Here is a 90,309-nt window from a genome sequence, read left to right as displayed (position 1 = left end):
GTCTCGGTACTGGATACGATAAACCGGCTTAGCCGCATAGCTTGAACCGCCGTATACGGATCCGTACGTACGGTGGTGTGAGAGGACGGCGGATGTAAATCCGCCTCCTACTCGATCTGAATTTCGAGGAGTTTCTGAAATTGTGGAAAACAAATTCGCCAAGCTCGTAAAGCGCGACATAAAGACGCTGCAAATGGCTGTTTTTGCACAGTTTTGACTTGTCCCCATTCGCTGTGGAGCTGGCTGTGAATAACGTGGGAGTAGCTGGCTGAAAGCCTCTGAAACCGTGGCTTGCAGGCTTGTGGTTGTTTTTTGATCAGGCGTTTTCTGGTAAGCAGACGCTTCGCTTGTCAACCTTTTTATAGGCGACGAAAATCGGTGAAGGGCTAGTGCATCAACCTGTGGATAAGTCTGTGATTAAACTCTGGAAAGACTGCGCTAAGGGCCGTGATTGCTGGCCTCGCGCAATCACGTCCATGAACGGTCAGTCGTGCAAAATGCCCTGTCCCGCACATCCCTCGGTTCAGGGTCAAGCAAAAAACTTTCAAAATCTTGCGCAAAGCCTTGTGTGCCGCGGCTTTGCGCTTTTGCACTTGCCCCCGTTATCTGTGGAGCAGACTGTGGATAACATGCGCGCACATGGCTACAGGCCGCGCAGGATATGGCGCTCAAGGTGTTGATCGTTTTTTGTACAGGGTTCGGTGGTTGCCTGTGATTGCCGAGCCGGGCATGCTGCCCGCTGATGGTCCATTTCAATGGCTGCCACGGCGGTCGAAGTCAGGAGAACACGATGTCCAACACCCTGTTTATCACCGGCGCTACTTCCGGTTTTGGTGAAGCCTGTGCCCGTCGTTTTGCCGAGGCTGGCTGGAAACTGGTGCTGACCGGTCGTCGTGAAGAACGCCTCAATGCCCTGTGTGCCGAGCTGTCGAAGCAGACCGAGGTGCATGGCCTGGTGCTGGATGTGCGTGATCGCAAGGCGATGGAGGAGGCGATTGCCAACCTGCCGCCATCGTTCGCCAAACTGCGTGGCCTGATCAACAACGCCGGGCTGGCGCTGGGTGTCGATCCGGCGCCCAAGTGCGACCTCGACGACTGGGACACCATGGTCGACACCAACGTCAAAGGCCTGATGTACGCCACCCGCCTGTTGCTGCCGCGCCTGATCGCCCATGGCCGTGGCGCCGGCATCGTCAACCTCGGCTCGATCGCGGGCAACTACGCGTATCCGGGCAGCCATGTGTATGGCGCGACCAAAGCCTTCGTGAAGCAGTTCTCGCTGAACCTGCGTTGCGACTTGCAGGGTACTGGCGTGCGCGTCAGCAACATCGAGCCGGGCCTGTGCGAGAGCGAGTTCTCGCTGGTGCGCTTTGCTGGCGATCAGGCGCGCTACGACGCGACTTACGCGGGTGCCGAGCCGATCCAGCCGCAGGACATTGCCGAGACGATTTTCTGGGTGATGAATGCGCCGGCGCATATCAACATCAACAGCCTTGAACTGATGCCGGTGAGCCAGACCTGGGCCGGTTTTGCTATCGAGCGTAACAAGGCTTAAGACCGAGTAACGGCCAATCGCTGGCAAGCCAGCTCCCACAGGATTATCGGTGTACACAAACCTTGTGACCGACTCGGTACTTGTGGGAGCTGGCTTGCCAGCGATGAGGCCAGAACAGGCAAAAAAGCTGCATAAGGTAAACTCCCCCCGCACAACCCCACCGCACCCCTGCGGTTTTCAAGGTTTTCGAGGAGTTAAAGTGAGTAACCGAGGTGAGCAGTCGCTGCTCAAACAATCCACCATTCTGATGTTCGCCGTATCGATCGCCGGGATCGTGACCGGTTTTATTTCTGGTGCCGAATCCATCCTGTTCGATGGTTTTTTCTCCCTGATCGCAACCTTCATCAAAGTGCTGATGCTGATCACCGCCAAGTTGATCGCCAAGCAAAGCAATCACAGATTTCAGTTCGGCTTCTGGCATCTGGAGCCGATGGTGCTGCTGATCGAAGGCAGTTTCCTGTTCTTGATCGCCATCTATGCATTTCTCAACGGCGTGTTCGGCATCATCAGCGGCGGGCGTGAAGTCGAGCTGGGCATGGTGATCATCTATGCGGCCGTGTTTACCGTTGTAGAGTTCGCCTACTTCTTCTACATCCGTCGCCGTAATCGCAAGCTCAAGTCGACGCTGATCCGGTTCGACAACATCAGTTGGCTGGTGGACGCGATGCTTTCTGTCGGCCTGCTGGTGAGTTTTCTCACGGCGTTGTTGCTCAAGTCCCAGGGCTATGACGAATGGGCGCTTTACGTCGACCCGTTGATCCTGATTCTGCTGGCCCTGAGCATGCTCGCTCCGGCGTTCAAAATTGTGCGCCCGGCATTGCGTGATGTGTTGGGAATCGCCCCGAACACTCTGGATGAACAGGTGCGTCAGGTGATGGAGGCGGCGAAAGTCGAGCATGGATTCGACGATTACATGTCCTACGTGCAGAAGCACGGCCGGGCGCGGTTCATCGAGATTCATGTGATTTTGCCGGCGGATTATCGACTGGAGAGCGTCGGTCAACTCGACGTCTTGCGCGAGGATATCTCGGCCAGATTGGGCAAGCCGGATGCCGCCCGATGGCTGACCATCAGCTTCACCGGCGACAAGAAGTGGGTCGCCTGACTGTAGGTCAGCGCAGGTATTCAGCCAGCCCGCGATAGCAGGTCGCAAGGTGATACGGCGTGGTCGACGGCATGTCTTTGCGGCTGACCTCGCCCTGCTCGTCGCGACACTCATACCAGCCACCGGCATGCAGGAAGTGCTGTTGCAGCGCCAGCAATTGGCGCAGCACAGCGGCTTCGGCGTCCGGGCGCAAGGTCAGCGCCCGCAGGTATTCAGCCTGCGCCCAGATGCGTTGGGTTGAGTCCTTTGGCCGTCCATCCAGCTCCAGATCGAGCATCGCGCGTACGGCGCCGGATGGCTCGACCACGCCGAACTGCTCGGTGAAGGCAAACGCCCGATCCAGATCCGCGTGCAGTTTCGAACCGCGCAGTAACGGCGAGGATTCGAGCAGGAAATACCATTCGAACTGATGCCCCGGCTCGTACCAGTTATCCACAGCGCCCAGCGGTTTTTCCATCAACACGCCGTATTGCGGATCGACGAATTGCTTGTGCATGGCTGTGCATAACTCGCTCAACGCTTTCTGCGCCACCGGGTCTTCACGCACTGCGATGGTCGCGAGGAAGGCTTCGGCCAAGTGCATCAGCGGATTTTGCAGCGGGCCGGTTTGCAGGGTTGCCCAGTCGCGCTCAAGACAGGCTTCGTAGAGGCCGTCGCCGGTGGCAAAGCGCCGACCGATGACTTCCAGCGCAGCGTTCAGGGTCGATTGCACCAGCGGCTCGCGGGATTTTCCCCAGTAGTGCGCGCAGGCGAACAGGATGAAGGCGTGGGTGTACAGATCCTTGCGCTGATCCAGCGGTTTGCCCTGCGGATCGATGCTGTAGAACCAGCCGCCGTGCTCGGCATCGTGAAAGTGCCGATGCAGGGACTGGAACAGCGCTGCCGCGCGAACCTCGGCGTTATCCACAACCCCGATCAAGCTGGAAAACAGATACAGCTGCCGCGCGCAGGCCATGGCGCGATAGCGCTGCGGTGGCAGTGGTTGATGCGCGGCGTCCAGCGCCTCGTAGGGCAATGCCATGTCGGCATTCCAGCCCGGGCCTTGCCAGAGCGGCACGATCACGTCGAGAAAGTGCTGGTGCACGTCGCCGAACAGGGCGGTCAATTCAGGCTGGGAGGCAGAGCGGGAAGCGTGGGGCATGGGCGGACGTCGTCACGGCAGGGGCGATTGCGCGACATGGTAGCAGAGAGACTGGCATTAGAGACTCGGTGTCTGATCGGCCGTCATCGCTGGCAAGCCAGCTCCCACAGAGAACTTTGCTGCTCACACAATCTGTGGCATAGCATAAAACCCTGTGGGAGCTGCGGTGCGACGATTCGACTTGCCAGCGATGAGGCCGGATCAGACGATAGACATCAACCGGCGAGCAACCACGCACCAGTCACCGCCGAAGCCGCTCCGGCCAGTCGCACCAATGGTGCCGCCGCTCGTGGCAAAACCCGCACCACGCCATAACCCGCTGCATGCAGCGCAGCAGTCGCCACCACAAACCCCGCCGCATACGCCCAAGGACTGGACATCTCCGGCAACTCCAGCCCATGCGCCACACCATGGAACAGCGCAAACCCCGCCGTCGCCGCAACCGCCATCACCAGCGGCGGACGCACTGCCAGCGCCACCGCCAGACCCAGCGCCAGCACCGACGCCGCAATCCCGCTTTCCAGCGCGGGCAATTCCAGCCCTTCAAACCCGAGCATGCCGCCAATCAGCATGGTGCCGACAAAGGTGCACGGCAGCGCCCAGCGCGCGGTGCCTTGTTGCTGCGCAGCCCACAGGCCCACTGCGAGCATCGCCAGCAAGTGATCAAGGCCGCCAATCGGGTGGCTGATGCCGGCGATCAAACCGGTGTCGCCATGCCCCGGATGAGCGAAGGCCAGCGCCGGGGTCAGCAGCAGCGCGACCGCGCCGAGAATGCGTTTGAGTGTCATGAATAAGCTTCCTTGTTGATGAAAATCAGGCTGCGGTGAGCAAGCCCTGGCGTTCGATGAAGGCGATGATTGCTTCCAGGCCCTGACCGGTTTTCTGGTTGCTGAAAACGAACGGCTTGCCGTTGCGCATGCGTTGGGTGTCGCTGTCCATCAGCTCCAGGGAGGCGCCCACCAGCGGCGCCAGGTCGATCTTGTTGATCACCAGCAGATCGGACTTGCAGATGCCCGGCCCGCCCTTGCGCGGCAGCTTGTCGCCGGCCGAAACGTCGATCACGTAGATGGTCAGGTCGGAGAGTTCCGGGCTGAAGGTCGCGGACAGATTGTCGCCACCGGACTCCACCAAAATCAGATCCAGCCCCGGAAAGCGTCGGTTCAGTTGATCGACCGCTTCAAGGTTGATCGAGGCGTCTTCGCGAATCGCCGTGTGCGGACAGCCACCGGTTTCCACGCCGATGATGCGTTCCGGCGCCAAGGCTTCGTTGCGCACGAGAAAATCGGCATCTTCGCGGGTGTAGATGTCGTTGGTGACCACCGCCAGGTTGTAGCGCTCGCGCAAGGCCAGGCACAGCGCCAGAGTCAACGCGGTTTTGCCGGAACCGACCGGGCCGCCGATGCCGACGCGCAGAGGTTGTGAGGTCATGGTTGTTTCTCCTAAGAACGGAACAGGCGGCTGTACTGGCGCTCATGGGCCATGCTCGCCAGGGACAGGCCGAAAGCGGCGCTGCCGATGTGTTGGGGATTGCTGCGAGTAGCGTCCTGCTGCGCCTGTTGCAACAGCGGCAGCAATTGACTGGTCAGGCGCTGCGCGGCTTGCTGGCCCAGCGGCAGAGTTTTCATCAGCACCGCGAGCTGGTTTTCCAGCCAACTCCACAACCACGCGGCCAGCGCGTCCTGCGGGCTGATCTGCCAGGCACGCGCGGCCAGCGACCAGCACAGGGCCAGATGCGGTTCGCTGCATTGTTCGAGGACATCGCGCGCCGGTTGATCGAGTTCGGGCAAGCCGTTGAGCAACTGCTGCAACGAATAACCCATCTGCCGGCTCTCCAGATGCAGCTCGCGCGTCTCCCGACTGGCGCGATGGGTTTCGCAGATTTGCCGGAGTTCACCCCAGTTTTCCTCGGCAGCGGCCTGGCAATGGGCGAGTAACAGCGGCGCTTCGAAGCGCGCGAGGTTGAGCAGCAGTTGATCACTGATCCAGCGCCGCGCGCTGTCGGGATTGCTGACTCGACCGTTATCCACCGCCATTTCCAGACCTTGCGAATAGCTGTAGCCGCCAATCGGCAATTGCGGACTGGCCAGGCGCAGCAGCGCCCAGGCCGGATTCATAAACGCACGCCGAACTGGTGCAGTTTCGGTGCGTAATTAAAGGCTTCCTCGCCGTGGCGTGAATGATGATGGCCGCCACCGTAGGCACCGTGTTCCGGCTGGAACGGCGCTTCAATCGCTTCGACCTGTGCACCAAGTTGTTCAAGCATGGCTTTGAGCACGTAATCGTCGAGCAGGCGCAGCCAGCCGTCGCCGACTTGCAGGGCGACGTGGCGGTTGCCCAGGTGATACGCGGCGCGGGTCAGTTCGAAGGCACTGGCGCAGGTGACGTGCAGCAGTTGCTCGGGACGGGCGCAGACTTTGACGATGCGGCCGTCCTCAGCCTCGAGGCATTCGCCATCAAACAGCGGCGGCTGACCGCGCTCCAAAAACAGCCCGACGTCTTCACCCTCGGCACTGAAACAGCGCAAACGGCTTTTGCTGCGTGCCTCGAAGGTCAGGTGCAACTCGGCGGCCCAGACGGGTTGAGGCGCGATTCTGCGATGAATCACCAGCATCGGAAAGCTTCCAGCAATGGACAATGCTCAGGCTAGAGCAAGGGGCTTGCCAATCGGACGAGATGTGGGAAATCCCTGTCGGAGCGTAGTGGGTGTTTCAGAATGTTGCAGGAATATGAGGGGTTTTGGTGCATGAAGGTTTTTACATGCACCAATTTGCGGCGCAAAAAAGCTCGCAGCCTCCTGTAGGAGCTGCCGAAGGCTGCGATCTTTTGATTTTTATTCGGTGCTGCCCAGGCCTTGCCAGTGCTTGAGGCCGATGAAGATAAAACGCAGTTGCTGAGTGATCTTCGCCTGCGGCATCAAATGCTCGGGCAGCGCCTCGGCCGGCGGATCAATGATCTCGGGCAAAGTGGCGAACACCGATTTGACGATCAGATCCGCAATCACGCTCAAACCATCGCGGCTCAGATGCTGCAGTTTCGGCATGGAGGCCAGATCGGCCGCGAGGTCGGAGCTGATGTCTTCACGCAAGCGGCCAATCGCTTGGCGCACTTGCAGCGATCCACCGTACTGCTCGCGCGCGAGAAACAGGAATTGCGAACGGTTGGCGCTGACCACATCGAGAAAGATCCGCACCGACGCATCGATGATGCCGCCCATGACAAATTCGTTGTGGCGTACCAGGCGAATGGTTTCGCGGAAGGTCTGGCCGACTTCGCTGACCAGCACCAGGCCGAGCTCGTCCATATCGGCGAAATGGCGGTAGAAACCGGTAGGCACGATGCCGGCGGTTTTCGTCACTTCACGCAGGCTCAGGCTGCCGAATCCTCGGCCGCTCTCCATCAAATGGCGGGCAGCGTCCATCAGGGCGTTGCGGGTCTGTTGTTTCTGTTCGGCGCGGGGCAGCATCGCAAGGTGTGTTCTGGTCGGGACAAGCGCCGCACTCTAGCAAATCGGCTTCGTTGGCGTCGAACGGCAGCGGGGGTGTAGCGGGGAATTAGCGATTTGTTTATGCCGGCGTTCTAAAAGTCAAAAGCCCAATCCGGTGATTGGGCTTTTTTTCCAGGCCGCCAAGGGCTTAACTCAAGGCACTGTTGCGTTCGATCACACGGTCACCACCACCTTCGGCAACAGCTTGGCCTTGTGGGGTTTTGTCGTAGCCGTCTTCAACCAGACCTTTCTCTTCCAGACGATTGCGACCGTTTTCGGCTACAGCCTGGCCTTGTGGGGTTTTGTCGTAGCCATCTTCGACCAGGCCTTTTTCTTCCAGACGATTGCGACCGTTTTCGGCGACAGTCTGGCCCTGTGGAGTCTTGTCGTAGCCGTCTTCAGCGAGGGTCTGGCTGAACACAGAGTGGCTGGCTTTGACTTGTGGAGTAGCTTGATCAGCGGCTGGCAGAGCGAAGGCAGTGCTGGCCAGCATCGAGAGGGTAAGACTAAGCAGTAATTGGCGTTTCATGATGGGTTGCTCCTCGGGAGGGCGATAAAGTGGGTACGAGGGCAATGCTACTCTCGATAAGTCGATATAAAAGTTCATAAACGCAATGGTAATAATCAACAGAATTGATTGTTCTGCTGGGAGGCTCTAGACCGGGCCTTTCAGGCGAGTGGTTTTGCACCGAGGTGGGTATTTTCCACCCACTCGCGCCTCGCAAAAGTGCGGGGCCGGTAACGCCAGCTCGACTGATCGGTCAGAATCGCGGCAGCTTTTTACCCGCGAATCGGACTTTCAATTAAACCTGCGGCTGCTTTGTCAGTCACAGAACTCATAATGGGGCCGCTTTCGGCCCACCGTTTCAGCTGCGTCGTGTTCTCGGACGCAGTCGTCTTCAGGAGCTTTGTGCAATGACGCGCACTCGTAAAATCCTCGCCTGGACCTTCACCATTTTTGTTCTGCTATTAGCGGTGCTGGTGTTGGTCATCGTGTTCTTCGACTGGAACCGCATCAAACCGCCGCTCAACGCCAAAGTCTCGGAAGAACTGCACCGACCGTTTGCCATCAATGGCAACCTGGCGGTGGTCTGGCGGCGTGAGCTGGACGAGGGCGGCTGGCGCGCCTGGGTGCCGTGGCCGCACGTGGTGGCCGAGGATTTGAGCCTGGGCAACCCCGAGTGGTCGAAAAAGCCGCAAATGGTCACGCTCAAGCGCGTCGAACTGCGTATCTCGCCGTTGGCATTGTTGACCCAGCGCGTGGCGATTCCGCGCATCGACCTGACTGAGCCGAATGCCGATCTGCAACGCCTGGCCGATGGTCGCGCCAACTGGACGTTCAAATTCGATCCCAAGGACCCGAATGCCGAACCCTCGAACTGGGTGGTGGACATCGGTGCCATCGGTTTCGACAAGGGCCACGTCACCCTTGATGACCAGACGCTGAAAACCAGTCTCGATGTGTTGATCGATCCGCTGGGCAAGCCGATTCCGTTCAGCGAGATCGTCGGTGACAAAGCCGCGAAAGCTGCGCAGGACAAGCATGCTGCGCCGCAGGATTATGCGTTCGGCCTGAAAGTCACTGGCCAGTACCACGGCCAGAAACTTGCCGGCCAAGGCAAGATCGGCGGCCTGCTGGCATTGCAGGATTCGCGCAAACCGTTCCCGTTGCAGGCGCAGGCGAAGATTGGCGATACCAGCATCGAACTCGCCGGCACCCTGACCGATCCGCTCAACCTTGGCGCCCTCGATCTGCGCCTGAAACTCGCTGGCGCCAGCCTCGGTAACTTGTATCCGCTGACCGGCGTGACCCTGCCGGATACTCCGCCATATGCCACCGACGGCCATTTGATCGCCAAGCTGCAAGACCCTGCTGGCGCGCAGTTCCGCTACGAAAAATTCAACGGCAAGATCGGCGGCAGCGATATTCACGGCGATCTGGCCTACGTCGCCAGTCAGCCACGACCAAAGCTCAGCGGCGCGCTGCTGTCCAATCAATTGCTGTTCGCCGACCTCGCACCGCTGATCGGCGCCGATTCCAACGCCAAGCAGAAGGCTCGCGGCGGCGAAAGCAAGCAGCCAACGGATAAAGTGCTGCCGGTCGAAGAATTCAAGACCGAGCGCTGGCGCGACATGGACGCCGACGTCGAATTCACCGGCAAGCGCATCGTTCACAGCGAAGAGTTGCCGTTCACCGACCTCTATACGCATCTGGTGCTGACCGATGGCGTCCTCAGCCTGGAGCCGCTGCGTTTCGGCGTGGCCGGCGGCAATCTCGACGCGCAAATCCGCCTCAATGGCCGTACCGAACCACTCGAAGGCCGGGCCAAACTCACCGCGCGGCGCTTCAAGCTCAAACAGCTGTTCCCGACTTTCGAGCCGATGAAAACCAGTTTCGGCGAGCTGAATGGCGACGCCGACATCAGCGGTCGCGGCAACTCGGTGGCGAAGCTGTTGGGCAGCGCCAATGGCAATCTGAAAATGCTGATCAACGACGGTGCGATCAGTCGTGAGTTGATGGAGTTGGCGGGGCTTAACGTCGGCAACTACGTGATGGGCAAGATCTTTGGCGACAAGGAAGTAAAGATCAACTGCGCGGCGGCGGACTTCGACATCAAGACCGGCCTGGCCTCGACGCGCTTGTTTGTGTTCGATACCGAGAACGCGATCATCTACGTCGACGGAACGGCGAACATGGCCACCGAACAACTGGACCTGACCGTGACGCCGGAATCCAAGGGCTGGCGTTTGATTTCGCTGCGTTCGCCGCTGTATGTGCGCGGCAAGTTCATCAAGCCGGATGCCGGGGTGAAAGCGGTGCCGTTGTTGCTGCGTGGCGCGGGGATGGTGGCGCTGGGCGTGATTGCTGCGCCGGCGGCGGGGCTGTTGGCCCTGATAGCGCCGAGCGGCGGTGAGCCGAATCAGTGTGCGCCGTTGCTCGAACAGATGAAGGCGGGCAAGGCGCCGGTCACTGTCAAACCAACCAAGTAAATCGCTAAACCTGTACCGACGCCATCGCGGGCAAGCCCGCTCCCACAGGATTTGTACTCGACCCTGTGGGAGCGGGCTTGCCCGCGATGACAATCTTGAAGGGCTTACAAATCGTTGAGGATGTCGGCCATGTCATCCGCATGCTCTTCTTCCTGCGCGAGGATGTCTTCGAAGATGCGCCGCGTGGTCGGGTCTTTTTCGCCGATGTACTGAATGATCTCGCGATAGCTGTCGATCGCAATGCGCTCGGCCACCAGATCTTCGTAAACCATCTCTTTCAAGGTGTTCCCGGCGACGTATTGCGCGTGGGACATTTTCGACAGCAGGTCAGGATTGAACTCCGGCTCGCCGCCCAATTGCACGATGCGCTCGGCCAGACGGTCGGCGTGCTGCGCTTCCTGAGTGGCGTGTTCCAGAAATTCCTCGGCAGCGACATGCGCCTTCACACCGTTGGCCATGAAGTAGTGGCGCTTGTAGCGCAACACGCAGACCAGTTCCGTGGCCAGCGATTCATTGAGCAGGCGCAGCACTTCGTCGCGGTCGGCGCTGTAGCCTTCGGTGACGGCACCGTTTTCCACGTTTTGCCGCGCGCGCTCGCGCAGGGTTTGAACATCAGACAAATGCAGGTCGCTCATTTCAGTCTCCTGGAGGCTAATCCGATTGGCGCCACGCTCTACAGGCGTGATCGCTACCCAAGTTGTGAGTTGCGCGTGAGGCGAAAAGTTTTATCTGATTCAGCGCGGGGCCTGCGGCCACGGCAGATGTTCAAGATTAGCTAGACTGCTCGTCGAGTTGTCATCATCGCGAGTGATGCTTGGCGGGCGTCTTGCACGCCTTGCGTCACTCACCGACCACAAGGATGTCTGCCCCATGTCGCAAGGTTCGGCTACGCGTTATCCATTGGTGCTGGTGCCCGGCATGCTCGGGTTTATCCGCTTGCTGCTATACCCGTACTGGTACGGGATCATCGCGGCGCTGCGCCGAGGTGGTGCCACGGTGATTGCCGTTCAGGTGTCGCCGCTGAATTCCAGTGAGGTGCGTGGCGAGCAGTTGCTGGCGCGGATCGAGGAGATTCTGCGCGAGACCGGCGCGCAGAAAGTCAATCTGTTCGGCCACAGCCAAGGCTCGCTGACGGCGCGTTATGCAGCGGCGAAACGCCCGGATCTGGTGGCTTCGGTGACATCCGTGGCCGGGCCGAACCATGGTTCGGAACTGGCTGACTATCTGGCAAAACACTACCCGGCGGACAGTGCAAAGGGCCGTATTCTCGAGGTTTTGCTGCGCTTGATCGGCGCATTGATGAGCCTGCTGGAAACCGGTTATCGCGGGCCGAAACTGCCGGTGGATATTCACGCCTCGCACCAATCGCTGACGACTGAAGGTGTCGCGCTGTTCAATCAGCGTTATCCACAGGGCTTGCCCGAAACCTGGGGCGGGCAGGGGCCGGAGGAAGTTAATGGCGTGCGCTATTACTCGTGGTCAGGGACGTTGCAACCGGGCAAGACCGACCGTGGCGGCAATCTGTTCGACGGTACCAATCGCAGCTGCCGGTTATTCGCCAAAACCTTCGTGCGCGAGCCGGGGCAGTGCGACGGCATGGTCGGCCGCTACAGCTCGCACTTGGGCACGGTGATTGGCGATGACTATCCGCTGGATCACTTCGACATCGTCAACCAGTCGCTGGGGCTGGTGGGCAAGGGCGCGGACCCGGTGCGCTTGTTTGTCGAGCATGCGGCCCGGCTGAAAGCCGCCGGGGTTTAATCCGTCCTTGTGGCGAGGGGATTTATCCCCGTTGGACTGCGCAGCAGGCCCCGCTTTTGAGTTGAAAAGCGGGGCCGCTGCGCGCCCCAACGGGGATAAATCCCCTCGCCACAGGTGACCGGTCAGGCGACGCTGAGTTTGCGGCCAAGCACGGTGGTCCAGCGCTCAGACAAAATCACTCCGCCCAGCGTTAGTAACCCGCCCACCAAGTGATACAGCGCCAATTGCTCCTTCAACACCAACGCCGCAATCAGCGCCGTAATCAACGGCAGCAGATTGAAGAACAACGTGGTCCGGCTCGGCCCCAGCCGCACCACGGCCTGCATCCACGCCAGCGGCGCGACCATCGAAGCCAGCAGGCACGCGTACAGCACCAGCGGAATGTTCTGCAGGGTCAGCCCGGTTTTCTCTGAAACCGCGAACAACGGAAACAACACCACCACCGCCACAAGCACCTGCAAGTACAACAGCACCAGCGGCGGCAAACGCAGCTGCCATTTCTTCAGCAAAGTGCTGTAGATCGCGTAGGCCAAAGTGGCGATCAACATCATCGCATCGCCCAGATTCACCCCGTGTTGCAGCAGCGCGCCGAGACTGCCGGACGACACCACCACCAGCACCCCGGCGAACGACAACACCGCACCCACCAGCGCACCGGCGGTCAGGCGCTGGCCGAGGCTGACGATTGCCATGGCCAGCGACATCAGCGGCATCAGCGACAGGATGATGCCCATGTTGGTGGCCGTGGTCAGCGTCGCGGCGAAGTAAGCCAGGCTCTGATAAACCGCCATGCCCAACACACCAAGGACGAAGATCTTGCCCCGGTTCGGGCGAATCTGCGGCCAGTGCACAATGACCTTTTTCAGCATGAACGGCGTGAATAACACGGCGGCGAACAGCCAGCGATAAAAACCGATCTCGGCCGGAAAGATCGCACCGACCGCCAGTTTGTTGATCACGGTGTTGCCGGCCCAGATGAAAATTGCCAGCAGGGGAAACGCGTATTGCATGGGGGGAAAACCATTACGTTGATGAAACGCGATTATCCACTGTCTGGATGCAGCCCTATACTGCAAAACAGACAGAGCGCCCCTTGCGACGGACAACATGAACAGCAAACACATCGACCTGCTGGATTTCAGCGAACTTCCAGCGCCGGTTTACTTCCGCTACGCCGACTTCAACACCCACGAATACGCCGCGCCGCACCGCCATCCGTGGGGGACTCTGGAGTATGCGGCGCATGGCGTGTTGCACATGGATGTCGACGGCAGCCGCTTCATGTCGCCGCCGCAATACGCGGTGTGGGTGCCGCCGCAGGTGGAACACAGTTTCTACAGTCATCAACCGGTGAATTATCGCGCGGTATGCCTGGAGCCTGCGGTGTGCGCCGATCTGCCGCCAACTGCCTGCACGCTGGCAATCAGCGAAATCCTTAAAGCGATTCTCAAGGACTTCGCCAGTCGCGATGTGAAGATTCCCGAGTCGGATACCGATCAGCGACTGGCGCAGGTGCTGGTTGATCAACTGCGTCAGGCGCCGGTTCATCAATGCTATTTGCCGTACGCCAGCAGCCCGGCGCTGCTGAGTATTCTCGAAGCACTGCAGGCCGAACCCGGCGACAACCAGCCATTGGCGCATTGGGCTCTACAAGTGCATGTCAGCGAACGCACGTTGGCGCGGCTGTTTGTGCGCGAGTTGGGCATGAGTTTCGGTGAATGGCGCCAGCGTCTGCGCTATCTGGCGGCCATCGAGGCGCTGGAAACTTCGCGCAGCGTGCAGGAAATTGCCTTTGACCTCGGCTACAGCAGCGGCTCGGCGTTTATCGCGATGTTCGCCCGCCAGGCCGGTTGCACGCCGGAGCAGTATCGTCGCAGTCATTTGCCCACTAGGAAGGTGTAACAAGCTTTGACTACACTGCGGGGGAGGCCGCATCCATCGGTGCGGTAACAAGGAGAAAACTCCATGAAGATGTTGCGTGTCCCGTTGCTGATGATTGGCCTGCTGCTGTGCTCCCAGGGTTTTGCCGCCACCGCGCAGCAGAACAAAATGACCACCTGCAATGCTGACGCCACGGCCAAAAGCCTCAAGGGCGATGAGCGCAAGACATTCATGAGCACCTGCCTTAAAGCGGCACCGGCAGCCAATGATGCGAAGGTGCTGACGCCGCAGCAGGAGAAGATGAAGACTTGTAATGCGGATGCAAAGACCAAGGCGTTGGCGGGTGATGCGCGCAAGGCATTCATGAGTGAGTGCCTGAAGAAAAAATAAGCCCCAGAGACTTGTGGTGAGTGTGCGGGCCCCATCGTCGGATCGCCGCCCGGACCAAGCCCGCTCCCACAGTAATTCTGTCGTACACAAATTATCCGAATCACCTCCAGACCTGTGGGAGCGGGCTTGCCCGCGATGAGGCCCTCAAGGTCGCCCCTGCATATACCTAGTGCTCCTCTCGGAACGCTGGCAGACTGCCAATCCTTTTACGCCGTTCGTTTTGAGGCTGTATGCCAACGTTTTCTGAGCGTCATGTGTTGTTTTGGGTCAGTTGCATCATCATTTTCGGCGGTTTGCTCCTGGTTTTGCCATTGCGTTTGCTGCCAAGCCTGCTGGCCGGGCTGCTGGTGTTCGAGCTGGTCAACATGCTCACCCCGCAACTGCAACGGCTGATCGAAGGTCGGCGCGCGCGTTGGCTGGCGGTAGCGTTACTGGGAACATTGGTGGTCAGCGTGCTGGCGCTGATCTTCGCCGGGGCCATCAGTTTTCTGCTGCACGAAGCGGAAAATCCCGGCGCTTCTCTCGACAAATTCATGGGGGTGGTTGATCGCGCGCGCGGGCAGTTACCGCCGTTCATCGATGCCTATCTGCCGGCCAGTGCCGCCGAGTTTCGCGTGGCCATTGGCGAATGGATGAGCAAGCATCTGGCCGACCTGCAACTGGTGGGCAAGGATGCGGCGCACATGTTCGTGACCTTGCTGATCGGCATGGTGCTCGGCGCGATCATCGCCCTGCAGCGCGTGCCGGACCTGACCAAGCGCAAACCGCTGGCCGCTGCATTGTTCGACCGGTTGCATCTGCTGGTTCAAGCCTTTCGCAACATCGTCTTCGCACAGATCAAGATTTCCCTGCTCAACACCTTTTTCACCGGGATCTTCCTCGCGGTGGTCCTGCCGATGTTTGGCATCCATCTGCCGCTGACCAAGACTCTTATCGTCCTGACCTTCCTGCTCGGTCTGCTGCCGGTGATCGGCAATCTGATGTCGAACACGCTGATCACCATCGTCGGCCTGTCATTGTCGATCTGGGTGGCGCTGGCCGCGTTGGGCTACCTGATCGTTATCCACAAGCTCGAGTACTTCCTCAACGCGCGGATTGTCGGCGGGCAGATCAGTGCCAAGTCGTGGGAGTTGCTGCTGGCGATGCTGGTGTTCGAAGCCGCATTCGGCCTGCCGGGGGTGGTGGCGGGGCCGATTTATTATGCGTATCTGAAGAGTGAGTTGAAGCTGGCGGGGATGGTTTAAACCGGCTGCTGTAACACCGCTATTGTGGCGAGGGGATTTATCCCCGTTGGCCTGCGCAGCAGGCCCCTGCTCTTAGATTAAAGAGCGGGGCCGCTGCGCGACCCAACGGGGCGGTGCGACGTTTCGCTAAATCCCCTCGCCACAAAAGCCCCTCAACACAAGAGTTGTGATCAGGCCATCGAGCCATAGCGCTTCATGGCTTCAATCGCCAGGCCGCTGCCAATGCTGCCAAAGATATTGCCTTCGACATGCCGTGCATTCGGCAGCATCGCCGAGACGCTGTTGCGCAGCGCCGGAATCCCGCTCGAACCACCGGTGAAGAACACCGTATCGACCTGATCCACCGCCACATTGGCGTCGCTCAGCAATTGCGTGACGCTGCCGCGTACTCGCTCCAGCAAAGCGTCGATGGCCGATTCGAACAATACGCGAGTCAGGTCCACGCTCAGGCCCGGTTCGATGCGGTCCAGCGGCACGTGACGACTGTCGGCGTGGGTCAGCTGGATCTTGGTTTCTTCGACTTCCATGGCCAGCCAGTGCCCGGCGCGCTGTTCGATCAACTTGAACAGACGATCAATGCCGCCAGTGTCTTCGATGTCGTAGCGCATGCTGCCCAGCGCGAGGCTGGATTTCTGCGAGTACACCGAGTTGATGGTGTGCCAGGTCGCCAGGTTCATGTGGTGGCTGGTCGGCATGTAGGCGCCGCTTTTCATGCGGCTGCCGTAGCCGAACAGCGGCATCAGGCCTTGCAGGCTCAGCTGTTTGTCGAAGTCGGTCCCGCCGATGTGCACACCGCCGGTGGCGAGGATGTCGTCATGGCGGTTATCGAAGTTACGCCGCTCGGGTGACAGGCGCACCAGCGAGAAGTCGGAGGTACCACCGCCAATGTCGACGATCAGTACCAGCTCTTCTTTCTCGATGGTCGACTCGTAGTCGAACGCCGCCGCGATGGGTTCGTACTGGAACGACACTTCCTTGAAACCGAGCTTGTGCGCGACCTCGACCAAGGTGTCTTCAGCTTCCTGGTCGGCCAGCGGATCGTCATCGACGAAGAACACCGGACGGCCCAGCACCACTTGTTCGAACTCGCGCCCGGCGGCTGCTTCGGCGCGATTCTTGAGCTGGCCGATGAACAGGCCGAGCAAATCCTTGAACGGCATCGCCGTGCCGAGAACGCTGGTGTCATGCTTGATCAGCTTGGAACCGAGCAGGCTCTTCAGCGAGCGCATCAGTCGGCCTTCGTAGCCTTCCAGGTACTCGTGTAGCGCCAGACGACCGTAGACCGGGCGGCGTTCCTCGATGTTGAAGAAGACCACCGACGGCAGGGTGATCTTGTCGTCTTCCAGCGCGATCATCGTTTCCATGCCGGGGCGCAGCCAGCCGACGGTGGAGTTGGACGTGCCAAAGTCGATACCGCAGGCACGGGCTGGAGAGGCGTCTTTCATGTCTTTCGGTTCCGGTCAAAAAACGGCCGCGCAGTGTATGTCAGTGCGCGGCAGATTCGAAGGCCGGTCATCTGCTATTTCGCTACTAAACTCGCTTGAAAGCGCAGGTTTCGCCCCAAACTTGCTGGCATGGGCCGGCAGACATACCGGCGGTCGCAAGAACCGCCGCCCACTGCCGATAAACTTCTGTCGCGCCACCCGGTCACAAATTTGAGATCGGTCAACCTGGCACGCGCGAATCGGCGCATGCTGGCGGCGCGAAACCGATAACGGATGGTGACTCCTTCAATGGACTTTAAAGACTATTACAAGATACTCGGCGTGGAGCCGACAGCAGACGACAAGGCGATCAAGGCTGCCTATCGCAAGCTGGCGCGCAAATACCACCCCGATGTCAGCAAGGAAAAAGACGCCGAGGCCAAGTTCAAGGACGCCTCGGAAGCTTATGAAGCGCTGAAAAGTGCCGACAAGCGCGCCGAATACGACGACCTGCGCCGTTACGGCCAGCACGGTCAGCCGTTCCAGGGGCCACCGGGCTGGCAGAGCCGTGGCGGTTTCGGCGGCGGCGGTCAGGACACTGGCGACTTCTCGGACTTCTTCAGTTCGATCTTTGGCAATCGCGGCCCCGGTTTCGGTGGCGGCGCTGGCCGGCAATCTCATAGCGCCGGGCGCCGAGGACAAGACGTGGAAATGGAATTGGCGGTCTTTCTCGAAGAGACCCTTTCGAACGAGTCGAAAAAGGTCACCTTCCAGGTGCCTCAGTACAACGCGGCGGGTCAGCACGTCAGCAACACCAGCAAAAGCCTGAACGTGAAGATCCCGGCGGGTGTGGCCGACGGCGAGCGTATTCGCCTCAAAGGCCAGGGCGCACCGGGCGTCGGTGGCGGTGCGAATGGCGATCTGTACCTGACCATTCGTTTTGCGCCGCACCCGAAATTCGATGTCGAGGGCAATGACCTGATCATCACCTTGCCATTGGCACCGTGGGAGCTGGCGCTGGGCGCCGAAGTGGCCGTGCCGACCCTGACCGGCAAGATCAACCTCAAAGTTCCGGCCGGCAGCCAGAACGGCCAGCGCATGCGCGCCAAGGGCCATGGTTTGCAGAACAAGGCCGGCGAGCGCGGCTTCCTGTTCGTCCAGCTCAAGGCCGTCATGCCGAAAGCCAGCGACGACGAGGTCAAGGCGCTGTGGCAGGAGCTGGCGAAAAAAGCCGCTTTCAACCCGCGTGAGAACTTCTGAACCCAGCGATGGAGTAGCCCGAAATGAGCAGCCCCCTGATCGTTCAACTGGACTTGGCAGAATTCTGTGAGGCGACCGATTTGTCGGACGTCTACGTGATCGAAATCGTCGAACACGGCATCCTCGAACCTCAGGGCGCGCTGCCCAAGGACTGGCGTTTCACCGATTACGAACTGGCGCTGGCCAAACGCGCCGCCAAGTTGCGGCGCGATCTGGAGCTGGAATGGGAAGGCGTCGCGCTGGCGCTGGATCTGCTGGAAGAAGTGCAGGAACTGCGCGCCGAAAACCGCATGCTCAAACAGCGGCTGGCGCGGTTGGTGGTGGAATGATCAGGTTTTTCTGGGTAACACCACGCTGAACAACGTCCCTGCGTCGGCACTCGAACTGACCTCGATCCTCCCGCCGTGGGCGGTCACGACTTCCTTGACGATAAACAGCCCAAGGCCAAGGCTGGTCGACGGCTGGCCGAGTTCTTCGTCGGCGCTGCGCACCAACGGATCGAAAATCGTGCCAATGGCTTCTTCGGGAATCGGCGGGCCGTAGTTGTGCACGCTCAGGTGCACGCTGTCGATTTCACCGCGCAGTCTGATGAACACCGCACGCGGATCTGATCCATGCTGCAAAGCATTACCGATCAGGTTCTGCAGCAGTTGATCGAGGCGCCCGGAATCCCAGACGCCGCGCGTATCGCCTTCGATGTTCAACGTCGGATCGCATTCCGGATTGCCGGCGCTGGCCTCGGCAATGGCGGCCCGTACCGTGTCTGCCAGATCCATCGGCCGCGGCTCGATCGGCAGGCTTTTGCCCAGTCGGCTGCGCACCAGTTCCAGCAAATCGTTGACCATCGCCGCCATGTGCCGCGCGCCTTGCTTGATGTTCAGCGCGCAGGTCAGCGCCGGGCCTTCAAGCGTGGTTTTGCGCATCAGCAGTTCAGTGGACATGCTCACCGCTTGCAGCGGCGCACGCAGGTCGTGGCCGAGAATCGCGAGAAAGATATCCCGCGAGCGATTCAGCTGTTCGGCATAAGCCGCCGTTGATTCGGCCAACGCTTCGTCGATGGCTTCGTTGAACCGGATCATGTCCTGAAGGTACGCCTGGTCTGGAGTCTCCATGCTCTCGACCCAGCGGCGGATCACGCAGGCACGCAGGTGACGGAATTCCGAAGTCATCTGCACCAGATCGAAACCCACCGTATGGCGCAGTTCGCCGTGACTGGCCCCGGCCTCGTCCAGGCTCGGGGTTTTCTCCGGACCTTCGCCCCGCGCTTTGGCCTTTTGCTCACTGGCGGTTTGCGCGGTGTCCATGTCCCGCGCGGCAGCCAGAAGAATCTCCCGGGCATGATCGCGCAGCGCGATGCTGTCCATATGGTCTGCGGCGGGTGTGATGGTCTTGGCGAATTGTTCCCACTCGTCGACGATGCGATCCGCGTGGTGCCTGATGAAATCGGATAAACGCATGTACGGGTTCCTGAACTTTTTGGCGGGGCGTGGCGAATAGTAGTCCCTTTGTGCGGGGAATGTAGCGTCCACGGGCCGGAAATGTCCGCTGACACACCAGCCCGCGTCGATACATATGTACCGCAAGCTCCCGGGACCTGCATGGTCTGCTTTCGCTCCATTTCAAGGAGAGAGACCATGCCCGAAATCCCCGCCACCGTGACCCGCAGTCTGCACGGCGCGTTTCTGCAGGATGCCAGCCCCGACTGGCTGGTTGACGCGCCCGCGCAGCGTCGCATCGACCTGAAAAATACTGATCCGACACCCCCCGATTGGTACACAAACGCCTCCCGAGCGCAGCGCAAGGCATTGCATGACAGCCTTGCCGCAAGCCTCGGCGCCCAGACCCGGCTCGACCGGGCCATGGTGACGTTGCAAGACATCGACACCTTCGCCGCGCCCCTGCTGATCGCGGCGCTGAAGGACCGCTTCAACGTGCAACTGGATATCCACAAGACCTGGTTGCAGCTCAACAAGCCAGTAGAGATGGGGATATTCGCCATCGACATCGATCACTTCGAAGTGTTGAAACTGCCGTTGCTGCAAGCGGCGCTGCACAACTTCGAACGTGTCGAATGCATCGACGGCGCGTTCCATGAATCCTCGGGCTTTCACGTTGAAACCTCGACCCCTGGCACGTTCGCACCGTTGAGTACGCAATTGACGGTCGAACAGTTCACCGGCCTGTGCCGTTCGCTGGACATTGGGGCGAAATATCAGGCTTACCTCAAAGACTATCTGCACCCCGCAGATGGCGTTGCCGATCAGGCACTGCGCGAGAAATTTACCGCTGCGCATAAAACCGCCCTGCGCGCTGCGGCCGAGGTCGCCGTGTTGAAAGGCGACATTGGGCGTGAGGACTACGCGTCGATACTGTCGATCCTCGCCGGTGAATTGCACCCGCGCCAAGGCAACCGGCAAATCTGGTTTCGTGATCTGGGCCTGATGGGGCGACGCATGGTCGGGTGTGTGTTGTTCACGATCTGCGAGAAGTACCGCTACAGCGACGACGCGATTCTCTATATTCCCGGCGACCCGGAGCATCCGCTCAAGCGCTACAGAGGTCAGGAAATCGCGGCCATGTTCAAGCGCCGCTTCACTGCCCGCGACAGCACGCAGGCCGATGCGGCCGAACCGAATGCCTACCAGCGGTTTTTCAGCCAGTTTGTCGCGTATGCCGACCGGCCACGCTACTTCAGTCAGTTCACCGAAGACACGCCGGATCGCTCGTTCGGTGAGCGACTGGCGCCCTACGAACCGTTGCTCAACGAGTTCATCAAGGCGCTGAATCCACTCAATCTGGTGTTCACCGGGATCAGGCAACTGCCTTCAGCGCCGGCCATCAAGCAGGTGCCGAACACTGACCCGTATCTCGCACCGACTGATCTTTCGCGCAAAGGCCACGGCATCTGGGCGGAAAATATTGATCTTTGGGATTACCTGTTCGGGCAGCATCGCGACCGACTGATAGCGGATGCCCGCAGCCACGCGGTGCCGACGGCGGACGTCGATGCCAAAGTACGCTCACAAAAACTCGCCGCGCTGTTGAACATCGGCATGTTGGTGCTGACCGGGGTCTCGATGTTCGTGCCGGTGCTGGGCGAAGTCATGATGGTGGTGATGGCCGGCCAGTTGCTGGAGGAAACCTTCGAAGGTGCCATCGAGTGGAGTGAAGGTGATCGGCGGGCCGCCACCGCGCATCTGGTGGATGTCGCGCAAAACCTCGCGCTGCTGGCGGTGATGGCCGGTGCCGGTAAAGGCATTGCTCGACTGGCGGCGGCGAAATCCGTGCCGGTCATCGAAGGTCTGGATCAGGTCGAGTTGCCTGATGCGACTGCGCGATTATGGAAACCCGACCTGCGCGGATACGAAAGCCCAGTCGCGCTGGACCAGAGCATGACGCCCAACGCGCTCGGGCAGTACGAAACAGGTTCAAAGAATTACATTCGGCTGGACGGCCGGCCTTACGAACAAACATACGACCAGACGCTGCAAAAATGGCGCATCAGGCACCCGAGCGATCCCCACGCTTATCAGCCGATTCTGACGCACAACGGCGCCGGTGCCTGGCGGCATACCCTGGAACGCCCGCAGCGCTGGGATCGATTGACGCTGCTACGGCGCACCGGCCATATCACCGAGCGCTTCAGCGACGCGCACTTGTTGGCGATTGCCGATGTCAGCGGCGTCAGTGACAACGCCTTGCGCAAGATGCATCTGGATCAGGCACTGCCACCGCCGGAACTTGTAGACGCCATGCGCCTGTTTGAAGTCGACAGAGACGTTGGCGAGGTGATCGAGCAGGTACTGGGTCGCAGCCCCATCGACGAGCACTATTTGCACATCCTGGCGCTGCTCCCCGAGATGCCCCGCTGGCCATCGGGGCGGGTCTTGCAGGTTTACGAGAATGCCGATCTGACAGGCTCATTCACCCGTTACGGCAGCGAATCAACGACGAAGGCGCCGATCCGCATCAGTCGCGCCGATGTCTTGCGCGGTGAATTGCCCACGCGCATGCTCGCGACGCTTGATGAGGCGGAAATTGTCGGGCTGCTCGGTGGCGAGCCGGCGCGAGTGCCTGCCGCCAGGGCGCCGGAATTTGCCAGGCAGATCGCCGATCTCCTGCAGACCCGACGGCCCGCGCTGTTCGACAGTCTTTCGAAGCGTTCGCACACCGTCGAGCCGCGCGTGGCGAAACTGCAACGGGTCTGCCCCGGGCTCACTGAGCAGGCTGCGAAAACCGTGCTGCGTCAAGCCGATAGCGACGAGCTTGCGCGGCTGGACACCTCGGCGCGGGTGCCGCTGCATTTGCAGGAATTGAGTCGTTGGTATGCGCAAGAAGGGCGGATGATGCGAGCCATCAGCGGACTGTACAGCGAGACCATGGCCTCGACGGATACAGCGCGACTGGCACTGCATACGCTGGAGCGACTTGCTGGCTGGTCGAGCGACATACGCCTGGAGATTCGCGCAGGCAGCATCAACGGTGCGCTGATCGATGGCATTGGTAACGATGCCGCGCTGACTCGCAAGTATCTGGTCAAGAACGGCACGTCTTATCAGGCCTTCAATTCGCGGGCCGAAGCACTCAACAGCGTGCCGGGATACGGTGATAACTTTTACAGCTCGCTGATGCATGCGCTGCCCGATGAAACGCGTCAGGCGCTTGGCGTTCCTCGAGTTAATCAGAGCGCCGATCTGCGGCGAGCAATCATTGATCATGCGCTCAGTCACCGCCGTCAGTCGACGCAGATACTACAGGCAGCAGCCGGGCCGAAACCGTGGTTCAACCCACCCCGACGCATCAGCGCCACACTGCGCGGTTATCCGGCCAGTGGTCGCGGGGAGGGGGTTGATCCGGCGTTGACCAGCAGGGTCCAGGATGTCTACCCACTGGACGACGCACAGGCCAGGCGCTTCATTCTCGAACAGTGGCGCACGGGCAAGAACGACCAACAGATTTTCCATCTGCTCAACCTGCGCCTGCGCGAGTGGACAGAGCTTGAGACCGCGCTGAACCAATGGCTGGCGAGCCAGGATATGCGTCTGCAGATTGCCGAGGACGAGTTCCGCAGGGTTGCGCAAAACATCAGGAACAGTTGGCGCAACTCGCCGCTGGCGGCGCACGAGCCACATGCGGCGCAGCTGACATTGACCAGTCAGGCCGCGTTGCCGAGGCTGACGGCGGACTTCGCTCACGTGCGCGAGCTGACGCTGCGCGCACCGTCGGCCGCCGACACGCTGACTGCGTTTCCCAATCTGGAACAACTCGACGTGCTCGCCCCTGGGCAAACCTTCGGCGCGGTGTTCGCACGCGTGAAAACCATGCGCCACCTGACGCGCTTGAAGTTGCGCACACCGATCAATGATCAGGTGGCTTCGAGGATTCGCGAGTTGACCCGACTCGAGGATCTGGAGCTGCACTGCACGTCCAGCGGCGCCAACCCCGTAGTGCCGACAGTGCTGAATGTCAGCGGAATGCGTCAACTGCGCAGGTTGGAAATCGACAGCCCGCAGATGGGCGAGTGGCCACTCGGGGTGCTTGATCTGCCGCGGCTGGAGCGCTTGAACCTGCGTCGGACGTCGATCAAGACCCTGCCGGTGGAACTTTATGAAGCGCACGAGCGACTGCTGAGCGGACTGTCGCTGGACTGGTCGAAATTCAGCCGCAGGACCTTCAAGCCGATCTACGAATTCATCAAAGTGCAGCCGCAGCATCTGATCGACCTCGAAGAGATGGTCAGAGACTACTGCCGTGGCGAACTCAAGCGTTTTGTCGGTATGGAATCCAGTCTGTTTGACGTGCTGTCGCTGAAATTCTCCCAGCAATGGCCGGGCGCCGATGCCAGGTTTCAGGCGATTGAGGCCTTGAGCGCTCAGTTCGGCGAGATCAACGCGCTTGAACAATGGGTCGGCCCCGAGCCGACCGTGCGCAACGGTGGCCATGCCCGAGCGGCGGTGGCCGACGCGCTCAAGACCAGTTGGCGCAACGGGTTGTTCCAGCGCTATGGCTCAAAAACCGAGAATTCGTTTTTCGATCTGTACATCGGCATGTCAGGCGATGCCTCGGTACTGGATATTCTCGGCTCACCGATGGACAACTTGCCACCGTTGCCGTCGGACGCTTTTGCCCACGTCAGAATCTTGCGCCTGGCCGGCCTCGAGGCTCCGGTTGCACAGCTGCGTGATTTCATTCGCACGTTTACACAGATCGACACGCTGGACCTGAGTCACTGTCGTTTGTCCGAATTGCCGCTGACAGCGGATGACTTGCCGGCGCTGGAATACCTGAACCTGCACAACAACCCCATCACCAGTGTCGATGTTCGTGGAATGAATCGGCTCAAGGCTCTCGATCTGAGCGCCACGGCAATCCGCCAATGGCCGACCGGGGCCGAGGATCTGCCGCAGCTGACCTGGCTTGATCTGGGCGACAGCCAACTCACTTCTGTGCCGGAGGCGGTTCTGGCCCGCGATGAGCTGTTGCTCGACACCAATCTGAACGGCACGCCGCTGACGCCGCAGGGCGAGGCTGGCGTGGCTGCTGCGCGGCAGCGCATTGAGCAGACCAGGGGCTTGTCTGCGGGGACGCTGCAACGCTTCGCCCTGGAGGAACCGCGGCATCGCACGCCGCCCAAGGAAAGCGGCTCGGTGATCGCGCGACGTCTGCTGCCCCTGCCGCCATCGGTACCTGCGGGCGAAGGTGTCAGCTGGTTGGCCAAGCGCTTGCAGCGCTTGCGCCCGAACTACCAGGAGGAGCACGCCCGGCTGGCGATCGAGCGCATGCAGCTTGAGGGCTTGAGCGAGGTACAGATCAGCGGCCGGATTGATGAGTGGACCCGGACATTCGAATCGCTGACGCGGCGCTTGAACGATTGGTTGTTCATCCACGAAAGCCACGGTGCGAACTGGACCGTGTCCTCACAAACCCGCCAGCTCGCCGCACGCCGGGTGATGCAATGCTGGTACGACGGTTTGCTTGACTGGAATGGCTTTGCCGACCGCGAATTGAATTTCGATGGCCTGCAAGTGGGCAATTTTCCTGAGCTGCCCGCGGTATTTCCCCGGGTGAACAGTCTGAACCTGGCCGGCACGCGGATCTCCTCCGACGGCTCCAACGGCTTCCTGCGGGCGTTCAGTCAGATACGCCGGTTGAATCTCAATGCCAATGATTTGCGCGCGCTGCCCGAACCCGTGAGCCAGATGCACCAACTGCAGCGTCTGGAGCTGTCCTTCACCGGCCTCGTCGACCCCCAGGCGCTGAATCAGTCGCTGAGCGGGCTTGCGCAGTTGCAGTGGCTGGATCTGAGCCATAACAGCTTGCGTACGTTCAGCGTCACGCGCCTGCAGCGTCTGGAGCGCCTCGATCTGCGGGACAACTTGATGACGGACTGGCCCGAGGGTGCGCTGCAATCTGCGCATTTACAGGCGATAGATCTGAGCAACAACGAAGTAGTGGCGATTCCCCCGGCGATCTATGACGGTAGCCATGACGCATTGCTCGCGGGTACCAATCTGTCGGAAAACTATGAACTGTCACAGCAAAGCCTTTTGCGCCTGCGTGAGTATTCGGGTACGCACGGGCGCAACGACGTTCTGGGGCTGACCTACGCCGATATCGACCGGATGATCGATGACATGGACAGCACCACGGAAAGCGACGAGGAAACCCCGGACAGTGATGTTGAGCCGGATGAACAGGTGCCGATTCTTGAGGAAAGTGTCCTCGACCAGCAGGTGACGCCGTGGATCGAAAACATCCCTCAGGAAGACGCCGATCGTTATCGGGCGATGTGGCAGCGAGTGGCGGCTGAACCGGGCAACGCCGCGTTCTTCCATCTGTTGTCGGTGATGCCGGACACCGAAGAATTCCGCATTTTTCGCGCTGACCTGACACGTCGGGTGTGGGAAGTGATGGAGGCTGCCGATGGCAGTCAGGCACTTCGCGATGAGCTGTTTCCCATGGCCGCCACGCACACCACCTGCGTCGATGGTCGAACGCTGGCTTTCAGTGAAATGGAGGTCAAGGTGTTCGAGCACAACACCTTGCAAAATATTCAGCCAGGTCTGGCGTCCAAGGGCCGCGCCTTGCTCGACTTGTCACGACAATTGTTCCGCCTGGGCGAGGTCGAAGCCCTGGCCAGAGTGCGTGGCGGTGACCCCGCGGAGGTACGCCTGGAATATCGAATCGGCCTGACCAGCGGATGGCGTGACGGGCTGCAATTGCCGGGGCAACCGAGTCACATGCGATTTGGCAAACCCATCAGCGGCAGGGCGCTGGACACCGCCCGGGAGGCGGTGGAAAAAGCGGAAAGAAGTCAGAAGTTTTATGAAGAACTCATTACCCGTGACTATTGGGTGCAATACATCGAGGAGAAATACCCCACCGAACTGAGTCCGCTGAAACAGCGCGCCGATGAAAAACTGGCGCACCTTGAGGATGAACACGAAGACCTCACCAGCAGCGCTTATCAACAAGCCGTGCAAGTGCTCGAGATTGAACGCACCATCGAGCGCAATCTGAAACTGATCGAGCTGTCCCGGCGGGAAACGGGCGAGCCAATGTCGGTCGAACGCGATGACAACCGCCCCGGTACGTCACGCGATCTGACCGGCTGAAGCCGCAGGCAAACAGATACTTTCAGACCCCGGAAGTCGATGGAATCGGCAGCCGGGGTCTGCTTCCAGCTCGCGTCAGAACAGAAAATAGCGCTGCGCCATCGGCAGGGTGTCCGCCGGTTCACACCAGAGCAATACGCCGTCGGCCTTGACCTGATAGGTCTGTGGGTCGACGTCGATGTGCGGCAGGTAATCGTTGTGGATCAGATCGGTTTTCTGCACCTCGCGACAACCTTTGACCACAGCGATTTTCTTTTTCAGACCCAACGCCTGGGGCAGCCCTGCCTCCTGCGCCGCCTGGCTGATGAAGGTCAGGCTGGTGGCGTGCAACGAGCCGCCGTAGCTAGCGAACATCGGCCGGTAGTGCACGGGCTGCGGAGTTGGAATCGAAGCGTTGGCATCTCCCATCAGGCTCGCGGCGATGGCGCCGCCCTTTAGAATCAGCGTCGGTTTCACACCGAAAAACGCCGGCCGCCACAGCACCAGATCCGCCCATTTGCCGACTTCGATCGAACCCACTTCATGGCTGATGCCGTGGGTGATTGCCGGGTTGATCGTGTACTTGGCGATGTAGCGCTTGGCGCGGAAATTGTCGTTGCCTTCACCGTCCAGCGGCAGCGGGCCACGCTGTTTTTTCATCTTGTCGGCGGTCTGCCAGGTGCGCGTGATGACTTCGCCAACGCGGCCCATGGCCTGGCTATCGGAACTGATCATCGAGAACGCGCCGAGGTCATGCAGGATGTCTTCGGCGGCAATCGTTTCGCGGCGGATGCGGCTTTCGGCGAACGCCACGTCTTCGGCAATGCTCGGGTCGAGGTGGTGGCAGACCATCAGCATGTCGAGGTGTTCGTCGATGGTGTTGCGGGTGAACGGCCGGGTCGGGTTGGTCGAACTCGGCAGCACGTTGGCGAAACCGCAGGCCTTGATGATGTCCGGCGCATGCCCGCCACCGGCACCTTCGGTGTGATAGGTGTGGATGGTGCGACCCTTGAATGCGCCGAGGGTGGTTTCGACGAAGCCCGATTCGTTGAGCGTGTCGGTGTGGATCGCCACTTGTACGTCGTACTGATCGGCAACGTTGAGGCAGTTGTCGATGCTCGCCGGGGTGGTGCCCCAGTCTTCGTGCAACTTGAGGCCGATGGCGCCGGCCTTGACCTGCTCGATCAACGGCTCGGGCAGGCTGGCGTTGCCCTTGCCGGTCAGGCCGATGTTCATCGGGAACGCGTCCGCTGCCTGGAGCATGCGCGCCAGATGCCACGGCCCGGAAGTGCAAGTCGTTGCGTTGGTGCCAGTCGCAGGCCCGGTGCCGCCGCCGATCATGGTGGTGACGCCGCTCATCAGCGCTTCTTCGATCTGCTGTGGGCAGATGAAATGGATATGCGTGTCGATACCGCCCGCAGTGAGGATCATGCCTTCGCCGGCGATGACTTCGGTGCTGGCGCCAATGGCGATGCTGACGTTGGGCTGTACGTCGGGGTTGCCGGCCTTGCCGATCGCGGCGATGCGCCCATCCTTGAGGCCGACGTCAGCCTTGACGATGCCCCAGTGGTCGATGATCAACGCGTTGGTGATCACCGTGTCGACCACTTCGGCGGCCAGTAACTGGCTCTGGCCCTGGCCGTCGCGGATGACTTTACCGCCGCCGAACTTCACTTCTTCGCCGTAGGTGGTGAAGTCTTTTTCGACTTCGATCCAAAGCTCGGTGTCCGCCAGACGCACTTTGTCGCCGACGGTAGGGCCGAACATATCGGCGTAGGCTTGTCTGGAAATCTTCATCTAGCGTCCTTCAGGAAAATAGCGGTGAGCCTGCGACCCTCACCCTAGCCCTCTCCCAAAGGGAGAGGGGACTGATCGCGGTGTGGCGGCTATCGGTAATCAGCTCCCTCTCCCTCGGGCGGTCCGACGTTTCGGGAGGGCTGGGGTGAGGGGCTGCGGTACACACGGACTTACAGGTCACCCATAACCCGTCCGGCAAACCCGAACACCCGCCGCTGCCCCGCGTAATCCACCAGTTCCACCTCGCGACTTTGCCCCGGCTCAAAGCGCACCGCCGTGCCCGCCGGAATGTTCAGACGCATACCCCGGCTGGCCGCGCGATCAAAGGTCAGCGCGTCATTGGTTTCAAAAAAATGGTAATGCGAGCCGACCTGAATCGGCCGGTCGCCGCTGTTCGCCACTTTCAGACTGACCGTGCGACGGCCGACGTTGAGTTCGATGTCGCCGGGCTGGATCTGGTATTCGCCGGGAATCATCAATGGGCTCCTTGCAGGACTTTGTAATACAGCGCGGTCGCGCGGTAATTGCCGTGCGGATCGCAAGCGTAATCGGGGATTTCACCGGCGCGCGTATAGCCCAGCGCCTTGTAGAAATCTTCGGCAGGCGAGCCGGCTTCGGTGTCGAGGTAGAGCATGCCGCGCTTGCACTTGGACGCTTCAAGCTCCAGTGCCTGCATCAACTGCTGACCGAGACCGCGACGACGAGCGTGTTCGCGCACCAGCAGTTTCTGCACCTCGGCACGGTTCAGGCCGTTGGCCTTCTGGCACAAGGTCAACTGCACGCTGGCCTGCACCACTTCGTCCTTGACCACTACCCACAGCAATACATTGCCTTTGTTCAGATGGTCCTGAACGTCATCGAAATACGCGCGGGCCTGAACGGCATCGAGGTCGGCCATGAAACCGACACTGGCGCCATAACCCACGGCATCCAGCAGCAAGTCGATCAGACCCTGACGATAGTGGGCAAAACTCTCAGCATTGACGCGGCGCAGTTGGGCGGCGTTCATCGATGTCATTCCTTGTTGGCAGATGGCGGCTCCGCGCCAGGATTGAGGGTCAGTTGCATGAACGTCAGATCGAGCCAGCGGCCGAACTTGGTGCCGACCTGCGGCATCTGCCCGGTGATGCTGAAACCGGCACGCTCATGCAGCCGAATCGAGGCCGCGTTGCCACTTTCGATGGCGGCGACCATCACGTGTTTGTCGCAGCTTTTCGCGCGCTCGATCAGCGCGGTCATCAACTGCGGGCCGAGGCCGTTGCCACGTTGGTCGCTGCGCACATAGACCGAGTGCTCGACGGTGTGGCGGAAACCGTCGAACGGCCGCCAGTCACCGAACGAAGCGTAGCCGAGGGTGGTGTTGTTGGCGTCGACGATCACCAGGATCGGATAGGCCTGAGCCTGACGTGCGCTGAACCACGCCTGACGGTTGCCGAGGTCGACCGCTTGCTCGTTCCAGATCGCCGTGGTGTTGAGCACGGCGTCGTTGTAGATGTCACGGATCGCCGGCAGATCGGCATGTACAGCATCGCGGATGGTGTAAGTCATGGCGCGGCCTCAGACGATCGGTTGGTGAACGGTGACCAGTTTGGTGCCGTCGGGGAACGTCGCTTCGACCTGGATCTCCGGGATCATTTCCGGGATGCCTTCCATCACTTGTTCACGGCTGAGCAGGGTGGTGCCGAAATGCATCAACTCGGCCACGGTGCGACCATCACGCGCGCCTTCGAGCAGCGCGGCGGAGATGTAGGCCATGGCTTCCGGGTAATTCAGCTTCACGCCGCGCGCCAGCCGGCGTTCGGCAACGAGGCCGGCGGTGAAGATCAGCAGCTTGTCTTTTTCGCGTGGGGTCAGGTCCATCGTTGGCAATCCATTCTGGGCAGATTTGTGTGGTTCTTGCGGTGAGCGGGATGTCAGTTGGAACCGCCCCTCACCCTAGCCCTCTCCCGAGGGAGAGGGGACTGATCTCGGTTGTTTGTTATGGCCGGTTCAGTCAGTTGAATTTTTGTGTCTGCAGCATTTCTAGCGGTCACCTCGGTCAGGCTCCCTCTCCCTCCGGGAGAGGGCGGGGGGTGAGGGCTGGTTATCAGGTGCTCCATATTCTTGGGGATACTGCCTGGCGCCCAAGCAAAACCGGCCTCAGCAGTCGCCACAATTCAATTAACCACCCCCGCGCCAGCAACGCTTCACTGGCCAGGCAGCGGGCGACCAGCAAACCCGGCAACTGCGTCAGGTCTCCGCGCACTGGGTTCTCCAGCGAACGACAGCGCTCCAGCAACTCGGCATCAATCTCCCCCGTCACCAGCAACGTGGCAAACACCGGTTGCCCATCCAGTCCGATTGGCGAGTCGAGCAACCCGTCATCCCCGACAATGCGCTGACGCTCATGCCAGAGCAATCGCCCATCGCGGCGAATATCCAGATGCGCCTGAAAATGCCCCAGATCAAAACGCTCACCACTGGCCGGACGACCCAGCGCCACCACGTCCCAATAGAGCAACCGTGCATCGCCTTCCAGCTCAATCGAAGTCGTGAGCTCCGCCTGCGCCGCGCTGTAGACGATGGTTTCCTGCGGCAGCCATTCCAGAGTCGCGCCGGCAGCCACGTGCAAGTCGAGCTTCTGATAAGCGGGCCCGGCCGCGCGATACCATTTGGCCGCGCCGGGGCTGGTGATCTGTGCCCAGGCGTTGTGTTCGACGCGGGCGCTGATGTCGAGTCGGTCACCACCGGCAATCCCGCCGGGCGGGTGAACGATGATGTGCTGGCAGACCTCCGGCCCTTCGGCGTACAGATGTTTTTGCACGCGCAGCGGGCCGAAATGCCGACGCTGAACCGGCCGCGTGCAATCGCCGAAACGCGCGTAGGCCAGCTCCAGCTCAGCGTGCCAGCTCGGGGTAAACAGGGCAGTGGGAATAGGTAAATTCATATTTTCTGATTATCGTCAGGACGCTACAGACTAGATCGTTACCAATCCCCGTACACCTTCAGCCTCCATATTTTCTCCGCGTCCCTGCTGCACGATCTCGCCCCGGGACATCACCAGGTATTGATCGGCCAGCTCAGCGGCGAAATCGTAGAACTGCTCCACCAGCAAAATCGCCATGTCGCCGCGCGCCGCGAGTTTCTTGATCACCGCGCCGATTTCCTTGATCACCGACGGCTGAATGCCTTCGGTGGGTTCGTCGAGGATCAGCAGGCGCGGACGGCTGGCCAACGCTCGGCCAATCGCGAGTTGCTGTTGCTGACCGCCAGACAAATCACCGCCGCGTCGCTGTTTCATTTGCAGCAACACCGGGAACAATTCATAGATGAACGCCGGAACTTCTTTGGCTTCGCTGCCAGGAAAACGCGACAGGCCCATCAGCAGATTTTCTTCCACGGTCAGCCGGCCAAAAATCTCCCGACCCTGCGGCACGTAAGCGATTCCGGCGTGCACGCGTTGATGCGGTTTGAACGTGGTGATCGGTTTGCCTTCCCAGTTCACCGCGCCTTCCTTGGCCGGCAGCAAACCCATCAGGCACTTGAGCAAGGTGGTTTTACCCACACCGTTGCGTCCGAGCAGGCAGGTGACTTCGCCGACCTTCACCTCAAAACTCAGGCCACGCAGGATGTGGCTACCGCCGTAATACTGGTGCAGCTTGTCGACTTGCAGCATGTATGCATTCCTTATGTTCCACACAAACCCCTGTGGGAGCTGGCTTGCCAGCGATAGCGGTGGATCAGTCGGCATCAATGTTGGATGTGCCGGCCTCATCGCTGGCAAGTCGAATCGTCGCACCGCAGCTCCCACAGGGTTTGTATTGGCAAATCTCAGCGGCCGAGATAGACCTCGATCACGCGCTCGTTTTCCTGCACCTGCTCCAGCGATCCCTCGGCCAACACACTGCCCTGATGCAACACCGTGACGTGGTCGGCAATCGAGCCGACGAAGCCCATGTCGTGTTCCACCACCATCAGCGAATGCTTGCCGGCCAGCGACTTGAACAGCTCGGCCGTGAACTCGGTTTCGGCATCGGTCATGCCCGCTACGGGTTCGTCGAGCAGCAACAGTTGCGGGTCTTGCATCAGCAACATGCCGATTTCCAGAAACTGCTTTTGCCCGTGGGACAGCAGTCCCGCCGGGCGGTTGACCGAGGTGGTCAGGCGAATGGTCTCCAGCACTTGACTGATCCGGTCTTTCTGTTCGCCGCTCAATCGTGCACGCAAACTGGCCCACACCGACTTGTCGGTTTTCTGCGCGAGCTCGAGATTTTCAAACACGCTCAACGCTTCAAACACTGTGGGTTTCTGGAACTTGCGACCAATCCCGGCTTGAGCAATTTGCACTTCGCTCATCTGCGTCAGATCCAGCGTTTCGCCGAACCACGCTTTGCCATGACTGGGGCGAGTCTTGCCGGTGATCACGTCCATCAGCGTGGTTTTGCCCGCGCCGTTGGGGCCGATGATGCAGCGCAATTCGCCGACGCCGATGTACAGATTCAGATTGTTCAGCGCGCGGAAGCCATCGAAGCTGACGCTGATGTCTTCCAGGGTCAGGATCGTGCCGTGACGGGTATCCAGGCCGGGTTCGACGCGCTGGCCGAAGCCGATCGAATCGCGGCTGGTGCCGGCGTCCTTGTTCGGTTCGACCGGGAAGAATGCCGGTTCGAGCATGAATTCAGCACTGGCCGTGACTCTCATGATTCACCTCGTTTCTTCAGCAGACCGATCACGCCTTTGGGCAGGTACAGGGTCACGATGATGAACAGCGCGCCAAGGAAGAACAGCCAGTATTCGGGGAATGCCACGGTGAACCAGCTCTTCATGCCGTTGACCACGCCCGCGCCGAGCAACGGCCCGATCAGGGTGCCGCGACCGCCGAGCGCAACCCAAACCGCCGCTTCAATCGAGTTGGTCGGCGACATTTCGCTGGGGTTGATGATCCCCACTTGGGGCACATACAGCGCGCCGGCCAGGCCACACAACACCGCGCTCAACACCCAGACGAACAGCTTGAAACCGCGCGGATCGTAGCCGCAGAACATCAGGCGGTTTTCCGCATCGCGCAACGCCGTCAGCACTCGACCGAACTTGCTGCGCGCCAGGCGCCAGCCGATAAACAGGCTCGCCACCAGCAACAGCACGGTCGCCAGAAACAGCACCGCGCGGGTGCCCGGTTCGGTGATGCCGAAACCGAGAATCGTGCGGAAATTGGTGAAGCCGTTGTTGCCGCCAAACCCGGTCTCGTTGCGGAAAAACAGCAGCATGCCGGCGAAGGTCAGTGCCTGAGTCATGATCGAGAAATACACGCCCTTGATCCGCGAGCGGAAGGCGAAAAAACCGAACACCAGTGCCAGCAAACCCGGCGCCAGCACCACCAGACACATCGCCCAGAAGAAGTTGCCGGTGCCGCTCCAGTACCACGGCAATTCCGTCCACGACAGGAAGGTCATGAACGCTGGCAAACCATCACCGGCCGCCTGACGCATCAGGTACATGCCCATCGCATAACCACCGAGCGCGAAGAACAGACCGTGGCCCAGCGACAACAGACCGGCGTAGCCCCAGACCAGATCCAGCGCCAGCGCGACGATGGCGTAGCAGAGGATTTTGCCGACTAACGTCAGGGTGTAAGCCGAGATGTGCAGCGCATTGTCAGCGGGCAACAGCGAGAGCAACGGCAGGGCGATCAGCAGTGCCAGAATCAGCGCACCGACCGCAATGGTGATTTTCGGGCCAGCCTTTTGCGTGGCCGTAACGAGCAGGGGCTGGTTCATCAGTCGATCACCCGTCCTTTCAATGCGAAGAGGCCTTGCGGACGTTTCTGGATAAACAGAATGATCAGCGCGAGGATCAGAATCTTGCCGAGCACCGCACCGATCTGCGGTTCAAGAATCTTGTTGGCGATGCCCAGACCGAATGCGGCGAGCACACTGCCCGCCAGTTGGCCGACGCCGCCGAGCACCACCACCAGAAACGAATCGATGATGTAGCTCTGGCCCAGATCGGGGCCGACGTTGCCGATCTGACTCAACGCCACGCCTCCGAGGCCGGCAATGCCTGAACCCAGGCCGAAGGCGAGCATGTCCACACGACCGGTGGGCACGCCGCAGCAGGCCGCCATGTTGCGGTTCTGCGTGACGGCGCGCACGTTCAGACCCAGCCGAGTCTTGTTCAGCAGCAGCCAGGTCAGCACCACCACAAACAGCGCGAAGGCAATGATGACGATGCGGTTGTACGGCAGCACCAGATTCGGCAGTACCTGAATCCCGCCGGACAGCCACTCGGGGTTGGCCACTTCGACGTTCTGCGCACCGAACAACAATCGCACCAATTGAATCAGCATCAGGCTGATACCCCATGTCGCGAGCAGGGTTTCCAGCGGTCGGCCGTACAGGTGACGAATCACCGTGCGCTCCAGCGCCATGCCGATCGCGGCGGTGACAAAAAACGCTACCGGCAGCGCGATCAGCGGATAGAACTCGATGGCCTGCGGCGCGTAGCGCTGGAACATCAGTTGCACCACGTAGGTCGAGTAGGCGCCGAGCATCAACATCTCGCCGTGGGCCATGTTGATCACGCCGAGCAGACCGAACGTGATCGCCAATCCCAATGCCGCGAGCAGCAGAATCGAACCCAGCGACATGCCGCTGAACGCTTGGCCAAGCACTTCGCCGATCAGCAGTTTGCGTTTGACTTGGGCAAGGCTGGTTTCGGCAGCGGTGCGCACACCGGCATCGGCTTCGACGCCGGGTTCAAGCAGGCCTTCGAGACGCGTGCGGGCCAGCGGGTCGCCGGTTTCGCCGAGCAATCGCACGGCGGCCAGGCGCACGGCCGGGTCGCTGTCGACCAGTTGTAGATTGGCCAAAGCGAGACTCAGGGCGGCGTGGACGCTTTGATCTTTTTCACCAGCCAGTTGCTGGTCGAGGAATTTCAGCTGCGCCGGTTTGGCGCTTTTCTGCAACTGCTGCGCGGCGCTCAGACGGATTTTGCCGTCGGCGGCGAGCAATTGGTGGCTGGCCAGCGCGGTGTCGATCAGACCCCGCAGGCGATTGTTCAGGCGCAGGGTTTTAGCTTGGCCGTCGACGGTCAGTTCGCCTTGTTGCAGGGCGTTGATCAGTTCGATACGCGCCGGCTCGGGCTGTGCGGCCCAGGCTTCGAGCAGTTTGGCCTGCTGCATGGGGTTGGCGGCGACGAAGTCTTCGGCGTCGCCTGAATACGCGGCCATTGGCAGCAGAAGTGCGATGGCAAGTATCAAGCGGTAAAGGGCAGTGGGCATGGGTGGTGTCCTGTTCAACCGCCCCCTCACCCTAACCCTCTCCCGGAGGGAGAGGGGACTGACCGAGGTGTTTGGGCGTTGTGTTGCGACTTACGAATCTGAGTCGAACTCAGGCTTTGAACAGCTTGAGGATCGGCTCCCTTTCCCCCTCTCCCTGAGGGAGAGGGCTGGGGTGAGGGGGAGATTTCTGCCCCGCCTCAAAGTCCGGATCAGCCTCAGTTACTCTTCACCGCATAATCCGGCTTCTTGTCATTCCCCGAGATAAACGGGCTCCACGGCTGCGCGCGAATCGGTCCTTCGGTCTGCCACACCACGTTGAACTGACCGTCTGCCTGAATCTCGCCGATCATCACCGGTTTGTGCAGGTGGTGATTGGTCTTGTCCATGGTCAGCGTGTAACCGGATGGCGCGGCAAAGGTCTGGCCGGCCAGCGCTTCGCGAACTTTATCGACGTCGGTGGATTTGGCTTTCTCAGCCGCTTGCGCCCACATGTGAATGCCGACGTACGTGGCTTCCATCGGGTCGTTGGTCACGGCTTTATCAGCGCCCGGCAAGTTGTGTTTCTTCGCGTAGGCTTTCCAGTCGGCCACAAATTTCTTGTTCGCCGGGTTATCCACCGACTCGAAGTAATTCCACGCAGCGAGGTTACCTACCAATGGTTTGGTATCGATGCCGCGCAATTCTTCTTCACCCACCGAGAACGCGACAACGGGTACATCGGTGGCTTTCAGACCCTGGTTGGCCAGCTCTTTGTAGAACGGCACGTTGGAGTCGCCATTGACCGTGGAGATCACCGCAGTCTTGCCGCCAGCGGAGAATTTTTTGATGTTGGCGACGATGGTTTGATAGTCGCTGTGGCCGAACGGGGTGTAGACCTCTTCGATGTCTTTGTCGGCCACGCCTTTGGAATGCAGGAACGAGCGCAGGATCTTGTTGGTGGTGCGCGGGTAGACGTAGTCGGTGCCGAGCAGGAAGTAGCGCTTGGCGCTGCCGCCTTCTTCGCTCATCAGGTATTCAACTGCCGGGATCGCTTGCTGGTTCGGCGCTGCGCCGGTGTAGAACACGTTCGGCGACATCTCTTCGCCTTCGTATTGCACCGGGTAGAACAGCAGACCGTTGAGCTCTTCGAACACCGGAAGAACCGATTTACGCGACACTGACGTCCAGCAACCGAACACCACGGCGACCTTGTCCTGGGTCAGCAACTGCCGGCCCTTTTCTGCGAACAGTGGCCAGTTCGACGCCGGGTCGACCACCACCGGCTCAAGCATCTTGCCGTTGACGCCGCCCTTGGCGTTGATCTCGTCGATGGTCATCAGCGCCATATCTTTGAGCGACGTTTCGGAGATCGCCATGGTGCCGGACAACGAATGCAGAATCCCGACCTTGATGGTCTCGGCGGCCTGCACAGTCCAGGTCATGCCCATCGCGGCAATGGATGCCGTGAGTGTGAAAGCCTTGATCAAACTGCGACGCTTCATTGTGCGATCTCCATGAACGTTAAAGTTTTTTATGGTTGGCAGATGCGGACGACTGAAGGCTGTTTTGCAAGGGCTGTGCCCGGTCGGGGTTTGGCCGGGAAATGTCGGTTTAGAGCGGTTGCGCGGGAGTGGCGGTGCACCAGGAAGGGACGGGTTGGATGCGGCGGTGCGCTCGGACGCGCCAGATTGGGGCGCAGGTTTGCTTATGTAGGAGCTGCGGACTTCAGATCAGAAGGTGTAATCGGCTGTGACGAAGAAGGAGCGTGGTTCGCCGAGGATCCACTGCTGCCCCTCGTTGTACTGACTCTGCGCATACCGGCGGTCAAACAGATTATTCACCTGCAGCCCCAGCGTCGTATTGCGTAACGCCTGCCAAGACAACGTCGCATCCAGCACGGTGTAGCTCGGTAGCTCATTGCGGTTAGCCATGTCGGCAAACCGCGCATCGACATACCGCACGCCAGCGCCAGCCTTCAAGTCATCAGTAATCGCCTTGCTCAACCAAAGATTGGCGGTACGCCGTGGCACATCCACCGGGCGGTTACCGTTACGCGAAACCGGCACGCCACCGACCACTTCTTCAAAGTCGTCGTACCTGGCTTTGACCATGGCCGCGTTGGCCTGCAACTGCCACGCGTGCGGCAATTGCACATCGAGGCTGGCCTCCAGTCCGTTGGACGATTGCTGCCCGACCTGCTGCTTGAGCGTCGGATTGCCCGGATCATCCGTCAGCAGTTTCTTCTTCACGATGCGATAAGCCGCCAGCGTGAATTCGCCGCGCTGATCCCAGAACAGTTGCTTCATGCCGATCTCGGTCTGCCGTGCCGTGGACAGGTCGTATTGCTGCTGACCCGGACTCAGGGATATCAGCCCGCCGATGCCGTCAGTGCTGGTCGCAACCTGACCGTAGAACGAAGTCTGTGGCGTCAGCGCAAACACCAATCCGGTCTTCCAATTGTTGCCGGTCAGGGTCTTGTCGCTCTGACTGCCGTCCAGCAGATTGTTGCGATCCACGTGCATGTAATCGCGGCGCACGCCGGTCACCAGCGACCAGCGCTCACTCAGTTGCGTACGGTTTTCCGCGAACATCGCCATCTGTTTGCTGGTGCTGTCGAACTGCTCGCGATATTGATTGGCACTGTCGAAGTAGCCCGCCTGCGGGTGATACAGATCCAGCGGCTGCCCGTCTGCCAGCACGTCGTTGAACGGCGAATTGCTGTTGAGCTGAAAGCGGATGCGGTTGTAATCGACGCCGGTCACAGTCTGGCTATCGAGGCCGAACAGCGAGTGCTTGAGGGTGAACGTCTGGCGGTCGCCGAGCTGCTCCTGTTGATGGCCGATGCCGAAGTTACCGCTGCGGCTAAGTTGCTGAGTGCCGGCATCGAAATTGTAGTTCTCGGCGTTCTGCCAGCGGCGCTGGGCCTTGAGGTAATACAACTCGTTGCTGGCGCTGAGCGAATCATTGATCTGCCAGTCACTGCTCAGGCGCGTCCATTGATCGTTGTAGTGCTGCTTGTCGTCGCGCACGTTGTAGTTTTTGTTGCGCAGGCTGTCTTGCAGATGGCCGTTGATCAGCGGCGTGCCGAAGTAATTCTGCGGGCGCTGATCGCCGTAATCGTGGGCGAGGGTGAAAGCCAGATCATCGGTGGCCTGCCAGCGCAGCGCGGCGCTGATGAAGTCGCTGGAAGAATCGCCGCGATCAATCCAGCCGTTGCTGCGCAAACGATTGAGGTTGAGGCGATAGCTCAGGGTGTCGCTCAGCGAGCCGCCACTGTCGAACGCCTGCTGCTGGCTGTCGAACGAGCCATAACCGAGGCGAATGTCGTTTTCGATTTCGCCGGTGAACGGCTTCTTCGGGATCGTGTTGACCACCGCGCCGGTCGCGCCTTCGCCATACAACACCGAAGCCGGGCCGCGCAGCACGTCGACGCGCTCGACGGACCAGGTATCGACCGGGAAAGTCCCGGTGCCCATGCCGGTGTACAGGCGGTTGCCGTCATACAGTTGCATCACCGAACTCTGCCCGGTGAAACCACGCGCCTGCAACGATGTACCGCCATCACCCGGCGTACCGGTGCGACTGATGCCGGTGCTGCGCGAGACGGCGTCCTGCACGCTGCGCTCGCCACGGGCGCGGATCTGTTCGCCGCTGAGGCTTTCGACACTGGCCGGGGTTTCCATCGCTGTGAGGTTCAGGCGCGAGCCCGCAGTAGTCGGCGTGCTCAGGCTGACGTTTTCATCATCATTGGCCAGGGCGGTGATGGTGCCGGTGGGCAATGTCAGCGGGGTGCTGTCGGCGTGTGCGCTGTTCATCGCGAACAGGCACAGGCTGGACAAGAGGTACTTGTTCATCGGGACGGTAAATCGCTTCTGCAAAAGAAAACCCGCAGCTGTGGGGCTGCGGGTCGGGCGGCACACTTGCTTGATGTGGTGACATCAAACGCTGCCGAGGCTTAAGCCCCGGCAGTGTACAGAAGCGTCTAAATCGCGCATCTCGGATGATTCATGATGAAGTTGAGGCGGATTCAGTTTCGCGGCCAAGACGCGACAGCACAAACCGATCCAACACCCACACCACCACCAGCGAAGCGCCGACCAACGGAAAAATCACCGCCAGCGCAAGCATGATCAGCACCCCGGTTTTCCACTTTGGCAGATCGTGACGCAGCGGCGGCACGCCGAATTTGCCTTGCGGCCGGCGCTTCCACCAGATCACCACGCCGCTGACGGCGCTGAGCAAAATCATCAGGCAGATCAGCAGCACGATGATCTGATTCAGCACGCCGAACATCTTGCCTTCGTGCAGCATCACCCCGATTTCGGTAGCACGCGCGACAGTGCCGTACTGCTCGAAACGTACGTCGGCGAGGACTTTGCCGGTGTACTGATCGACGTGCAGGGTGGCGTCGTTGCGTGGGTCATCGGCGAACACCGCGATGGTGAATACGCCGGTGGCGGTGGTCGGCAGGGTGATGCTGTAGCCCGGCTCGACTTTGCTTTGGGTGGCGATGTTCTGCACATCTTGCAGGCTGATGCCCGGTGCGGCGGGGCCGTGTTGCATGTCGCCGTGGGCCATGTGTTCGGCGTGGTCGCCGGACATCGGCATCGGTGTGTTTTCCATCGCCCAAGGCACGGTCTGACGGGTAGCGCTGTTGAGGCTGCGCGCTTCGATGTCTGAGGTTGGCACGTTGTCCCACATGGCTGCCGGGAACACGTTCCACACCTGTGCGTATTGCTTGCCCCAGAAGCCGGTCCAGGTCATGCCGCTGAGCAACATCACCAGCAGCAACGTTGCGCCCCAGAACCCGGTCACGGCGTGCAGATCACGCCACAGCACGCGGCCGCGACTGCTCAGGCGGGGCCATAGAATCCCCGCCGCCTGCCCGCGCGGCCACCACAGGAACACTCCGGATACCACCAATACCACGCCCCACCCGGCGGCCATTTCGATCAGTCGGTCACCGACGGTGCCGATCATCAATTCACCGTGAATGGCCCGGGCGACGGCTTGCAGATTCTGCTTGGCATCCTGCTCGCCGAGGATATCGCCGTGGTACGGATCGACGAATATATTCAGCTCGTGGCCGGCGTTATTTACGACAAATTGCGCACTGCGCGGCGTTGACCGGTGGCAGATATTGCGCGATCTGGCCTTGTGGATAAGCACTTTTGACCTTTTGCAGCATGTCATCAGCCGACACCGTGTGATGCCCGGCCGGGACGTTGAGCAGGCTGCTGTACATCAGCGAATCGAGTTGCGGTTTGAACAGGTAGATGATGCCGGTCAGGGCCAGCATCACCATGAAAGGCGCGACGAATAAACCGGCATAAAAATGCCAACGCCAGGCCAGGTTGTAGAAATTCGGTTTGGGCTGTTTCATCGGTTTGTGCTCCGCTTGGCTTGGATCTTCTAGTTGTCTTTTGCGGTTGCTGCGCAACCTGTCGCTAGCAGGGCTAGCTCCCACAGGTTTAACTCGGTCCGTGTGGGAGCCAGCCTGCTGGCGATGCTTTTAGAAACTCATGTCGACCTTGGTCCAGAGCGTGCGCCCCGGTTCGTTGATGGCTTGTGGATCATTCGCCGGGTAACCGAATCCGGCGTTGCCCGCCAGGTTCAGGTGTTCGGCGTAAGCCTTGCCGAACAGGTTGTCGACGCCGCCGCTGACCTTCCAGTTTTTGTTGATCCGATAAGCAGCATTAAGCGAGAACACGCCGAAGCCCGAACTCTTGTCGTAATCCTTGCCGACCACGTTGCCCTTGTTCTGGTCGATACGGTTTTGCGCGGCGACCACTCTCCACAGTGCACCGGCGCTCCAGTTGTCTTCGCTGTAGGTCAAACCGAAACGTGCATCGAGCGGCGGCATCTGCGGCAGTGCTTTGCCGTCGCTGCTGTTCTTGCCCCAGGCGTAGGCGAGAGTTGCATCGGCTTTCCAGTTGTCGCTGAGCTTGTAGGCAGCGCCCAGTTCACCGCCCATGATCCGCGCGTCGATGTTCTCGGCGCGCGAAGTGCTGCCCATCATTCCCGGGGTGTAATCAAACAGGATGTAGTCGCGCACCTGGCCGATGTAGGCCGATGCCCAGGCTTCAAGTTCGGCGCTTTTGTAATTGAGGCCGAAGTCGAACTGCGTGGTTTTTTCCGGTTTGATCGAGTCAAACGCGTTGACCGAACCGGCCGGGCCGGACTTGGGCGAAAACAGTTCCCAGTAATCCGGGAAGCGCTGCACGTGACCGAGGCCGGCGTAGAGCGTGGTCGGGCTGTCGGCCAGATCATGCTCGTACCGTACGAAGCCGCTGGGCAGAGTATCGGCGCGTGTTTCGTCGGCGGTCGGATTCGGGCGCGACATCATTCCCGAGCCGGTGCGCTGGCGATAATCCTTGGCCGAAGCGCGGTCGAGGCGCGCGCCAGCAATCAAGCGGTCGCGGTCAGCGGCGTACCAGGTCATTTCGCTGAACACGCCGTAGTTGTGGAAATCCGCATCCTTGTTGCGCGGCACATTCTTGTAAGTGTCGATGCCCATCGCGCTGCGCTGGCGATGTTCGTTGGTCTGCGCATCGAGGCCGGTGATCAGCTGAATATCGGCCCAGCGCCAAGTGGCTTTGATCCGCGCGCCGAGAGTGCGGCGGTCAACATTCGAGGCCATTGGCCCGGACATCATCCCGGTGCCGGACGGCGTGCGCAGGGTGTAGTTGTCCATCACGTGGTCGGCGTAGTTGTAATAGACCTGGGTTTCGAGTTTCTCCAGCACGTCAGTGATGTTGGATTTCTCGAAGCGCAGGCCGAGGCTTTCGCGCAGGAACTGCGAGCCGTCCATGCCGCGTCCGGCGTAACGCGCTTCACCGTCGCCCTTGCCAGCGGTCAGCTCCAGCAGGGTGTCGGCGTCCGGTGTCCAGCCGACCGCAACGTCGCCGTTCCACTTGTCGTAGCGCGAGGCAACAATGTCGTTGTTGCCGTCGCGGTAGTCGTCGGAATGCGCGGTGTTGCCGATCACCCGCACGTAGCCCAAAGGCCCGCCCGCGGCGGCATCGACCACCTTGTCGAAGCGACCGTGGGAACCGGCCAGCACGCTGGCGTTCACCCGCGTGCCGAGTTCGCCGAAGCTTTCCGGTTCGCGGTCGAACAGCACCGTACCGGCCGATGCGCCGGGGCCGTAGAGTACGGTTTGCGGGCCTTTGATCACGGTGAGCTTGTCGTAGGTCTCGGGCGAGATGTACGAGGTCGGCGCGTCCATCCGGCCGGGGCAGGCACCGAGCATCATGCTGCCGTTGGTGAGAATGTTCAGGCGCGAACCGAACATCCCGCGTAGCACCGGATCGCCGTTGGTGCCGCCGTTGCGTACCAGCGCGAAGCCGGGAATGGTCTTCAAATAGTCACCACCGTCACTGGCCGGCACCGGTTGGCGTGGGTCTTTCGGGTTGGTGACGATGGTCAGCGGTGAGCTCGGGGCAATGGCGGTGATCACCGTCGGGCTCAGTTCTTCGGAGTGGGCGGCGTGATCATCGGCGAGCACCAGCGGGGACAGCAATACGCCGCAAAGTACGGCGCTCGCGTGCCTGAAACGCAGGCGCGAGTGATTCAGGGCAAAACACGTTGGGGCAGAACCCGAACGTGGCACAGCAGAAAACCTGGACATGACAATTTCCATCAAACAGTCGTAAACGACACGGTCGGCAGCCTGAAGCTGTCTTCTCAACCGTGTGCAATCAGAAGTGGGTGTTTACGCTGGGACGGGCGGAGCGCGGCTGCGGGCGCCGGGGAAGACGGTTTGCCGGGCGTAACCCAGGCGCGGGGAGGGCGTGTTGAAGGTGTTGACTGGCGCGATACTGAACGCGGCGAAACTGCCGCCACCGGTCAGCGCCGGGCAGTTGAACAGCAGGCTGCAGTAGCCGCACTTTTCCCACATTGCGTGGTGCGAAGATTGCGGCGGACAGTGTTCGGCCGAGGCTTTGGCTGCATGCGCGGAGTGATCCATGCCCGGCATGTCCATCGACATGTCCATGCTGACTGGCATGGAAGCCGAGGCGTGCTGATCCATCGGCATCGACTGAGAAATCAGCGGGCCGATGAAGATCATCAACATGGCGAACAGGGCGATCCAGCTGCCGTGTTGGCGGCGCTTGTGGATAGACCTGGCGCTAGGCGGGCGCATGCTTGCGATCAGCCGGGCGGATTACTGCGCGTGGGCGTGAGTCTGAGTGGTTTCCGGTGGCTTCTTCTGTACCGCGACTTCGACGGTCACGGCGCCGGCCTTCTCGAAATGCAGCGTCAGCGGAAAGCGCTTGCCGTCGTTCAGCAGGCTGCGATCAGTCGGGTTCATCAGCATCACGTGATAGGCCATCGGCGCGAAGGTTACATTCTCGCCCGGAGCAATAACCACGCTCGGCACTTGCTGCATCTTCATCAGGTCGCCCTGCATGACGTGTTCGTGCAGTTCGGCGGTGGGGGCAATCGGCGAATCGACGCTGAGCAAGCGGTCGGCAGTCTTGCCGTTGTTGTGGATCACGAAATACGCCGCGACGGTCGGCGCATTCGGCGGCAGCTCCTGCGACCACGGGTGGGCGATTTCCAGCTCGCCAGCCTTGTATTCATGAGCATGGGCGAAGCACGCAGGCAGCAACAGCGCAGCGATGACGATGAGTTTGTTCAACATGGCAGTTCTCCAGGACGATTCGAAACGCAGTCAAATGCGGGAACAAATCAAACCAGAGGCGAGGCGCGGGGGTTGAGGCTGGGCCATTGCTGGCGCGGTGTGGGGTTTTGCAGAGTGGCGGGCGCAACGCTGCGATTGCTGGGGTATTGCGCGAAAAACAACTGCGGCGAATGCCCTGGCAGCGCCACGACTGGCGCCGATCCGGAACAGCACCAGCAATGCTGCATGGTTGAATGCTTGTCGCCGCTTTGCGGCGCGTTCTGATCGACGCTGCCGATATTGATCGCGACCATTTTGGTCCCGCTGCCGGTGCAGAAACTGCTCCACAACACTTGCTCGGCGGGTGACTGCGCGGCTTGTGCCATCGCTCCCGTCAACGGCATGGCGAGCATGTTGAACAGCACTGCAAAGCAGGCGATCCAGGCAATGGCAAGCCGATGTCGGTTCATGGGACAGATCCGTCGGGGTGGGCGATCAGGCGCGGCTATTTAGCCTGATCAGGGCCGATAAGTAAAAATGCGTCGTGCGGTTTGGTGTCGCAGCGCAATCAGCCCGCTACCGCATGCAATCTCAAACCCAGTGCCTTCATGACTTTCATGATAGTCGCGAATTCCGGATTTCCAGTGCTGCTGAGCGCTTTGTACAGGCTTTCGCGACCCAGGCCTGCATCACGTGCTACTTGAGTCATGCCTTGGGCGCGGGCAATGTCGTTCAGCGCTGCACGAATCAGAACGCCGTCTCCGGCGTCCTCATCAAAACATGCATCGAGGTAAGCGGCCATTTCCTCGGGCGTTTTAAGAAACTCTGCCGCGTCGAAGCGGGTGAATTTTTCGGTCATGACTTACTCCTCATTACCGATACTTTTTGCCATCTGAATGGCTCGTTTGATATCTCGTTTTTGTGTCGACTTATCGCCGCCGATGAGTAACAGGTAAGTCACTTCACCTCGACGTGTGAAATACAGCCTGTATCCAGGTCCGTGATGAACACGCATCTCGTAAACCGAGTCACCGACGAATTCGCAATCACCAAGGTTTCCATGTTCTGCCGCCCGGAGTCTGGCAATGATGCGTGCTTTGCCGATGGTGTCCTTCAAACCGTCCAGCCAATCGGCAAATGCGCGGGATCGTTCAAAGTCGATCATGTCGGGATCGTATTCCTTGGGATACAGGCTGACAAGCTGCTTTTTCCCGGCGTCATCTATTTTTCCGAGAATTGCTGCCTGTAAACCTGCGAGGATTAAAGGAATCGAGATATTGGAACGGGGCTGAGAGAAGGGACAGTCGGCTGCTTCTGAAAAACTTGCGGGCTAATTCACGGGTAAACATGAAATCAGGAATTGTCTGACGCTGACAGGGCGCCAAGGACTTCAGACGTACTAGCAAACTCCCGATCAACCTGCGCCAACACCGGCCGCTTCAACACAATCACCGGCACCCCCCGCTCGCGCGCGACTTCGAGTTTCGGCTCCGTCGCGGTGCTGCCGCTGTTCTTGCTGATCAGTACGTCGATCTGCCGGCGCTCGAACAGCGCGCGTTCGTCATCCAGCAGAAAAGGCCCGCGCGCGCCGATCACTTCGCAGCGTTCGTTGCCGGGATAAACGTCGAGGGCGCGCAGGGTCCAGAACTGGTTCGCAGGGATTTCGTCGAGGTGTTGCAGAGGTTCGCGGCCCAAGGTGAACAGCGGTCGGCGGAAGGGTTTCAGTGCTGCGATCAGTTCGGCCCAATGGCCAACTTCACGCCAGTCATCCCCCGGCTGCGGTTGCCACGCCGGACGGCGCAAGGCCCAGCAGTGAATGCCGGTCAGTTGCGCAGCGGTGGCAGCGTTCTGGCTGATTTGTGCTGCGTAAGGATGGGTGGCATCGAGCAAAAGACTGACGCCTTGATCGCGAATAAACTGCGCCAAGCCTTCCGCACCGCCATAGCCGCCAACGCGCACCTGACAGGTCAGATCGCTCGGCACCCGGCCAACGCCGGCCAGGCTGTAAATATGCTGCGGCCCCAGCGTGCGGGCAATCGCTAGCGCTTCAGTCACGCCACCCAGCAACAAAATCCGTTTCATACAAAAGCCCCCGCATGCCCAACGACGCCGCCCTGGCGATCAATCGCAAACACCTCGACCTGCACCTGCTCCGGCACCACGCTACGGGCGAATTCCAGGGCATGCCGACAGACTTCATCGCCGAGCGCGATCCCCGCCGCACTGGCCATGGCCAGCGCTTGCTGACTGGTGTTCGCCTCGCGAATGTTCTGCTGCAAGTCTGCATCGGCACCAATCGCCGCTGCCCATTCGGCCAGTTGCGGCAGATCGATACTCGAATGCCGCGAGTGCAGATCCATGTGCCCGGCCGCGAGTTTGCTGATCTTGCCGAAGCCGCCACACAGGCTGAGTTTATCCACAGGCACTTTGCGCAGGTGCTTGAGCACGGCGCCGACGAAGTCGCCCATTTCGATCAGAGCGATTTCCGGCAAATCGTAGACCCGGCGCATGGTGTCTTCGCTGGCGTTGCCGGTGCATGCTGCGATGTGCAAATAGCCGTTGGTTTTCGCCACGTCGATGCCCTGATGAATCGAGGCGATGTACGCCGCGCAGGAAAACGGCCGGACGATGCCGCTGGTGCCGAGGATCGACAAGCCACCGAGAATCCCCAGGCGCGGGTTCATGGTTTTCAGTGCCAGGGCTTCACCGCCCTCGACGTTGACCGTGACGTCGAAGCCGCCGCGATAGCCGGTTTCTTCGGCGAGCAAGCTGAGGTGATCGCTGATCATTTTGCGCGGCACCGGATTGATTGCCGGTTCGCCGACGGCCAACACCAGACCGGGACGGGTCACGGTGCCGACGCCGGCACCTGCGTTGAAGCGAATCCCCGGCTCGTCGATTAACCGCACCCGAGAATAGAGCAGGGCGCCGTGGGTCACGTCCGGATCGTCGCCGGCATCCTTGATGGTTCCCGCTTCAGCGCCGTCATCGGTCAACCGGCAGAACTCCAGCCGCATCTGCACTTGCTTGCCCTTGGGCAACACGATCTGCACCGCGTCAGCCGCTCCGCCGCCGAGCAACAGGCGTGCGGCGGCGAGGCTGGTGGCAGTGGCGCAACTGCCGGTGGTCAGGCCGCTGCGCAGAGGGGCGGGTTGTTCAGCGGTTTCGTCACGCATCGAAGGGTTTGACCAGATCCAGCAACGTGATGGGCAGCGCCTGGCGCCAGGTATCGAACTCGCCCAATGGCTGCGCCTGCGCGACGTGGATGCGCGTCAGTTCGCCGCCGTGGCGTTCGCGCCAGGCCATCAGGGTCACTTCGCTTTGCAGGGTCACGGCGTTGGCTACCAAACGTCCGCCGGGTTTGAGTTGCGCCCAGCAAGTGTCAAGCACGCCGTCGCGGGTCACGCCGCCGCCGATGAAAATCGCGTCCGGACGCTCCAGCCCTTCAAGTGCTTGCGGCGCACTGCCACGAATCAGTTGCAGACCGGGCACGCCCAAGGCGTCGCGGTTGTGCTCGATCAGTTGCTGACGGGCGTCATCGGCTTCGATGGCCAGCGTGCGGCAGCTCGGGTGGGTGCGCATCCACTCGATGCCGATCGAGCCGCTGCCGGCGCCGACGTCCCACAGCAATTCGCCGGGAGTCGGGGCGAGGCGGGCGAGGGTGATCGCGCGCACGTCGCGTTTGGTCAGTTGGCCGTCATGCTTGAACGCCGAATCCGGCAGGCCGGCGAGGCGCGACAGGCGCGGAGCATCAAGGTCAACCAGGCATTCAATGGCGATCACATTGAGGTCGGCAATCACCGGATCGTTCCAGTCGTTGGCAATCCCATCGACACGCCGCTCCGCGTCGCCACCCAGATGCTCAAGGACACTCAGGCGACTCGCACCGAATCCGCGTTCGCGCAGCAGCGCCGCGACGGCCGCTGGACTCTCACCGTCATTGCTCAGCAACAACAGACGCACGCCGCTGAACAGTTGAGCGTTCAATGCAGCCAATGGCCGGGCGACCAGCGATAACGTCACCACATCCTGCAACGGCCAGCCAAGACGCGCCGCCGCCAGTGAGCAGGATGACGGCGCGGGCAGGATCAGCATTTCGGCAACCGCAACCTGACGCGCCAGGCTGGCGCCGACGCCGTAGAACATTGGATCGCCGCTGGCCAGCACACACACCGCTTCGCCGCGCCGTTCCAGTAACGGCGCCAGAGAAAACGGACTCGGCCACAACTCGCGTTCGCCCCGAATGCACGCCGGCAGCAGATCCAGCTGACGCTGGCCGCCGACAATTCGCGAGGCGCCCAGCAAGGCGCGCCGGGCATGTTTGCCCAGGCCCTTGAAGCCGTCTTCACCAATTCCTACTACCGTCAGCCAGGGTGACATCTATTGCCTCGCAAAAAAGTGTCGGCAAACGCGCCGTTCCGACGGGCAGGCTTTTCATGCCGCCGGACAAAGCAGGCATAATACCGCGCCTTCGTCCGCGAAGCGCTTCCCCAACACAACCGGCCAGTCCTTTGAACGAACGCCCGCTGTCCACTGCCAAACGCCCCTCGGCCTGTCCGGGGTTGCTGCGTATCGTCCAGGCGCTGGATGGCGGGATATGTCGGATCAAACTCGATGGTGGCTCGATCACCGCCGATCAGGCAAATGCGGTGGCGGATGCCGCTGAGCAGTTCGCTGGCGGGGTGATCGAGGCGACCAACCGCGCCAATCTGCAGATTCGCGGGATCGGCGCGCAGTCCGGTGCGCTGATTGATCGCCTGCTGGCCGCGGGTCTGGGGCCGCGCACCGCGGCTGGCGATGATGTGCGCAATCTGATGCTCAGCCCGGCTGTCGGGATTGATCGGCAGATGGTTTTCGACACGCGTCCGCTGGCTGGGCAAATCCTCGAGACGTTGCAGCGCCATCCACGTTTTCATGAGCTGAGCGCCAAGTTCGCCGTGCAACTGGATGGTGCTGAAGCGCTGGCGATGCTCGAACATCCGCATGATCTGTGGTTGTCGGCTATTGAGCGCAGCGGTGAAACGTTGCTGGCGTTTGGTCTGGCCGGTTGCCCGACGGATCAACCGTTGGCCGCCGTCAAACTTGCAGACGGCCATGCGCTGGTGGTCGCGGTGCTGGAGTTGTTTCTCGAGCTGGCGCGACCGGAGCAGACGCGGATGCGCCATTTGCTCGGCGAATTCAGCGCAGTGCAGTTGCTCGAAAAAATCGGCCAACGTGTTGCTCTGCTAACTGTCGACGATTGGCATCGTTCGCCTGCACCGGACGCTCTGCATATCGGCGCTTGTCCACAGGCTGCGGCAGGGCTGGTCTACGTTGGCGCGGTGCCGCCGCTGGGGCGCCTCGACCCGGCGATGCTGCGCGGTGCTGCAGAAACCTCCCGCCGATTCGGCGATGGCAGCCTGCGCTTCACCCCTTGGCAAAGCCTGCTGCTACCTAATGTAAAAGCGGCCGATGCGGCTGAAGTCCTGCAAAGTCTTGAGCAAAACAATCTGCTGACCAACGCCACCGAGCCACTGTCCCGCCTGATCGCCTGCACTGGCGCCAACGGCTGCGGCAAAGGCCTGGCCGACACCAAGCACGACGCCCGCAAGTTGGCGACTTTACTGCCGCGTGCACTCGATGTGCATCTGTCCGGCTGCTCGCGTTCCTGCGCCGCTGCGCACCGCGCACCGGCGACCTTGCTCGCCGTCAGCCCCGGTCACTACGACCTCTATTTTCGCGATGCAGCACAGCCCGGATTCGGCGCGCTGCACGCACGCAACCTTACTATTGAAGCGGCCGCGACTCTGTTCGCCGGCCACTCACGGAGCCCACTTGATGCTTGATTACATCCGCGACGGTCAGGAGATCTATCGCAACTCCTTCGCGATCATTCGCAGCGAGGCCAATCTGGCGCGCATCCCGGCCGATCTGGAAAAACTCGCGGTGCGGGTGATCCACGCCTGCGGCATGGTCGAGGCCGTCGACGGTCTGCAATTTTCCGCAGGCGCGGGCAAGGCCGGGCGTGATGCGCTGGCGGCTGGTGCGCCGATTCTGTGCGATGCGCGGATGGTTTCCGAAGGCGTGACCCGTACGCGCCTGTCAGCGAACAATCAGGTGATCTGCACCCTGCGCGACGAAAGCGTGCCGGAGCTTGCGCGTGAGCTGGGTAATACCCGTTCCGCCGCTGCGCTGGAACTCTGGCGTCCGCATCTTGAGGGTTCTGTGGTGGTGATCGGCAACGCGCCGACTGCGCTGTTCTATCTGCTGGAAATGCTCGACGCCGGCGCGCCGAAACCGGCACTGATTCTCGGCTTCCCGGTCGGCTTCGTTGGCGCCGCCGAGTCGAAAGCCGCACTGGCCGCTGACAGCCGTGGCGTGCCGTTCGTGATCATGCAGGGTCGCCTTGGCGGCAGCGCCATGGCCGCCGCCGCCGTCAATGCCCTCGCCACGGAGATCGAATGATGCAAGCCCAAGGACGTTTGATTGGCCTGGGCGTCGGCCCCGGTGATCCGGAACTGATCACCGTCAAAGCCCTGCGCCTGCTGCGCGAATCGCCGGTGGTCGCGTACTTTGTGGCCAAGGGCAAGAAGGGTAACGCGTTCGGCATCATCGAAGCGCACCTGCAAGACGCACAGAATCTGCTGCCGCTGGTGTACCCGGTGACCACCGAAACGTTGCCGGCGCCGTTGTCTTACGAACAAGTGATCAGCGACTTCTACGATGCCGCCGCCGAGCAATTGGCCGAGCATCTGGATGCCGGGCGTGACGTGGCGGTGATCTGCGAAGGCGACCCGTTCTTCTACGGTTCTTACATGTATCTGCACGACCGCCTCGCCAATCGCTATCCAGCCGAAGTGGTGCCGGGTGTGTGCTCGATGCTCGGTGGTGCGTCGGTGCTCGGTGCGCCGCTGGTGTATCGCAATCAGAGCCTTTCGGTGCTTTCCGGCGTGTTGCCGCATGAAGAGCTGAAACGCCGACTGGCCGATGCTGATGCGGCAGTGATCATGAAGCTCGGGCGCAATTTCCCGAAAGTCCGCGCCGTGCTCGAAGAACTCGGTCTGGCCGAGCGTGCGCTGTACGTCGAGCGCGCGACCATGGCCAACCAGAAGATCGTTGCGCTGGATCAGGTCGAGCCCATGTCCTCGCCGTACTTCTCGCTGATCATTGTCCCGGGCGAACGGTGGCAAGGCTGATGACTCATTCCACGCCGGCCATCGTCATTCTCGGCCAAGGGGCGCTGGTCACGGCCCGACGTCTTCAGCAAATTTATCCGGGCGCGCAGATCCACGGCCTGAGCGGTCGGGTCGAAGGCGCTGATCGAACGTACGAGGATTTCGGCGGTACCCTGCGCGATCTGTACCAACAGGACACACCAATTATTGCGCTGTGCGCGGCGGGTATTGTCATCCGTACGTTGGCGCCGGTGCTGCTGGAAAAAGGCGTCGAGCCGCCCGTGCTGGCCGTCGCCGAAGATGGCAGCGCCGTGGTGCCGCTGCTTGGTGGTCTGGGCGGGGTAAATGTCATGGCGCGCACGATTGCCTCGGCATTTGATGTGGCTGCGGCGATCACCACCAGCGGCGAATTGCGCTTCGGCACTTGCCTGCTCAACCCGCCCAGCGGTTACGCCCTCGGTGATCTGGAGCAGGGCAAGCGCTTCGTTTCCGATCTGCTGGCCGGGCACAGTGTGCGCATCGACGGTGCTGCTCCGTGGCTGGATCAGGCGCAGCTGCCGGAAAATCCGCAGGCGCAGCGCTCGATTCATGTTGGCAGCGCTGCACGCGCGTTGAGCGCCAATGAATTGCTGATCTACCCACGTAGTGTTGCGGTGGCGGTGAGCGGCGATATGGCGGATCTGCCGAGCATTGTGCGCTCTGCATTGCAGCAGGCGAACCTTGCGCTGCCAGCGCTGGCCTGTCTGGTCGCGGCTGATACCGCGATGGCCTCGTCGAGTTTGCGTGAAGCAGCCATCGAACTAGGCGTGCCGCTGCGCTTCGTCTCTGCGGCGAGTGACGTAGCGCAATTGGCGCGCAGTGTGTCGCCGCAAGCTTCAATCATCGCCAGCTCTGACGAGATCGCCATCGCGGTCAGTGACCAGCCGCTGGACGTAGCGCAAATCGGCCGCCCGCGCGGTCGTCTCGCCGTGATCGGTCTCGGCCCCGGAGCCGCCGAATTGATGGTGCCCGCCGTCAAGGCCGAACTGACCCGGGCCACTGATGTACTGGGCTATGAAACCTACGTGCGCATGGCCGGGCCGTTCCGCGACGATCAGGTGCAGCACTGCACCGACAACCGCGAAGAAATGCAGCGTGCCCGCCATGCCTTCAGACTCGCAGCCGAGGGCCGTTCGGTGATTGTGGTTTCGTCCGGCGATCCGGGCGTGTTCGCCATGGCCGCTGCGGTGCTCGAAGCGTTGCACGAGTCAGCCGATCCGGCCTGGCACAGCGTTGATCTGGAGATTCTGCCGGGGGTGTCCGCATCGCTGGCCACCGCCGCTCAAGCCGGTGCGCCGCTGGGTCATGACTTCTGCGTGATGTCGCTGTCGGACAACCTCAAACCGTGGTCGATCATCGAAAAACGTCTTGATCTGGCAGCTGAAGCGGATCTGGCGCTGGCCTTCTACAACCCGATCTCGCGCGCCCGCCCATGGCAGTTGGGCCGTGCACTGGAAATCATCGCGCAGCACCGTACGCCAGAAACGCCGGTGGTGTTGGGCCGTGACATCGGCCGGCCGGGCCAGACGTTGCGAACCATCACACTGGGCGAGTTGACCCCGGATCAGGTGGACATGCGCACCATGGTGCTGATCGGTTCATCCACCACCTGCACCTTTGCGCGCGCTGACGGCAGACAGTGGGTGTATACGCCGCGTTGGTATGGTGAAAAGCCTGTGGGCTAACTGCAGCGCCACACTTTCCGCCTCTAGTCAGTCGCACAAAGCAGGCCTTCGATGATTACGTCGCGCTCCCCGAACACCGTTAGTCTCGAGGGGCGCGATTTTCTGCTGTCCTGCGGGGGCGCAGCCATTTCATGGCATCAAGAGCGAGACTTTCTCAAGGCGAAGCGTTGCATCGTGATCTTGCGAAGTTCGCTTTCCATTTGTTCTCTCATGGTCTCAAACACTTGCCTGTTTAATTTTAAGTAAGCGCGTTTTTGCACAAGCTTTGCGGATTGTTGTTGCCAGTTCCAGAAGAGGAACCCGCCTTTTCTCACTTCGCTAATCAGCTCCAGCGAATTGACAGCGATATGTAGGTTTCCTCTGGCGTCATAGCGCGAGGGTATTACCTGAAACTTTTTACCAAGGCCTGTTTCGGTGTCCAGATACAGCGTCGCTGCAGTGTTATTCTGCAAGGAATCGAGTGTGTCGATCATCGCATTCGCTTGTTGCGGGTCTCTCCCAGTATCCGAACTCGCAACGAGGAAGTCGCCGATACTGCCCGATACGTCATGATGGGTAGTTATGGTGTAACTGTCGTCGATCGCTCTCCAGCCTAAGTAGTGCAGCGTCTTCATATACTCATCGAACCATTCTTTCGGTTGGCCGAAACGAGTGGCGATCAAGTTTGCCGATGTAGTTGCCAGCCTGGTGCAATTGGTCATTTCGTCATGGTCCTCGAGGGAGATTGAACCAATGACCGAAATAAGATTGGAGCCTGTAATCTCTCCAGTTGGGGCTTGGTTATTCATGTTTATTCCTCAAGAAAATGAAGGGTTATGATTGCAAGCCCTGAGAGATAATTGAATCGCATTCTTCGCTGGATTAAGTCGGAATGTTTTCAGGTGTAATTGGGTGTTGCCAATATATGGCAACCAGTTACCTGTTGTTGGTGTTTTGTTATTCATATTAGATTGGCGACAGTTCGCAAGACGCGAATTTCAATCACTCAAGGATAAATAAAACATGAAAGAAGTCGACGCGGTCGGTGTTGTTCAACTGGAAGATGTAAAGGCGCGTGTTGCCCGACGTCTGCTGCAAACAGGTAGCATTCTGCGTTCGCGCGGGATTGCGGCGGTGCAAGACACTGGTCCAACCAAGGAGTTGGATGCCGTGATGCTGGGCAACGCACTGGTAGGTTACGGGGGGAATATGTCGCTGAACAATATTGCGATCATTGAAAATATAATGAATATGTCGATCATGGAGGCGAACCATCTAGTACCTGATGCGGCAAATACGCTGGACTGGTATGCGGAATTTGTTGACTGCCTGAGGAGCCTCGGCTGCTTTATCGCGGATTCCGGTTATACCCAGTACTCTGAAAAAACCATCCGAGTGGAAGCCGAACTGGTCATCAAGGATATCGTCAAGGGCATCCTGGATGGCGTGGTAGCCAGCACACCGGCAGCCACGATCCTCGGCACGGTAGTGGGCACAACGATTGATGGCCTGAAAAGCGACGGCGACAGTTTGAATTTGTTTAACCATCAGGTGAAAACGCCTAAAGGCATGCGTATGTCCTTCATTCCGTGCGAGCAACAAGCCAACGGGCTTCTGATCGCCGCAGCCACCACGTTGAGTGAAGATGGCAAGGAAAATAATGGCGGTGTGCTCTTTGTTGACTGGAAAACCTCTGCGCGAAAACTTTTTCACGGTAAGGCATTTATTACATTCAATCCGGCGAAATATGCTGAATACAAGGATGATATTGAAAACTATCTCGGACAGCATCGCAAAGAAGTTCTGAGCAAACGTTTCAGTCGTCGTAAGGCTTAATCAATGATGAGTCGCAGGAGGCTGTCCTCCTGCGACTCACGGGAGGGGTTTATGGATTACTCGGCTTATGTTTGCGCGGGCGGATTGGTTTTGCTCTCGCGGGTGCTGGCGAGCGGCTTGAAGCACGATGTTCTGGATAGCATTCTGTTTTCACAGCTGTGTGCTTGCAACGACATCACTGAAGATATGGGGGACGCTGGATGGGATAAGGTGTTCCATGAAACCCTGGCAGCCTGCGGCTGGAGCATATATGACCACCGGCAACAAGATAGTAAGCCATACCTTGCCGAGCGCGACGGATTTACAGTCGAAGAGGCGCTGGTCGATGTTCTGGAAAAGCGACTGTCTGTAAACCAGTGCGACAGACTTTCAAGCGCTATGAAGATGCTCTTCGTACTACCGGAGTCGTCGCCAGTGGTGGAGAAATTTCAAGAGTACATCGCGGCGGATCATGACACGGTGCGGATGCAGTTTTTTATCGTCGACGCCAATGGTTTTCTTGAAATGGTATCGGTTTCTTTCATAAGCACTGAAGGTAACGGGCACGCTTCACTAAATAATCTGTTCGGGGCGGCACCCGCAGAGAGTGGTATGAGAGTTGAGTTCATTGCTGCACGCTTTAATCCGGATATTTATTCGGAGTTTCGCGAGGATATAGTGCAATGGTTGGATATGCAGCGTCAGGCAAGTGTCGCTCTTCTAGCGTAGAAGTAAATTCTCTGGCGCTTTGATTGGCCGTTACGTTGAGCATGTTTGTCTGGTTGTTCTTTGTTTTTATATATCGATCAAGCCTCGTCATCAGGTTCGTTGTTTCTGTCGCGAGGCTTTCATCTGTCTGTTGGTTTATTTATAAAAATCATTTTTTATACAAAAGGATTGTATTCATGCAGGGTGCAAAAGAGTCTGGCGGCGACGGCGGTTATGTGAAATTCGTTAATCTATTCAAACTCAGTGACCTTGAGCAAGCGTTGTTGCCACATAAAGGCACCCGGCAATATGACGCCGTAATCCGCTATTACTTCGCCTGTATCGGGTTGCTTGACTCACCACGATTGGTGCAACCGCTGGCCCTGTTCAAACAGGCGCTTGCAGAGTTTGGTGCGCAACGTAAGCGCCGCGATGCGGAGAATGTACCTGCGCCGAGCCCGGAGACAGAAACGGCGCCCGATCTTGCGGAAATCAGTGACCGGGTCGACGGATTTGCATCGCGCCTGAATTACAGCCTCGAGCTGATGAAAACAGCCGCGACGCCAGTACCGAAAATTTTGCACTTCGTCTGGCTTGGTGGCGGGCTTGGCGATATTCAGCGTGATTACATCAATTTGTGGAAAAAAGTACTGGCCGGGCAAGGCTATAAAATCAACCTTTGGTATGACAGCGATGCGCTGCTGGCTTATCAGACCACGAAACTGCTGGTTGACGCTGCCAAAGTGCACAGCATGCAAAGCGGTGGAGTCGATAGCGCTACGCAAGAGCAACTTGAAGCGCTGTATGTGGCGCGCGCCATTGTTCTGAAACAGCAGATGTTCGCGCACATCAATGCAGCACGTGCAGGCGGGTTATCCGCCGATGAAGCCCGGGTGCAGTTGTTGAGCCGGGCGTATGGCCAGCAGGCCAAGGATCTACATTCACTCAAAGCGCGCAACCTGAAGAGTTTGCAGGAAGTGGGCGGTGGTGACTTGGAACTGCGTGATCTGGCCGGTGCGGCGACTCCCATGCAACTGCAGGACATTTACGATCAGGAAATGGGGTTGCGTGGCAATCTTGCTGGCGGTTCCGATGTGGTGCGGCTGGAGGCAATGCTGCCAGAGGGCGGCATGTACTCTGACGTCGATAATCTCCCACCATTGTTGAAGGTGCTGGGCGGTGTGGATATCAGTAAGTTCAAACCCGCGAGCAAACGGGCCATCACGCAATTGCTGCTGGATCACAATCCGCACTGGATGCCGGGGCGGCAGGCAATACGTGATCGTTACCAGAACGTTGACCAGTTTATTCCTCAGGAACACCGCACAGCGCTTGAAGCGTTTGCCAAAAGTGCGCCCGCCCTGGATCAGGTTTTCCAGGCGCCGAGCGACCTGCTGGCACGCCCCTATATGTTGCGCGCAGTGGCCGAAGAGGGGTCTCTGAGCAACGCCTGGCTGATGGCTCATCCCAACGCACCGATGGTGCAGTCGGTGCTGGATCGCTTGCGCTTCAATTTTGATGTCATCAACGCAGTCGCCAATGCCGCTATGGCTAAAGGTATTGCGCCAGATGACGCCCAGGCCAACTTTGAGCTGGCGGATGCCGAGATCGTGCGTCGGCTCGGGCCTTTGGAGGAATTGCCCGGCACCAGAGCGGTGGCGATGCAGCGGCTGGAGATGGCAATTGCCGAATACTTCAGCGACGGGATCCTTCCTGCGCGAGAAGGGACGATCCATCTGACCGGTCCGGGTGGGATGCGCCTGGGCATGGAAGATTATGCGCAGGAAAATCTCACGCCCAGGGCGGCCGAAGCATCGCATGCCGAGTTGGGCATCGAGCCACTGGGTACGGTCAATCGCTCCACGGAGGAGGAGCAGGATCACTCCTGGAAAGAAAACGAAACCGATGCCGCCAAGTGGGTGGAAACCCAAAAGCAGCAATGGCGCGACGGGCAATTCAAAACCCGCTACACCGGTGATATCACTGAGCTGCTCAAGCACTCGACTGTCGAATTCGAACTCGGCTGGCCGATCATCGAAGGCCGGCATGTTTTGAACACTGAACTGCTGCAACGCATGGCCGACAAACTTGGCGAACCTTTCACCAAGGCCATGATGAGCAGCCACGATGGCCCCGTGGTGTTTACCGAGCGGTTGCCGCTGGGTTTCGATGATCGACAAACCATCCGCGGCCAGGACTTGCGGCTGCGGCCGCCAGCGTCCTTGAGCACCAAAGAGACTCAAGGCCTGGCACTGGACGAGGTGCTGATCCGTCTGGGCAAGAACAAGTTTCACCTCGAGCAACTGAGTCCCTTGCAGCGCCTCACGCTGGGTGGGTTGCTCGGGGCAGCAACGCTGGATGACCGGAGTTTTGCGGCGCTGAGCGTTGCGCAGGACAACCTCATCAACAGCGTCCGCGAGCGCGGCACGGCGGAACGCTATGCCGTGATTGAAAAGCAGCTCGCCGCACGGATGACGCCATCGTTCAAGGCCGGGCTGGACAGTCCGCTCGAGCAACACCCGACGCGTTCGCCGAGTTCGCTGAGCCTGAAAAAAACGGCGCTGTCTTCGGCCGTGACCCTGTTCGAATGGGGACGCCAAGTGGCGAAAATCCGTGAAGTCGCAACTCGGGAGTATCGCGAACAGGTCAAGGAGCGCTTGGAGCAGGTGCTCGATCAGGCTATCGCGAAGACTGGCAGGATGGTGCCGCAAGATATGCTGCTTGCCCAAAAGGATGGCACACCGGCCGGCCGCTGCTTCCCGCTTGCGTTGGCGATGAGTGCCGCGCTCGCACGGGGTGAGATGTCAACGCGAGAATTGTTTGGGCGTTTTTACCTTGCGGTCGACGAGCCAGCGGCCTCCGATTCGGTCACCTTCCTGACTGCTCTTGAGGAATTGCGAAGTGTGCAAATCAGCGAGGTCGGCTCGGTGCTGGGGCGGGTCGATCTGGACAAGGTGGTCGCGACTGTCGAGGAGTCTGCTGGCACCCGGACGTTGATGCTCAACTCGGACAATCACTCGATGCTGGTGGCCAAAACAGTGCAAGGCACGGCGGCCACTTATCACTTTTATGATCCCAATTTCGGTCTGTTCGAGTTCAACTCGGCAGACACTTTCAAGGCCACCGTCACGCAATTTTTCAAGGTGCCGGGCCTGGCGGAACACTATGCCGTTTTCGGTCAGCCTGGCCTGCCGCAGTTCGATCTGATTGATGTGCACGCAGAACAGGTTGCCGAGCTGGAACTGTCGCCCGAGGTCAAGGTAGCGCATCTGCTTGAAGAGGGCACATTGCCGGGTATGCCGGCGCGCTCTGTGCGTCAGCGGGTCAACAGTGCTCACGGACGATCGTTGATTGCAAACCCGCGCCTGGGCAGCTCGCTGTTGAAACTCGATAACCACTGGTGGGCCGAGCAGATCGCCGACGTGACGTCGCGCTTGCAAGAGGGGCATGAATCGGTGACGCCCCTTGTGCCACTGTTCGATTCGCTGGAGGTGACCCCAGAGGGCAGTTATCGCGTGAGCATGGTCGACCCGAAAAGCGGCGAGCATGTTGCTACGGTCATCAGCCGCGACGGTCGCCTCCTGCGCATCAAGGGCTATTTGTCCGAGCTGTTCTCGACGCTGGCGCAAAAACCTGCGCGCACTAACGCACCGGTAGACCCGACCGAAGCTGCTGCGATTCACACCCTGAATGCCGGATTCGCCGTTCAGGCATTGATGAATGCCCTGCGCACCCGTGAAGGCGCTGACCGCACGTTGACCACCGCCGTGCAGTGGCATGCCTACGTCAATTACGCGCAATTGGTGCACGGCAATGTGGTGGATGTGGCGGGGCTGATCGGGCTGGTGCAAACGGCGTTGCGTGATGAAAAAATCATCGCCCGCACCAGTGCGCAGGTGGTCGGTGAGGCACTGGGTCCCTTGGCTGGCAAAGCCGTCGGCGCTGCGGGGCATGTGGCCAATGAAGGTCTCGGCGCGGTACTCGGGCTGGCCAATGTCGGCTTTGATATCTATCAGTTGGTGAATGCGCAGAATGATGTCGAGACTGCGACCTACGGCACCCAGCTGGGTTTTGACGCGGCGAGTCTGGTCCTGACCGGCGCTGGCCTGGGCGCGGCATTACTGGGTGCGGGTACAGCGGCTGCGGTGCTCGGCGGTGCCGGGGTGATCCTCGGTGGGCTGGCCGTCGGCGTGGCTGCACTGGCGCAGAACTACGCGATGATCGCTGAGGAAGCGAAAGCGGTCGGTCTGTTTTTCGCCGAGCTGGAACAGGCGCATCACGCCGACGGCTATTCCTACAACGGCACACAGGGCGCCTGGCTGCCACGACCATCGCTGATCATCAAGCACCTTGATTTGCGCACCGGTAAGTTGCAGCTCGACAGCACCCGACTGTACCCGCTGCGCGATCATTTCGGCGTGCCCGAATTCGAGGGCGATTACTCACGCGCGATCAATCTCAGTGCGGAATTGGGCTATCCCGACGAGATGAATTTCGCACCGCCCGCCGGACAGCCGATCGTCTTGCCTTGCACCCCTCTGAACTGCTACCGCTACGTGTACCAGACCTTGCCGTTCGCTTCGCAGCGTCACGATCAGGGTTTCGACATCGCCCGGCGCCTGGAGAAGAAAAAGCCGGATGGCCAGTGGCTGTTTCTATTCTCGTTCTATTCCTTTCCGAGTCACTACATCGTCTATCAGATTTACCCCGATTACCGACCGGTCGAGATCAGCGTCAAGCTCGATGCTCTTGAGCGAAAACTGGTCGTGCCGGTGATACCGACGCCCTGGCATGGCAAGATTTCCTATCGGTTACAGGGCGGCGCAGGCACTTGCACGCTGGTGCTCAATCCCGGTGTCAACGTGGCGCTGGAAGCCAGCGCTGCGCAAAAGGATCGCTGGATCATCGTCGCGCCGTGGGCGCGCGAAAGTGACATCGTGTTCGGCAAGAGTGGCCAATTCCGTGTCAAGGATTGCCAGTTCGAGGTCACCGGGACCGTCGCGCCCGAGCTGTTTGTGCTGGTGGAAAACGGCAAGCTGTTCAGGATTGCCGGCGGCGTGCTGAACCTGTTGCAGGATGAGCCGCCCAAAGGCGTGGACGCGCAGGTATTGCAGGATCACCTGCAAGCGCTGGCCCGCGCCCATCGGCTTACCCTGCGCTATACGCCCATCCATGATTACCTGATTCCGTTCGAGAAACCCGACGCGCCGCGATATATCACCGGGTGGTATGACGCGGTCGAGGACCGAATCCTGTACGTGCGCGATGACGAAGTGTCGGGTGAGGACATTCTGTTGTCGGTGGTGGTCGGCGAGTCGGCGTTTTTCCATGACCCGAGCAGTTATGACATCTGGCAGGTCGATGCGGACACCGGGTTACTCAGCCATCGCTATCGATTGCTAGTCAGACAGGAGAGCGAAAGCACCATTCGCACTGTCGAAGCGGACAGCCACGGCGTGGTCCATGTGATGCAGGAGTATGCCCATGTCGATGGCTCTGTGGAGCGAATCAATTACCTGATTCACGATGGCGTGCTGTGGCTCAGTTCGATCACCCGTGGCGCTGAGCCGACATTCGACGCGCTGCTTGATGACACTGCACCGCTGGCAGACTGGGCCCCGGTGCTGGGTGAACACACCGTGTTCAAGGCGCCGCATGAGAAAAAATACGCCACGGTCGACTGGCAGCTGGCGGCATACGTTTCGGTCTGCTGGAAGATTGAAGATAACGCTCGGGACATGGCCTGGATCCGCACCCGTGACGATCTGATCATTCGCCCGGTGCCGGTACTTCATCGTGCCCGTGGCTGGGCGGATTCGATCCAGAACCTCAACGATCTGATGTTGCTGACGGTGGCCCATGATAACGATGTATTCGTTATCTACGATCGTAAATTGCAGCGCCTGTGTCGGGTGCAGCACGCGGTGGTTGAGGGAACAGGTCAATGGTCGCAGCGTTGGGTGCAGCCCGACGGACTGACACAGATTGCAGTACAGGACGATGGTTATCTGGCAAATACCAGGGGCGGACTGTCATTTGCAATCGGCGCCGACGGTGAAGTGCGTTTCGCCGGGCTGGGAGAACAGTGGCTCAAGGGACGTACCAAATGGTGGCTCGAACTGCAGGCAGTGGCCAACAAACATGGCGTTGAACCGTTCGCCATTGTCGGCGTGGCCAATGCCGCCAATGATGCTCGCTTGCACGGCTGGTACGTCGACAATCGTTTGCTGTTATGCGCGGCAGAACAGGCGGATGTACGCCTGCTCGGCGTAACGCCGGATAACCAGTCGGCGTGGCTGTTCGAGGCGGCGAGCGGGGAAATCTGGCGCCAGGCGTTTATCGATTCGCAGCAACTCGATCAAGCGTTCGGCACCGGTACACAGCTATTGCAGGCGGATGTGCTGCCCAAACCTGAGCGACAGTGGGCGCCATGGCACTTTGCCGATGTGCGGATTGACGGTGCCGGCCTGTTGGGGACGACCCTTGATGACGTGGTGCTGGAGTTGCAATTCGGCGAGCCACCGACCATTGCCGGTGTGGGGCGCGATTGGGTGGCGGCGCACAGTGAGCAACTGACCCACGATCTGCAGGCGCTGCTGGAGATGCAGTCCCATCGACCGTTCATTTCCGTCGCCGCACAGGACGCCAGCGTGCGCTGGTATATCGTCGACAGTGCGCGGCTGATCCGGGTCGCGAGCGCCGACTTGCCTGCGGACTTCGAGCTGCTGGGTACCCGGCGCCACACCGATGTGTTGTTGCATGAACCACAGGAGCGTCTGGTCCAGGGTCATCCGAGCAAGCGTCAGATCGGTCCGCTGGATTACGTCGAGCGCAACGCCGAGGTGCTGGTAATTGAAGGACGGGTGGATGCGCACGATCTGCGACCACTGATACCTGATGATGTACGCACATTGGTGGTGCGCATGGGGGGCGGCTTCATGAAGTGCCATTTGACTCAGGCGTTGTCGCGCAGGCTGGATGCGATGGTCGTCGATTGCCGGCATCCGCTGGCTGGCAAGCCCGTGGTAATGAGCAGGCTGATCTGGTCACCAGATGTACCGCAAAAGCTGGAAGTGGGCATGGTCGAGGAACACTTGGTGGTGGTCGATCCTGACGCCGAGCACTGTGTGCTTTTTCGCAATGCCTATGCGCTCGACACTCAGTTGCGTGGCGATGCGATGCTCGAAGTGCAGGGGCTGCGGCCTGTTCTAGTGTCGGCTCTGGCGCGCGGGATGAAAGCGCGCAAGGGCACGGACAGTGTGACGCTGAAAGCGCTGCTGGATGAATTGAAGGCACGCAATACCGCAGACGCGTCTGGCTGAGGACACTCGGCGCAGCAAAAGACCGCCGACTGCAAGGTCGGCGGTCTTTTAGTGTGCGGGTTCAGGGTACGAGGTAACCCTTGACCCCGGTAAAGATGATCTGCGCTGCCAGCGCGCACACGAACAGCCCCATCAAGCGGCTGACAATCTGCAAACCCTGATCGCCAAGAATCCGCTCGATGCGGTTCGACAGATACAACACCACCCCGACCGTGAAACTGGCCAGCGCAATGCTCATGATCGCTGTGAGTTTGTCATCCCAGTGCGGCTGGCTGATGCCCATCACCAGCAACGCACCGATGGTGCCAGGGCCGACCGTCAGCGGAATGGTCAGCGGCACGATGGTCACGTCCTGCTGCACGTTATCGGTCTGCACCACCGATTTGCCTTGGGCCATGCCCAGCGCCGAAATGAACAACACGCTGCCGGCGCCGATGCGGAACGCATCCACCGTGATGCCGAACACGTCGAAAATCACTCGCCCGAACAGATACAGCAATACGCTCGAGACCAATGTGGCGGTAGCCACTTTCCAGGCCAGACGCCGCTGTTCCTTGCGCGAATAACCTCGGGTCAGGCTGATAAAGCAGGACAACACGAAGAACGGGCTGTAGAGCACCAGCATCTTCAGGTAAACGCTGAACAACACATGGAGCATGGCGCGGGCTCGCTGGCGGGAGAAGTCGGGGGGAGTCTATCAGGCGCTATCGGGTCTGTCGGCTCACGACGGCAGGGTCGTCGCACGGTTTTGCTGATCGCGCTGGGCCACCCAGTGTTCGATCAGCTCGCGCAGTTGCGACAGCTCCACCGGTTTGGCCATGTGCCCGTCCATCCCGGCCTGGCGCGCGCGCTCCTTGTGCTCGGCGAGAATGTGCGCAGTCAACGCGACAATCGGCGTGCGAATGCGCTGGTTGCTGACTTCCCATGCGCGTAGTTGCTGAGTGGCGGAGAAACCGTCAAGCACCGGCATCTCGCAATCCATCAGCACCAGGTCGTAACGCTGGGCTTTCATCGCCTGCAAGGCCTCTTCGCCATTGCTCGCGGTGTCCGGCTGCAGGTTGAGCTTGCCGAGCATGCCGCGAATCACCTTGGTCGAAATCGTGTTGTCTTCGGCCACCAGAATGCGGAAATCGCTTGGTACTTTTACTGCGGTTGCCGGGCCGACGACTTGCGGCTGGAATACTACCTGGCCGCGATTGCGCTGGTTCAATTCGTCGGCCAGCGTGGTTTTCAGCGTGTAGCCGGCCACCGGTTTGGCGAGGATGCGTTTGATCCCCGAATTGCGCGCGATGATCTTGCTCGGCGCATTGCTGATGCCGGTGAGCATGATCAGCAGGATGTCGTGGTTCAGGCTCGGGTCTTCCTTGATCTTGGCCGCCAGTTGCATGCCGGTCATGCCGGGCATGTTCTGATCGAGCAACACCACATCGAAGTAGTCACGCAGATGCGCCTTGGTGCGCAGCAGCGCCAGCGCTTCCTTGCCCGATGGCACGGCGCTGACGTTCAGCCCCCAGGCGCTGCATTGCTGCACCAGGACTTTGCGGCAGGTGTCGTTGTCATCAACCACCAACACCCGCGCACCTTGCAGCGGACTGTCCAGATCAGACGTCGGGTGTTCCAGGCGATCCGGATCCAGCGGCAAGGTCAGCCACAAGGTGCTGCCCTGAGTCGCACCGCTCTTGATACCGAATTCGCCCTGCATCAGACGAATCAACTGCCGCGCGATGACCAGCCCGAGATTGCCGCCCAGGCGATTGGCCGACAGGAAGTGTTTGCTGTGCAACTCGGCGTGCATCAACGCGTCGCGTTCTTCCTGCGGCATCGGCTCGCCGCTGTCCTGCACTGCGATGCGCAGGCGCGGCTGGGTGCTGCGTTCGTCGAGGGCGACGACTACCAGCACTTCGCCTTCATCGGTTTTCTTCAGAGCGTTTTCCAGCAGACTGAGCAGGGTCTGGCGCAGTCGCGTTGGATCGCCGCTGATCACTCGCGGCACTTGCGGCTGGATGAAGCTGATCAACTCGACGTTCTGCTGTTCGGCCTTGGCCCGGTAGATGCTCAGGCAATCGTCGATCAGCGCGTTGAGGTCGAACTGCACATCGTCCAGTTCGATCTGCCCGGATTCGAGTCGCGAGATGTCGAGAATCTCGTTGATCAAGGTCAGCAGCTCGTTGCCGGCGCTGTGAATGGTTTGCACGTAGTCACGTTGCTTGACCGACAGCGGCGTGCCTAGCAGCAGTTCGGTCATGCCCAGCACGCCGTTCATCGGGGTGCGGATCTCGTGGCTGATCTTGGCGAGGAATTCGGCTTTGGCGTTGATCTCGGCGTTACTCGCGGCGAGATCACGGCTGATGCTGAAATCTGTCTCGGTGATGCTGCGCTGGCGCTCGCCCAGGGCGATGCTCATCAGCAGGCCGCTGATGCAGATGAAGCCCATCAGCACCATGATCAGGCCTTGCGGCGCGACCAGTGTCAGCCCGAGCAAGGCTGGAAGAATGATCAGCGTGCCAATGTTGAACACCACCATCGCCGCCACGAACAGCCGCGCCGGGCGATAGCCTTTCTGCCAGTGATAGAAGCCGACCAGCAACATGCTCAGACCGGCCAGTGCTACCAAGGCGTAGGTGATGATGTTCAGCGGCAGCGTGTTGACGAACAACAGCAGCAAGCTGCAGATCACGATGAACAGAATGTCGCCGAGCAACAGCTTGTTCAGCGGATGCGCGCCGAGCGGGGCGAAAAAACGCAGGGCAAACATCAGGCCTGCAGGGGCGGTCAGCAGCAGCGCCAGATAGGCGCCGGGCGTCTGGATTGCGTGCCAGTTCGGCAGCCACGGGCCGGCCAGATTGAGCAGCAGAAGCAGGCTCAGCCCCAGCAGGCATTCACACACTGCCAGCCACAGGCTGCTGCGCGAACGGGTGTACGCGTAGCGGATCAGGTTGTGCAGGATCAGCATGATCAGGCAGCCGAACAACAGGCCGTAGATCAGCGTCTGATTCTGGCTGGCCGCGCTCATCACCGCCGATTGCAAAGTGATGTACGGGCGCAATTGGTGATCGGAGACCAGTCGCAGGTAAACGTCGAGGGTCTTGTCGGTTTGCGGCAGCGGCAGCATGAAGTCGCTGCTCGGCAGTGGCCGCTCGGCCTGCGGTTGGGTGGTGCCGGTTTCGCGTTGCTCGATCAGCTTGTCGCCGTCGAGCACGTAGAGATTGAGGTGTGACAGGTCTGGGGCGAAGATTCGCAGCACTTGCTCATGCTTGCCGGGCGCCAGTTTGAAACGCAGCCACAACGCTCCATCGGGCTCGGCCGCGGTGAGGCGCTCAAGGTCGATGGGGCTGAATTGATTGGTGTAGCGGGCGGAGCGGATGTCACTCAGTTGCAGGTTGCCCTGATCGTCGAGCAATACCGACCAGCCACTGCCTTGCGCGGCCAGGGCCGGGAGCATGCAGAGCATTGTCAGCAAAGTGACGGTGAAGCCTATGGCAATCCTGAGCCAGCGCACGGCGAAATCCCTTCGTAGGTTGATGCCAGATTATAACGATGCGCCGCGTCGCAACAGTCCGGCAAGAGCCTTGAGCCCTTACCGGATACACAGCGTAGCTTATTGCTGGGTTTCGCCGCGCTCGCGAGCAATGGCGCGGTAGCCAATGTCATTGCGGTAGAAGCAGCCGTCCCAGTCAATGGCCTTGGCCAGTTTGTAAGCCTGCTCTTGCGCAGCACCGACACTGGCGCCCATTGCGGTGGCGCACAGTACGCGCCCACCGGCAGTCACCACCTGGCCGTCTTTCAACGCAGTACCGGCGTGGAAGACTTTGCCTTCCAGCGCAGCTGCCGCGTCCAGACCGTTGATCGGCGTGCCCTTGGCGTAGTCGCCCGGGTAACCGCCAGCGGCCAGTACGATGCCGATGCTCGGACGCGGATCCCACTGTGCTTCGACCTTGTCCAGCGCCTGCGCCAGTGCGGCTTCGACCAGCAACACCAGGCTCGACTGCAAACGCAGCATCACCGGTTGGGTCTCAGGATCGCCGAAGCGGCAGTTGAACTCGATGACTTTCGGATTGCCGGCCTTGTCGATCATCAGACCGGCATACAGGAACCCGGTGTAGACGTTGCCTTCGTCAGCCATGCCGCGCACGGTCGGCCAGATCACCAGATCCATCACGCGCTTGTGCACTTCGGCAGTCACTACCGGAGCAGGGGAGTAGGCGCCCATGCCGCCGGTGTTCGGGCCGCTGTCGCCGTCGCCGACGCGTTTGTGATCCTGGCTGGTGGCCATCGGCAGAACGTTCTTGCCGTCGACCATGACGATGAAGCTGGCTTCTTCGCCATCGAGGAATTCTTCGATGACCACACGCGAACCGGCTTCACCGAAAGCGTTGCCGGCGAGCATGTCGCGCACGGCGTCTTCGGCTTCTTGCAGGGTCATGGCGACGATCACGCCTTTACCGGCAGCGAGGCCGTCAGCCTTGATCACGATCGGTGCGCCTTTTTCACGCAGATAAGCCAGGGCCGGCTCGATCTCGGTGAAGTTCTGGTAATCGGCAGTCGGGATCTTGTGACGCGCGAGGAAATCCTTGGTGAAGGCTTTCGAGCCTTCCAGTTGCGCAGCACCGGCGGTCGGGCCGAAGCAATCGAGGCCACGGGCGCGGAACAGATCAACCACGCCAGCCACCAGCGGCACTTCCGGGCCGACGATGGTCAGGGAAACGTTTTTCTCGGCGAAATCGGCGAGCTGCTCAAGGGCCAGCACGTCGATGGCGACGTTTTCGCACTTGGCTTCAATCGCGGTGCCGGCGTTGCCCGGAGCAACGAAAACCTTCTGCACGCGCGGATCCTGAGCCACTTTCCAGGCCAGAGCGTGTTCACGGCCACCGCTGCCAATGATCAAAACATTCATTTCAAAAACCTCGGATGACGCTAATTCTGTGGGCAGCACTGAAGCTGCTTTTCTGTGGGAGCTGGCAGGCCAGCTCCCACATTTGGATCAAGCTGTATCAGTGACGGAAGTGGCGCATGCCGGTGAACACCATGGCGATGCCGGCTTCATCAGCAGCAGCAATCACTTCCGCATCGCGCATCGAGCCGCCCGGCTGAATCACCGCAGTGATGCCAACCTTGGCCGCGTTGTCCAGGCCGTCGCGGAACGGGAAGAATGCGTCGGAAGCCATGACCGAACCGGCCACCTGCAAACCTGCGTGCTCTGCCTTGATCGCGGCGATACGCGCGGAATTCACACGGCTCATCTGGCCAGCGCCGACACCGATGGTCTGACGGTTCTTGGCGTAGACGATGGCGTTGGATTTAACGTACTTGGCAACTTTCCAGGCGAAGATCAGGTCGTTGATTTCCTGTTCGGTCGGGGCGCGTTTGGTCACGACTTTCAGGTCTTCGCTGCCAATCATGCCGATGTCACGGCTCTGGACGAGCAGGCCGCCGTTGACGCGCTTGTAGTCCCAGGCAGCGGCGCGGTCAGCCGACCACTCGCCACAGGCCAGCAGGCGCACGTTGGCTTTGGCGGCAACGATGGCACGGGCCTCTTCGCTGACGCTTGGGGCGATGATCACTTCAACGAACTGACGCTCGACGATCGCCTTGGCGGTTTCAGCATCCAGTTCACGGTTGAAAGCGATGATGCCGCCGAACGCCGACTCGGTGTCGGTGGCGTAAGCCAGTTCGTAAGCTTGACGAATGCCACCTTCAGCGTCCGGGCTCACGGCCACGCCGCACGGGTTGGCGTGCTTGACGATCACGCAGGCCGGTTTGACGAAGCTCTTCACGCATTCCAGCGCTGCGTCGGTGTCAGCCACGTTGTTGTACGACAGCTCTTTGCCTTGCAGCTGGGTGGCGGTAGCGATGCCGACTTCGGCCGGCTTGGCTTCCACGTAGAACGCCGCGCTCTGGTGCGGGTTCTCGCCGTAGCGCATTTCCTGAGCCTTGATGAACTGGCTGTTGAAGGTGCGCGGGAATTCGCTGCGACCTTCCGTGCTGAGGGTCTCAGCGGCCTGGTTCACGGTGCCCATGTAGTTGGCGATCATGCCGTCGTAGGCGGCGGTGTGCTCGAATGCCTTGAGCATCAGGTCAAAACGCTGCGCGTAGGTCAGGCCACCGCTTTTCAGGTTTTGCAGGACGTCGGCGTAATCGCTGGCATTCACCACGATCGCAACGTCTTTATGGTTTTTTGCTGCCGAACGGACCATGGTCGGGCCGCCGATATCGATGTTCTCGATAGCGGTCGGCAGGTCGCAGCCTGGCTTGTTGATGGTGGCTTCGAACGGGTACAGGTTGACTGCAACCAGATCGATCGGCTTGATGCCGTGCTCGTTCATGATCGCGTCGTCGATACCGCGACGACCGAGGATGCCGCCGTGGATTTTCGGGTGCAGGGTTTTCACCCGACCGTCCATCATCTCTGCGAAACCGGTGTAATCCGCGACTTCCACTGCGGCCACGCCGTTGTCCTGCAGCAGTTTGAAGGTCCCGCCGGTGGAAAGAATCTCCACGCCCAGGGCTTCCAGTTCCCTGGCGAATTCGAGGATCCCGGTCTTGTCGGAAACGCTGATCAAGGCGCGGCGGATCGGCAGGCGGGTAGTCTGGTCGGTCATCTCAATTTCCATCAAAAGCAAAGGAAGTCAGCAAAAAAGGCGACCGGTTTTACGCGGGCGCCTTTCTGGTTTGATTGAATGCTTACAGCAAATCGTACTGCTTGAGTTTCTTGCGCAGCGTGCCGCGGTTGAGTCCGAGCAGCTCGCTGGCCTTGGTCTGGTTGCCCTTGACGTAGTTCATCACGCTTTCGAGCAGGGGAGCCTCGACTTCGGAGAGCACCAGGTTGTACACATCCGTGACGGCAGCGCCCTCAAGGTGGGCGAAATAATTGTGCAGCGCCTTCTCGACACTCCCGCGAAGGGTCTGGCCTTCTTCGCTCGGCGTATTGAGGTGCTGTTTCAAATTCACGTTGTCGCTCACGGGTGCTGTTCCACTCACTAAAGTCTCGGTCATCATCGTCATGCGGCCACCCCTTCTTCGTCCCCTGTCAGGCTCTTGTAACGCTCGGCGAAGAACTCCCGAACGTTGGCGCATTGTGTTTCCGTACCATCCAAACGATTGAAGTGGGCGCGAAACTCCCTGGCGCCCGGCAAGGTTGCGAGATACCAGCCCACATGCTTCCGAGCAATTCGCACGCCCATCACGTCCCCATAGAAGGCGTGAAGTGCGGCCAGATGCTCCAGCAGAATGCGTTCCACCTCGACCAGCTCCGGCGCCGGCATGATTTCGCCGGTACGCAGGAAGTGTTCGATCTCGCGAAAAATCCATGGCCGCCCTTGGGCGGCGCGGCCTATCAACAGGCCATCGGCACCGGTCGCGTCGAGCACGTAACGGGCCTTTTGCGGCGAATCGATGTCGCCATTGGCAAACACCGGGATCGACACCGCCTGCTTGATCGCGGCAATCGTGTCGTACTCGGCTTCACCGGTGTACAGATCGGCGCGCGTGCGGCCATGCACTGCCAGCGCGGTGATCCCGGCCTGCTCGGCGATCTTCGCCACGGTCAGGCCGTTCTTGTTGTCGCGATCCCAGCCCGTGCGGATCTTCAGGGTTACCGGCACATCAACTGCAGACACGACGGCATGCAGGATCTCGGTAACCAGTGCTTCATCCTTCAACAACGCGGAACCGGCAGCCTTGTTGCAGACCTTCTTCGCCGGGCAACCCATGTTGATGTCAATAATCTGTGCGCCCAGCTCGACGTTGGCCCGGGCTGCATCCGCGAGCATCTGCGCGTCGCCACCGGCAATCTGTACCGAGCGTGGCTCGGGATCGCCTTCGTGGATCATGCGCATGCGCGACTTGCGGGTGTTCCACAGGCTCATGTCGCTGGTGACCATTTCCGAAACGACAAGCCCTGCGCCCATGCGTTTGCACAACTGACGAAAGGGCTGGTCGGTGACGCCCGCCATAGGGGCGAGAATCAAGCCGTTGCTTAATGTGTATGGGCCGATGCGTACCGCCGACATAGGACTTCCCTGAAGTGGGGCCGGATCATGAGAGTTCGAAAAAGGGTTGGCATGATACCCGCTCTCGATGACTGGAGAAAGGCTGAATTGAACAAAATCTGAACAGTTATTCCGTTATTGCCAGCGGTTTGGTTGGCCGGGGCGAAGTCAGAAAACTGCCGTCAAGCGCGCAGCGGTGAAGCGTTTCACTCGGGCGAGTGGAAACTCAGGCTGTAGTTCACCGCTTTGGGTCCCGGATCGAGGATGTCCAGGGCGATGTGGATCGGCGTCTGCGGCGGCATTTCCGCCATGCCTTCGAGGTCGCCGTTGAGGTATTCGCCGGGTTTGAAGCGGCGGCTGGCAATCAGATGGCCGTTGAGGTCGGCGAAACGCAGCTCCAGCAGTGGAAACGGTTGCGAGAAGGTTGCGCGGTTGTAAATGATCGCGTCCACCACCAGCGCACCGCTGAACTCCGGGTGGCTGCGCACCACCAGATTGCTGCTCTTGATCCTGGCGATATCGACTTTCGAGGGCACGCTGCAGCCGATTTGCGGGCACACCTGCTGAAACCACGGGCGGTATTGATCCTGACGCGCCAGCTCATCGAAGTGATAGGCGATGTATTGCCCAGCGAGGCCGGCGGCGGCCAGAGTGATCAGCAACAGCCAGAGAATGCGTCGGCCCCATGGCGAGCGGCGTTTCTGCCAGTCGAGTTGCAGCGGATCATCGGTCAGGTCGTGTAGCGCTTCGGCGCGCACGCTGGTTTCCGGGCGTTCGCGTTTTTGACGCGGCGCTTCGATCAGCGGCAGGTCGTCATCGGCTTCAACTTCAGGCTTGGCAAAAAAGCGTTCACGACGGGCATTCGGGTCGATGGGGTCATGCAGGCGCAGTTGCGGGATCGGCGGTTCGTCATCCAGATCCACCGGCTCCAGCGACAGCGAAGGCTCGGTGCGCGCCGGTTTGCCGGGTTCGTAGTCGACGGCTTTGGGTTCGTCGTCCAGCTTGAGGCTGCGCTCATCGGCCGGTTCGCTGAACAGGCTGTCGGACCACGGCGCTTCTTCCGACTCATGACTGTCGCGACGGGCGCTCAGCGAATCTTCGCGGGCGCGGCCAAACTCGGTGGTCGGCTGGATTTCGCGCTGTTCGAGGCGAGCGAGTTCTTCGTCCAGATCGAGGCTGTCCAGATCCAGATCGGCGGCGTTCCATTGCTTTTGGCTGATGGCGCGTGGCTCGGATGGTTCGACGACGCTCGGCAGCTCGGCAATCACCGGCGGCTCGGCGACAGGCTGTGCAACCGGCGCAAGCGCTTCCTTGCCAGCACTTTGTTCAAGCAGCTGCTTGGCCGCGTTGAACACTTGCAGGCAAGAGCCACAGCGAACCACTCCGCGCGCCACGCTCAATTGAGCATGGCTGACGCGGAAACTGGTTGAGCAATGCGGGCACTGAGTGACGAAGCTGTCGGTCATGCGACGATCCGGATTAGGCAGGCGGCCATTCTAGCGCCGACGGCCGGTGATGCGTACCCAGCCATCACGATTGGCGATCGGATCGAGATCGAAGTCCTGCGCATAGGCCTGGGCGACTTCTTCGCCTTGCTCGGCGAGGATGCCCGACAGCGCCAGACGCCCGCCGGTCTTGACCAGGCTGGACAGTTGCGGGGCTAGCGATACCAGTGGTCCGGCGAGGATGTTGGCAACCAGCACGTCAGCCTGAACTTGTGGCAGATCTTGCGGCAGGTACAGCGGGAACAACTCGTCGTCAATGCCGTTGCGCCCGGCGTTATCACGCGATGCTTCCAGCGCCTGCACGTCGATATCGGTGCCGACCGCTTCCTTGGCGCCGAGCAGCAGGGCGGCAATCGCCAGAATCCCCGAGCCGCAGCCGAAATCCAGCACGTTGCAGTCTTTCAGGTCCTGACCGTCGAGCCATTCCAGGCACAAAGCGGTGGTTGGATGCGTACCGGTGCCGAACGCCAGGCCCGGATCGAGCAGCAGATTCACTGCATCAGGTTGCGGCGCGGCGTGCCAGCTCGGCACGATCCACAGGCGCTGGCCGAACTGCATCGGCTCGAAACCGTCCATCCAGCTGCGTTCCCAGTCCTGATCTTCGATCACTTCGCTGTGATGCTCGGGCAGCGGGCTGCCGGTCAGCAGTTCCAGATGGGCCAGAACCGGTGCCGGTTCAGTGCCGCCTTCGAACAGCGCCAACAGATGCGTGTGCGCCCACAGCGGCGTGGTGTTGAGTTCCGGCTCGAAGATCGGCTGATCTTCGGCATCCATGAAGGTCACCGAAACGGCGCCCACTTCAAGGAAAGCGTCTTCGTAGGTTTCGGCTTGTTCTGGGCTGATGGCGAGACGGACTTGCAGCCAAGGCATGGCGGGCACCTTTGAAAAATATTGATTGCAGCCTAGCGGCCTGCGAGAAGCGCGCAAGTTTACGCGAGCGCAAAGCTTTTGTGGGAGCGAGCTTGCTCGCGAAAGCGGATTGCCAGTCACTTTGATGCTGACTGATGCGCCGCCTTCGCGAGCAAGCTCGCTCCCACAGGTTTTTTGTAATCTGCAGAAACAACAAAGCCGCCCAAAGGCGGCCTTGTTGATCTGCAGCGAAGCTTAGTGCTTCTCGGCAGCCAGCTTGTGCTCGAGGTAGTGAATGTTCACGCCCCCTTTGCAGAAGCCTTCGTCGCGAACCAGATCGCGGTGCAGCGGGATGTTGGTCTTGATCCCGTCGACCACGATTTCGTCCAGGGCATTGCGCATGCGTGCCATGGCTTCGTCGCGGGTGGCGCCGTAAGTGATCAGCTTGCCGATCAGCGAGTCGTAGTTCGGCGGAACGGCATAACCGCTGTACAGGTGCGAATCGACACGAACGCCGTTGCCGCCTGGGGCGTGGAAATGCTTGACCGTACCCGGGCTCGGCATGAAGGTTTTCGGGTCTTCAGCGTTGATCCGGCATTCCAGCGAGTGACCGCGGATAACCACGTCTTCCTGGGTGAACGACAGCTTGTTGCCAGCGGCGATGCTGAGCATCTCCTTGACGATGTCGATCCCGGTGACCATTTCCGAAACCGGGTGCTCCACCTGAACACGAGTGTTCATTTCGATGAAGTAGAAACGACCGTTCTCGTACAGGAACTCGAAAGTGCCGGCGCCACGGTAGCCGATGTCGATGCACGCCTTGACGCAGCGGGCGAAGACTTCCTGGCGAGCCTTCTCGTCGATGCCCGGTGCCGGCGCTTCTTCGAGAACTTTCTGGTGGCGCCGTTGCAGCGAGCAATCGCGGTCACCCAGATGGATGGCGTGGCCCTGGCCGTCGGAAAGCACCTGAACTTCCACGTGACGTGGATTGGTCAGGAATTTTTCCAGATAGACCATCGGGTTGCCGAACGCTGCACCGGCTTCGGTGCGGGTCAGCTTGGCGAAGGAGATCAGGTCTTCTTCTTTATGCACCACGCGCATGCCGCGACCACCACCGCCGCCAGCGGCTTTGATGATCACCGGGTAGCCGACTTCACGACCAATGCGCAGTGCCGTTTCTTCGTCTTCCGGCAGTGGGCCGTCGGAGCCTGGAACGGTTGGTACGCCTGCTTCGATCATCGCGTGCTTGGCCGATACCTTGTCGCCCATCAGGCGAATGGTGTCGGCTTTCGGACCGATGAACGCGAAGCCGGAATTCTCGACCTGCTCGGCAAAGTCGGCGTTTTCCGCGAGGAAACCGTAGCCTGGGTGAATGGCGGTAGCGCCAGTCACTTCAGCGGCCGCGATGATTGCCGGGATATGCAGGTAGGAGTGAGTGGCAGACGCCGGACCGATGCAAACGGATTCGTCTGCCAGGCCCAGGTGCATCAGCTCTTTGTCCGCCTTGGAGTAAACGGCGACGGTCTTGATGCCCATCTCTTTGCAGGCACGCAGAATCCGCAGAGCGATCTCACCGCGGTTGGCGATCAGAACTTTTTCCAACTTCGCAGTCATCAAAGTTTCTCCGCGGTTCAAACGATGGTGAACAGCGGTTGGTCGTACTCAACCGGCTGGCCGTCTTCAACGAGGATGGACTCGATCACACCGCTGGTTTCAGCTTCGATGTGGTTCATCATCTTCATGGCTTCAACGATGCACAGGGTGTCGCCTTTCTTCACGGTCTGGCCAACTTCGACGAAGGACGGCGAGGACGGCGAGGATTTGCGATAGAAAGTGCCAACCATCGGCGAACGGGCAACGGTGCCGTTCAGCGCTGGAGCAGCAGCGGCAACCGGAGCGGCCGCAGCCACTGGAGCTGCGGCAGGTGCAGCAACCGGAGCTTGCATCGGAGCCGGAGCGTAGTACTGCTGCGCCGGAGTCTTGCTGTGGCGGCTGATGCGTACGGACTCTTCGCCTTCCTTGATCTCGAGCTCGTCGATGCCGGACTCTTCCAGCAATTCGATCAGTTTCTTAACTTTACGGATATCCATGAATCATCAACTCCCAAGGGTCGGTCAGGGGCGTATAGCTTGGTGTTCAAGCTGCTCTAGTGCAGCCTCCAGGGCCAGTCGGTAACCGCTGGCGCCAAGGCCGCAGATCACTCCCACCGCTACGTCGGAGAAGTAAGAGTGATGGCGGAAAGGTTCGCGTTTGTGCACGTTGGACAAATGCACTTCGATGAATGGGATGCTCACCGCCAGCAGCGCGTCACGTAAAGCGACACTTGTGTGTGTAAAAGCTGCTGGGTTGATCAGAATGAAGTCCACACCTTCGCCGCGCGCGGCGTGGATGCGGTCGATCAATTCGTATTCGGCGTTGCTTTGCAGGTACAGCAGATGATGGCCGGCTTCGCGGGCGCGGCGTTCCAGATCCTGATTGATCTGCGCCAGCGTCGTAGACCCGTAAGTCCCCGGTTCGCGGGTGCCGAGCAGGTTCAGGTTGGGGCCGTGCAGCACCAGTAGCGTTGCCATCTGCGTGTTCCTTGTTATGGGTGAGCCTCGTCAGAACCCGGCGACTATGCCGCAAAGACTTTGTGACTGTCCAGTTCTCTGCAATAGCCAGCACGATGACCGATGTTTGCGCAAAGTATGTGACCGCGCGATTAAATCCGGTCATTCGCGACAAGTACGGCGTCAGACGCGGAAGGCCTGCACGGCTGTGTGCAGTTGTCCGCCCAATGCCAGCAGATTCTCACCTTGCTCGCGGCCTTGGCCGATGCGCAGCAAATTATCCCCACCCAACTGGTGAATGCGTTCGCTGTGATCGCGGATCTCGCTGACCGCGCCGCTCTGTTGAGCGGTGATGTCGGCAATGCGGATCGCCGTGTCGGAAATGGTCTGGATCGCGCCGACAATCTTGTCCAGTGCGCCGTCCGCCGCTTGTGCCTGATTGGCTGTGGCTTCAGCGTGTTCGACTTGTGCGCGCATGCCTTCGACCGATTGCCGGGCAGCGGTTTGCAGGCCGGCGATGAGTGTCTGGATTTCTGCGGTGGCGCCGGCAGTGCGTTGCGCCAGTGAGCGGACTTCCTCGGCAACCACCGCGAATCCACGGCCCATTTCCCCGGCACGCGCCGCTTCAATCGCCGCGTTGAGCGCGAGCAGATTGGTCTGATCGGCAATCGAGCGAATCACCGTGAGTACGCCGCCGATGGTCGCCGACTCTTCGGCCAGATGCTCGATCATCTGCGCGTTGCCTTGCACCTCGCCCACCAGTGCATGCAGGCCGGTGAGGCTTTGGCCGATGACTTGCTGGCCGTGTTCGACCGCCAGCCCGGCATGCCGACTGGCGTCCGCAGCCTGACGCGCATCACCGGCCACTTGCTGGATGGTCGCTTCCAGTTCGCTGAGTGAATCGCGAATCAGCGCGGTATCGCCAGCCTGATGTTCGGCGCCGCTGTGCAAGTCATTGCTCAAATCGGCGAGGGTGCGGCTGCTGCCGGCGACTTGTTCGGCATTGCCGCGAATAGTCCCGACCAAGTCCACCAGATACGCACGCAAGCGATTGAGCGAGGCTTCGATGTCGTGCAGCTCACGGTTGGTTTTGCCCAGATGAATATCGCCGCTGAAATCACCCTCGGCCCAGGTTGAAAGCGCCGGAGCGAGGTTGGTCAGGGTGCGGGCCAGACGCCGCTGCAAGGTATCGATCAGCAGCGCGATCAACAAAATCAGGCCGATCATCACGCCTTGCATCAGACGGACTTCGCCCTGGATCTGCCCATGTTGGGCGCGCACCACCGGTTCCAGTCCGGCGATGGCTTGCTGCACAGCGGCGATTTTCAAGTGGGTGGCCGCGCTGAGTTCGCTGCGTTTCTGTATTTGATCGCGAGTGCGTGACAGTTCGGCCGGGTAGCGGCCGAGCAAACTGTTGAGTTCGCGTTTGAGGCCGACGCCGGCATCTTCGGCGACGGCTTTTTCAGTGTTCTCGATGCCCATCATCGCGGCGAAATCGTCGGTGCCGGACTCGCTGCTGGTGACCACGCCAAGCAGCGGTAAGGCGTCAATCGCCTGCGCCTGTGTGCGAATATTGCTCACTTCACGTTCGACATCGGCAGCCAGTTCACTGCGCCCGCTGCTGACCAGTTTGTTGCGCGCAAGCGACAGCTTGCCGAGGTGCTGGGAAGCGGCGAGCAGCGGAGCCAGATAGCTCGCGTTGCCAGTGGCGTAGGTGCTGAGTTGGTCGAGACTTGCGCTCAACTCGCGCTCGGCTTGCAACAACAACGCTTGCGGATCGCCCGCGAGTTTGCCAGCGGCCAGCAGATCGCTCTTGCTGAATTCGTCGAGGCTGGAAAGGCTTGGGCGCAAGGTGTCGGCGAGGGCAGGCGGTAGTTCGCCAAGTTCTTTGTGCAGCGCCGCTAAAGCCTGGCTGGCACTGCTCAGGCGCAGGGCGTCGCCGCTGGCGAGGTAGTCCTCGACATTGCGCGCCACCTCATTCTGAAATTGCTGGGACAACCCCAGGTATCGCTCCATCAGAAGATATGGGCGTTCCAGGGCTTTTTGCGACCACCACAGCGTGGCGCCGAGGGCCACGCACACGGCGACCAGCAACAGGGTGTTGAGATTGGTGAGCAACTTCAGGCGCATGACAGCTACCAACGGCAGAATGGTAAGCGCCTGAATTTATTGCGGTTCTGTTACAGGGTTATGACCGAATGGGTCGATTCCGATGAAAAAGTGGCACTTTGCTTTGAGTCGCGCGCGGCCTGCACCCGATTGCGTCCGCCGTCCTTGGCGCGGTACAGCGCCTCGTCGGCCTGGCTGGCCATCATCAGGCTGTCGGAGTCGTCGCGCATCTCCACCACGCCGGCGCTGAAGGTGCACCACAAATCCTGCGGCTGCGCCGGGTAGTGGATTTCCGCGAAGCGCTGGCGAATCTCGTCGAGCACTTTGTGGGCGGAGTCGATATCGGTGTCGGGCATGACGATAGCGAACTCTTCGCCGCCATAACGGCCGATGAAATCGGTCTTGCGCAGACGTTGCTTGAGGAACAGCGCCAGGCTCTTGATTACGCGGTCACCCATCGGATGGCCGTGGCTGTCGTTGACCCGTTTGAAGTGGTCGATGTCGAGCATGGCAAAGCTCAGCGGCTTGTTTTCGCGGCGGGCGCGGAACGAGCAGTCTTCGAGCAATTGCAGAATGTGCGTGTGGTTGTACAAGCCGGTGAGGCTGTCGCGGACCATCCGCGCTTTCAGATTGCGCGCGCGCGCGGCGCGGTTGCGCACCGTGGTGATCAGGTGGCGCGGCTTGATCGGCTTGGTCAGGAAGTCGTCGCCGCCCTCGCTCATGGCGTCGAGCTGCTTGTCCAGATCGTCTTCGGCCGACAGGTAAATGATCGGCACGCTGACGTAACGATCATTATGCCGGATGACCTTGGCCAGTTCGGTACCGGTGCAGGCCGGCATGTACATGTCGAGGATGATCAGATCCGGCTGGAAATCCGCCAGTTCGGCCATCGCCTGAATCGGTTCGATCAGGGTGCGGGTGACGATTCCGGCGCTGTTGAGCAGGCGCTCGGTGTGCATCGCCTGGGCGCGCGAGTCGTCGATGATCAGCACTTTATAAGGTTCGTATTGGGCGACGCAGGTCAGAACTTCGATCTTCTCCAGCAGGCTCGAGGCTTCGAGGGTGCCGGTAAGGAATTCCTGGCCACCGGCACGCACGGCGGCGAGACGCGTCGGGGTGTCGGTTTCGTGCAGGCTGAAAAACAGCAGCGGCAGCGGTTCATCCAGACCAACCTGCGCTTCCGCGGCCAATTTAAGACCGACGCCGGCACCGCTGAAATCCACGTCCATGACGATGGCGGCGGGCAGGCGCTCAACCATCGATGAGCGAAATGCCGCCACGCTGTCCAGCGCCTGAGCGCTCAGACCGAAAAACTCCAGCTGCTTGGCCAGACGCTCGGCGCGGTCGTGGTCCTGCAACATCACATAGATCGGTTTGCGCAGGGGTGGCAGGAAGGTCTGGTCGAGTTGATCGCCATGGCGCAAGCCGGTGCGCGACAGGCGCTGCATCAAGCGGTTGAGATCGGTGATCAGGCCGCTGCTCAGGCGCCCGCGATTGGCGTCCACGGCTTCCAGCGACTGGCTGATGTGGTGCGCCAAATGGGTGTGCTCGGGCTGTTCGAAGCGCTCGGCGAAACGCAGCAGGCGCAGATTGGCCTCGCTCAGTTCGGCGAGGTCGGCGGTGGACCATTCGCTGCGTTGCAGGCGCTGCCATATCTCAAGAATCTGACGTGCCTGATGAATTACCCGCTGGGCAAAATGGTGCTTGAGGCGCTCACGGCTGGGGTCTTCTGGCTCGGTCATATCCTGACTACTAGTTAGGGTGCATGCTGAGATCGACTGGTGGCTCTATGCTAGCACCTCTTTCCGGTCACATGAGTGTCGTGCGTCAATAATCTGCTGTGCAGCACAATTCAGTTTCTGACCCGCGGGTTTCGCTCGGCGAAACACCTACTGTCAAATATGACGGGTGCCAGCCCTTGGCACGTTGTTGTATGGTTGTGGTCGAACCGTTGAACCCCAAGTTTGAAAGGATATCGCCATGCTGGACTGGAAGAACCGCGCGGGCAGTGCGCCTGAACGTGCCGCTGCGCCCAAGTCGGCCACCCGCAGTTACGTCGGCGGCTTGCTGTTCAGCCGCGCGCTGGCCACGCTGGTCGGCATTTATCTGCTGGTGACCATTGGCCTGGGCTGGTACTGGAGTCAGGAGCCGGCGCTGTTTCCGGTCGCGCAAAACGCGCAGGTTGCCGCCGAGAAAGAAGGCAAGCAAATGGTGGTCGGCTACACCACGGTCGAAACCCTCAAGACTGTCGCCGGCACGTTGCTGAGCAAGCCGGGCGGCTACATTTCCAACGACCGTTTCCCGCCGGGCCTGTGGATGGACAACATGCCGAGCTGGGAATATGGCGTGCTGGTCCAGGTCCGCGACCTGAGTCGCGCATTGCGTAAAGACTTCGCCCGCTCGCAGTCGCAGTCGGCCGAAGATGCTGATCTGGCCAAGGCCGAGCCGCGTTTCAACTTCGACAACAAGAGCTGGATTCTTCCTTCCAGTGAGTCGGAGTATCAGGAAGGCATCAATTCCTTGAGCCGCTATCAGGCACGCCTGTCCGACCCGACTCAGAAAAACGCGCTGTTCTATGCGCGCGCCGACAACCTGAACAACTGGCTGGGCGATGTCGGCACCCGTTTGGGTTCGCTGTCGCAACGGCTGTCGGCCAGCGTTGGTCGGGTCAAGCTCAACACCTCGCTGAAAACCGAAGTGCCGGCCGTAGGCCAGGTGCCGCAGGTTGACGAGGAAGTCGTCGAAACCCCGTGGATGCAGATCGACAACGTGTTCTATGAAGCGCGCGGTCAGGCATGGGCCTTGTCCCATCTGCTGCGCGCAATTGAAGTCGACTTTGCCGACGTACTGGCGAAGAAGAACGCCACCGTCAGCGTGCGCCAGATCATTCGTGAGCTGGAAGCATCGCAAGAGCCGGTCTGGAGTCCGATGATCCTCAACGGCAGCGGCTTCGGTGTACTGGCTAACCACTCGCTGGTCATGGCCAACTACATCTCCCGGGCCAATGCTGCTGTGATCGATTTGCGTCAACTGCTCAATCAGGGCTGAGTCATGGACGAAAGCGCCAAAGAGGCGGCGCATCGCGCCGCCTCGGATGCCGAACAGATCGCGTGGGTCGACGAGCAGGACAACCTGCTCGGCTCCTTGGTGCGCGCCGATTTACGCGAACGCGGGCTGATCGGGCGCGGCACTTACATCATGTTGTTCAACTCTGTCGGCGAGTTGTGTGTTCACCGGCGTACCTTGAGCAAGGCGATTTATCCGGGGTACTGGGACGTCGCGGCTGGCGGCATGGTGCAAGCCAACGAAACCTACGCCGAATCGGCAGCCCGTGAGCTCGAAGAAGAACTTGGCGTGAGCGGGGTAGAGCTGACCGCCCACGACCGTTTCTACTTCGAAGACACCGGCAATCGCCTGTGGTGTTCGGCGTTTTCCGCGGTGTGGGACGGCCCGTTGATTCTGCAACCCGAGGAAGTGCTCGAAGCGCGCTTCATTCCCATCGAACAAGTCATGCAGGAAATCCGGCAAAAGCCTTACTGCCCGGACTCTCTGGCCGCGTTGAAGCGCTATCTCAAGGCTCAGGGGCACGACGTCGCAAACAACACATAAATTGGCGCCGATTGGCTCTTAGCAAGTCGGCTTTTTGCCGTTACACTGCGCGACCTTTTCAAACTGCAGCGGCAATGCCGATGCAGTAGCGCTGCCCCTGCCTGAGTGGGGCTTCGCGGTCGATAGCCTTGCCCAAGGCTGCGATCAGTCTTTGTCCTCCCAAGAGGATTGCCGGTGGCCAAAAAAGCCGCATCCTTCGCCGCCCTTGGCGGTCTGGTATTTTCCACCGACGCAGGTCGTCATTGCCCGGATTGCAGTCAACCGGTGGACGCCTGTATCTGCAAACAAACCCTGATCCCGGCCGGCGACGGCATTGCCCGCGTACGCCGCGAGAGCAAGGGCCGTGGCGGCAAGACGGTGACCACCATCACCGGCGTGCCATTGGCCGAAGAGGCGCTCAAGGATCTGGCCACAACGTTGAAGAAACGTTGCGGCACCGGCGGCGCGCTCAAAGACGGGATCATCGAAATCCAGGGCGATCATGTCGAGCTACTCTTGGCCGAGTTGATCAAGCTCGGTTTCAAGGCCAAGAAGTCCGGCGGCTAGCAGCCTCTGTGAAAACCACCCGCGGCTTGTCTCAGTCCCCAGTGTGTTCGGGTCTGACGTCGTTTCCATGGTTTTCACAGAGCCTGTTCATGACCGGTTTCTAAACTCAACGCTGTCAGCGTGGTCTACCACCGCGCTGACGAACCGTCATTTTCATTCTTTAGACTGCGCCGGCCTGAACTCAGGCGACGCACAATGACTTCTTTATAGGGGACTTCGATGTCCGTACGACGCACACGCAAAGACGATGGCAGCCAATGGACAGTTGCGGACAGCCGCAGTGTTTACGGGATTCGCCATTGGGGGGCCGGATATTTCGCGATCAATGAAGCCGGTCGCGTCGAAGTTCGTCCGAACGGACCGAGCAGCTCGCCTATCGACCTGTTCGAGCAAGTCGACCAACTGCGCAAAAGCGGTTTGTCCTTGCCGTTGCTGGTGCGCTTCCCTGACATCCTGCAAGACCGTGTCCGCCAGTTGACCGGTGCCTTCGATGCGAACATCGAGCGCCTGGAATACCAGAGCAAGTACACCGCGCTGTACCCGATCAAGGTTAACCAGCAGGAAGCAGTGATCGAAAACATCATCGCTACCCAGGACGTGTCGATCGGTCTCGAAGCCGGCTCCAAGCCTGAGCTGCTGGCCGTGCTGGCGCTGGCGCCGAAGGGCGGCACCATCGTCTGCAACGGTTACAAGGATCGCGAATTCATCCGTCTGGCGCTGATTGGCCAGAAGCTTGGCCACAACGTGTTCATCGTGATCGAGAAAGAATCCGAAGTCGCGCTGGTGATCGAAGAAGCTGCTTCGCTCAAGGTCAAGCCGCAGGTTGGGTTGCGCGTGCGCCTGTCATCGCTGGCTTCGTCGAAGTGGGCCGATACCGGTGGCGAGAAGTCCAAGTTCGGTTTGTCGGCGGCGCAATTGCTGTCGGTGGTCGAGCGTTTCCGCGCTGCCGGTCTGGATCAGGGCATTCGCCTGCTGCACTTCCACATGGGTTCGCAGATTGCCAACCTGGCTGACTATCAGCACGGCTTCAAGGAAGCGATCCGTTACTACGGCGAGCTGCGCAACCTTGGTCTGCCGGTCGATCACATCGACGTTGGCGGCGGTCTGGGCGTCGATTACGACGGCACGCACTCGCGTAACGCCAGTTCGATCAACTACGACATGGACGATTACGCCGGTGTCGTGGTCGGCATGCTCAAGGAATTCTGCGATGCGCAGAACCTGCCGCACCCGAACATCTTCTCCGAGAGCGGCCGTTCGCTGACTGCGCACCACGCCATGCTGGTGGTGCAGGTGACCGACGTCGAGAAACACAACGACGACGTGCCGCAGATCGACAACAAGGAAGAACTGCCGGAAACCGTGCAGTGGCTGGTTGACCTGCTCGGCCCGACCGACATCGAAATGGTCACCGAAACCTACTGGCGCGCGACGCACTACATGAGCGACGTGGCCGCGCAGTACGCCGACGGCAAACTGACCCTGGCCCAAAAAGCCCTCGCCGAGCAGTGCTACTTCGCTGTATGCCGTCGCCTGCACAACTCGTTGAAAGCGCGTCAGCGTTCGCATCGTCAGGTGCTCGATGAACTCAACGACAAGCTCGCCGACAAGTACATCTGCAACTTCTCGGTATTCCAGAGCCTGCCGGACACCTGGGCCATCGGCCAGGTGCTGCCTATTCTGCCGTTGCACCGTCTCGATGAAGAGCCGCTGCGCCGTGCCGTGCTGCAAGACCTGACCTGTGACTCCGACGGCAAGATCAAGCAATACGTCGACGAGCAGAGCATCGAGACCAGCCTTCCGGTCCACGGTTTGAACGAGGGCGAGGACTACCTGCTGGGTATCTTCCTGGTCGGCGCGTATCAGGAAATTCTCGGCGACATGCACAACCTGTTCGGTGACACCGACTCGGTGAACATCTACCAGAATGCCGACGGCAGCGTGTATCACGCCGGGATCGAGACCCACGACACCATCGAAGACATGCTGCGTTATGTGCACTTGTCGCCGGAAGAACTGATGACCCACTACCGCGACAAGTGCGCCAGTGCGCGCATCAGCCCGACCGAGCGCACGCAGTTCCTCGATGCCTTGCGTCTGGGCCTGACCCGCTCCTCCTACCTGTCTTCCTGAGACCAGGTTTCAATCGCACCAGGTTGTCTGAAATTGTCCCGTGCGCAGCGGAAGTTTCGGATGATCTGGTGGGATTTCTCTGTTTTTCCCGCGTGAAACGGCCTGCTTCCTGACAGGGGAAGTGATGTCGTCTGCTTTTCGCGTAGGTCATTTCCTAAGTTGTACTTCGCCTCTCTACTCGGCCATGGCTCTCGGCGAGAATCCCCGCCCGCCCCTCCTGTAGAGAATCGCCCATGTTCGATCCAGCCGACGAGCCGTCGTTTCGCCTCGATGTAGCGGGTCTGTCCGCCCCGTTCGAAGTCCTCGCTTTCACCGGTTGCGAAGCCATCAGCGAACCCTTTGCGTTTGAAATCGATCTGTTGATCGATGATCCGCATCTGGATCTCGCTGGGTTGCTGTATCGCTCGGCACAACTGTTTTTCGGGCCGAAGGGCAACCGCGTACATGGGCAGTTGCACAGCCTCGTTCAACACGAGCACGGTCACGGTGCGCGACTATGTCGGGCGCGGCTGGCGCCGAAACTCAGTTGCCTCGATCTGCGTTTCAGTCGACGTATTTTCAGTGGCCAATCGGTGCCGCAGATCCTCGACCAGGTGCTCAAGGAGCACGGCATCACGGGCGCGCAGCGTCGCTTTGACCTGCATGCTGATTACCCACCGCGCAGTTTTTGCACGCAATACCGTGAGTCTGATCTGCAACTGGTACAACGCTTGTGCACACAAGCGCAGATTCACTATCACTTCGAACATGCTCAAGACGCGCACTGCCTGGTGTTTGGCGATGATCCGCAACGCATGCCGCGGGTTGACGTAGCAGCGGTCGACGACGAGGGCAACAGTGGTGCGCCGGCCGTGCGCCGCTGGCAAATGCGCGAGGACGTCAGTCAGCGCTGGTCGAAAGTAAAGTCGGCCCAGGGATTTTCCGATCAGCCGACGCTGCGCAGCGGCCGCTGGTTGAGCATGTCTGGCGACCCGTTCAATGGATGCCCCGCCAACTGGCTGCTGACGCGTATCGAGCATCGCGCCGATCAGGCACTCGAACCGCCCTACAGCAACCTGATTCGGGCTACCGACCGCTGGCACGGGGTCTCGAGCGCTGCATGTTCGAGGTTGCACATGCAGGGGCTGCAACGCGCATGGGTGGTGACAGTTGACGAGCCGCAACCTGATTGCCTGCGGCCGGTCGCCGTGCAGTTCGACTGGCTCTATCAGGGCGAAGGGGCCACGCCCAGCCATTGCTGGTTGCCACTTGCGCCGGCATTGGCTGATACGCCGCCGGCGCTGTTGCGTGAAGGCGCCGAAGTGGTGGTGAGTTTTCTTGAAGGCGATCCCGATCAGCCGATCATCAGTGGGGTGCTCCAGCCGTGTGCGCTGCAGTCCGACCTCAAGGAGGAAGAATCGCTGTCCGCGCCTGAAAAGCTCGCGACCGAAGGCATGGCGCAATGGCTGGCCGCTGCCGAACCATTGCTGTTGTTGTGTCTGATACCCGGTGGTGGCAGTTTCAGTCATTGCCCGCAGGCGTTATGCAGCTGTCGGCTGGTTGCCGGGCTGAATCCGGGCGACGGGAGATGAGCGGCGCAGCGCCCGGGCAAAATGCGCAATGGTTGATGCTGGATGTCGCAGATTCACCGCGAGCCTTGCCGATGCTGCAACGCGGATTCAATCACGTACCGCGCCTGCGGTTGTTCGACGGCACCGAGTTTGAACCCTTGGGTGAGCGGGGGCCGCTGTTGATCGATTTGCGCGCTTGCCCGGCGCTGTCAGCCTTGTGTCACTCCGACCCGCAGACCTGGCATGGACTGCTGCTGGGCAGCGCAGCACCAGCGGAACAATTGCGCAGCCATCTGCAGCGCATGCTCACCGTGTCGGTCGGCCTGAATCACCGCGCGCTGCTCAATTATTACAATCGCCAGGTTGCCAGCTATTTTTTCGATGCCTGCGATGCCCGGCAACTCAGCCGCTGGCTCGGACCGCTCGGCTGGGTTCGCTGGTTTGGCGGCACGTGGGCTGACCGGGCAAACGGCAGTCAGGGTTGGCAGCAACTGCGCAACCCGCAGTTGCAGGTCGAATCGCTGGGTATCGAAGAAAGCCTCACGCGTCGTCAGCGTGAGCGCCTGCAAAGTTGCCTGTTGGATCAGCACCTCTGGCGCTGGAGTCGATCAGTTGGAACCGACTACACATCGCTGTCCTCCCATTTACAGCAGGGCCAGGCGCTGGGTTTCAGCGAACGCGCCGTGCTCGACGACTGGTTGTGGCTACGCTTGCAGCATCCGCGTGCACTGCTGGTGCAACCGCCGTCGGGGCTGAGTCAGGCGCAGCGGCTTGAGTATCTGCGGCAACACTGGCAAAACCATCAACCCTGAGGCGAGGCGCGCATGGCACATTCTTTACGGCAGTGGTTTGGCGTGATTGGCGGCGCGTTGTTACTGATGCTGCTCAGTGCCTGCTCGCCGCTGAAAATCCTCAATGGCCTGACACCGCAGGACACTTTCAGCAAGACCGCGGGCATTGCTTATGGCAATGACCCGCGGCAGAAACTCGATGTCTACGTGCCGCATCACGCGGCCAAAGATGCGCCAGTGCTGGTGTTTTTCTACGGCGGCAGCTGGAACAGCGGCGACCGCGAGGACTACACTTTTGTCGGCGAGGCGCTGGCGTCGCGCGGCATCGTCGCGGTGATTGCGGATTATCGCTTGTATCCGCAGGTGCGCTATCCGCTGTTTCTTGAGGACGGGGCCAAAGCCGTGGCCTGGACCAAAGCACACATTCAGGGATTTTCCGGCGACCCGCAGCGCGTATATCTGATGGGCCACAGCTCCGGCGCCTACAACGCAGCGATGCTGGCGCTTGATCCGCAATTGTTGGGCAAAGTCGGAATGTCGCCGAAGGAGCTGCGCGGCTGGATTGGTCTGGCCGGGCCTTACGATTTTCTGCCGATCAAGAATCCCGATGTGCGCCCGGTGTTCTTCTGGCCCGATTCGCCACCGCAGTCGCAACCGATCAACCACGTCAGCCGCGCTGCACCGCCAGCGCTGCTGATCGCCGCGAGCGAGGACGAGTTGGTCGACCCGACGCGTAACACTGGCGGCATGGCGCGCAAACTGCGTGAGGCCGGGGTGCCGGTGCGCGAGTTGTATTACTCGCGGCCCAGCCACATAACACTGGTGGCGACTCTGTCGCGACCGTTACGGCAGTTGGCCCCGGTGTTCGATCAAGTGGTTTCGTTCATCCAGCACACGCCGACTCAGTGAGCGGCGCCGCTGAACCAGCCGTCGTCACGCCGCAGCCATAGCGCCAGAGCACCGAGGGTCAGGCTGCGCAGGACCATGAAAAGCAGGAAGGTAATCCACAGTCCGTGGTTGCCCAGATCCTTGAGCGCCCAGGCGATCGGCAGCAACAACACGACAGTCAGAAGCATCCCATTGCGCATTTCCCGCGCACGAGTGGCGCCGATGAACAGACCATCGAGCAGGTAACTCCAGACCGCGATCAACGGCAGCACCGCGAGATACGGCAAATAGATGAACGCGGTATCGCGCACGCTCTGGATGTCGGTCTGCATCTCGATGAACAAATGCCCGGCGCACAGGAACAGCGCGGCAAAACCCAGACTCGCCAGCAACGACCAGCCTCCCGCCACCACCAGTGAACGCCGCAGCGCCAGCCGATCACGCGCGCCGATGGCATGGCCGCACAAGGCTTCGACCGCATGCGCCAGTCCGTCCAGCGCATGCGCGGTCAGCAGCAGGCCGTTGAGCAGCAGCGCATTGGCCGCAACCGTCGCATCACCGAGTCGCGCGCCTTGTACGGTGATCAGAAAAAACACCGATTGCAGCGCCAGGCTGCGAATGAAGATATCGCGATTGACCGCCAACAGCGGGCGCCAGCTCTGCCACAACTTCAGCGCGGCCCAGGCGATGTGCCCGGGATAGGCGCGCAAGGCTTTGCGGGTCAGTAGCAAACCGACCAGCGCGCCGCTCCATTCAGCAATCACCGAAGCGCGGGCCGAGCCAACCACGCCCCAGTCCAGCCCCATGACGAACCATAGATTGAGGACGATGTTGATCAGATTGGTACTGAGCAGAATCGCCAGCGGCGCCCGGGCGTTCTGGGTGCCGAGGAACCATCCGACCAACGCATAACTGGCCAGCGCTGCGGGCAAGCCGAACAGGCGCGTGTGGAAGAAGTCGCGGGTCAGTTGATCGAGCTCTGCCGACGGCTGCATGAAGTGCAGGGCCACGCCGCTCAGCGGTACGCCCAGGGTGCCGAGCAGCAACGACAGTCCCAACGCCAGCAGCAAGCCTTGCAACAGAATCTGCCGCAACGCCGCGCCATCACTGCGCCCGGCGGCTTGCGCGGCAAACCCGGTGGTGCCCATGCGCAGAAAACCCATGGCCCAGGCCAGAAAGGTATACAGGCTGGCGCCCACCGCCACCGCGCCCAATTGATGGGCGTGGGGCAGGTGGCCGATGACGGTGCTGTCGACCAGCGCCACCAGCGGTACGGAAATGTTGGAAAGGATCATGGGCGCGGCGAGCGCCCAGACCCGGCGATGGGTCGGGCGGTCGCGCCAGTCGGTGATCAGGTTGGGCATGCGGGCTCCTTGGGGGAGCGGCAGTGTAACGGGTGGGATCAGTGAATGATCCAGCTGAGCAGCCAGAGTCCCAGCAACAACCAGATAATCCCCGCAATAATCGAAGCATTCATGAACGCCCGAATCGCCGACCACAACAGCATCAGCCCCACGATCAACGCGATGATGCTGATGATCGATGTGTCCATCCCCAGCGTCTTCGACAATCCGTCGACAAAGTTGCTGCCGGCATTACTCAGCAGATTGAACAGCCCGCTGAGGCCATCAACAATAAAGCGGATAACCGAACCAAGTGCCTGGCCGAGCCATTCGAAAAAGCTTTCTACCTGCATGTGAGCATCCTGAAATTGGGCAATGAGCCTTGGGCCGCAGCAGCGGCGGCCGAGTTCCCTGCAAGCATAGAGGTTTGCCGCGCATTAGTGGTGACGGCTGCCTCTTGCCTTCCCCCCGCATCCCCCCGAAGCTATACGCCTTCAGGAGAGCCCGATGAACCTTGTTGAACTGACCGAACGCCTGCACGCCATTCGCGACCGCAATGACTGGCGGCAATTTCACAGCCCGAAAAACCTCGCCATGGCCGCCAGCGTGGAAATGTCCGAGCTGGTGGAAATTTTCCAGTGGCTGACCGAAGACCAGTCGCGCCAGTTGCCGGCAGACAAACTCGCCCACGCCGGGCAGGAAGTCGGCGACATCGTTTTGTATCTGTTACTGCTGTGTAGCGAATTGGGCCTGGACATGAATGAAGTGGTGCGCAGCAAACTCGCCGACAGCGAACGGCGGTTCAGCTGATGAGCGACCGTCATTTCGATCAGTTGGCGACCCGTTTCGCTGAAAAAATCTACGGTGGGGCCAAAGGCGCAATCCGCCTCGCCGTGTTGCAGGCCGACCTCGCCGAAGCCTTGCCGGATCGCCCATTGCGCGTGCTGGATATCGGCGGCGGTCTCGGCCACATGTCGCTGTGGCTGGCCGAACGTGGGCACGATGTGACCTTTACCGAGCCAGCCGAACCGATGCTTGAAGGCGCGCGCCAGCGTTTCGCCGAGGCCGGGCAAACCGCAACGTTCATTCAGGCGCCGTGGCAGGAACTGCTCGGCCAGCTCACCGAGCCCTATGACGTGGTGATTTGCCACGCCGTGCTCGAATGGCTGTCCGAACCGCACGCGATTCTGCCGGTGCTGCACCAACTGACCAAGCCCGGCGGCTGGCTGTCGCTGGCGTTCTACAACCGCGATGCGC

74 protein-coding genes and 1 pseudogene (1 of these 75 running past the window's edge) are annotated in these 90,309 nt (G+C 60.4%); 26 read left to right on the top strand and 49 right to left on the bottom strand.

Annotation, left to right across the window (positions count from 1 at the left end):
• The first annotated feature begins 790 nt into the window (after nt 1–790).
• Both ACP7BN_RS22360 and ACP7BN_RS22355 read left to right on the top strand, forming a co-directional pair.
• A complete protein-coding gene (locus ACP7BN_RS22360; RefSeq protein ID WP_420647042.1) occupies nt 791–1,555 on the top strand; it encodes an SDR family oxidoreductase in 765 nt (254 codons plus the stop codon).
• A 199-nt stretch (nt 1,556–1,754) separates the two neighbouring features.
• Nucleotides 1,755–2,660: a cation diffusion facilitator family transporter gene (locus ACP7BN_RS22355; protein ID WP_426206118.1), complete on the top strand. Its 906-nt coding sequence runs from the start codon at nt 1,755–1,757 to the stop codon at nt 2,658–2,660.
• A 7-nt stretch (nt 2,661–2,667) separates the two neighbouring features.
• On the opposite strand, the gene ACP7BN_RS22350 is transcribed toward ACP7BN_RS22355, so the two are convergent.
• The 7 genes from ACP7BN_RS22350 to ACP7BN_RS22320 all read right to left on the bottom strand — a co-directional run bounded on the left by ACP7BN_RS22350 (nt 2,668) and on the right by ACP7BN_RS22320 (nt 7,814).
• Nucleotides 2,668–3,801 (bottom strand): AGE family epimerase/isomerase, encoded by a 1,134-nt coding sequence (locus tag ACP7BN_RS22350; RefSeq protein WP_426206117.1) that lies wholly within the window; start codon nt 3,799–3,801, stop codon nt 2,668–2,670.
• A 215-nt stretch (nt 3,802–4,016) separates the two neighbouring features.
• The gene (locus ACP7BN_RS22345) at nt 4,017–4,589 is read right to left on the bottom strand and encodes a HupE/UreJ family protein (protein WP_426206115.1); all 573 of its coding nucleotides are present in this window, start codon (nt 4,587–4,589) and stop codon (nt 4,017–4,019) included.
• A gap of 25 nt (nt 4,590–4,614) precedes the next feature.
• Nucleotides 4,615–5,229 (bottom strand): urease accessory protein UreG, encoded by a 615-nt coding sequence (gene ureG, locus ACP7BN_RS22340; protein WP_420647046.1) that lies wholly within the window; start codon nt 5,227–5,229, stop codon nt 4,615–4,617.
• 11 nt (nt 5,230–5,240) lie between these two features.
• Nucleotides 5,241–5,915, bottom strand: coding sequence for an urease accessory protein UreF (locus ACP7BN_RS22335; RefSeq protein WP_426206114.1), 675 nt, complete (start codon nt 5,913–5,915; stop codon nt 5,241–5,243).
• Nucleotides 5,912–6,412 (bottom strand): urease accessory protein UreE, encoded by a 501-nt coding sequence (gene ureE / locus ACP7BN_RS22330; protein WP_420647048.1) that lies wholly within the window; start codon nt 6,410–6,412, stop codon nt 5,912–5,914. The genes ACP7BN_RS22335 and ureE overlap by 4 nt, the downstream gene beginning before the upstream one ends.
• 219 nt (nt 6,413–6,631) lie before the next feature.
• A complete protein-coding gene (locus ACP7BN_RS22325) occupies nt 6,632–7,264 on the bottom strand; it encodes a TetR family transcriptional regulator (RefSeq protein WP_420647049.1) in 633 nt (210 codons plus the stop codon).
• A gap of 169 nt (nt 7,265–7,433) precedes the next feature.
• A complete protein-coding gene (locus ACP7BN_RS22320) occupies nt 7,434–7,814 on the bottom strand; it encodes a hypothetical protein (RefSeq protein ID WP_426206112.1) in 381 nt (126 codons plus the stop codon).
• Nucleotides 7,815–8,200: 386 nt separating this feature from the next.
• Between ACP7BN_RS22320 and ACP7BN_RS22315 the strand changes: the two genes are divergently transcribed.
• A complete protein-coding gene (locus ACP7BN_RS22315; protein WP_426206111.1) occupies nt 8,201–10,276 on the top strand; it encodes an AsmA family protein in 2,076 nt (691 codons plus the stop codon).
• A 104-nt stretch (nt 10,277–10,380) separates the two neighbouring features.
• Here ACP7BN_RS22315 and ACP7BN_RS22310 read toward each other — a convergent pair whose 3' ends face one another.
• A complete protein-coding gene (locus tag ACP7BN_RS22310; protein WP_420647052.1) occupies nt 10,381–10,911 on the bottom strand; it encodes a ferritin-like domain-containing protein in 531 nt (176 codons plus the stop codon).
• 235 nt (nt 10,912–11,146) lie between these two features.
• Here ACP7BN_RS22310 and ACP7BN_RS22305 point away from each other — a divergent pair, with 235 nt between their 5' ends.
• Nucleotides 11,147–12,037 carry an alpha/beta fold hydrolase gene (locus ACP7BN_RS22305; RefSeq protein WP_426206110.1) on the top strand — a complete coding sequence of 297 codons (891 nt, stop codon included), beginning with the start codon at nt 11,147–11,149 and terminating at the stop codon, nt 12,035–12,037.
• A 122-nt stretch (nt 12,038–12,159) separates the two neighbouring features.
• Here the strand turns inward: ACP7BN_RS22305 and ACP7BN_RS22300 are convergent, their stop codons facing one another.
• Nucleotides 12,160–13,047: a DMT family transporter gene (locus ACP7BN_RS22300; protein WP_426206108.1), complete on the bottom strand. Its 888-nt coding sequence runs from the start codon at nt 13,045–13,047 to the stop codon at nt 12,160–12,162.
• 97 nt (nt 13,048–13,144) lie between these two features.
• Between ACP7BN_RS22300 and ACP7BN_RS22295 the strand changes: the two genes are divergently transcribed.
• The 3 genes from ACP7BN_RS22295 to ACP7BN_RS22285 all read left to right on the top strand — a co-directional run bounded on the left by ACP7BN_RS22295 (nt 13,145) and on the right by ACP7BN_RS22285 (nt 15,552).
• Complete coding sequence (locus ACP7BN_RS22295; protein WP_426206106.1) at nt 13,145–13,939, top strand: AraC family transcriptional regulator; 795 nt, start codon at nt 13,145–13,147, stop codon at nt 13,937–13,939.
• Nucleotides 13,940–14,002: 63 nt separating this feature from the next.
• Entirely contained in the window at nt 14,003–14,308 is a 306-nt protein-coding gene (locus ACP7BN_RS22290; RefSeq protein ID WP_426206105.1) for a PsiF family protein, read from the top strand.
• 230 nt (nt 14,309–14,538) lie between these two features.
• A complete protein-coding gene (locus ACP7BN_RS22285) occupies nt 14,539–15,552 on the top strand; it encodes an AI-2E family transporter (protein WP_420647057.1) in 1,014 nt (337 codons plus the stop codon).
• A 170-nt stretch (nt 15,553–15,722) separates the two neighbouring features.
• On the opposite strand, the gene ACP7BN_RS22280 is transcribed toward ACP7BN_RS22285, so the two are convergent.
• Nucleotides 15,723–16,997, bottom strand: a complete 1,275-nt coding sequence (locus ACP7BN_RS22280; RefSeq protein WP_426206103.1) for an Hsp70 family protein — start codon at nt 16,995–16,997, stop codon at nt 15,723–15,725.
• Between the two features lie 288 nt (nt 16,998–17,285).
• Here ACP7BN_RS22280 and ACP7BN_RS22275 point away from each other — a divergent pair, with 288 nt between their 5' ends.
• Both ACP7BN_RS22275 and ACP7BN_RS22270 read left to right on the top strand, forming a co-directional pair.
• Nucleotides 17,286–18,236 (top strand): DnaJ C-terminal domain-containing protein, encoded by a 951-nt coding sequence (locus ACP7BN_RS22275; protein ID WP_420647059.1) that lies wholly within the window; start codon nt 17,286–17,288, stop codon nt 18,234–18,236.
• Between the two features lie 23 nt (nt 18,237–18,259).
• Nucleotides 18,260–18,565 carry a chaperone modulator CbpM gene (locus tag ACP7BN_RS22270; protein WP_426206102.1) on the top strand — a complete coding sequence of 102 codons (306 nt, stop codon included), beginning with the start codon at nt 18,260–18,262 and terminating at the stop codon, nt 18,563–18,565.
• Here the strand turns inward: ACP7BN_RS22270 and ACP7BN_RS22265 are convergent, their stop codons facing one another.
• On the bottom strand, nt 18,566–19,693 hold the full coding sequence (locus tag ACP7BN_RS22265; RefSeq protein WP_426206101.1) for a sensor histidine kinase: 1,128 nt from the start codon (nt 19,691–19,693) through the stop codon (nt 18,566–18,568).
• 177 nt (nt 19,694–19,870) lie between these two features.
• Here ACP7BN_RS22265 and ACP7BN_RS22260 point away from each other — a divergent pair, with 177 nt between their 5' ends.
• A complete protein-coding gene (locus ACP7BN_RS22260) occupies nt 19,871–26,851 on the top strand; it encodes an NEL-type E3 ubiquitin ligase domain-containing protein (RefSeq protein ID WP_426206100.1) in 6,981 nt (2,326 codons plus the stop codon).
• A gap of 75 nt (nt 26,852–26,926) precedes the next feature.
• Here ACP7BN_RS22260 and ureC read toward each other — a convergent pair whose 3' ends face one another.
• The 22 genes and pseudogenes from ureC to cbiE all read right to left on the bottom strand — a co-directional run bounded on the left by ureC (nt 26,927) and on the right by cbiE (nt 48,870).
• Nucleotides 26,927–28,627, bottom strand: a complete 1,701-nt coding sequence (ureC, locus tag ACP7BN_RS22255) for an urease subunit alpha (protein WP_426206099.1) — start codon at nt 28,625–28,627, stop codon at nt 26,927–26,929.
• Between the two features lie 170 nt (nt 28,628–28,797).
• Nucleotides 28,798–29,103 carry an urease subunit beta gene (locus tag ACP7BN_RS22250; RefSeq protein WP_277760404.1) on the bottom strand — a complete coding sequence of 102 codons (306 nt, stop codon included), beginning with the start codon at nt 29,101–29,103 and terminating at the stop codon, nt 28,798–28,800.
• On the bottom strand, nt 29,103–29,636 hold the full coding sequence (locus tag ACP7BN_RS22245) for a GNAT family N-acetyltransferase (protein ID WP_420647065.1): 534 nt from the start codon (nt 29,634–29,636) through the stop codon (nt 29,103–29,105). Before ACP7BN_RS22245 ends, ACP7BN_RS22250 begins: the two co-directional genes overlap by 1 nt.
• Before the next feature lie 5 nt (nt 29,637–29,641).
• Nucleotides 29,642–30,175 carry a GNAT family N-acetyltransferase gene (locus ACP7BN_RS22240; protein WP_426206097.1) on the bottom strand — a complete coding sequence of 178 codons (534 nt, stop codon included), beginning with the start codon at nt 30,173–30,175 and terminating at the stop codon, nt 29,642–29,644.
• A gap of 9 nt (nt 30,176–30,184) precedes the next feature.
• A complete protein-coding gene (gene ureA / locus ACP7BN_RS22235; RefSeq protein WP_008085431.1) occupies nt 30,185–30,487 on the bottom strand; it encodes an urease subunit gamma in 303 nt (100 codons plus the stop codon).
• A gap of 226 nt (nt 30,488–30,713) precedes the next feature.
• On the bottom strand, nt 30,714–31,553 hold the full coding sequence (locus tag ACP7BN_RS22230; protein ID WP_426206095.1) for an urease accessory protein UreD: 840 nt from the start codon (nt 31,551–31,553) through the stop codon (nt 30,714–30,716).
• A gap of 30 nt (nt 31,554–31,583) precedes the next feature.
• Nucleotides 31,584–32,282 (bottom strand): urea ABC transporter ATP-binding subunit UrtE, encoded by a 699-nt coding sequence (gene urtE / locus ACP7BN_RS22225; RefSeq protein ID WP_420647068.1) that lies wholly within the window; start codon nt 32,280–32,282, stop codon nt 31,584–31,586.
• Between the two features lie 155 nt (nt 32,283–32,437).
• Complete coding sequence (urtD, locus tag ACP7BN_RS22220; RefSeq protein WP_426206094.1) at nt 32,438–33,307, bottom strand: urea ABC transporter ATP-binding protein UrtD; 870 nt, start codon at nt 33,305–33,307, stop codon at nt 32,438–32,440.
• Nucleotides 33,304–34,383, bottom strand: coding sequence for an urea ABC transporter permease subunit UrtC (gene urtC / locus ACP7BN_RS22215; RefSeq protein ID WP_420647070.1), 1,080 nt, complete (start codon nt 34,381–34,383; stop codon nt 33,304–33,306). The genes urtD and urtC overlap by 4 nt, the downstream gene beginning before the upstream one ends.
• The gene (urtB, locus tag ACP7BN_RS22210; protein ID WP_426206092.1) at nt 34,383–35,885 is read right to left on the bottom strand and encodes an urea ABC transporter permease subunit UrtB; all 1,503 of its coding nucleotides are present in this window, start codon (nt 35,883–35,885) and stop codon (nt 34,383–34,385) included. Before urtB ends, urtC begins: the two co-directional genes overlap by 1 nt.
• A 215-nt stretch (nt 35,886–36,100) precedes the next feature.
• Nucleotides 36,101–37,366 (bottom strand): urea ABC transporter substrate-binding protein, encoded by a 1,266-nt coding sequence (gene urtA / locus ACP7BN_RS22205; protein WP_426206091.1) that lies wholly within the window; start codon nt 37,364–37,366, stop codon nt 36,101–36,103.
• Between the two features lie 228 nt (nt 37,367–37,594).
• Nucleotides 37,595–39,718 carry a TonB-dependent receptor gene (locus tag ACP7BN_RS22200; protein WP_426206089.1) on the bottom strand — a complete coding sequence of 708 codons (2,124 nt, stop codon included), beginning with the start codon at nt 39,716–39,718 and terminating at the stop codon, nt 37,595–37,597.
• 151 nt (nt 39,719–39,869) lie between these two features.
• Nucleotides 39,870–41,247 (bottom strand): annotated as a pseudogene (locus ACP7BN_RS22195) (PepSY-associated TM helix domain-containing protein).
• A 129-nt stretch (nt 41,248–41,376) separates the two neighbouring features.
• Nucleotides 41,377–43,494, bottom strand: a complete 2,118-nt coding sequence (locus ACP7BN_RS22190) for a TonB-dependent copper receptor (RefSeq protein ID WP_426206088.1) — start codon at nt 43,492–43,494, stop codon at nt 41,377–41,379.
• 84 nt (nt 43,495–43,578) lie between these two features.
• Nucleotides 43,579–44,010 (bottom strand): DUF2946 domain-containing protein, encoded by a 432-nt coding sequence (locus ACP7BN_RS22185; protein ID WP_426206086.1) that lies wholly within the window; start codon nt 44,008–44,010, stop codon nt 43,579–43,581.
• A gap of 21 nt (nt 44,011–44,031) precedes the next feature.
• The gene (locus ACP7BN_RS22180) at nt 44,032–44,511 is read right to left on the bottom strand and encodes a copper chaperone PCu(A)C (protein ID WP_426206084.1); all 480 of its coding nucleotides are present in this window, start codon (nt 44,509–44,511) and stop codon (nt 44,032–44,034) included.
• A 47-nt stretch (nt 44,512–44,558) separates the two neighbouring features.
• Nucleotides 44,559–44,960 (bottom strand): DUF2946 domain-containing protein, encoded by a 402-nt coding sequence (locus ACP7BN_RS22175; protein WP_426206083.1) that lies wholly within the window; start codon nt 44,958–44,960, stop codon nt 44,559–44,561.
• 98 nt (nt 44,961–45,058) lie between these two features.
• Nucleotides 45,059–45,349, bottom strand: coding sequence for an addiction module antidote protein (locus ACP7BN_RS22170; protein ID WP_085609233.1), 291 nt, complete (start codon nt 45,347–45,349; stop codon nt 45,059–45,061).
• Nucleotides 45,350–45,352: 3 nt separating this feature from the next.
• Nucleotides 45,353–45,655, bottom strand: coding sequence for a type II toxin-antitoxin system RelE/ParE family toxin (locus ACP7BN_RS22165; RefSeq protein WP_426206082.1), 303 nt, complete (start codon nt 45,653–45,655; stop codon nt 45,353–45,355).
• A 188-nt stretch (nt 45,656–45,843) separates the two neighbouring features.
• Nucleotides 45,844–46,572, bottom strand: coding sequence for a cobalt-precorrin-6A reductase (locus tag ACP7BN_RS22160; RefSeq protein ID WP_426206081.1), 729 nt, complete (start codon nt 46,570–46,572; stop codon nt 45,844–45,846).
• Nucleotides 46,569–47,666, bottom strand: coding sequence for a cobalt-precorrin-5B (C(1))-methyltransferase (locus ACP7BN_RS22155; protein WP_426206080.1), 1,098 nt, complete (start codon nt 47,664–47,666; stop codon nt 46,569–46,571). Before ACP7BN_RS22155 ends, ACP7BN_RS22160 begins: the two co-directional genes overlap by 4 nt.
• Nucleotides 47,659–48,870 carry a precorrin-6y C5,15-methyltransferase (decarboxylating) subunit CbiE gene (gene cbiE / locus ACP7BN_RS22150; RefSeq protein WP_426206079.1) on the bottom strand — a complete coding sequence of 404 codons (1,212 nt, stop codon included), beginning with the start codon at nt 48,868–48,870 and terminating at the stop codon, nt 47,659–47,661. The genes ACP7BN_RS22155 and cbiE overlap by 8 nt, the downstream gene beginning before the upstream one ends.
• Nucleotides 48,871–48,926: 56 nt before the next feature.
• Here cbiE and cobG point away from each other — a divergent pair, with 56 nt between their 5' ends.
• The 4 genes from cobG to cobJ are packed head-to-tail and all read left to right on the top strand — an operon-like array spanning nt 48,927 to nt 53,368.
• A complete protein-coding gene (gene cobG, locus ACP7BN_RS22145) occupies nt 48,927–50,315 on the top strand; it encodes a precorrin-3B synthase (RefSeq protein ID WP_426206078.1) in 1,389 nt (462 codons plus the stop codon).
• Complete coding sequence (locus tag ACP7BN_RS22140) at nt 50,308–50,934, top strand: precorrin-8X methylmutase (protein WP_426206077.1); 627 nt, start codon at nt 50,308–50,310, stop codon at nt 50,932–50,934. Before cobG ends, ACP7BN_RS22140 begins: the two co-directional genes overlap by 8 nt.
• The gene (locus ACP7BN_RS22135; RefSeq protein WP_426206076.1) at nt 50,931–51,665 is read left to right on the top strand and encodes a precorrin-2 C(20)-methyltransferase; all 735 of its coding nucleotides are present in this window, start codon (nt 50,931–50,933) and stop codon (nt 51,663–51,665) included. Before ACP7BN_RS22140 ends, ACP7BN_RS22135 begins: the two co-directional genes overlap by 4 nt.
• Nucleotides 51,665–53,368 (top strand): precorrin-3B C(17)-methyltransferase, encoded by a 1,704-nt coding sequence (gene cobJ / locus ACP7BN_RS22130; protein WP_426206075.1) that lies wholly within the window; start codon nt 51,665–51,667, stop codon nt 53,366–53,368. The genes ACP7BN_RS22135 and cobJ overlap by 1 nt, the downstream gene beginning before the upstream one ends.
• A gap of 137 nt (nt 53,369–53,505) precedes the next feature.
• On the opposite strand, the gene ACP7BN_RS22125 is transcribed toward cobJ, so the two are convergent.
• Nucleotides 53,506–54,156 (bottom strand): hypothetical protein, encoded by a 651-nt coding sequence (locus ACP7BN_RS22125; RefSeq protein ID WP_426206074.1) that lies wholly within the window; start codon nt 54,154–54,156, stop codon nt 53,506–53,508.
• Nucleotides 54,157–54,370: 214 nt separating this feature from the next.
• Here ACP7BN_RS22125 and ACP7BN_RS22120 point away from each other — a divergent pair, with 214 nt between their 5' ends.
• From ACP7BN_RS22120 to ACP7BN_RS22110, 3 genes are all read left to right on the top strand, one after another.
• Entirely contained in the window at nt 54,371–55,183 is an 813-nt protein-coding gene (locus ACP7BN_RS22120; RefSeq protein ID WP_426206073.1) for a hypothetical protein, read from the top strand.
• A gap of 51 nt (nt 55,184–55,234) precedes the next feature.
• Nucleotides 55,235–55,891: a hypothetical protein gene (locus tag ACP7BN_RS22115; protein ID WP_426206072.1), complete on the top strand. Its 657-nt coding sequence runs from the start codon at nt 55,235–55,237 to the stop codon at nt 55,889–55,891.
• Between the two features lie 176 nt (nt 55,892–56,067).
• Nucleotides 56,068–63,192, top strand: coding sequence for a TcdA/TcdB pore-forming domain-containing protein (locus tag ACP7BN_RS22110; protein WP_426206071.1), 7,125 nt, complete (start codon nt 56,068–56,070; stop codon nt 63,190–63,192).
• A gap of 61 nt (nt 63,193–63,253) precedes the next feature.
• On the opposite strand, the gene ACP7BN_RS22105 is transcribed toward ACP7BN_RS22110, so the two are convergent.
• From ACP7BN_RS22105 to gcbA, 13 genes are all read right to left on the bottom strand, one after another.
• Nucleotides 63,254–63,850, bottom strand: a complete 597-nt coding sequence (locus ACP7BN_RS22105; RefSeq protein WP_420647088.1) for a MarC family protein — start codon at nt 63,848–63,850, stop codon at nt 63,254–63,256.
• Between the two features lie 63 nt (nt 63,851–63,913).
• Nucleotides 63,914–66,691: a response regulator gene (locus ACP7BN_RS22100; RefSeq protein ID WP_426206070.1), complete on the bottom strand. Its 2,778-nt coding sequence runs from the start codon at nt 66,689–66,691 to the stop codon at nt 63,914–63,916.
• Nucleotides 66,692–66,790: 99 nt separating this feature from the next.
• Nucleotides 66,791–68,086, bottom strand: coding sequence for a phosphoribosylamine--glycine ligase (gene purD, locus ACP7BN_RS22095; RefSeq protein ID WP_426206069.1), 1,296 nt, complete (start codon nt 68,084–68,086; stop codon nt 66,791–66,793).
• Nucleotides 68,087–68,183: 97 nt separating this feature from the next.
• Nucleotides 68,184–69,791: a bifunctional phosphoribosylaminoimidazolecarboxamide formyltransferase/IMP cyclohydrolase gene (gene purH / locus ACP7BN_RS22090; protein ID WP_426206068.1), complete on the bottom strand. Its 1,608-nt coding sequence runs from the start codon at nt 69,789–69,791 to the stop codon at nt 68,184–68,186.
• Nucleotides 69,792–69,873: 82 nt separating this feature from the next.
• Nucleotides 69,874–70,194, bottom strand: coding sequence for a DNA-binding transcriptional regulator Fis (fis, locus tag ACP7BN_RS22085; protein WP_007921650.1), 321 nt, complete (start codon nt 70,192–70,194; stop codon nt 69,874–69,876).
• Complete coding sequence (gene dusB, locus ACP7BN_RS22080) at nt 70,191–71,201, bottom strand: tRNA dihydrouridine synthase DusB (RefSeq protein ID WP_426206067.1); 1,011 nt, start codon at nt 71,199–71,201, stop codon at nt 70,191–70,193. The genes fis and dusB overlap by 4 nt, the downstream gene beginning before the upstream one ends.
• Nucleotides 71,202–71,386: 185 nt before the next feature.
• The gene (locus ACP7BN_RS22075; protein WP_426206066.1) at nt 71,387–72,646 is read right to left on the bottom strand and encodes a DUF3426 domain-containing protein; all 1,260 of its coding nucleotides are present in this window, start codon (nt 72,644–72,646) and stop codon (nt 71,387–71,389) included.
• A 30-nt stretch (nt 72,647–72,676) separates the two neighbouring features.
• Nucleotides 72,677–73,555: a 50S ribosomal protein L11 methyltransferase gene (gene prmA, locus ACP7BN_RS22070; RefSeq protein WP_426206065.1), complete on the bottom strand. Its 879-nt coding sequence runs from the start codon at nt 73,553–73,555 to the stop codon at nt 72,677–72,679.
• Nucleotides 73,556–73,789: 234 nt separating this feature from the next.
• Complete coding sequence (gene accC, locus ACP7BN_RS22065) at nt 73,790–75,148, bottom strand: acetyl-CoA carboxylase biotin carboxylase subunit (protein ID WP_420647097.1); 1,359 nt, start codon at nt 75,146–75,148, stop codon at nt 73,790–73,792.
• Nucleotides 75,149–75,165: 17 nt separating this feature from the next.
• Nucleotides 75,166–75,624, bottom strand: coding sequence for an acetyl-CoA carboxylase biotin carboxyl carrier protein (gene accB, locus ACP7BN_RS22060; RefSeq protein WP_420647098.1), 459 nt, complete (start codon nt 75,622–75,624; stop codon nt 75,166–75,168).
• Between the two features lie 24 nt (nt 75,625–75,648).
• Nucleotides 75,649–76,104, bottom strand: coding sequence for a type II 3-dehydroquinate dehydratase (gene aroQ, locus ACP7BN_RS22055; protein WP_420647099.1), 456 nt, complete (start codon nt 76,102–76,104; stop codon nt 75,649–75,651).
• Nucleotides 76,105–76,266: 162 nt separating this feature from the next.
• Nucleotides 76,267–77,310: a methyl-accepting chemotaxis protein gene (locus ACP7BN_RS22050; RefSeq protein WP_420657785.1), complete on the bottom strand. Its 1,044-nt coding sequence runs from the start codon at nt 77,308–77,310 to the stop codon at nt 76,267–76,269.
• A gap of 953 nt (nt 77,311–78,263) precedes the next feature.
• Nucleotides 78,264–79,934, bottom strand: a complete 1,671-nt coding sequence (gene gcbA / locus ACP7BN_RS22045; RefSeq protein ID WP_426206064.1) for a diguanylate cyclase GcbA — start codon at nt 79,932–79,934, stop codon at nt 78,264–78,266.
• 238 nt (nt 79,935–80,172) lie between these two features.
• On the opposite strand from gcbA, the gene ACP7BN_RS22040 reads away from it, so the two are divergent.
• The 7 genes from ACP7BN_RS22040 (at nt 80,173) to ACP7BN_RS22010 (ending at nt 87,730) form a co-directional block, all read left to right on the top strand.
• Nucleotides 80,173–81,240 carry a DUF2333 family protein gene (locus ACP7BN_RS22040; protein WP_420647102.1) on the top strand — a complete coding sequence of 356 codons (1,068 nt, stop codon included), beginning with the start codon at nt 80,173–80,175 and terminating at the stop codon, nt 81,238–81,240.
• 3 nt (nt 81,241–81,243) lie between these two features.
• Nucleotides 81,244–81,801: an NUDIX hydrolase gene (locus ACP7BN_RS22035; protein ID WP_426206063.1), complete on the top strand. Its 558-nt coding sequence runs from the start codon at nt 81,244–81,246 to the stop codon at nt 81,799–81,801.
• Between the two features lie 174 nt (nt 81,802–81,975).
• Nucleotides 81,976–82,347: a translation initiation factor Sui1 gene (locus ACP7BN_RS22030; RefSeq protein ID WP_420647104.1), complete on the top strand. Its 372-nt coding sequence runs from the start codon at nt 81,976–81,978 to the stop codon at nt 82,345–82,347.
• A gap of 219 nt (nt 82,348–82,566) precedes the next feature.
• Nucleotides 82,567–84,480 (top strand): arginine decarboxylase, encoded by a 1,914-nt coding sequence (speA, locus tag ACP7BN_RS22025; RefSeq protein WP_420647105.1) that lies wholly within the window; start codon nt 82,567–82,569, stop codon nt 84,478–84,480.
• A 233-nt stretch (nt 84,481–84,713) separates the two neighbouring features.
• The gene (locus tag ACP7BN_RS22020; protein ID WP_426206062.1) at nt 84,714–86,051 is read left to right on the top strand and encodes a type VI secretion system Vgr family protein; all 1,338 of its coding nucleotides are present in this window, start codon (nt 84,714–84,716) and stop codon (nt 86,049–86,051) included.
• Nucleotides 86,048–86,842, top strand: coding sequence for a DUF4123 domain-containing protein (locus tag ACP7BN_RS22015; protein ID WP_426206061.1), 795 nt, complete (start codon nt 86,048–86,050; stop codon nt 86,840–86,842). Before ACP7BN_RS22020 ends, ACP7BN_RS22015 begins: the two co-directional genes overlap by 4 nt.
• A gap of 12 nt (nt 86,843–86,854) precedes the next feature.
• A complete protein-coding gene (locus tag ACP7BN_RS22010; RefSeq protein WP_426206060.1) occupies nt 86,855–87,730 on the top strand; it encodes an alpha/beta hydrolase in 876 nt (291 codons plus the stop codon).
• Here ACP7BN_RS22010 and ACP7BN_RS22005 read toward each other — a convergent pair.
• Both ACP7BN_RS22005 and ACP7BN_RS22000 read right to left on the bottom strand, forming a co-directional pair.
• Nucleotides 87,724–89,073 (bottom strand): MATE family efflux transporter, encoded by a 1,350-nt coding sequence (locus ACP7BN_RS22005; RefSeq protein WP_426206059.1) that lies wholly within the window; start codon nt 89,071–89,073, stop codon nt 87,724–87,726. The two genes, ACP7BN_RS22010 and ACP7BN_RS22005, sit on opposite strands and share 7 nt — an antisense overlap.
• A 38-nt stretch (nt 89,074–89,111) precedes the next feature.
• On the bottom strand, nt 89,112–89,405 hold the full coding sequence (locus ACP7BN_RS22000) for a hypothetical protein (RefSeq protein WP_420647110.1): 294 nt from the start codon (nt 89,403–89,405) through the stop codon (nt 89,112–89,114).
• A 154-nt stretch (nt 89,406–89,559) separates the two neighbouring features.
• Here ACP7BN_RS22000 and ACP7BN_RS21995 point away from each other — a divergent pair, with 154 nt between their 5' ends.
• A complete protein-coding gene (locus tag ACP7BN_RS21995; protein WP_007951009.1) occupies nt 89,560–89,862 on the top strand; it encodes a MazG-like family protein in 303 nt (100 codons plus the stop codon).
• Nucleotides 89,862–90,309: the 5' portion of a methyltransferase gene (locus tag ACP7BN_RS21990; RefSeq protein ID WP_426206058.1), read on the top strand. The gene runs 302 nt beyond the window's last position; 448 of the gene's 750 nt are visible here — the first part of the coding sequence; the start codon lies at nt 89,862–89,864; the stop codon falls past the right edge of the window. Before ACP7BN_RS21995 ends, ACP7BN_RS21990 begins: the two co-directional genes overlap by 1 nt.

It is taken from the genome of Pseudomonas sp. TWP3-1 (genome assembly GCF_049896625.1).
Classification (GTDB): Bacteria; Pseudomonadota; Gammaproteobacteria; order Pseudomonadales; family Pseudomonadaceae; genus Aquipseudomonas.
This window is presented reverse-complemented; position numbering and strand designations above follow the sequence as displayed.

Coding starts and splice junctions, on each gene's coding strand:
- ACP7BN_RS22360 (WP_420647042.1), top strand. CDS start 791: ATGTCCAACACCCTGTTTATCACCGGCGCTACTTCCGGTTTTGGTGAA.
- ACP7BN_RS22350 (WP_426206117.1), bottom strand. CDS start 3,801: ATGCCCCACGCTTCCCGCTCTGCCTCCCAGCCTGAATTGACCGCCCTG.
- ACP7BN_RS22345 (WP_426206115.1), bottom strand. CDS start 4,589: ATGACACTCAAACGCATTCTCGGCGCGGTCGCGCTGCTGCTGACCCCG.
- ureG (WP_420647046.1), bottom strand. CDS start 5,229: ATGACCTCACAACCTCTGCGCGTCGGCATCGGCGGCCCGGTCGGTTCC.
- ACP7BN_RS22335 (WP_426206114.1), bottom strand. CDS start 5,915: ATGAATCCGGCCTGGGCGCTGCTGCGCCTGGCCAGTCCGCAATTGCCG.
- ureE (WP_420647048.1), bottom strand. CDS start 6,412: ATGCTGGTGATTCATCGCAGAATCGCGCCTCAACCCGTCTGGGCCGCC.
- ACP7BN_RS22325 (WP_420647049.1), bottom strand. CDS start 7,264: ATGCTGCCCCGCGCCGAACAGAAACAACAGACCCGCAACGCCCTGATG.
- ACP7BN_RS22320 (WP_426206112.1), bottom strand. CDS start 7,814: ATGAAACGCCAATTACTGCTTAGTCTTACCCTCTCGATGCTGGCCAGC.
- ACP7BN_RS22315 (WP_426206111.1), top strand. CDS start 8,201: ATGACGCGCACTCGTAAAATCCTCGCCTGGACCTTCACCATTTTTGTT.
- ACP7BN_RS22310 (WP_420647052.1), bottom strand. CDS start 10,911: ATGAGCGACCTGCATTTGTCTGATGTTCAAACCCTGCGCGAGCGCGCG.
- ACP7BN_RS22305 (WP_426206110.1), top strand. CDS start 11,147: ATGTCGCAAGGTTCGGCTACGCGTTATCCATTGGTGCTGGTGCCCGGC.
- ACP7BN_RS22300 (WP_426206108.1), bottom strand. CDS start 13,047: ATGCAATACGCGTTTCCCCTGCTGGCAATTTTCATCTGGGCCGGCAAC.
- ACP7BN_RS22295 (WP_426206106.1), top strand. CDS start 13,145: ATGAACAGCAAACACATCGACCTGCTGGATTTCAGCGAACTTCCAGCG.
- ACP7BN_RS22290 (WP_426206105.1), top strand. CDS start 14,003: ATGAAGATGTTGCGTGTCCCGTTGCTGATGATTGGCCTGCTGCTGTGC.
- ACP7BN_RS22285 (WP_420647057.1), top strand. CDS start 14,539: ATGCCAACGTTTTCTGAGCGTCATGTGTTGTTTTGGGTCAGTTGCATC.
- ACP7BN_RS22280 (WP_426206103.1), bottom strand. CDS start 16,997: ATGAAAGACGCCTCTCCAGCCCGTGCCTGCGGTATCGACTTTGGCACG.
- ACP7BN_RS22275 (WP_420647059.1), top strand. CDS start 17,286: ATGGACTTTAAAGACTATTACAAGATACTCGGCGTGGAGCCGACAGCA.
- ACP7BN_RS22270 (WP_426206102.1), top strand. CDS start 18,260: ATGAGCAGCCCCCTGATCGTTCAACTGGACTTGGCAGAATTCTGTGAG.
- ACP7BN_RS22265 (WP_426206101.1), bottom strand. CDS start 19,693: ATGCGTTTATCCGATTTCATCAGGCACCACGCGGATCGCATCGTCGAC.
- ACP7BN_RS22260 (WP_426206100.1), top strand. CDS start 19,871: ATGCCCGAAATCCCCGCCACCGTGACCCGCAGTCTGCACGGCGCGTTT.
- ureC (WP_426206099.1), bottom strand. CDS start 28,627: ATGAAGATTTCCAGACAAGCCTACGCCGATATGTTCGGCCCTACCGTC.
- ACP7BN_RS22250 (WP_277760404.1), bottom strand. CDS start 29,103: ATGATTCCCGGCGAATACCAGATCCAGCCCGGCGACATCGAACTCAAC.
- ACP7BN_RS22245 (WP_420647065.1), bottom strand. CDS start 29,636: ATGAACGCCGCCCAACTGCGCCGCGTCAATGCTGAGAGTTTTGCCCAC.
- ACP7BN_RS22240 (WP_426206097.1), bottom strand. CDS start 30,175: ATGACTTACACCATCCGCGATGCTGTACATGCCGATCTGCCGGCGATC.
- ureA (WP_008085431.1), bottom strand. CDS start 30,487: ATGGACCTGACCCCACGCGAAAAAGACAAGCTGCTGATCTTCACCGCC.
- ACP7BN_RS22230 (WP_426206095.1), bottom strand. CDS start 31,553: ATGAATTTACCTATTCCCACTGCCCTGTTTACCCCGAGCTGGCACGCT.
- urtE (WP_420647068.1), bottom strand. CDS start 32,282: ATGCTGCAAGTCGACAAGCTGCACCAGTATTACGGCGGTAGCCACATC.
- urtD (WP_426206094.1), bottom strand. CDS start 33,307: ATGAGAGTCACGGCCAGTGCTGAATTCATGCTCGAACCGGCATTCTTC.
- urtC (WP_420647070.1), bottom strand. CDS start 34,383: ATGAACCAGCCCCTGCTCGTTACGGCCACGCAAAAGGCTGGCCCGAAA.
- urtB (WP_426206092.1), bottom strand. CDS start 35,885: ATGCCCACTGCCCTTTACCGCTTGATACTTGCCATCGCACTTCTGCTG.
- urtA (WP_426206091.1), bottom strand. CDS start 37,366: ATGAAGCGTCGCAGTTTGATCAAGGCTTTCACACTCACGGCATCCATT.
- ACP7BN_RS22200 (WP_426206089.1), bottom strand. CDS start 39,718: ATGAACAAGTACCTCTTGTCCAGCCTGTGCCTGTTCGCGATGAACAGC.
- ACP7BN_RS22190 (WP_426206088.1), bottom strand. CDS start 43,494: ATGTCCAGGTTTTCTGCTGTGCCACGTTCGGGTTCTGCCCCAACGTGT.
- ACP7BN_RS22185 (WP_426206086.1), bottom strand. CDS start 44,010: ATGCGCCCGCCTAGCGCCAGGTCTATCCACAAGCGCCGCCAACACGGC.
- ACP7BN_RS22180 (WP_426206084.1), bottom strand. CDS start 44,511: ATGTTGAACAAACTCATCGTCATCGCTGCGCTGTTGCTGCCTGCGTGC.
- ACP7BN_RS22175 (WP_426206083.1), bottom strand. CDS start 44,960: ATGAACCGACATCGGCTTGCCATTGCCTGGATCGCCTGCTTTGCAGTG.
- ACP7BN_RS22170 (WP_085609233.1), bottom strand. CDS start 45,349: ATGACCGAAAAATTCACCCGCTTCGACGCGGCAGAGTTTCTTAAAACG.
- ACP7BN_RS22165 (WP_426206082.1), bottom strand. CDS start 45,655: ATGATCGACTTTGAACGATCCCGCGCATTTGCCGATTGGCTGGACGGT.
- ACP7BN_RS22160 (WP_426206081.1), bottom strand. CDS start 46,572: ATGAAACGGATTTTGTTGCTGGGTGGCGTGACTGAAGCGCTAGCGATT.
- ACP7BN_RS22155 (WP_426206080.1), bottom strand. CDS start 47,666: ATGCGTGACGAAACCGCTGAACAACCCGCCCCTCTGCGCAGCGGCCTG.
- cbiE (WP_426206079.1), bottom strand. CDS start 48,870: ATGTCACCCTGGCTGACGGTAGTAGGAATTGGTGAAGACGGCTTCAAG.
- cobG (WP_426206078.1), top strand. CDS start 48,927: ATGCCGCCGGACAAAGCAGGCATAATACCGCGCCTTCGTCCGCGAAGC.
- ACP7BN_RS22140 (WP_426206077.1), top strand. CDS start 50,308: ATGCTTGATTACATCCGCGACGGTCAGGAGATCTATCGCAACTCCTTC.
- ACP7BN_RS22135 (WP_426206076.1), top strand. CDS start 50,931: ATGATGCAAGCCCAAGGACGTTTGATTGGCCTGGGCGTCGGCCCCGGT.
- cobJ (WP_426206075.1), top strand. CDS start 51,665: ATGACTCATTCCACGCCGGCCATCGTCATTCTCGGCCAAGGGGCGCTG.
- ACP7BN_RS22125 (WP_426206074.1), bottom strand. CDS start 54,156: ATGAATAACCAAGCCCCAACTGGAGAGATTACAGGCTCCAATCTTATT.
- ACP7BN_RS22120 (WP_426206073.1), top strand. CDS start 54,371: ATGAAAGAAGTCGACGCGGTCGGTGTTGTTCAACTGGAAGATGTAAAG.
- ACP7BN_RS22115 (WP_426206072.1), top strand. CDS start 55,235: ATGGATTACTCGGCTTATGTTTGCGCGGGCGGATTGGTTTTGCTCTCG.
- ACP7BN_RS22110 (WP_426206071.1), top strand. CDS start 56,068: ATGCAGGGTGCAAAAGAGTCTGGCGGCGACGGCGGTTATGTGAAATTC.
- ACP7BN_RS22105 (WP_420647088.1), bottom strand. CDS start 63,850: ATGCTCCATGTGTTGTTCAGCGTTTACCTGAAGATGCTGGTGCTCTAC.
- purD (WP_426206069.1), bottom strand. CDS start 68,086: ATGAATGTTTTGATCATTGGCAGCGGTGGCCGTGAACACGCTCTGGCC.
- purH (WP_426206068.1), bottom strand. CDS start 69,791: ATGACCGACCAGACTACCCGCCTGCCGATCCGCCGCGCCTTGATCAGC.
- fis (WP_007921650.1), bottom strand. CDS start 70,194: ATGACGATGATGACCGAGACTTTAGTGAGTGGAACAGCACCCGTGAGC.
- dusB (WP_426206067.1), bottom strand. CDS start 71,201: ATGTCGGCGGTACGCATCGGCCCATACACATTAAGCAACGGCTTGATT.
- ACP7BN_RS22075 (WP_426206066.1), bottom strand. CDS start 72,646: ATGACCGACAGCTTCGTCACTCAGTGCCCGCATTGCTCAACCAGTTTC.
- prmA (WP_426206065.1), bottom strand. CDS start 73,555: ATGCCTTGGCTGCAAGTCCGTCTCGCCATCAGCCCAGAACAAGCCGAA.
- accC (WP_420647097.1), bottom strand. CDS start 75,148: ATGACTGCGAAGTTGGAAAAAGTTCTGATCGCCAACCGCGGTGAGATC.
- accB (WP_420647098.1), bottom strand. CDS start 75,624: ATGGATATCCGTAAAGTTAAGAAACTGATCGAATTGCTGGAAGAGTCC.
- aroQ (WP_420647099.1), bottom strand. CDS start 76,104: ATGGCAACGCTACTGGTGCTGCACGGCCCCAACCTGAACCTGCTCGGC.
- ACP7BN_RS22050 (WP_420657785.1), bottom strand. CDS start 77,310: ATGATCGGCCTGATTTTGTTGATCGCGCTGCTGATCGATACCTTGCAG.
- gcbA (WP_426206064.1), bottom strand. CDS start 79,934: ATGACCGAGCCAGAAGACCCCAGCCGTGAGCGCCTCAAGCACCATTTT.
- ACP7BN_RS22040 (WP_420647102.1), top strand. CDS start 80,173: ATGCTGGACTGGAAGAACCGCGCGGGCAGTGCGCCTGAACGTGCCGCT.
- ACP7BN_RS22035 (WP_426206063.1), top strand. CDS start 81,244: ATGGACGAAAGCGCCAAAGAGGCGGCGCATCGCGCCGCCTCGGATGCC.
- speA (WP_420647105.1), top strand. CDS start 82,567: ATGTCCGTACGACGCACACGCAAAGACGATGGCAGCCAATGGACAGTT.
- ACP7BN_RS22020 (WP_426206062.1), top strand. CDS start 84,714: ATGTTCGATCCAGCCGACGAGCCGTCGTTTCGCCTCGATGTAGCGGGT.
- ACP7BN_RS22015 (WP_426206061.1), top strand. CDS start 86,048: ATGAGCGGCGCAGCGCCCGGGCAAAATGCGCAATGGTTGATGCTGGAT.
- ACP7BN_RS22010 (WP_426206060.1), top strand. CDS start 86,855: ATGGCACATTCTTTACGGCAGTGGTTTGGCGTGATTGGCGGCGCGTTG.
- ACP7BN_RS22005 (WP_426206059.1), bottom strand. CDS start 89,073: ATGCCCAACCTGATCACCGACTGGCGCGACCGCCCGACCCATCGCCGG.
- ACP7BN_RS22000 (WP_420647110.1), bottom strand. CDS start 89,405: ATGCAGGTAGAAAGCTTTTTCGAATGGCTCGGCCAGGCACTTGGTTCG.
- ACP7BN_RS21995 (WP_007951009.1), top strand. CDS start 89,560: ATGAACCTTGTTGAACTGACCGAACGCCTGCACGCCATTCGCGACCGC.